Raw genomic sequence first — 115,343 nt, forward strand, 5'->3', positions numbered from 1 at the left:
CCGGCCAGCGACGCCGGGGTCACCGGCTTGCGCAGCACCGACCGCCAGGACGCGTCCCAGATGCGCCGGGCGCGACGCCAGAACCGGTCCCAGTCCTGTGCCGCCTCCGGGCCGAGCGCCGCCGCGATGCGGTCGAGGAACTCGGCGTGCGTCGCCGACGAGTCGAGCACGGTGCCGTCGGCGAAGACGTGCCGCACCACCGGGTCGAGGGCCACCAGGTCGGGCTCGGCCTCGGTGAAGACCTGCGGCAGCGTGAGCAGGCTGGGGCCGGTGTCGAAGCGGAAGCCGTCCCGTTCGTACACGGCGAGCTTGCCGCCCAGGTCGCCGGACCGTTCGAACACCACCACGGAATGGCCGGTGGCGGCCAGGCGCGCGGCCGCGGTCAGCCCGCCGACCCCGGCGCCGATCACCACGATCCGGCTCATACCGGCCGCCCCCGCCAGGTCAGGCCGCCTCGCGCGTGCAGCCGGAACGACCGGGCCACGAGGCGGGCGAACAGCACGATCGAGACCGGGTGGGTCAGGGCGTCCGGCCACGCGCGCCCACCCGTCGCCCGGGCGGCCACCACCCGGCCCCCGACCCCCAGGGCGTACGCCGTGAGGGCGATCGCGGCCCACTCGGACTCACCCGCCGCGGCCAGAGCGGCGGCGGCGAGCGGCGGAACGCCGTACAGCAGAAGAAGGGAGACCACGACGGCGGCGGCGCCGGACCGCGTGCCGAAGGACGCCCAGAGCGACTTGGCGTACCCCGCGGTGAGTTCGCGCCACGAGTCGTACATGCGGCAGGTCGCCAGCCGGGAGGCGTCGGCCAGCGCGATCCGCCCGCCCGAGCGCTTCACGGCCCGGGCCAGCGCGATGTCCTCGAGGATCTCGGTGCGCACGGCCGCGTGGCCGCCGGCTCTGCGGTACGCCGGGGCGTCGACGACCAGCCACTGCCCGCCGGCCGCGGCCAGCGAGGGGCGCGGCGAGCTCTCCATCAGGCGTACCGGGAGGAAGGTCAGCCACGACCACTGCAGCAACGGTTGCACCAGCCGCCCGGCCCCGGTGATTCTCGGGTACGGCGACAGGAGGCCGGCCCGCGCCCGGCGCAACTCGGTCACGGCCGAGGCGATGGCGGCCGGCTCGAGCACCACGTCGGCGTCCACGAAGGACAGCACGTCGGCGTCCCCGGCCGCGTCGGCGAGTTGCTGACACGCGTGCGGCTTGCCCAGCCAGCCCGGCGGCAGCGGCGCCCCGGTGTGGAGGCGCACCTTGTCGCCGGCCACCGACCGCACGACCTCGGCCGTCCCGTCGGTGGACCCGTCGTCGAGCACGTGGATCGTCAGGCCGGGGACGCCGGTCTGGGCCAGCAGCGACTCCACGCACGGCCCGACCCGGCCGGCCTCGTCACGCACCGGCAGCAGCACGGCGACCCGCTCGGTCGTGGCCGTCGCGGCGGGCCGGCGCAGCAGCAGCGCGTTCACCGCGGTGTGCGCGGTCAGCGCGGCCCACGGCAGCAGCGCCAGCCACCTCACGGCCGGCCCCGCGCGGCCTCGAGCGGCGACCCCGATCGGCGCAGCTGGAGCACCACGGGCAGGACCGCCGCGCCCATCAGGACCCCGCCCCAGGCCGCCGACGCGGGCAGGCCGAGGAAGACGGCATGGGCCAGCACGGACGAAGCGTACGTCCAGAGCCAGAGAGCCAGCATCGGTGTGTCACCGGGCCGCGGCTCGTGGACCCTCGACAGGAAGCTCAGGGCCGTCATCAGCACCACCGCGAAGCCCAGCCAGCCCAGGTAGTTGCCGATCGGGATGCCGGGCACGCCGGGCAGCGCCGGGGTGGGGGACTGCCACTGCCAATAGCCCTCGGCCACCATCTGCGGGTCGAGGAAGAGGTCCCAGGCGGCCAGGCCGAACGCGGCCAGGCCGATGCGGGCCCAGCGGGCGACCGGCAGGCGCTGCGCCGCCAGCCAGGCCGGCCAGGCCATCCAGGTCCAGGCCAGCGGGATGATCAACGGGACGCCGAGCACCTTCGGGCCGAGCTGCCCCGAGTAGTCGTAGGTGCCGAACGGGAAGCCGGTGGCCACGCCGATCGCCTCGACCGCGAAGCCGCCCAGCGTGGCCGTGCCGATCAGGGCGAGCGCCGCGCGAGGACCGCGGGTGAGCAGCGCGTGCGTCACCGACAGCAGGTAGCCGAGCACGACGGTGGCCACGGTGATCGCGGCGCGCGTCCCGCCGGAGGTCAGCGGGTAGCAGATCTGAGCGAGGACCAGGGCCCCGAGCAGCGCCCAGGGCCAGCCTTTAGAGACCGACAATGCCGGGCGCGTCTTCCGCGGGGCGCTCGACGACCGGCAGGTCGCGGCCGAGGATGGCGAACGCGCGCTCGTCACCGGGGAAGTGGAAGTGGCGCAGCACGTCGGCGAAGCCGAACCGGCGGTAGAGCCGCCAGGCCCGGGACTTCTGCTCGTCGGCCTCGGGCGTGGAGAGCAGCACCGTCTCGCCCTCGGCCATCGCGAGCAGCGCGCGCAGCTGGCGGGCGCCCACGCCGTGCCCCTGGGCGGCCGGGCGGACGTGCAGCTCGACGACCTCGAAGCAGTCGCTCAGCCAGCGGTGCCGATCCGGCTCGCCGAGGTGGGAACGCACCTGGTCGTGCCACCACTGGCCGGAGCCGGAGGTGTAGCCGTACCCGAAACCGGCGAGCCGGCCGTCGGTGGTGAGTGTGGCGACCGCCCGGAAACCGGCCCGGCGCACGTGGGCGCCGATGTAGCCCCGGCGGGTCTGGAGCAGCTCCTTGCGGTAGCCCATCGCTTCGCCGTAGACGCTCACCACGTCGTCGAGCCGCCGCAGCAGGTCGTCCGGCTGCCACGCCACGAGCCTCATCGTCGAGTCACGCCTCTCTTGCTGTCCAGCCGAGCACCTCGCGGTCGCCGGAGATGTCGTCGACCGCGAATCGGGCGAAAAGCTCCTCGGCGTACCACCCATCGGTCGGCGTCCGTGCGATCACCGCTCGATGCTCCGGCTGACGGTACGCGAATCGGGCCAGGTCCGCCGCCTCACGCCACACGCTGATGGTGCCCTGGAAGCCGAGCGGCGCCTCGCCGATGCCGAAGTGGGCCAGCAGGCCGGGTGCTTGATCGACTTCCTGCGCCACGGGCGCGATGGCCTTCCAGAACGCCGGCGCCCGCGTCGGCCGCAGCCGCGCCCGGGTCAGTGCCAGCACCATGCCTTCGAATTTCCGGCCCTCGGATTCCCGGTTTGTCACCGCAAAAGGCTCGCGTCCCGACCAGCTGCCCCGGCTTGACAGGGGCGTGATGTCGATCCGCGCCTTCTTGACGGCCAGGGTGTCCCAGTGGTGCAGGACGACCGGCCGGTCGCTGACGGTCACCGCCGCGTACCGGGTCAGATCGGCGTCAGTGGGTCCGACACCGTCGGCCGTACCGAGAAACTTGGCGAATCGAGCCCGATGCGGACCTGGGAAGGCGAGCCGGAACATCGCGACCCCGACCCGGCGCCGCGGCACCCGCCAGACGTGCACTGTGACCGGCATCGGCGTCAGGCCACGTCGGCCGGCGTGCCGGCGGTGACCCGCACCAGCTCGGCGAACGAGATCGGGAACACGGCCTGCGGCACCCCGCCGGCCGCCCAGACGTCCTCGTACTGCTCGAGGGCGGTGTCGACCAGCGTGCGGACCGGTTTCGGGTGGCCCAGCGGGGCGACCCCGCCGATGGCCTGCCCGGTGTGCTCGCGGACGAACTCGGGGGTGGCCCGGCGCAGCTTGCCGAGTCCCAGCGAGGCGGCGACCTTGGCCGTGTCGACCCGGTGCGCGCCCGAGGTCAGCACCAGCAGCGGCTCCCCGTCCGCGTCGAAGATCAGCGAGTTGGCGATCTGGCCGACCTCGATGCACAGCGCCTCGGCGGCCGCCGCCGCGGTGTGCGCCGCGGAGTCCAGGACGATCACCTGCGACGGGGCGTCGTCGGTGGTGTGTGCGCCGGCGGCGTCCAGGGCGTCCTGCACGGCGATGACGTTGGGGTGTTCCCTCATCAGCCCATTCTCACCACCCGAACCGTTCCCGGTGCAGGCGGGCCGGGCGGACCCCGACCGCGCGGGCGGCCCGGAACACCGACGCGGCCCAGGCGTCGGGCCCGCAGACGTACACGTCGTGCCCGGCGATGTCGGGGGAGAGCGACCGCAGCGCCTCGGCGTCGTCGTAGTCGGCGTACTCGGCGGGCAGCCACGACCCGGCCTCGGCGCGCGGGCCGACCAGCGGCACCAGCCGGACGCCGCGATGCTCGGCCAGCCACGCGAGCTCACGGCCGAACGCCACCTCGTGCGGATGCCGGGTGCGATAGACCAGCGTGGCCCGGCCGTGCCCGTACGGCAGGTCCCAGAGCAGCGCGAGCAGCGGCGTCACCCCGACCCCGCAGGCCAGCATGGTGACCGAGCCGCCGGCGTAGGTGGCCGCGGTCATCCGCCCGTACGGTCCCTCGATCAGCACCCGCGTGCCCCGCCGCAGCGCCGCCACCCGTTCGCTGCCGTCACCCACCACCTTGACCGTGATGCGCAGGCTGTCGCCGCGCGGCGGCCCCGACAGCGAGAACGGATTGCCGCGCAGCGCGCCGCGGCCGTCCAGGAAGCGCCACACGAAGAACTGCCCCGCGCGGACCGGCAACCGGTCGAGCCGCCGCCCGCTCAGATAGACCGAGACCAGGCCGGGCGCCTCCGGGTCGACGTGGTCCACGGTCAGCCGGTGCCGCAGCGTCCGCCAGACCGGCAGGCCGAGTCGGAACACCAGCACCGAGCCGGCCGCGATCGCGTACAGGCTCCACCAGAACGCCCGGGCGGCCGGTGTGCGGAAGTCGGTGCCGAGCAGGAACTCGTGCGGCAGCGCCAGCCCGACGCCGAGATAGGCGTAGAGGTGCAGCAGATGCCACGACTCGTACCGCATCCGCCGGCGCGTACGACGCACCGACGTGACCACGACCAGGATCAACGCCGCCAGGGCGGCCAGCGCCAGGAGCATCCCGGGCTCGGTGGCCAGCCGCGGCCAGGGTTGCGTTTCCGCGTACGCCAGGAAGGCGAGCACGACGTGGGCCAGCAGCAGGTGGAACGACGCGAAGCCGGTCCAGCGGTGCCACCGGGCGAGCGTGTCCTGGCCGTACGCCCGCTCGACCCACGGGATGCGCGCCATCAGCACGACCTGGAGGATCAGCAGGTCGGCCGACCACAGCGCGGCGAGCCGGCCCCACGCGGCCAGGCCTCCGGGCGCCTCGTCCCGGCCCGCCGTCCACAATGCTGTGACGGCGAGCAGGGTGAGGGCCGCTGTCAGCCGGGCCGCGCTTCGCACGAAGCGAGACCGTACAAAGCCTTTCGCCGGGCCGGTAGGGGATCGTGAACAAGCCGTCGGTTTCGGGTTTTTCCGTTATCCGCGGACGCCGGTGGCCTCTTCACTGGCGTCCCAGAGCCGCGCGGCGGCGGCCGGATCGCTCGCGTGCGCGGCGGGCTTCTCGAGGTGATGGTCGACGTAGTAGCCGCCGTTGGTGAGACCGTCGGTGGTGGCCAGCCAGACCAGGAGCGCGCCGGCTTTCTCGGGCGTCACCAGGAAGGGCGCGTATTTGTAGAAGAACCGGGTCACCTTGCCCACGCCGAAGTTGCTGCGCACGACGCCCGGGTGGAACGAGACGCTGGTGATGCCGGGCCAGCGGCGGGCGGCCTCGGCGGCGAAGAGGATGTTGGCCGTCTTGGCCGCGCCGTAGGCCGGGAACGAGCGGAACCGGGCCGGGTTGCCCGCGAGGTCGTCCGGGTCGGGCGCGCCGCGCTGGTGCGCCCGCGAGGAGGTGTTCACCACCCGGCCGCCGGTGAGCCTGTCCCGCAGCAGGTGGGTGAGCAGGAAAGGCGCCAGGTGGTTGCCCTGGACAGTCGCTTCGAAGCCGTCCTTCGTACGGCGGTAGTGCTCGACCATGCCGCCGGCGTTGTTGGCCAGGATGTCGATCCTCGGGTACCGCTCGCCGATCCGGGCGGCGAGGTCGCGTACCTGATCGAGGTCTTCGAAATCCGCCCTCATCACCGTGGCGCCCGGGACCCGGCGCGCGGCCTGCTCGAGGCGCGCCGGAGTGCGGCCGACCAGCACCACCTCGTCGCCCGCGGCGGCGAACTGCTCGGCCGCCGCCAGCCCGACGCCCGAACTGCCCCCGGTGACGACCACGGTCCGGCTCATGGGATCTCCTGTCCTCCGGGGTCGATCTCTGACTAAGGTCAGAGATCGTGGATCAGATCGAGTTCGTGCGGGACTTCAACCGGTTCTACACGCAACGCCTCGGCGTGCTCAACGATCATTACCTGGGTCAGGGACGACCGCTCGGCGAGGCCCGGCTGCTCTTCGAGATCGGCGACGGCGCCGACCTGCGCGAGCTGCGCACCCGGCTGGGCCTCGACTCCGGGTATCTCAGCCGGCTGCTGCGGGCTCTCGGTGGCGAGGGCCTGGTGACGGTGCGGCCGCACCCCTCCGACGGCCGGGTGCGGATCGCGTCGCTGACCGGGGCCGGGCGGCGCGAGCGGGCCGACCTGGAGTCACGCTCCCGCGACAGCGTCGCCGCGCTGCTCGATCCGCTCACCGACGGCCAGCGCGAGCGATTGCTCGAGGCGCAGGCGCAGATTCGCCGCCTGGTGCGCCTGGCCACGGTCACCGTCGAGGCGGTCCCCGACGACGCGCCGGAGGCCCGTGAGTGTCTCGAGGCGTACGCCGGGGAACTGGCTCGCCGGTTCCCCGAGGGGTATGACGCCGCGGCCGCCCTGATCCCGCCCGGAGCCCTGACCGAGGGCACCTTTCTGGTCGCCCGGGAGGACGGCCGGCCGGTCGGCTGCGGGCTGTGGCAGGGGGCCTCCGGGTTGGCGGCTTCTGAGTCGGCGGCCGCCGGGGCGGCGGCCCTCCGGTCGTCGGCCGAGATCCGGCACCTGTGGGTGAGCCCGGCGGTGCGGGGGATCGGGCTGGGGCGGCGGCTGCTGGCCGCGCTCGAACGGGACGCCGCCGCGCACGGTGTCACGACGGTGCGCCTGGGCACGCACGGCTCGCTGACCGAGGCGATCGCTCTCTACCGCGCGGCCGGCTACCGCGAGGTCCCGTCGTACGACTCCTCGCCGTACAACCAGCTCGCCTTCGTCAAGGAGCTAGTACTTTAGGCCGGTCCGGTCCGGGCGCATCCTTCGTACGATCGGGGCGTGCACGAGTTGCTCCGCTCGGTGTGGCGGGAACCCCGGTCGCCCGGCGCGCCGGTCCGCGTCCGGCGCGACTGGGTGCTGCTGGGCGTCGTCGTCGTGGCCACCGTCCTCGAGGGTCTGCTGACCGCGGCCTGGTCCGGCATGATCCTCGGGCTGCTGCTGGCCCCCACTCTGCTCCTGCGCCGCACCCGGCCGTTGCTGATGGTCGCGATCGCGTTCCTGGTCTGCCTGTTCTGGCTCGACCCGGGGAACGGCACGCTGGCCTATCTGCTCGTTCTGCCGTACGCCCTGTTCCGCTGGGGTTCGGGGCGCGAGGCACTGGCCGGCGCCGCGCTGATCTTCGCCAAGATCACGGTGTCCGCCGCCCTCGGCCACATCGGCGCCACCGACCTGCTCCTCGGGTTCGTCGCCATGATCGCGGCGTTCGCGCTGGCCACCACCTTCCGCTACCGCGCCCGGCTGCTCGGCCGCCGGCTCGACGAGGTCAAGCTGCGCGAACGCGAACGGCTCGCCCGCGATCTGCACGACACCGTGGCCCATCACGTCTCGGCGATGGCCATCCGGGCCCAGGCCGGCATCGCGGTGGCCCGGCGGGAGCCCGAGGCCGCCGTCGACGCGCTGCGGGTCATCGAGGCCGAGGCGACGCGCGCCCTCGCCGAGATGCGCACGATGGTGCGCGCGTTGCGTCAGGCCCAGGCCGGTGGTCTCGCGCCCAGCCCCGGGCTGGCCGACCTGCGCGGCCTGGCCGGCCGGTCGCCGTCCGGCCCGGTGGTCTCGGTCGAGCTGACCGGCGACCTCGACGACGTTCCCGCCACCGTCGGCACGGCCGTCTATCGCCTCGCGCAGGAGTCGGTGACCAACGCGCGGCGGCACGCCCGGCACGCCACTCGCATCTCGATCCGCGTGGCCGCCGACGACGCCGTGGTGCGCCTGCACGTCAGCGACGACGGCGAGGCCTCCCGGGCCTCCGTGGTCACCGGGTTCGGCCTGGCCGGCATGGCCGAGCGGGCTGGCCTGCTCGGCGGCACGTGCGAGGCCGGCCCCGGCCCGGGGCGCGGCTGGACGGTCACCGCGGCGCTGCCACGCGCCGGGGCAGCTGTCTAGATGAACGACGACATCCGGGTGGTCGTCGCCGACGACCAGGAGATCGTGCGCACCGGCCTGACCATGATCCTCAACGCCGAGCCCGGCATCCGGGTCGTGGGTGAGGCGCCCGACGGCCGCCGCGCTGTCGAACTGGCCCGGCAGCTCCGCCCCGACGTGTGCCTGCTCGACATCCGGATGCCCGGCATGGACGGCATCGAAGCCACCCGTCGCCTTGCCGGCCCCGCGGTCACCGACCCTCTGGCCGTGGTCGTCATCACCACGTTCGATCTCGACGACCACGTCTATGCCGCTCTGCGCGCCGGGGCCCGCGGCTTCCTGCTCAAGGACGCCGGCACGGCCCTGCTGAGCCAGGCCGTGCACGCCGCCGCCCGCGGTGACGCCCTGATCGCCCCCAGCGTCACCACGCGCCTGCTCAGAGCCTTCGCCGACGCGGGTCCGGCCGGTCCGCGGGCGCAGCCCGTCGACCCGCTCACCGACCGCGAGGAGCAGGTGCTGGCCGCGGTGGCGCGAGGCCGCACCAACGCGGAGATCGGGGCCGAGTTGCACATCGGCCTGAGCACGGTCAAGACCCACATCGCCGCGCTGATGGCCAAGCTCGTGGTCCGCAACCGGGTGGAGATCGCCATGTGGGCCTACGAGACGGGCCGTACTTCCGGCCACCCCTGACTCCCGCCATCGGCCGGCTCCGGTCCGGCCTCCGCTCCGATGAAACCGGCGCCCGCCCCGGTCACGCTGAGCCGCATGAAGGCCATCTGTCAGGAGAAGTACGGCGTCCCGCGGCTCGAGGACGTGGCCGAGCCGCAGCCCGGCCGGGGCGAGGTGCGGGTGCGGGTCCGGGCCGCGTCGGTCAACGCCCGTGACTGGCACGTGATGCGCGGCGACCCCTATCTGGGGCGGCTGCTGCTGCCCGCGGTGATGGGACCGCGCGGGCCGCGACGCCGGATCAGGGGCACCGACTTCGCGGGAACGGTCGAGTCGGCCGGCGCCGGGGTCGACCGCTTCCGGCCCGGCGACGAGGTCTACGGCGATCTGGGTGACGCGCACGGAGCGTTCGCCGAGTACGTCTGTGCTCCCGCGGACCAGATCGAGTTCAAGCCGGCCGGACTCGGCTGGGAGCAGGCCGCCGCGCTGCCGCTGGCCGGGGGAACGGCCCTGCTGGGCCTGCGCGGCCGGGTGCGGGCCGGCCGGAGCGTACTGATCAACGGAGCCTCGGGTGGGGTGGGCACGTTCGCCGTTCAGATCGGCAAGGCGCTCGGCGGGTCGGTGACGGCCGTGTGCAGCACCCGCAACGTCGATCTGGTCCGCTCGCTGGGGGCCGACGAGGTCGTCGACTACACCAGGAGCGACTTCGCCCGCCTCGGCCGTCGCTTCGACGTGGTGTTCGACCTGGTGGGCAACCGGTCGCTGGGCGATCTGCGGCGGACGGTGGCGCCGGGCGGGACGCTGGTGCTCTCCGGCGGTGGTACGTCGCGCGGCCGGCCCCGGGTGTTCGGGCCGATGCGGCTGATCCTCGGGGCCCGGCTCGCGGCCCGGTCGTCCCGCTCGGGCCCGCGCATCGAGGTGCCGGCGACGGCGCCGAGCCGGGAGCTGCTGGCCGAGCTCCGCGAGCTCGCCGAGGCGGGCCGGTTGCGTCCGGTGATCGATCGCACCTATCAGCTGGCCGAGGTGCCCGAGGCGATCCGGTATGTCGAGGAGGAGCACGCCCGGGCCAAGGTCGTCATCACAGTGTGAACTTCCCCGGGCCCACTCGGGTTCGCTGTCTTGCGTTTTTGTCGTACGTCAGTGCTAGTCTTCTTCTTGGTTAGAACGGATGTTCGAACACCTTCGAACTTCGAGGTCCGCCTTCGAGGTTCGGGGCGGATGTCCGGTCTGGCTACGGGAGCGGTGTTTCGCGGCGCGGCTCCCGGGTGCGGCACCCGCGAAGTGCCGCGCGTGAGGTTCCGGGCATTCGCGGGTCCGGGCCTTCAGACAAGGCAGGACCGTCGTCCGCTCCCCCCGACCCCCGGGTGGCGGACGGCGGACCCGCCGGCAGGTCCGGCCGGGTGTGGTGTGGGGAAGCTTCACACCCGGCCGGTCACCCACCACGGGCTGCTGCGCCTTCCTCCGCAGCGCCTCGGTTCGACCCGGCACGTCGGATGCGAGACACGCGAGGAGAAACACATGGCGAGCCACACAGCGCCGAGCCTTTGGCCGGCTCCCGACCTGGCTTCTGCCGTCCAGCCCAGCCAGGCGGCCGCCGAGCCGGCCCACGCCCGCACGGCCGTGCGCGGTTCGGCCTCCGTCCATCCGGCGATACCCGGCCTGGCCGTGTCCGGCTCGGCTTACGCCGACTCCGCGACGCCGCGCCCGGCTCAGGGGCCGGCGACTTCCAGCCACCGGTCCACCTCGGGCGTGCCCACCTCTCGTCCGGCCCCGCCTGGTCCGGCTGCGCCCGGCGCGACCGCTTTCCGCCAGGCCGCGCCGGTGACGGTCGCGCCTCGGCAGGCTGTTCCCGGTCCGGCTGTCGCTGGGCCGGCTGTTCCCGGTCCGGCTGTTCCCGGTCCGAGCGTTGCTGGTCGGACTGTTGGTGGGCCGGCTGTTCCTGGTCCGGCTGTTCCCGGTCCGGTTGCTCCGGGGCTGGCGCATGCGCCGACCGCGGCTGCCCGGGCCGACGCCCCTACCGTGCCGGCGCACATGCTGCCCCAGCGCACTCCGGCCCAGTTGCTGGCAATCGCCCGCGAGGGCCTCGCCGAGGCGGCGCGCACCGGGCCCGACGGCCTGCGCTACGCGGCGGCTCACCTGGCCGCCTTGCGCGCCGCGGCCGCCGTGCTCGCGGCTCGCGCCCGTCCCGCCCCGGCCAGCCGTCGCAGCCGGGTGACCAGCGTCTGGTCGCTGCTGGTGCTGGTGGCGCCCGACTTCGGCGAGTGGGCCAACTATTTCGCCCTGGGCGCCTCCAAGCGCGCCGCGGCCGAGGCCGGCATCCCACGCGTGGTGAGCCCGCGCGAGGCCGACGACCTCCTGCGGGCCGCCGAGCAGTTCGTGGCCGTCGTCGAGTCCGCCCTGGGCCTCACCTACCAGCCTCCGCTGGCCGCCTGACCTTCCCCGCGGTCCCGTCGGGCCGCAGTCCGGCCTCACCGTGATCTTCCGGCTGAGCGCTCGCCGGCCACTTCGGCGAGCGTCTCGTCGTCGCGCCCGGCTGCGCGTGCCCTGCGGCCCGTGCCTTGGCTGCACGTGCCTGGCGGCCGTGCCTGGCGGCCGTGCCTGGCGGCCGTGCCTGGCGGCCGTGCCTGGCGGCCGTGCCCCGGCGGCCGTGCCCCGGCGGCCGTGCCCCGGCGGCCGTGCCCCGGCGGCCGTGCCCGGCGGCTCGTGTTCACGCAGTCAGTGTTTTGCGCAGTCAGTGTTTGCGCAGCTTGTGCTTTCGCGCAGCCCGCCAGCCGGTGAGGGCTGGTGAGGACTTGGTTGAGGAGGAGACGGAGGGGCTGAGGAGGGAGGCCGGCGTGGGAGCGGCTCAGGGTGGGCAGAGCGGGAAACCGAGCGACAGGGTGAGGCAGCACATGGCGGGACGCATGATCAGCGGTGCGGCCGCCCTGGCCGAACTGGTTCGGACGGCGGGTGAGACCGAGACAGCGGGCCTGCACCGGACGCTGCCGGTGGCGCCCGAGCTGAGCTCGCTGTTGCCGGGGCACGGGCTGCGCCGCGGCAGCACCGTGGCGGTGGCCGCCGGGCGGTCGGCCACCGCTGCCGGTGGGACGTCCCTGCTGCTGGCGTTGCTGTCCGAGGCCTCCCGGCAGGGGTCCTGGTGCGCGGTGGTCGGCGTACCGTCGCTGGGCGCGATCGCCGCCGCCGAGAGCGGCATCGTCCTCGACCGGCTGGCTCTGGTGCCTGACCCGGGGCCGGAGTGGCCCACGGTGGTGGCCGCCCTGATCGACGGGGTCGACCTCATCGTCCTGGCCGTGCCCGGTGGTGTCTCCGCCTCGATCGCCTCGCGCCTGGTGGCCCGGGCCCGTCAGCGCGGCAGCGTCCTGGTTCCGTACGGCGACTGGTCCGGCGCCGACGTGACCCTGAGCGTTCTCGACGCCCACTGGGAGGGCCTCGACGAGGGGCACGGCCGTCTGCGCCGCCGCCGGGTGCGGGTGCTGGCCCGGGGCCGGGGCGCCGCGGCCCGCCCCAAGGAGGTCACCATGTGGATGCCGGGCGTGACGATCCGCCCGCTGACCCCGCCGCCTCCGGCTCCCGACCGGGCCCCGCTGGTCGAGTCCACCGTGGACCGGACCGCTCGTCCCCAGCTCACCTCCGTCCCCACCGGCGACTCGCCGCCGTCCCCGTCCCCGGCGGCAAGATCGGACCGTTCGGGATCACCCGCGTCGGCGGCGGCGGGATCGGATCGTTCAGGGTCGCCCGCGTCGGCGGCGGCGGGATCGGATCGTTCGGAGCCGCCCGCGTTCCCGGCGGCGAGATCAGACCGTTCGGGGCCGGCCGCGGGCCTGTCGTCCGCGGCCTCGGCAGCCCCGGGTCGTTCGGGCCGGCTTGCCTCTGTGCCGGCGGTGAGGTGAGGTGGCGGGCGGGACGGCCGGCGCGCGGACCATGCTGCTCTGGTGCCCGGACTGGCCGGTCATCGCGGCCGAGATCGTGCTGGGGCTGCCGGCCGCGCAGCCGGTCGCCGTGGTGCACGGGAACCGGGTGATCGCCTGCTCGGAGACGGCGCGGCAGGAGGGCGTACGCCGGGGGTTGCGGCGGCGGGAAGCGCAGAGCCGATGCCCGCGGCTCACCGTCGTCGAGCACGACCCGGGGCGGGACGCGCGGGCCTTCGAGCCGGTCGTCGGGGCCGTCGAGGAGGTCGCGGTCGGCGTCGAGGTGATCCGGCCGGGGGCCCTGGCGTTCGCCGCGCGCGGGCCGTCCCGGTACTTCGGCGGGGAGGAGGCGGCCGCCGAGCGGATCGTCGAGCAGGTCGCGCAGGCCTGCGAGGTGGAGAGTCAGGTCGGCATCGCCGAGGGGGTGTTCGCGGCGGGGCTCGCGGCCCGCGGCGGCCGGGTGATCCCGCCCGGCGGGACGCCGGCCTTTTTGCGGGCCCAGCCGATCGAAGCGATCGAGCGGCCCGAGCTGACCGACCTGCTCAAACGGCTCGGCCTCAAGACGCTGGGGGACTTCGCGGCGCTGCCGGCCGGTGACGTGCTGGCCCGGTTCGGCTTCGACGGCGCGCTGGTCCACCGGCTCGCCGCCGGGTTCGACCACCGGCCGCTCGCGGTCCGCCGGCCGCCGCCCGACCTCGAGGTCTCCGAGACCTACGACGAACCGCTGGAACGGGTGGACGTGGCCGCGTTCGCCGGTCGCGCGCTGGCCGAGCGGCTGCATGACAAGCTCGCCGCGTACGGGCTGGCCTGCACCCGGCTCGGGATCGAGGCGGTCACCGCGAACGGCCAGGAGTTGCACCGCGTCTGGCGGCACGACGGCACGCTCACCGCCGCGGCCATCGCCGAGCGGGTCCGCTGGCAACTCGACGGCTGGCTCACCGGCGCCCGCCGCGGCGCCCCGGCCCGCCCCACCGCCGGTCTCGTGCGTCTGCGCCTCATCCCCGACGGCGTACTCGTCCATCTCGGACTGCAGCCGGGCCTCTGGGGTGACGCCGGCGCCGATCGCGAGCGCGCCCACCGGGCCTTCAGCCGCGTGCAGGGTCTGCTCGGCCCCGAGTCGGTGGTCACCCCGGTGTTCGGCGGTGGCCGCAACGCCGACGACCAGATCCGCCTGGTTCCCTGGGGCGACGAACGCGACCCGCACCGCCCGGCGGCCCCGCACGCCGACCCGGTTCCGGGCATCGAGACCCACCCGGTGCTGCCCCCGCACGTCCAGCCCGCCCTCACGTTCACCGAGCCGGGCGATCCGGACCTCGTTCCCGGCGTACGGGATGAGCTCGCCCCCGTACGGGAACGCCGCGCGCAGGAGGAAACGCGGCCGAGGCCGGCCGCGCACCCGGAGCCGGACACCGTGACCGTGGTGGCGGTGCCGCCGGGTGGCCGGCGTCGTCAGCGGACAGCCAAGCCGCCGGTCCGGCCGCCCTGGCCCGGCCGGCTGCCCAGGCCGGCCCCCGCTCTGGTGCTGACCCGGCCGCTCCCGGCGGTGGTCCTCGACCGGGACGGCGAGCCGGTGGGGGTGAGCGCGCGTCTCGAGCTCACCGGCAGCCCCGCGGCCCTGATCGTCGAACGTGCCCGGCCCGTCGCCATCACCGGGTGGGCCGGGCCGTGGCCGGTCGAGGAGCGCTGGTGGGACCCGGCCGAGTCGCGCCGCCGGGCCCGGTTCCAGGTGGTGCTGGCGGACGGCCGGGCCTTCCTGCTGAGCCTGGCCGCCGGCCACTGGGCCGTGGACGCCCTTTATGACTAGGAGACGGTGTGGGCTTTCATAACCCCAAGATGTCCTGGGCGGACCTGGAGAAGACGCTCACCGGGGGCGGCGGGGACGCGAAGGAGCAGCGGCACCTGCAGCCGGTCGTCGATCCGCTCGCCGTCGACGGTGACGGCGGGGACTCGCCGGCCTGGTCACGCAAGCGGCAACCCTACGAGGCGCCCGCCCTGGTGCGGCGCGAGCACGTCACCCCGTACGCGGAACTCCACTGTCACTCCAACTTCAGCTTTCTCGACGGCGCCAGCCACCCGGAGGAGCTGGCCGAGGAGGCCGCCCGCCTCGGGCTGAACGGCCTGGCCGTCACCGACCACGACGGCTTCTACGGCGTGGTCCGGTTCTCCCAGGCGGCCCGCGAGCTGGGCCTGCCCACGATCTTCGGCGCCGAGCTGTCGCTCGACCTGAGCAAGCCGCAGAACGGCGAAGCCGACCCCGAGGGCCGCCACCTGCTCGCCCTGGCGCACGGTCACGAGGGGTACGCCCGGCTGGCCAGCGTCGTCTCCCGGGGTCAGCTCGCCGGTGGGGAGAAGGGCAAGCCCGAGTACGGGGACCTGGAGCATCTCGCCGAGACGCTGCGCGACCACGTGCTGATCCTCACCGGCTGCCGTAAGGGGCCGGTCCCCAAGGCGCTGGCCACCGGGGGCCTCGACGCCGCGGCGGCCGAGCTCGACCGCCTGGTCGCCCTGTTCGGCCGGCCCAACGTCGCGGTCGAGCTGACCTCGCACGGCGACCCGTACGACGACGACCGCAACGACGCCCTGCACGCGCTGGCCCGGAGCCGCCGCCTCGAGGTCGTCGCCACCAACAACGTGCACTACGCGACCCCGGCCCGGCGCCGGCTCGCCACCGCGCTGGCCGCCGTCCGCTCGCGCCGCAGCCTCGACGAGATGGACGGCTGGCTGCCCGCGGCCGGCACCGCCCACCTGCGCGGCGGTGACGAGATGGCCCGCCGGTTCGCCGCCTGGCCGGGTGCGGTCGAGGCGGCCGCGATGTTCGGCGAGGACCTCGCGTTCGACCTGCAGCTGATCGCCCCGAGGCTGCCCGACTTCACGATCCCCGAGCCGGGGCACACCGAGATGTCCTGGCTGCGCGAGCTCACCATGCGCGGCGCGCGCGACCGGTACGGCCCGCCGCAGGCGCATCCCCGGGCCTACGAGCAGCTCGAGTACGAGCTCCGGATGATCGAGGAGCTGGGCTTCCCCGGCTACTTCCTGGTCGTCTACGACATCGTCCAGTTCTGCCGTGACCAGGGCATCTACGCCCAGGGCCGGGGGAGCGCGGCCAACTCCGCGGTCTGTTACGCGCTGCGTATCACCAATGTGGACGCGGTCGCGCACAACCTGCTCTTCGAGCGGTTCCTGGCCCCGGAGCGCGACGGCCCGCCCGACATCGACGTCGACATCGAGTCGGACCGGCGTGAGGAGGTCATCCAGCACGTCTACGAGCTGCACGGCCGCGAGCACACCGCCCAGGTCGCCAATGTCATCTCGTACCGGCCGCGTTCGGCGGTGCGCGACATGGCCAAGGCGTTCGGGTTCTCGCCGGGTCAGCAGGACGCCTGGAGCAAGCAGATCGACCGGTGGGGCAGCGTGGCCACGGTCGACGTCGAGGACATCCCGGCCCAGGTGGTCGAGTTCGCCAACCAGGTGCAGGACTTCCCCCGCCACCTGGGCATCCACTCGGGCGGCATGGTGATCTGCGACCGCCCGATCATCGAGGTCTGCCCGGTGGAGTGGGGGCGCATGCCGGGCCGCACGGTGCTGCAGTGGGACAAGGACGACTGCGCCGCGATCGAGCTGGTCAAGTTCGACCTGCTGGGCCTGGGCATGTTGTCGGCGCTGCGGTACGCGTACGAGATGATCGAATCGGATCTGGACATCTCCACCATGGACCTGACCGACGCCGAGGTCTACGACATGCTCTGCCGGGCCGATTCGGTGGGCGTCTTCCAGGTGGAGAGCCGTGCCCAGATGGCGACCCTGCCCCGGCTCAAGCCGCGCGTGTTCTACGACCTGGTGGTGGAGGTCGCGCTGATCCGGCCGGGCCCGATCCAGGGCGGCTCGGTCCACCCGTTCATCCGGCGCAAGAACGGTCTGGAGCCGATCACCTATCCCCATCCGCTGATGCGCAACGCGCTTGAGAAGACGCTCGGCGTGCCGCTCTTCCAGGAGCAGCTCATGCAGCTCGCGATCGACGTGGCCGGCTTCGACCCGGCCGAGGCCGATCAGTTGCGCCGGGCGATGGGCTCGAAGAGGTCGGTCGAGAAGATGGAGAGGATCAAGAAGCGGCTGTACGAGGGGATGGCCGCCAACGGGATCACCGGGGAGCTGGCCGACGACCTCTTCACCAAGCTCTCCGCCTTCGCCAACTACGGCTTCCCGGAGAGCCACTCGATGAGCTTCGCCTATCTGGTGTACGCCAGCGCGTGGCTGAAGCGGTACCACCCGGCCGCCTTCTGCGCGGCCCTGCTCAACGCCCAGCCGATGGGCTTCTACTCGCCGCAGTCGCTGGTCGACGACGCCCGCCGGCACGGTGTCGAGGTGCGCCGGCCCGACATCAACCTGAGCGACGCCAAGGCCACCCTGGAGTCGACGCCGAAGACCCGGTGGGGCGCGCTTCCGGGGGAGCCGCCGCACGCGTGGGGCCTCGGCGGCCCGGCTGTCCGGCAGGGGCTGGCCAGCATCCGCACGCTCGGCGAGGACCTGGCCGGACGGATCGAGCAGGATCGGCGCGCGAACGGGCCGTACCGGGGCATGGCCGACCTTTCCCGGCGTACGGGCTGTTCCACCACCCACCTGGAGGCGCTCGCCACGGCCGACGCCTTCGCGAGTTTCGGCCTCACCCGGCGGGAGGCGCTCTGGGCGGCCGGGGCGGCTTCGCAGGACCGGCCCGACCGGCTGCCCGGCACGGTGACCGGCACCGACGCGCCGATGCTGCCCGGCCTGAGCGCGGTCGACGAGCTGGTCGCCGACGTCTGGGCCACCGGGTTGTCGCCCGAGACGCACCCGGCCCAGTTCCTGCGGGCCGGCCTCGACCAGGTGGGCGCCCTGCCGATCGCCCAGGTGGGCCGGGTCGAGGCCGGCACCCGCATCCGGGTGGGCGGGATCGTGACCCACCGGCAGCGACCGGCGACCGCGGGCGGGGTGACGTTCGTGAACCTGGAGGACGAGACCGGGATGCTCAACGTGACCTGCTCGCCGGGGCTGTGGCAGCGCTATCGGCGGGTGGCCCGCACCAGCTCGGCGCTGATCGTGCGGGGCCGGCTCGAGAAGGCCGAGGGGGTGCTCAACCTGGTGGCGGACCGGCTCGAGGCGCTCACCCCACCGGTGTCGCCGGCCTCGCGGGACTTCCGCTGAACATTCCTTTCGCCCGATTTTGTACCTTTAGTGGCATGCTCCCAGTTCTGCTTGCCGCCACGCTCACCGCGCTGATCGGCCCCGTGCCCGATCCCAAGCCGACGTACGGGTCGGCGCCGCGCCCCACCACCCGCAGCGAAGTCACACTGAGCTACCTCGCCGACGCCGGTTTCGCGATGGCGGTCAAGCTCACCTGCGACCCACCCGGCGGCGGTCACCCGCGCGCGGTGCAGGCCTGCGCCACGCTCGAGCAGGTCGACGCCGACCCCGGCCGGATCCCGCGCACGTCGACCGCCTGCATCCTGCTCTACAAGCCGATCACCGCCACGCTGAGCGGCACGTGGCAGGGCCGCGACGTCAGCTGGACCCACCGGTTCGGCAACAGCTGCGAGATGCGCCGCGCCACCGGGGTCCTGTTCCGGTTCTGAGACCCGCACCCGCCTGCCGTTACTCTGCCCCTGTGGACAACGCATCGACGCGGACCGCGCGCCCGCTCGTCTCCGCCCGCACCGCCGCCGTCTGGGCGGTGCTGGGCCGTGAGCTGGAACGGCACGCCGGCCGGGAGCTGACCGTGCTGGACGTCGGCGGCGGCACCGGCGGCTTCGCCGTCCCGCTGGCCGAGGCCGGACACGCCGTCACCGTCGTGGACGCCAGCCCGGACGCGCTGGCCGCGCTCACCCGGCGGGCCGCCGACGCCGGAGTCGCCGGCCGGATCCGGGCCGTGCAGGGCGACGGCGACGCGCTGGCCGGCCTGATCGCTCCGGACAGCGTCGACCTGATCCTGTGCCATGCCGTGCTCGAGGTCGTCGACGACCCGGCCGGCGTGGTCGCGGCCATGGCCACGGCGCTGCGTCCCGGCGGCGCGGTCAGTGTGCTGGTGGCGGGCCGGGCGGCGGCCATCCTGGGCCGGGCGATCAACGGGCATCTGCGAGCGGCCGGCGCGGTGGCGGCCGATCCCGAGGGCCGGGCCGGCGCGCGCGACACCCTGCGCCGGCGCTACGACGCCGCGACCGCGACCGACCTGCTGGACGCGGCCGGGCTGACGATCGAGCAGACCCATGGCGTACGGGTCCTGGCCGATCTGCTGCCGGCCGCCGTCGTCGAGGAGGACCCGCAGGCGCTGCTCGAGCTCGAGCTGGAGCTGTCGTCCCGGCCGCCGTTCCGCGACATCGCCTCCCAGCTGCACCTCTTCGCCCGCAAGCCGTGACCGCCGAGCCGCTGGTCGTGCCGGCCGACCAGCTGCCCGCCTCGGCGTTCGAGCCGGTGCGGCCGGCGTACGGCTCGGGCAGCCTCGCCGACGTGCTGCCCAGCGTCTCGGCGCTGCTGGGCGTGCCCGGCGCGTCCGACCCCCTCGGCCTGCGGGACGAACTGGACGGCGTCACCCGCGTCGCCGTGCTGCTCGTCGACGGGCTCGGCGCCCACCAACTGCCGCTGATCACCCCGTACGCCCCGGTTCTGGCCGGCCTGGCCGCCCGTGGCCGGACGCTGACCGCGGGTTTCCCGTCCACCACTCCGGTCAGCCTGGTCACTCTCGGCACCGGCGTGCCGACGGGCGCGCACGGCATCCTCGGCTTCACCACGCGGCGACCGGACGGGCGGGTGCTCAACCACATCCAGTGGAAGCACGACCCCGACCCGGCGGCCTGGCAACCGGTCCCGACCCGCTTCGAGCTCGCGGCGGCGGCCGGGGTCGCGGCGACCGCGGTGAGCCGGCCCGAGTTCGAGGGCAGCGGCCTGACCGTCGCGGCCTACCGCGGCGCTCACTACACACCGGCAGGCGGTGATGCCCTCGCCGACCGGATGCTGGCGGCGCTCGAGGCGGCGACCGGACCGGCGCTGGTCTACGGCTATCACCCCGACCTCGACCATCACGGCCACGGCGACGGCGTCGACTCCCCGGCCTGGCGCACCGCCGCCCGGGGTGTCGAGGCGCTGCTCGACCGGCTCGTGCACGGCCTGCCCCCGCGATCGGCGCTGCTCGTCGTGGCCGACCACGGCCAGCTCAATGTTCCGCTGGACGCACGTTTCGACATGGCGGACATTCCGGCACTGCGCGACGGGATCGTGGGCGTCGCCGGGGAGCCCCGCGTCCGCTATCTCTACGCCGCGCCCGGCGCCCTCGACGACGTGGTCGCCGCCTGGAAGGGCGTGCTCGGCGACGCGGCCTGGGTGCTCACCCGCGACGAGGCGATCGACGGCGGCTGGTACGGCCCGGTGCCGGCCGACCACCGCGGCCGGATCGGCGACGTGGTGATCATCTGTCAGGGCCGGGCGATCGCGCTGGCCGGTGGCTGGGAGCCGCCGACGATCGGCCGGCTGATCGCCTTCCACGCCTCGGTCACCGCCGCCGAGATGGAGATCCCGCTGCTCATCGCCCGCTGACCAGCCCTTTTCCCGGTCCGGGTCTCTGTCGGGCTGGGGGATGGGTCGGCGCGGAAAGGCGCGCTGGGCTGCGGTGATCCGGTTTTGTCGGGGGGTCGGGCTAACCTCCCTGACGTGGGACGCAGCCAGGCGGTGCCGAAAGGACGCGACCCGCGTTTCGGCCCGGGCGCCGACGACGCGGGCTGCTCGATCCTGCACGTCGACATGGACGCGTTCTTCGCCTCGGTGGCCGTGCGGTCGCAGCCCGAGCTGCGCGGCCAGCCGGTGATCGTGGGTGGTGTCGGCCCGCGCGGCGTGGTCAGCTCGGCCAGCTACGAGGCCCGCCGCTTCGGGGTGCGCAGCGCCATGCCGACCGCCCGGGCCCGCGCGCTCTGCCCCCGGGGAGTCTTCCTGCCCGTCGACGGTCCGGCCATCGGCGCCGCCTCCCGGGCCGTCATGGCGATCTTCCGGGACGTCACGCCGCTGGTCGAGCCGCTCTCGTCCGACGAGGCGTTCCTCGACGTGGCCGGCGCCCAGCGCCTGCTCGGCCGCCCGACCGAGATCGCCCACCTGATCCGCCGGCGCATGCGCGACGAGCAGGATCTGACCTGCTCGGTGGGCGTCGCGCCGACCAAGTTCGTGGCCAAGCTCGGCTCGACCCGGGCCAAGCCCGACGGCGTGATCGTCGTGCCGGGGCCCCTCGTCCTCGACTTCCTCCACCCGTTGCCGGTCGACACGCTCTGGGGTGTCGGTGAGCGGGCCGCCGAGTCGCTGCGCCGCCTGGGCCTCACCACGGTCGGCGAGATCGCGCACGCCCCGCTCGGCATGCTGCGCGGCGCCGTGGGCGAGGCCGCCGCCACCCACCTGCACGAGCTCTCCTGGGGCCGCGACCCGCGCCGGGTCAGCACCGAGCGCGAGGAGAAGTCGATCGGCGCCGAGATGACCTTCGACGTCGACATCGCCGACCCTCAGCTCATCCGCCGGAGCCTGCTCGCCCTGGCCGACAAGGTCGGCGCCCGGCTGCGCTCGGCCGGCGTCGTGGGCCGCACGGTGGCGATCAAGGTGCGTCTGGCCGACTTCCGGACGGTCAACCGCTCCCGCACGGTGCACACGAGCACCGATGTCGCCCGGGAGATCTTTGAGATTTCCTGGTCGCTCTTCACCGCGCTGGGCGCGAGCGAGCATATTCGCCTCGTCGGGGTCCGCGTCGAGGGCCTCACCGCCACGGCCACCACATCGCGGCAGCTCAGCCTGGGTGAGCCCGAGCGCGGCTGGCGTGAGGCCGAGGCCGCGCGCGACGCCGTCATCGCCCGTTTCGGTCCCGGCGGTCTCGGTCCAGCCAGTCTTTTGGGACGAAGCGACCTGCGCAGAACCGAAAATCACCCGCACTCGACGGTCGTCCCGCTTTCCGACCCGCCAACCCCCTCGTAGACTTGCTCGGTAAGGCAGCCGACGGCTGTCCCGCGCCACTTACCTCAGTGACACCCCGACCCCGCCTGGGGGGTTGGATCTGCGCCCGGGGAGGAATGCCGTGCCGCTCTCGGAGCACGAGCAGCGGCTGTTCGATCAGATCGAGCGGTCGCTTGCCGAGGACCCTAAGTTCGCCTCGGCTGTGCGGGCCAGCGACCCGCGTTTTCACGCGCGACGCCGGCTCCTCGTCGCCGCGTTCGTCATCGTGCTCGGCCTAGCGCTGGTCGTCTATGGCACGGTCAGCCGGACAACGCCGCTGGGCGTCGCGGGCTTCGTCGTCATGCTCGGCGCGGCCGCTTTCGCGATGCAGTCCCGGCGCAAGGGTTCGGCTCCCGACCTGCAGGCCGTGGGCGGCACCGCCACGCGTCGCACACGCCAGACCCGCAAGTCCGGCTTCCTCGATCGCCTGGAGGATCGCTGGCGCCAGCGCCCCGAGGGACATCGCTGACCGGCTGACGGACCGCGGCTGACAGCCACAAGGGAAGCCGCGGCCCTCGCACAAGCTCTTTGATGGCGGCCACCGGCCGCCATCAGGCTTTCCTGTGTCCTCCACGCCCGCAGCACCGTGGTTGGTCGCCTCGCCGCCCGCGCAGCGCCTTGGTCGGTCGTCTTTGCGCCCGCGCACTGCTGGTTGGTCGTCCTGGGGCCCGAGCAGTGCTGGTTGGTCGTCTTGGCGCGCGCAGTGCCGGTTGGTCGTCCTGGCGCCCGCGCAATGTCGGTCGCCCTCGTGCTCGCGCATTGCCGGTCGCCCTGGTGCCTGCACTGTGCCGGTGGGTCGCCCTCGCGGCCGCGTGGAGTGGGTCGGTCGTCTTCGCGTCCACGACGGTCCGTGTGGTCGGTCGCCTTCGTTCCCGCATGATTTTTGACGGTCCGGGGAACGGAAAGAGAGAACCAGGCCGGCTCACCGACATCGGGAGCATGGACATGACTGGACCTTCATCCGTGGGCGATGTCGCGATCATCGCCTCCGACGGCCGCAATGCGCTGCTGTCCGCGCGGGGGGACTTCGACCGGGACAACCGCGCGATGCTGATTGCCCTGGTCGAGGCGGCTTTCCTCGACGGGCACGAAGCGGTCGCGCTGGACGTCGCCCGGGTCACCTTCATAGACGCGTCGGTCGTCAATGCCCTGCTCGCCTGCTCAAGGGATGCGCAGGCCCAGCGGCGCAGCCTCAGCGTGCTCAACTGCAACCCACTGATCGAACGGATCCTGGTCGCCACCGGCACCTACACCGCCCTGTGCGGTCGTCGCCGCGACGGTGACTGCGGAACGGCCGGGTTCGCCGGCGAGCCGGGTTCCCGGTTCGCCCCCATGACCGGTCGGGCCCGCGAGTCGCTCGCCATCCCGCGGCGGGCGGCCCCAACGGCCCCAGCGCGGTCGCAGCAGCGGTGACAAGAGGCCGCATAACGGGCTGGCCCCCGACCTGACGCGACCCTGATCGCTACGTCTGACCCCGGATCAGCGAGGTCGCTCCCGGAAACGGCGAGGCAGTCGCTGGGCACAGCGGGGTCGTTCCTGGGAAAAGCCATGCCCTCGGGACAGCGAGGCAGCTCCCTGGAGCAGCGAGGCAACTCCAGGGACAGCGAAGCAGCCCCTTGGGCAGCGCTGCAGCTCTCGGAACAGTGCGGCAGTCCTCGGGACGGCCATGCCCTCGGAACAGCGAAGCAGCCCCTTGGGCAGCGCTGCAGCTCTCGGAACAGTGCGGCAGTCCTCGGGACGGCCATGCCCTCGGAACAGCGAAGCAGCCCCTTGGGCAGCGCTGCAGCTCTCGGAACAGTGCGGCAGCCCTCGGAGCGGCTAAGCCTTCGCGGCGCCGGTGTCCTTGGGACAGTGCGGCAGTCCTCGGGACAGCGATGCTCGCAGACAGCGGTTCTGGCGGGACAGCGAATCCCGCAGACGGCGGTACTGGCGGGACGGCGGTGGCTGGCGGGACGGCGGTGCTGGCGGGACAGCGAATCCCGCAGACGGCGGTGCTGGCGGGACGGCGGTGCTGGCGGGACGGGCTGGCGGGACGGCCGTGGCCCCCGGGACGGCGGTGGCTGGCGGGACGGCCGTGGCCCCCGGGACGGCGGTGGCTGGCGGGGCGGCGGTGGCCCCTGCAACGGCGACGGCGCCTGGAACGGCGACGGCGCCTGGAACGGCGACGGCCCTGGAACGGCGACGGCCCCTGGAACGGCGGCGGCCCCTGGAACGGCGGCGGCCCCTGGAACGGCGACGGCCCCTGGAACGGCGACGGCCCCTGGAACGGCGATGCCGCCCCTCACCAGGAGGGGCGGCATCGACCGTCAGTGACTCAGTGACTCAGTGACTCAGTGACTCAGCGGGTGCGGTGTGGCAGGAGGCGGCGCGGGCTGGCCTTGGCCAGGGTCTCTCGTAGGCGGCCGCCTGCGCCCACCAAGCGGGCGGAGGCGTCGGCCAGGCCGAGGCGCCAGCGCATCAGCACCGAAGGTGGCATCAGTACCGCCGCCAGGCGGGTGCGCCGGTTGGCCGACCGCGCCAGGCCTCTGCGGACCCGGCCCAGCGCCACCGTCAGCTCCTGGCCCTCCAGGGGCTTGCGGGCGTAGCGGGCTCGTTCCTCCGCGGTGCCCAGCAGGTTCGCCGCCGCGGCGGGCTCGTCGAGCAGCACCGCGTCGTTGATCAGTCGCTGGGCTGTGACCCGGGGTGTCTCGCTCGGGTCGATCGGGATGCGGAAGTCGACCATCGTGTCCATCAGCTCGTCCCAGGCCGCGTGCGCGTCGGCCCGCGCCTTCACCACCTCGGCCGTCACCACGATGTCGCCCGGCCCCTCCAGAGACCTGACCTTCGGCTCCTTCGGCGCCGTGACCGCGTGCCGATGGCGTCGCACCAGCACCCGGCGCAGGGCCGGCACCAGCAGCAACGCGATCAACAGGGCGGCCAGGGCGATGATCAGCAGCGCGGTGCCCGAGAGGGCACTCGTGCTCGACCCGGTCGAACCGGCCGCCGCCTGGTCGTTGAAGTCCGGGCGGTCGGGCCGCTCCACGCCACCCGCGGCCGCCGACGGGTCGGCGCCCGGTGCGGCCGCCGACTCCGACGCCGTCGCCGTCGGGGCCTGCTGGTCGACGTCGGGGGCGTAGTCGGACCGGGCCGCGCCGGCCACGCTCGACGCCGGGGTGGCGTCGAACGGGATCCAGCCGAAGCCCTTCAGGTAGATCTCGGTCCAGGCGTGGGCGTTGCGGTTGGTGATGACGTACGTGTCACCCTCCTTCTCGCCCCGGGTGAAGCCGAACGCCACCCGCGCCGGGATGCCGGCTTCCCGCGCCATCCAGGCCAGCGCGGCCGCGTACTGCTGGCAGTAGCCGACCTTGGTCTGCAGGAACGCCGAGATCTCGGAGCTGTTGGCGATGGGCTGCGTCGACAGCCGGTAGGTGAAGCCGTTCTTCGTAGAGAAGTACTCGTAGAGCGCGCGGATCTTGTCGTAATCGTTCTGCTTGCCGGCGACGATCCGCCGGACCAGCGCGCTGACCGTGGCGTCGTCGGGGTGGGCGGTGTTGCGCCGGACGATCGGGTCGTCCCGGTCGAGCGGCTCGGCCTGGCGCAGCAGGGCCGGCGTGTACCGCGCCCGCACGTAGTCGAACGAGTAATTCAGATCCCGGGTCGACCGCCGGCTCGAGAAGACGACCTGCTGGTTGTCGTCGAAGGACCAGCCGTTCTGCAGCCCGTCGAGCCCCACCGTGTTCTGGTAGAGCGGCAGCATGCCCTGCGTCAGCTTGTCGCTGATCTCGACCTCGGCCCGGTGCTCGCTGAAGGAGCCGGCGGCGGTGGCCGTACGCGGGTCGGGCAGACCCTGGGTGACGGTCTCGCCGGTCGGCGCGGTGCTGCCGAAGCCGTTGATGCTGAGCTGGTCGGCCACCCCGAAGCGCAGGTAGTAGGGGGTGTTCTCGTCGGTCTTGAGCCGGACCAGCTCGGCGACCTCGGTCTGGCTCAGCTGGCCGCTGAGCGAGGCGAACAGGTTGATCCGTCCGCCCGAGCCGGTGCCGGGGCCGACGCCCACCCCCGAGCCGCTCTGGGTGAGCTGCGAGAGCAGCCCGCCGCTGATCGTGGGGACCAGCAGCGGCAGCAGCACGGCGGCCACGACGCCCACGACGCCCAGGCGGCGTCCGGCCGCGGCCAGCGGCGACGGTTCCCACACGTCCACGTCCCGGCCGTCGCCGGTGAAGCGGCGCCCGAACCGGCGTACCCGGTCGATGTTGTCGCTGACCAGGAGCCAGAGGAAACCGAAGGCGCCGATGATGAAGGGCAGCACCGGGACGCTGTCGACGTAGACCGCGACCGGCACGGAGTAGATCGCCAGCATCGGCAGGCCGGCCAGGGCCGGCTTGCGGGCCACCACGGTCAGCAGGTCGACCGCGATCGCGACCGCGCCGATGCCCAGCACCGTGACGAAGAGCAGGCCCGGCCGGTCGGGCACGGGCACGCCGTACGACCGGGTGTCCTGCCCGGCCTGGGTGAACAGCTCGGCGAAGTGGCCGAACGTCGACGGCGTCGGGATGAGGAACTCTTCACCGCTGGGGAAGAGCCAGGTCAGCGTGAGCAGCAGCATGACGATCATGCCGAGCGCCTGGGCCCAGGCGGGGAACCGCAGGGTCCGGGCACCGACCGCCACGCCGGCGATCAGGCCCACCGTCAGCAGGCACTCCATCAACCAGGTGTAGCTGTCGAAGATCGACGAGATGGGCGCGGCGGCGAGGATGGTCGCCCCCGCCGCGACGAGCCCGAGACGGCGTCGGCCGCTCATCGGTTCACTCCACTCACAGTCTCAGCCATGGCCGCGCGCCACGCGAAGCCACTGGAGCCCCGGGCGGCCGCCGGCCACAGCGCGGGCAGCGTCGACCCGTGCACGACCGGCACCGAGCGCCAGCCGCTGTGCACCAGGGCCAGCGCGGCCGCGGAATGGTCACGGTCGGCGTCCTGTCGCTCGCCCGGGGTCAGGTTGACCCAGGTCGAGCTGTCGATCGCGAAGCCGATGCAGGTGGCGCCGTTGCCGCGCAGACCGGCCAGCAGCTCGGCCTCGGGCACGGACAGCGTGCCGAAGATGCCGATCACCAGGCCGCCGTCGGAGCGGCGGCGGACCTGCTCGACCAGCACCGAGATGTCGCCGTTCTGGGCCAGCTTCACGTCGGCCAGGGTGTCGAGGATGATGCCCTCGCCGGCCGCCTCGGCGGCGTCGATGTCGATGCCCGAGCCGGTGACCAGGCGCAGTTTGTAACCGGCTTGCCGCAGGTGCATCGCGATGCTGGCGGTGGCCGAGACGGCCCACTCGAAGCTCGCCGTCGGGCCCTCGCCGCGGTGGGCGTAGACCCGGGTGTCGAGCACCACGGTGGCCCGGCTCTCCCAGGGCTGCTCCTCGCGGCGCACCATCAGCTCGCCCGTGCGGGCCGTCGAGCGCCAGTGCACCCGGCGCAGGTCGTCGCCGCGCCGGTACTCGCGGGTGGCGGCGTCGTCCTCGCCGTGCACGGCGACCGACCGGGCCCGGCTGTCGCCGGTGCCCGCGTACTCGCCGGCCAGCCGGACGGCCGGAAGGGTGACCACCTGGGGGATGACGGTGAGCCGGTCGACGCTCGGGAACGAGCGGGTGAGCTCGCACAGGCCGAACGGGTCGGTCAGCCGGATCACCAGCGGGCCGATCGGGTAGCGGCCCCGGACGTCGGCCCGCACCGTGTAGGCCACGCTGCTCGCCTGGTGGGCGCCGAGCCGCTCGAGCACCACCCGGGGGCGGCTGCCCAGGGCGTAGGGCAGCCGGTCCTCCAGCAACAGCGTGCCGGTGGGCAGGCGGGACATGTTCTGCAGGCGCAGGATGACCCGCGCGCTCGAACCGACCGGGGCCCGGCCCGGGTCGAGCGCGCGGGTGCAGGCCAGCTTGTACCGGCTGCGCCCGACGTACGCCGCCGCCAGCAGCGGCAGCGCGGCCAGCAGGATGGCCACCCGCAGCAGGTCACGCTCGCCGAGGATGATCGCGGAGATGCCGGCCGCCGCGGCCGCGGCCAGGAACGAACGGCCGCGCGTGGTCAATCCGCGCAAGGCCTCGCGCATGCTCAGCGCCCCCGGGACTCGTACTGGTTGGTCGCGCTGCCGCCGTTGCGGGTGTCGTACGGCGAGCGGCCGCGGTCGTGCGGCAACGGCAGACGGTGCACGATCTCGGAGACGATCGCGTCGGTCGTCCGCCGGTTGAGCTGCGCGTCGGCGGTCGGGATGATGCGGTGCGCGAGCACCGGCACGGCCAGCGCCTGCAGGTCGTCGGGGAGCACGTAGTCACGGCCCTCGAGCGCGGCCACCGCCTTGGCGGTGCGGATCATCTGGAGCGTCGACCGCGGTGACGCGCCGAGACGGAGCTCGGGCGCCTCCCGGGTGGCCGTGACCAGGGCGATCGCGTACTGCTGGACCGCGTCGGCGGCGTGCACGTCACGCACCGTGGCGATCAGGCGGCGAACCGTCGCGGCGTCGGTGACGGCCCGCAGGTCGTTCAGCGGGTCGTGCGCGCCGTGGCCGCTCAGCATCGCCAGCTCGGCGCGCGGGTCGGGGTAGCCCATGGCGATGCGCGCGGTGAACCGGTCGCGCTGCGCCTCGGGAAGAGGGTAGGTGCCCTCCATCTCGATCGGGTTCTGTGTCGCGATGACCATGAACGGCGCCTGCAGCTCGTAGGTCGTGCCGTCGACGGTGACCTGCCGCTCCTCCATGCACTCGAGGAGGGCGGACTGGGTCTTGGGCGACGCCCGGTTGATCTCGTCGCCGACCACCAGGTTGGCGAACACGGCGCCCGGCTTGAACTCGAAGTCGCGCGTCTCCTGGTTGTAGACGCTCACCCCGGTCACGTCGCTGGGCAGCAGGTCAGGGGTGAACTGGATGCGGCGCACCGAGCAGTCGATGGACCGTGCCAGCGCCTTGGCCAGCTTGGTCTTGCCCACACCGGGCACATCCTCGATGAGCAGGTGGCCCTCGGCCAGGAGAACCGCGAGCGCGAGCCGGACCGTCGCGCCCTTGCCCTCGATGACCTGTTCGATGTTGGACATGATGGCTTGCGTGGCGGCGCGGAATTCCTCGCCCGTCATCGGTCCACCGGGCTCGTCCCAGGTCGGGGTTGTCACGGGCCTCCTCCAGGTTGGTATGCGCGCCCATCGTGGGCACCCGGGGCGAAAGGGCAGCGAAAGAGCTGAGCGAGTCGCCCTGTCACCACAGATTAGCCCGCTCACAGCGACACGCCGAGGTCGGCCGTCGAGCTGTTTCGACACCCGTCAACCGGACAAGGGTCTCGGATAGGTAAAGAAACAGACATCGCTCTAGTTATATGCGTGACCAAACAACCAGAGTCAGCCATCGACGGGCTTCACCAGTGAGGCCCGATCGAGAGGGGCTGAATTGAGACCGTTATCCGTACCGTCCGCGACCCGGCGGGTGGGGGCGGCAGCCGCGGGTGTCGTCCTGCTGGCCACCCTGCTGCCGACGCAGGCACAAGCCGCGCCGCTGCCCGGGGCCGTGAACGGGGCGACCGACAGCAAGCAGCAGCGGCGAGCCGATTACGACTCCCGCCAGAACCTGGCCGCTGCCGCGGCCGCCGCACCGACCGCCACTTTGAGCCGCGCCCTCGTCCCGGCGCCCTCGTACGCCGCGGTGAACACCCTGCGCGACTCCCTGGGCGTCCAGGGCATCATCGACATCGACCGGGCGACCGGTACCCCGCGTCGGGTGGCGAAGCTGGACGGCTTCCTCACCGGGCCGAGCGGCAAGAAGCCGACCACGATCGCGCTCGACTACATCAAGGCCCACCCCGAGGTCTTCGGCCTGGACGCGGCCGACCTGGCCACCCTGGTGCTGCGCCAGGACTACGTCGACATCGAGGGCACTCACCACCTCAGCTGGGTCCAGGTGGCCGACGGCGTGCCGGTCTTCGGCAACGGCCTCAAGGCGCACGTGACCAAGGACGGCCGGCTCGTGCAGGTCGACGGCGCGCCGCTGCGGTCGCTGCCGCCGAGCGCCGGCGCCGCGAAGCTCTCGGCCACCGCCGCCCGGGCCGCCGCCGTGAAGGACGTCTTCGGCACGTCCACCGCCAAGGTCACCAAGACCGAGGGCGCCAAGACCGTCTTCAGCGACAAGGGCAACGCCAAGAAGGTCTGGTTCCAGACCGCCTCGGGCGTGCGCCTGGCCTGGCAGACGATCGCCGTCGACGAGGGCTACGTGCACGTGATCGACGCGGCCGGCGGCGAGGTGCTCTACCGCAAGAGCACGGTCGCCAACGATACCGCCGACGTCTGGCAGAACTACCCGGGCGCCCCCAAGGGCGGCCGCCAGCAGCCGGTCGACCTGAACGCCAAGGACTGGCTGCCGAACAACGCGCGCGCCCTGAGCGGCAACGTCGCGCACGTCTGGTCGGACGTGAACGACAACGACCTGCCCGACGCGAGCGAAGAGGTCGGCCCGTCCGGCGTACGCCAGTGGGACTACCCGTTCGTCGACTTCAACGACGAGGTCGGTGGCCTCTGCTCCGACGCGTACCCCTGCTCGTGGGACCCGGAGACGCCCAACTCGTGGCAGACCAACCGCAAGCAGAACGCGGTGCAGCTGTTCGCGTTCCTGGGCACCTTCCACGACCACCTCAAGGCCGGCCCGATCGGCTTCACCCGCGCGGCCGGCAACTTCGAGGCGCGCGACGGCGACGCCGTGCAGGGCCAGGCGATGGACGGCGCGAACACCGCGGACGGCCTGCCTGACGGCAACCACACCGACAACGCCAACATGAACACCCCGCCCGACGGCATCCCGCCGGTCATGCAGATGTACCTGCTGTCCCCGGGGCCGCAGTCGGTCGCCGCCAACACCGGCGACGAGGCCGACGTGGTGTTCCACGAGTACACCCACGGCCTGTCCAACCGCCTGGTGGTCGACGCGGACGGCAACTCGACGCTCAGCTCCCAGCAGGGCGGCTCCATGGGTGAGGCGTGGAGCGACTTCTACGCCTGGGACTACCTGGTGGCCAAGGGCCTCGAGAAGGACACCGCCAAGCCCGGCGAGGTGCTCCTCGGCAAGTACTGGACCGCGGGCGGCACCATCCGCAGCGAGGCCCTGGACTGCTCCGTCGGCGCGAGCGCCACGGTCTGCCCGGGCACCCCGACGGCGGGCCCGGGCGGCTACACCTACGGCGACTACGGCAAGGTCGCCGGTGGCCCCGAGGTGCACGCCGACGGTGAGATCTGGGCGCAGACCCTGTGGGACCTGCGTCAGGCGGTCGGCAGCCGGACCGCGCAGTCGATCGTGACGCGCGGCATGGAGCTCTCGCCGTCCAACCCGTCCTTCCTGGACATGCGCAACTCGATCCTCGCCGCCGACCTGGTGGTCAACAAGGGCAAGAACCAGAAGGCCCTCTGGAAGACGTTCGCCAAGCGGGGCATGGGCTACTTCGCCGCCGCGATCGACGGCGACGACACCCAGCCGGTCGAGGACTTCTCGACGCCGCCGTCGGCCAACTCGCCGCGGGGCACCCTCAAGGGCAAGGCCACCGACTCGGACACCGGTGCCGCGGTGGGCGGCCTGACCGTCGCGTTCGGCGGGCACGCCTCCGGCTTCGCCGGTGACTACCGGGCCACCACGGCCGCGGACGGCACCTACACGATCTCCGGGATCATCCCGGGGACGTACGCCAAGGTCTTCGCTCGTGGCGCCGGTTACGACCTCGTCGTGAAGACGCTGTCGATCAACTCCGGCACCAGGACCGAGAACTGGTCGGTCCGCAAGGACTGGGCGGCCTCCTCGGGCGGCGCGGCGATCGTCAGCTTCACCGGCGTCGATTACACGGCGTACGGCTGCGGCCCGGCCGAGCTGATCGACCAGTCGCAGATCGCGGGCTGGGGTTCGGAGATCGCGGACGGCGGCGTGAACGCCGTGATCCGCCTCTCCGGCGCCGTGGACGTCTCCGAGCTGGTGATCAACCCGTCGGCGACCTGTGGTGACGACGAGACCGCCTCGACCGGTGGCTACCGCGTCGAGACCTCGGCCGACGGCACGACCTGGGCGGTCGCCGCGAGCGGCGTCTTCCCGGCCGGCACGGTCACGCCCACCCCGATCGCGCTGGCCGCGGGCACGGGCGACGACATCCAGTTCGTCCGGTTCACGATGCTGACCTCGCAGGGTCAGGACGCCGGCCTCTGCCCGGCCGGCCAGCCGCCGACAGTCAGCGGCTGCGTCTTCCTCGACAGCACCGAGCTGGCGGTCTACGGAGCGGCGGCGTAACAACAGCACGAGAGATACCGGTCGCCGCTTCCGGGCGGCGACCGGTATCATGCAACGCATGGCTCGGCGTTTCCTGCTTCTTAGCCGGCCGTGCTGCGATCGCCTCTGAGGCGAACAGCACGGCGACCCCTCCTGCGTGAGGGGTTTTTTTGTGCCCAGCCACCACCAGACGAGAAGACGGATGCCGACGATGAGCGAGTCAGAGACCCCGAAGTTCCGTTACACCGCCGCGCTGGCCAACGAGATCGAGCCGCGCTGGCAGTCCTACTGGACTGAGAACGGAACCTTCCAGGCGCCCAACCCGGCCGGTGAGCTGGCCGACCCCGGTCACCCCCGGGCCGGCGCGCCCAAGCTGCACGTCCAGGACATGTTCCCGTACCCGTCGGGTGCGGGCCTGCACGTGGGTCACCCGCTCGGCTACATCGGCACCGACAGCTACACCCGCTACAAGCGGATGGCCGGTTTCAACGTGCTGCACCCGATGGGCTTCGACGCCTTCGGGCTGCCCGCCGAGCAGTACGCGGTGCAGACCGGCACCCACCCGGCGGTCACCACGGCGGCCAACGTCGAGCGGTACAAGAACCAGCTGCGCCGCCTGGGCCTGGCCTACGACGAGCGGCGCACCTTCTCGACCACCGACCCGGACTACTACCGGTGGACGCAGTGGATCTTCCTGCAGGTCTTCAACTCCTGGTTCGACCCGGCCGTGCGCAAGGCCCGCCCGATCGCGTCGCTGATCTCGGCGTACGAGCAGGGCGCCAAGGCGACGCCGGACGGCCGCCCGTGGGCCGCGCTGTCCGAGGTCGAGCGGCGCAAGCTGATCGACGACCACCGCCTGGCCTACGTCAGTGAGGCCCCGGTCAACTGGTGCCCCGGGCTGGGTACGGTGCTGGCCAACGAGGAGGTCACGCCCGACGGCCGCAGCGAGCGCGGCAACTACCCGGTCTTCCAGCGCAGCCTGAAGCAGTGGATGATGCGGATCACCGCGTACGGGGACCGCCTGGTCGAGGATCTGGACACCCTGGACTGGCCCGAGCCGGTCAAGCTGATGCAGCGCAACTGGATCGGCCGCTCGCGGGGCGCCCACGTCGACTTCGCGGTCGACGATGCCACGATCACCGTCTTCACCACGCGGCCGGACACGCTGTTCGGCGCCACCTACATGGTGCTGGCGCCCGAGCACGAGCTGGTCGACGAGATCTCCCCGGCCGCCTGGCCCGCGTCCACCAACGAGAAGTGGACCGGTGGGCACGCCACGCCGGCCGGAGCGATCGCCGCCTATCGGGCCGAGGCCGCGGCCAAGACCGACGAGCAGCGCACCGAGGGCAAGGAGAAGACCGGCGTCTTCACCGGGGCGTACGCCACCAACCCGGTCAACGGCGCGAGCATCCCGGTCTTCATCGCCGACTACGTGCTGTCCGGCTACGGCACCGGCGCGATCATGGCGGTGCCCGGGCAGGACACCCGCGACTGGGAGTTCGCCGAGGTCTTCGAGCTGCCGATCATCCGTACGGTGCAGGCCCCCGAGGACTTCGAGGGCGCCTACACCGGCGATGGAGTGGCGATCAACAGCGACTGGCTGGACGGCAAGGGCGTCGTCGAGGCCAAGGCCGAGATGATCACCTGGCTGGAGCAGCACGGCCACGGCCGCGGCGCGACCACCTTCCGCCTGCGGGACTGGCTGTTCAGCCGGCAGCGCTACTGGGGCGAGCCGTTCCCGATCGTCTACGACGAGACCGGCCTGCCGGTCGCGCTGCCCGAGTCGATGCTGCCGGTCGTGCTGCCCGACGTCGACGACTTCTCGCCGCGCACGTTCGACCCGGACGACGCGAACAGCGAGCCCGAGACGCCGCTGTCGCGCAAGAAGGACTGGGTCAACGTCGAGCTGGACCTGGGCGACGGCCTGAAGTCGTACACCCGCGAGACCAACACCATGCCGCAGTGGGCCGGCTCCTGCTGGTATGAGCTGCGCTACCTGGACCCGCACAACGAGAAGGCGCTGGTCGACCCCGACAACGAGGCCTACTGGATGGGCCCCCGGCGCGACGGCGACTGCGGTGGCGTCGACCTGTACGTCGGCGGTGTCGAGCACGCGGTGCTGCACCTGCTGTACGCCCGCTTCTGGCACAAGGTCCTGTACGACCTGGGCCACGTCTCGTCGTTCGAGCCGTTCCGCAAGCTGTTCAACCAGGGCTACATCCAGGCCTACGCGTACCGCGACTCCCGCGGCGTCATCGTGCCGGCCGAGGAGGTCACCGAGCGCGACGGCAAGTACGTCTTCGACGGCGTGGAGGTGATCCGCGAGTACGGCAAGATGGGCAAGTCGCTGAAGAACGTCGTCACCCCCGACGAGATGTGCGAGCAGTACGGGGCCGACACGTTCCGCGTCTACGAGATGGCGATGGGCCCGCTGGACGTCTCCCGCCCGTGGGAGACCCGCGCGGTCATCGGCTCGCAGCGCTTCCTGCAGCGCGTCTGGCGCCTGGTGATCGACGAGGAGTCGGGCGCGGTCCGGGTCGGCGACCAGCCGCTGGAGCCGGCCGTCCGCAAGCACCTGCACCGCACCATCGCGGGCGTGACCGAAGACCTGGACGAGCTGCGCTTCAACACGGCGATCGCCAAGCTGATCGAGCTGACCAACACGCTGACCCCGCTGCCCACGGTCTCCCGTGAGGCGGTGGAGCCGCTGGTGCTGATGCTGTCGCCGTTCGCGCCGCACCTGGCCGAGGAGCTGTGGGGCAAGCTGGGCCACGAGGGCACGCTGGCCTACGCGGCCTTCCCGGTCGCCGACCCCGAGCAGCTGAAGGCCGAGTCGATCACCTACCCGGTGCAGGTCAACGGCAAGGTGAAGGCCCGCATCGAGGTCTCGCCGACGGCCACCGAGTCCGAGGTGCGCGAGGCCGCTCTGGCCGCGGCGGCCGAGGCCCTGGCCGGTCGCGATCCCAAGAAGGTCATCGTGGTGGCCGGCCGCCTGGTCAGCGTCGTCGTCTGACCGTTCCCACCCAGCGCAGCAAAGAACCCGCCGGCGAGCGCCGGCGGGTTCTTTGTGTGAGCTTGGTCAGGCGGTCGCCGCCGCAGCCGCGGCCGCCTTCTTGGCGGAGCGCTTCCACCACAGCACGATGCTGGTGGTGAGGGTGAAGCCGATCAGGGCCGGGGCCAGCGACAGCGGGCTCATCTCGCCCGGCTTGACCACCGCGGCGCCGATGACCGCGTAGGAGACGGCCGACGGGATGGAGGCCAGGGTGGTGCCGAGCAGGTAGCGCTTGCGGCAGACGCTGGTGGTGCCGTAGGCGTAGCCGATCAGGCCGAAGGGCGCCAGCGGCAGGAAGCGGACCAGCAGCACGGCGGAGAGGCCGCGGCGGTTGAGCCAGCCGTCGAGGCGCTGGAGCTTGCCGCCGGTGCGGGCCGACAGGGCGCCGCGACCGGCCCAGCGGCCGGCGTAGTACGTGGCGGTGGCGGCGATGACCGCGGCGGCCAGGGCCGTCGCCGCGCCGGTGGCCGCGCCGAGCAGGGCGCCGCAGGCCAGCGTGATGGCCGTACGGGGGACCAGCACCGAGAGCAGCAGGCCGCCGACCACGGCGATCACGACCGCCGCGGCCGGGCCGAGGCGGGCGAACTGGTCGGCGATCTCCTGCAGTGGGAGGACGGCGGCGGCGACGGCGACGGCCGCGAGCACGAGGCCCAGAATGCCGAAGCGGGCGACGCGACGCTTCCAGCTCAGGCCGGGAGAGGCCGGCGTCTGCTGGGACTCGAGAGCCTGCTGCGAAGGCTGAGGAACCTGAGGGTCCGCGAGGTGTGCGCCCCGCGGGGCGATCAGGATGTCAGTCATGCAGTGATACCGCCCAAGTGCTTGTCGGGTCAGGACTCGCTTCGAAAGTTCAGGCGCCGGCGGCGGCGAGCCTTTCGGCTCGGAGCCGGTCGGGCCAGGTGTCGTCGACGGGGGCAAGACTATCCGCGCCGATCGCCCAACGCAGTAGCAGATCGGCTATAGCCGGGTTGCGAGCGAGCGCGGGCCCGTGCGAATAGGTGCCCAGGATCTTTCCGTGCCACGCTCCCTCGGTCTGCCCGTCGTTGCCGATGCCGGCCGTGACCCGGGCCAGCGGCGCGACGCCGGGACCCAGGTGGGTGCGCCCGCCGTGGTTCTCGAAACCGCTCAGCAGGGGCAGACCCAGCCGGGGGTCGATGTCGCCCCGGATCTCGCCGACCGCGCGGGTCTCGCCGCGGTCGGAGGAGAGGTCCAGCAGGCCCAGCCCGGGGCATTTGGTGCCCTTGGCGAAGAACGAGTGACCGAACAACTGGTAACCCGCGCAGACGGCCAGGACAGCGGCGCCCTGGTTGACCGCGCGGTGCAGACCGCCGTCGCTGATCAGCCGCTGGGCGGCCAGCGCCTGCGGGCCGTCCTCGCCGCCGCCGATCAGATAGATGTCGGCGGTGGAGGGCATCGGCTGGTCGGAGCGCACCGAATAGGTCTCCACCGGGATGCCCCGCATGGCCGCGCGCCGGCCGAGAATCAGCAGGTTGCCCCGGTCGCCGTAGGTGGAGAGCAGGTCCGGATAGATCCAGACGATGCGGAGCGTGCTGTCACTCATGCTTCGACCTCGATTCGCCGCCGCGGGGACGTGGTTCGCCGCCGCGGCGACCGGCCGCGGGGAAGATCAGTTGACACGGTCGAGCCCCGCCCGGATGTCCTGGAACGCCGTGTAGTTGGCGATCACCTCGAGACGTCCCGGGGGCACCGACTGGACCGCCTCCTCGAAAGTCGACACGTGCCGGAACGGGATTTCGTTCACTTCGAGACGTACCGCGAGGTCGTAGGCCCGGTCGCCGGTGATCAGCACCGGGCGGTCGTGCAGGGGCGAGAAGTCGACGTCGTAGAGCCAGGACGTGTCGAACCCGTCCGGGTCCCGGGCGTTGATGGAGAGCAGCGTGGGCGCCTGCTCGGCCATGTCGAAGGCCTCCAGCCAGCTGGCCGGGTTCTTGGCCAGCAGCAGGCGGATGTTGCGGCCGTCCCGGTCGACCTGGGCGTAGCGGCCGGCGATCGAGGCCACCGTGGTGAGCCGGGGGAGCGCCTCGATCGGGCGGACCCCGAACTCGGCCGCCACGGCCAGCGCGGTCGCCGCGTTGCCGATGTTGACCGTGCCGGGAAGCTGGAGCTTGACCAGGTGCCAGTCGCCGCGGGGGTCGACCACGCCGTCGTCCTCGACGCGCCACTGCGCCTGCGGGCGGCGCAGCGGGCAGCCGGTGCACCACCAGTCGCCGTTGGCCCGTTCGATCGGGTCGCCGCTCTCGGGGCAGACGAAGGAGTCGTCGTGCCAGCGCTGGCCGGCGCTGAACCAGGTGATGTGCGAGGCGCCCCGGGCGGCCCAGACGACCATCGGGTCGTCGGCGTTGGCGACCACGGCCACGTCGGGGTGGCCGGCCAGCGCGGTGCGCCACATCTGCGCCATCATCGCGACCTCTTTGGCCCGGTCGAGCTGGTCGCGCGACAGGTTGAGCAGGGCCACCACGCGCGGGTTGGTCTCGTCGATCACCCGGGCCAGGTAGTGCTCGTCGACCTCGAGCACCGCGAACGGCGTGGCGCCCGCCTTGGCCAGGGCCGAGGTGTGCCCGGTGGGCATGTTGGCGCCGAAGGAGTTGGTGGCCACCGGACCGAGCACCCCGAGCGCGGCCGCCGCGAGCCGGGTGGTGGTCGTCTTGCCGTTGGTGCCGGAGACGAGGGCGATCGCCCGGCCGGAGGCCAGGTGGCTCAGCAGCTCCGGATCGATCTTGAGGCCGATCCAGCCGCCGATGACCGAGCCGTCGCCGCGTCCCGCAGCCCTCGAGAGCGCGGCCGCGGTCTTCGACACGGAGGTCGCGACCTTGGCGCGCAGGGGCATTTTCCCGTCCGTCACGGCGACGAGGGTACCGGAACAGGAGGTTACGTCGAGTTGCCGAGAGTCCGATTTCAGCTTCCGGTCCCGATGACGTCGCTGAGGCATCGAGCTCAGCCATTCGGCGGAAGCCATTTTGGCCGGTGGGAAAGGTTTAAGCAGCGGAAGAGTGAATGGCGGGGCGCCATCACCCAAATGGTGGTGAGGATTTATGTGTTCTGATTCACCCGTAACCTTAGACGTTGAGTGATTCGCCGGTCACCGGTCGTCATGGCATTTATCTCCTGCTAGTAACAAACCGGACAGCCGCCTTCATGCCAAATACGGTGAGTGACGGAATCAATCCAGGCACGTCCTTCGAATTTCAGGTAGCAAGGTCTGGCCGGCGGCGCCCGCTGCCCGACTCGCGACGACCTGGTTCACGCCGAGCCCTGCCCCGGGCCGGTCGACGCGACCACCCGAGCACCACGTACCACCACACAGGCACCAGGGGGCAGGGACGGGGGACCCAACTGCGGTCCGCTCCGCGCCACCCGCTCCGGTGGCGAACACGGAGAAGGCCTTGGGGTGAAGTTGCCGAAAGGCGACCGGGCACACCTTCCCGCCCGAACCCGACAGCTAACCTCGCAGGCGTGCCGGAGGGATATCACTACCGTGCGCGAACTCAGTTCGAGCCGTGGCCGCCGCATGCGCGGCGCCGGCACCGTCGCCCTGTCTCTGGGTATCTGCCTCTGCGCCGGCCAGTTGGTCGGCGTGTCGCCCGCCAGCGCTGCCGCCGCCGCTCCCATCACGGCGGCCGCTGTCTCGGCGAAGGTCAAGCCCGTCGTCACGACCAAGTTCTCCACCCGCAAGGTCAAGTACGGCGCCAAGGTCAAGGTGACCGCGAAGTACATCAACCCGACCAACGGCAAGGTGGTCACGTCCGGCACGGTGCGCCTGCAGGCGTACCGCAAGGGCAAGTGGGTCAACCAGGCCACAAAGAACCTGGGTAAGAGCGGCTCGGTGGCGCTCACCATGGCCCCGAAGGTCAGCGGTTACCTCAGGGCCGTCTACGCCGGTTCGGCCAAGTTCACCTCGCTGGCCGGTGGCAAGACGTACGTGAGCGTCACGCCGAAGGTCAGCGCGGCCAGCGGCAACAAGATCATCAACGAGGCGCGCAAGCACGTCGGCTCGCTGTACAAGTTCGGCGCGGCCGGGCCTTCGCGTTTCGACTGCTCCGGCTACACGATGTACGTCTACCGCAAGACCACCGGCAAGAAGCTGCCGCACAAGGCCAACTCGCAGCAGAAGTACGGCAAGGCGGTCGCCAAGGGCAGCAAGCAGATCGGCGACCTGGTCGTCTTCCGCAACGGCTCGTACGGCTACCACGCCGGCATCTACGCCGGCAGCGGTTACATGTACGACTCCCCGCACACCGGTGCGCGGGTGTCCAAGCGCAAGATGATCGGCTCCAACTACGTGGTCCGTCGCCTGGCCTGACAGCCGGCAGGGATCAGGACTCAGCGGGGCGCGACCGGTTCGGTCGCGCCCCACTGTCGTTCTCAAGCTGGACCGTTCTCAGGGCTCGACCGTTCGCCGGTCGGGCCCTTCTTCTTTGTCCGGGTACGGCCGCACCTGCCCGGGGCCGCCAGCGGCGCCGTCCACCACGGGCTCCCGGTCCCTCCACCATCCGCTGCCCGGCCCTCCACTTTCCTCCCCGGAGGGGGTTGACACGTTTCCTTGGCGCGAGGTTTGGGCGTGTTCGTCCGGGTTCTTGAGGGGCGTTGGAGAGGATGTCGGAAACCGGACGGGGTTGATCATGCTTTCCCGCTCCACTCCTGGCCCACCTCGCTGAGCTGGGATTTTAGGTGCGAGCAACCTTCGTGACCCCGTCCATTCCGCTTGCGAGTGGAGGGAAGTGGAGTAGAGTGGAGCGCAGTGGCAGGGCCGATGGAGAACCTCACCTGAGGGGCCTGCCGGCCCGGGTTGACAGGCGGACCGCGAACCGCCCAGGGGCAGGGGGTGGCGCCGATGTTTCTCGGCACACACACCCCACGCCTCGATGACAAGGGTCGGCTGATCCTTCCGGCGAAGTTCCGCGATGAGCTGGCGGGAGGTGTCGTGATCACCAAGGGGCAGGAACGCTGCTTGTACGTGTTCCCGATGCCGGAGTTCCAGCGCATCGCCGGTCAGCTGCGCGAGGCGCCGGTCACCAACAAGGCGGCCCGGGCTTACGGCCGGGTCTTCTTCGCCAGCGCGCACGACGAGATCCCGGACAAGCAGGGGCGGGTCACCATCCCGATCCACCTGCGGGGCTATGCCGGTCTCGACCGTGAGCTCGTGGTGATCGGGGCGAGCACCCGCGTGGAGATCTGGGACAAGCAGTCCTGGGAGGACTACCTCGCGGCGAGCGAGGACGAGTTCGCCGACATCGAGGAGGGGGTGTTGCCCGGCGGACTGTGAGGCGTGGCACTCGGCTGGGCCCGCGAAGGCCCGGACGTCACCCTTCCCGTACTGCGAGATCTCCAGCCGCTCCCGCACCTGGCGCCTCTTCCCCGGCGCCAGGCGCGTGTCCGGCCAAGGGCGCGCCCGATGGCAACGGGCACGAGCGGATGGGGATCTGGCGGTACGGACTGGCGTCCGGGAGCTGCGGAACGGTGACGGACGCGGCGGTGTGAAGCGAACAATCGGCAGGTCGGTGCCGGTGCGGGGCGCGCGTGACAGCGAGTGGGGGTCGACATGGGGGAGCATCGCGGCACGCATGTGCCGGTGCTGCTCGAGCGTTGCCTCGAGCTGCTCGCCCCGGCGCTCCAGCTGCCGGGCGCGGTGCACGTCGACTTCACGCTGGGCCTGGGCGGTCATGCCGAGGCTGTCCTCGAGCGGTTTCCCGAGGTCGTCCTGATCGGACTCGATCGCGACACCGAGGCATTGACCCACGCCCGGCACCGTCTCGCCCGGTTCGCCGGCCGTACGCACCTGGTGCACGCGGTCTACGACGAGCTGCCGCGGGTGCTCGAGGAGCTCGACCGGCCGGCGATCCACAGCGGACTGTTCGATCTGGGCGTCTCCTCGCTGCAGCTCGACGAGGCCGACCGCGGTTTCGCGTACGCCCAGGACGCTCCGCTCGACATGCGGATGGACCAGACGTCCGGCTTCACGGCCGAGCAGGTCGTCAACGAGTACGAGCCGGGCGAGCTGGTGCGCATCCTGCGCGTGTACGGCGAGGAGAAGTTCGCGACGCGGGTCGTCTCGTCGATCGTGCGCGAGCGTCAGAAGGGCCGGATCACCTCGACGTCGCGGCTCGCCGACCTGGTCAAGGAGTCGATCCCGGCCGCCGCGCGGCGAACGGGTGGAAATCCCGCAAAAAGAACGTTTCAAGCGTTACGTATTGAGGTAAATGGCGAACTCGCCGCGCTCGAGGCCGCCCTGCCGGCGGCTTTGGACGCGTTGGCGCCGAAAGGGCGCCTTGTGGTGATGAGCTACCAATCTTTGGAGGACCGGATCGTCAAGCGCGCCCTCGCCGCGAGGGCACGCAGCACCGGGCCGGTCGACCTGCCGGTCGAGCTGCCCGGGACGGGCCCGACGCTGCGGCTGCTGACAAGGGGGTCGGAGCCGGCCGGCGAGCAGGAGGTCGCGGACAACCCGCGGGCGGCTTCGGTGAAGCTGCGCGCGGTCGAGCGCCTCGATCAGGACGGTACGACCGGGGCCGCCCGCGAACGGCCCCGAATGTCTACAACGCACGGGGGACAAGGGCGGTTACGCCCGGGGGAACGGGAAGAGGGGGAGGGAAAAGCATGAGCGAGCGCAGCCAGGCGCCGCGGTCGGGGGGCCGGACCGCGGCGCAGCGTGAGGCCGGACGGCGTGACACGACAGGCATGAGCCGCGATGCGGACGCTCCGGGAAGTGCCGCCCGGGGGGCGCGGCGCTTCGCCGGTGGCGAGGGGGACGGCGGGCCGCGCCGGTCCGACACGCGCCGATCAGGGATGCGGGGCGACGACCGGACGGCCCGCGACGCGGGCCCGGAGCGGGGCGAGCCGCGCCCGGCGCGTGCCCGCGCCGCCAAGACCGACGGTGTGCGGGCCAAGGCGCGTGACACCGAGGGTGTGCGGGCCAAGGCGCGTGACACCGAGGGTGTGCGGGCCAAGGCGCGTGACATCGAGGGTGTGCGGGCCAAGGCCCGTGACGCCGCTGGTGTGCGGGCTGAGGCGCGGGACGCCGTACGGGGCAAGCGGACCGCGACGGCCGGGGCGCTCGGTGGCCGTGGCCGGGGCGCGGCGGGCCGCAAGGTGGAGGCTCCGGTCGACGGGGCCGCCGCGCTGCAGATCGAGATCACGCCCGAGCCGCTGCGGGCGACCGACGCGGCCGCCGGTCCGCGCCTGCGGGTCGCGCCGCCGCCGCCGATCAGCCGGGGACCGCGCGCGCCGTTCGTGGCGTCGATGATCGGCGTGGTGATCGTCGGGGTGCTGGGCATCCTGCTGATCAACACGAAGACCAACGAGAACTCGTTCCGCATCACCGACCTGCAGAAGCAGAACACCGCCCTGGAGAACCAGCGGCAGGATCTGGACAACCAGCTGGTCGAGGCGTCCAGCATCGGCAATCTGGACGCCGCGGCGCGCCGCCTCGGGCTGGTCAAGGCCGCCCCGGACGACGTGGCCCAGATCCGGCTGCCCGACGGAAAGATCATCAACTTCCGCGGGCCGGCCACCGGCAAGCGCTCACCGACCGCGCAGGACGCGATCGGTGAGGTTGCGCCGATCACCGACAAGGGTGCGGAGAACGTGACGCCGGCCGACGGCGCCGGGCGGTAGAGCACCATGCCGCCGCGAAACGACGACACTCCACCGCGCCGGGGCGCTCAGCCCCGGCGCGGCACGTCTCGTGACCTGCCCGACGAGGGCGAGGCGACGACCGGCCGGGCGAGCCGCGGGTTCGGCGGCATCGGCGACGCGCGGGCCTACACCCCGCGCGGCCGCACCGTGGCCGAGCGCGACCAGCGCACCCGGTCGCCCCGGGCCGGCCGTACCTCCGACCCGTTCCGCCCGGCGCTGCAGGTGCTCGACGGCGGTCAGCCGCCCCGCCGCGGACGTCAGACGGTGGAACGGGAGACGCCGGCCCCGCCCCCGGCCGAGCCGGCGAAGAAGGCCAGGCCCGAGAAGAGGCAGCCGCCCCGCAGCCGCCGGCCCGAGCCGGAGTTCGACGACGACGACGAGATCGCCCGTCCCGTCCGCCGGGGTGGGCGCACCGTCGCCGACCGTGGGCGCGGCCGGACGACCGCGAAGCCGGCCCGGCCGGGTCGCGTCACGGCCTCACCCCGTACGCCCGGGAAGGCCGGAGCCCGGCGGACCGTGACCGGACCGCGGGTCGACCGGGCCGTGCGCGCGGTCGCACCCGAACCGCCCAAGCTGGCCAACGGCATCCGGCGGCTGCGGATCGGCGCCGTCATCGCGCTGTCGCTGTTCATGATGATCGGCGTCCGCCTGGTGATCCTGCAGGTCGCCTCGTCCCCCGAGGACGCCAAGCGACTGGTCGAGCTCCGGGAGAGCCGGCTGGCCGAGGTGCGGCTGCCCGCGCCTCGGGGCAGCATCCTGGACCGGGACGGCACGGTGCTGGCCCACAGCGTGAAGGCGCGCTTCGTCGGCGCCGACCCGGAACTGGTCAAGGACCCGGTGGGGACGGCGGCCCTCCTGTCGCCGCTCATCGGGGTGCCGCAGTCCAAGCTGATCCCGCTCATGAAGCCGCACAAGCAGCCGGGTGGCAGCCAGTCGCGGTTCGAGTTCCTCGCCCAGGGCGTGGACATCTCGACCGGTGACCGGATCCTCGCGATGAAGCTCGACGGCATCGTGGTCAAGGAGGACGAACGGCGCGATGTGCCGAACGCCGACCTGGCCGCCAACCTGATCGGCTGGACCGGCGCCGACAACTCCGGTCTGGAGGGTCTCGAGGCAGGGTACGACTCGCTGCTGCGTGGCACCGACGGCGAGCGGCAGTTCGAGATCGGCAAGGGCGACCTGAACCGGCCCATCCCGGGCGGGTTCCAGAAGTCGGTCGAACCGCAGCCGGGCACCTCGCTCCAGCTCACCATCGACGGTGACCTGCAGTACGAGGTGCAGCGCATCCTGGCCGAGCAGAGCAAGAAGACCAAGGCGACGATGGCCGGCGCCGTGGTGATCGACGTCCGGACCGGTGAGGTGCTGGCCCAGGCCAGCTATCCGGCCTACAACGCCGCGAAGCCGCTGGACTACGAGCCGACCGAGCGGGACGACGCGCCGAGCAGCATCGTGGCCGACCCCGGATCGATCCACAAGGCGTTCATCTTCGGCGCGGCCCTGCAGGAGGGGTTGATCAAGCCGGACTCGACGCTGGCGATCGGCCCGGCGCTGGAGCGTGGCGGCTACCGCTTCCAGGACAGCCACATGCAGCCCAAGGGCACCAAGATGACGATCCCGGGGCTGCTGGCGTACTCGTCCAACGTGGGCACGATCCTGATCGCCGACATGCTGGGCAAGCAGAGGGTCTACGAGTATCAGCAGAAGTTCGGGCTGGGCAAGGCGACCAACGAGGGCATGCAGGGTGAGGCCGAAGGCAAGATCCTCACGCCGGACGAGTGGAGCGGCTCGGCGTCGGGCTCGGTGCCGATCGGCATGAGCGTGGACGCCACGCTGATCCAGATGGCGGCCGGCTACTCCGCGATCGCCAACGACGGGGAGTACATCCAGCCGCACCTGATCAAGTCGATGATCTCGGGCAAGACCGGCGCGGTGACCCCCGCCGCCGAGCCTGCCCGGCACCGGGTACTGGACCCGAAAGTGGCGTCCGACCTGCGCACCATGATGGAAGCCGTGGTCGACAACGACGGCGCCACGGGCACTCAGGCCGCGGTGGCCGGCTATCGGGTGGCGGGCAAGACCGGCACGGGCAAGCGGCTGATCGACGGGCAGTACACGAGCGCCAACTACGGCTCGTTCATCGGCATGGCTCCGGCCGAGAACCCGCGGTACGTCATCGCGGTGTCGGCCGACGTGCCCAAGGGCACCGGCGGCGACGTGGCCGCCCCGGCGTTCGCCAAGATGATGTCGTTCGCGCTGCTCCACTACCGGGTGCCGCCGTCCAGCACGCCGGCGCCCAAGTTCAAGATCCACCCGTGACCGGGCCGACGGCGCCGACCACGGATCCGGGTGGCCGCATGGCGTTTTTCGCGGGGCGCCGGGTACGGGGTAGGGTCTGACGCCGTGCCCGGCATTCCCCGTCCCGACTCCGTCGCTCCCTATCGGCTGGCCCGGCTGGCCGCGCTGTTGCCGGCCACGCTGACCGGCGTCGATGCCGAGGTCACGGGCGTGACCCACGACAGCCGCGCGGTCCGCCCGGGCGATCTCTACGCCGCCCTGCCCGGGGCCAACCGGCACGGCGCCGAGTTCATCGGCGACGTGGCCGCGGCCGGTGCAGCCGCCGTGCTGACCGACGCCGGTGGCCACGCCGCCGCGGTCGCCGCGGGTCTGCCCGTCCTGGTGGCCGACGACCCGCGGGCGGTGCTCGGCACCGCCGCGGCGGCGATCTACGGCGACCCGTCCGGCCGGTTGACCATGATCGGCATCACCGGCACGGCCGGCAAGACCTCGACGGCCTACCTCGTCGAGTCGGGCCTGCGGGCCGCCGGCGTGGTCACCGGGCTGATCGGCACGGTCGAGACGCGCATCGGCGACCTGGTGGTCAGCAGCGTGCGGACCACCCCGGAGGCCACCGACGTGCACGCCGTCCTCGCGGCCGGCCTGGAGCGCGGGGTCGAGGCCGTGGTGATGGAGGTGTCCAGCCACGCCCTGGCGATCGGCCGGGTCAACGGCATCGGCTTCACGGTCGGCGGCTACACCAATTTCGGCCTCGACCACCTCGACTTCCACGCCGACGCCGACGACTACTTCGCGGCCAAGGCCAAGCTGTTCGACGGGCGCTGCCGGTTCGAGGTGCTGAACCTCGACGACCCGGCGCTGCGACCGCTGTTCAAGCCGACCACGATCAGCTATTCGGCGGCCGGCGACCCGGCGGCGACCTGGTGGGCCTCCGACGTCCGCCCGGCGGAGTTCGGCCAGCGGTTCGTCGCGCACGGTCCCGGGGTCGAGCTGCAGGCCGGCGTGGCGCTGCCCGGCCGGCACAACGTCGCCAACGCCCTGCTGGCCCTGGCCGCGCTGGTCGCCGCGGGCGTCGGGGCGCAGGTCGCAGCCGACGGCATCGCCGCCTGCCCGGGGGTGCCCGGCCGGCTCGAGCGGGTCACCGCCCCGGGCGAGGTGCTCGGCGTCGTCGACTACGCGCACAAGACCGACGCGATCGTGGCCGCGCTGGCCGCGCTGCGGGAGCTGGCCACCGGCCGCGGCGGCCGGCTGATCTGCCTGCTCGGCGCGGGCGGCGACCGCGACAAGGACAAGCGCCCGCTGATGGGGGCGGCCGCCGCCCGCGGCGCCGACCTGGTCATCGTCACCGACGACAACCCGCGCACCGAGGACCCGGCCGACGTGCGCGCCGCGGTGCGGGTCGGTGCGGAACACTCCGGCGGGGCTGCGAAGATCATCGAAGTGCCCGGGCGCCGGGCCGCGATCGACGAGGCGGTCCGGCTGGCCGCGCCGGGGGACGTGATCGCGTTGCTGGGCAAGGGACACGAGCGGGGCCAGGAGGTGAACGGTCAGATGTTGCCGTTCGACGACCGGATCGAGCTTGCCGAGGCGCTGACCGCCGCGGCCGGGGGCGCCTCGTGATCCGTCTGACGCTGGCCGAGATCGCCGAGATCACCGGCGGCCAGGTGCTGAACGCCGAGCCGGAAGTCGCGGTCACCGGGGGAGTGGAGTACGACTCCCGCAAGATCTGCCCGGGTGGCCTGTTCGTCGCGTTCGAGGGTGAGAAGGTCGACGGCCACGAGTACGCGGGCACGGCGATCGCCGCGGGCGCCGCCGCCGTGCTGAGCACCCGCGACACCGGGCAGCCGGGCGTGGTCGTCGCGGAGCCCCTGGCCGCCCTGGCCGCGCTGGCCCACGCCGTCGTGGCGCGGCTCGACGGGCTCACCGTGGTCGGGCTGACCGGCTCGAGCGGCAAGACCACGACCAAGGACTACATCGGCCAGCTGCTCGCCCGGCTCGGGCCGACCGTGGCGCCGGCCGGGTCGCTCAACAACGAGCTCGGGTTCCCTTACACGGTGCTCCAGGCGACGACCGAGACGCGCTTCCTCGTGCTCGAGATGGGCGCCCGGGGCGTCGGGCACATCCGCTACCTGACCGGCATCGCGCGGCCGTCGATCGGCGTGGTGCTGAACGTCGGGGCGGCCCACCTGGGCGAGTTCGGCTCGGTCGAGGGCACCGCGCGAGCCAAGGGCGAGCTGGTCGAGGCGCTGCCGGCCGACGGGGTGGCGGTGCTCAACGCCGACGACCCGCTCGTCGCGGCGATGGCCTCGCGGACGGACGCCCGGGTGCTGTACACCGGCGAGTCGCCGGAGTCCGGGGTGCGAGCGACGGAGATCAGCCTCGATCCGGCCGGCCGGGCGTCCTACACCTTGTCCTTCGAGGGCCGGACGGCGAAGGTCACGCTGGTCGTCGCCGGGCGGCACCAGGTCGCCAACACGCTGGCCGCCGCCGCGGTGGCGCTGTCGGCCGGGATGCCGGTCGACCAGGTCGCCGCCGCGCTCGGCGAGGTCGGCGTCGTGTCGACCCGCCGGATGGACGTCTTCACCCGCCCCGACGGCGGCACGGTCATCGACGACACCTACAACGCCAACCCGTCCTCCATGGCGGCCGCGCTGCACGCTCTCGCCGCCATGGCCGGCGGGCGCCGCACCACCGCCGTGCTGGGCTACATGGCCGAGCTGGGCGAGCACGAGCGCTCCGGTCACGAGGAGGTCGGCCGGCTCGCCGCCGAGCTCGGCGTGAACCGGCTGATCGTGGTCAGCGCCGAGGCCGCGGCCCTGGCGGACGGCGCGCACACCGTCGAGGGGTGGAAGGGCCGGGCCGTGGTCGTGCCCGATCAGGCCTCGGCCATCGAGCTTCTCGCCGGCGACCTGAACGGCGGGGATGTCGTGCTGGTCAAGGGTTCCCGGTACCGCACGTGGGACGTGGTGGACTCACTGCGTCCCGAGGAGGTTCGCCCGTGAGGGCAGTCATCGTCGCGGCCGCGGTCGCGTTCATCATCTCGCTGTTCGGCACCCCGGTGGCCATCCGTGTCTTCACGGCGATGAAGGCCGGCCAGCCGATCCGCAGCCTCGGGCCGGCGAGCCACCAGGGCAAGAAGGGCACGCCCACGATGGGCGGGGTCGCGTTCATCATTGCCACCGTCTTCGCGTACGCGGCCGGGCATGTCGCCCTGACCACGCTGCCCGAGCGGCAGATCGCGCAGGAATCGCCGACCATGACCGCCCTGGTCCTGCTCGGCCTGTTCGTGTTCTGCGGAGTGGTCGGCTTCCTCGACGACTTCCTCAAGATCCGCCGCCGCAACTCCGACGGCCTGAGCGCCAAGGGCAAGCTGCTCGGCCAGTTGATCGTCGGCACCGCGTTCGCCATCGTCGCGCTCTACGTGCCCAGCACCAACGGCGAGACGGTGGCCAGCGAGCACATCTCGTTCATCCGCGACATCAGCTGGCTCGACGTCGGCAAGGTGGGCTCGGTGCTGGTCTTCGTCTTCGTCATCATGGCGATGTCGAACGGCGTGAACCTCACCGACGGTCTCGACGGTCTCGCCACCGGCGCCTCGATCCTGGTGCTCGGGGCGTACGCCCTGATCGGCTTCTGGCAGTACCGCCACTGGTGCGGTGACTCGGACTACGCCCGGGCCAACGACTACTGCTATCAGGTCCGAGATCCGCTGGAGATCGCGATGATCGCCGCGGCGGCCGCGGCGGCCTGTGTGGGCTTCCTGTGGTGGAACACGTCGCCGGCGCGGATCTTCATGGGCGACGCCGGCGCGCTCGGGCTCGGTGGCCTGATCGGCGGTCTGGCCGTGGCCACCCGCACGACGCTGCTCTCGGTCATCATCGGCGGGCTCTTCGTGATCATCACGATGTCCCTGGTGATCCAGATCGTCTCCTTCAAGACCACCGGCAAGCGGGTCTTCCGCATGTCGCCGCTGCATCACCACTTCGAGCTGGCCGGCTGGAGCGAGGTCAACATCGTGGTGCGGTTCTGGATCGTGGCCGGCATCTGCGTCGCCATCGGCCTGGGACTGTTCTATTCAGACTTCCTGGCGGTCATGGGATAGAACACTTCTCGCGACACGCCCGGGTGGTGACACCGGCCCGCGTGCCGCCGGGACGATGATGAGGGAATGGCGGAACGGACCGATCAGGCACCCCGCCCGTCACTGAGCCGGCAGTTGCTGCCCGCGGTGCACGGGATGCTGGCGCGGCCGCTCTCCTCGTACTATCTGCTGCTCGCCAGCTCCGGTCTGCTGCTGCTGATCGGCCTCACGATGGTCTTCTCGGCGACCAGCGTGAAGGCGTACGCCGAGGACGGGAACGCGTTCAGCGCGATCGCCAACCAGGCCGTCTTCGCGCTGCTCGGCCTGTTCGCGTTCTGGGTCTGCCAGCGCCTGCCCGCCCGGACGCTGCGCGACCTCGGCAAGTTCGTGCTCGGCGCGGCCATCGTGATGCTCTTCGTGCTCGACCTGCTGGGCGCGCTGAAGTCGGTCGGCCTGCTCGACAAGCCGCGCATCGGCCCGGTCCACGCCGAGTTGCTCTGGCTGTACTTCGGCCCGGTCGGTCTGCAGCCGGCCGAGTTCGCCAAGCTGGGCATGGTGCTGTGGGGGGCCGACGTGATCGCCCGCAAGGGCGCCGCCCTGGGGCACTGGCGCGAGCTGTCCCGCCCGCTGTTCCCCGTCGTCGGCCTGCTGTTCGTGCTGGTCGGCTATAACGACCTGGGCAGCATGCTGGTGCTGCTGGCGCTCATCATCGGGCTGCTGTGGGCGGCCGGCGTCCGGCTGCGGGTCTTCGCCGCGCTCGGCGTGCTCGGCCTGGCCGGCATCAGCCTGCTGATCGCGGCCGCCTCCGGCGGCGCCGGCTCGGGCCAGGCCGGCGAGGAGAACTATCGGCTCGCCCGGCTCACCAACTTCCTGCAGCCGCTCGAGTCGTGCGACGTCGACGGGCCCTGCTACCAGCTGATCCAGGCCCGCTCGGCGATCTTCGAGGGCGGCTGGTTCGGGGTGGGCCTGGGCAAGGGCGCGCTCAAGTGGAACTGGCTGCCCGAGGCCGACAACGACTTCATCTTCGCCGTGGTCGCCGAGGAGCTGGGCGTGGTCGGCTGTGCGGTGATCCTGGCGCTGTTCTCGGTGCTGGCCTACACCGGTTTCCGGATCGCCCGCCGCTCGCACGACCCGTTCCGCCGCCTGGCCGCGGCCGCGATCACCACCTGGCTGGTCGCCCAGGCCGTGATCAACATCGGCGGCGTGACCGGCATGCTGCCCATCACCGGCCTCCCGCTGCCCTTCATCTCCGCAGGTGGCAGTGCCCTGGTCGTCACGCTGGCGGCGGTCGGCATGCTGGCCTCGTTCGCCCGCGCCGAGCCGGATGCGTCACGTGCCCTGAACGCCCGTCCGCCCGCTCGGTGGGTACGGCTAGTCTGGGCCCCGCTGCCGCCGCTCCCCCCGCCCCGGCGGCCGGGCCCGACCCGGGCCACAGCGGCGGCGGGGGCTGATGGGAGACGGTGAGATGGGGATGCTGCGGTCGGTCGTGCTTGCCGGGGGAGGCACCGGCGGTCACATCTACCCGCTGCTCGCCTTCGCCGATGCGGTGAGGCGGCACTATCCCGAGGTGCGGATCACCACGCTGGGCAGCCCCAAGGGCATGGAGAACGAGCTGATCCCGCCGGCCGGCTACGACCTGCGGGTGATTCCCGCGTTCCAGCTGCCGCGGTCGGTCAACCTCAACCTGCTGCGCACGCCCGACCGCATGTACAAGTCGTCGCACGCGGCCGGCAAGATCCTCGACGAGGTCAAGGCCGACGTCGTGGTGGGCTTCGGCGGTTACGTGTCGGTCCCGGCCTACCTGGCGGCGTGGCGGCGCGAGACGCCGATCGTGATCCACGAGGTCAACGTGCCGCCGGGAGTGGCCAACCGGATGGGCATGAAGTTCACCAAGAACGTCGCCGTCGGGTTCCCGCAGCAGCCGCAGCAGGCCGAGTCGCTCAGGGACGCCCGGGTCGTCGGCGTCCCGCTGCGGACAGCTCTGACCCACCTCGACCGGGCCGCGCTCCGGCCGCAGGCGCTCCACCACTTCGGTCTGCGCCCCGACCTGCCGGTGCTGTTCGTCTCGGGCGGCTCGTCGGGCGCCCGCACGATCAATCTGGCCGTGGCCGCCGCGGCCAAGCGTCTGGCCCACGCGGGCATCCAGGTGCTGCACGTGCAGGGCGGTCGCAACGACCCGTTCGACGTGCCCACCGACCTCCCGGTGCCCTACGTCGTGATCCCGTACCTGTCGGACATGCAGCTCGGCTATGCCGCCGCCGACCTCATGCTCTGCCGCAGCGGCGCGATCACGGTGGCCGAGACGACGGCGCTGGGCGTTCCCGCCGTCTACGTGCCCTACCCGTTCAGCAACCAGGAGCAGAAGCGCAACGCCCTGCCGGTGGTCGAGGCGGGCGGCGGCATCCTGGTCGACAACGACGAGTGCACCCCCGAGTGGATCGAGCAGAACGTCATCCCGCTGGCCCGGGACTACCAGCGCCTCGCCGTGATGGGCCAGGCGGCCGCCCGGTACGGTCGTCGCGACGGTGACGAGGCGCTGCTCGAATTCGTTCTCGAAGCCGTGGCGAAGACCCGATGAACCTGGTTGAGGGAGTGGATCTGTGAACACGGCGGAGCTCAGGCCGGCCGGCGAGGTGACCGCCGAGGATCTCGGCACCGTGCACCTCATCGGCATCGGCGGGGTGGGCATGGCCGGGCTGGCCCGCCTGCTGCTCACCCGGGGTGTCCCGGTCTCGGGCAGCGAGCTGCGCGAGTGGCCGGCGCTGGCCGGGCTGCGGGCGCTGGGCGGCACCGTGCACATGTCCCACGTCGCCGAGAACCTCGACGGGGTCGACACGGTCGTCTACTCGACCGCGATCCCGTACGAGCATCTCGAGCTGGCCGAGGCGCGCCGGCGCGGGCTCCGCATCCTGCACCGCTCCGAGGCGCTGGCCGCCGCCATGACCAACCGGCAGACGATCGCGGTGGCCGGCACCCACGGCAAGACCACGACCACGTCGATCATGACGGTGATCCTCCAGCACGCCGGGCAGGACCCGTCCTTCGTGATCGGCGGCGAGATCAGCGAGGCCGGCTCCAACGGCCACCACGGCACCGGCCCGCACTTCGTGGCCGAGGCCGACGAGAGCGACAAGTCGTTCCTGATCTACCGGCCGCACGTCGCGATCATCACCAACATCGAGGGCGACCACCTCAACAACTGGGGCGACCTCGACGGGCTCAAGGCCGGCTTCCAGCAGTTCGCCGAGCTCACCGCGGCCGACGGCTTCGTGGTCACCTGCGCCGACGACCCCGGCACGCGGGGCCTGATCGAGGCGCTGCGCGCCCAGGGCCGGACGGTTCTCACGTACGGCGAGTCGCCCGACGCCGACCTGCGCATCAGCGACGTGGTCTCGACCGCCAGCGGGGTGCGTTACGAGGCCGAGCTCGACGGCAAGCCGCTCGGCGAGTTGCACCTGGCGCTGCCCGGCAAGCACATGGGGCTCAACAGCGCCGCCGCCGTGCTGACCGCGCTCCGGCTGGGCTTGCCGCTCGACAAGATCGTCGAGGCGCTGGCGTCGTTCCCGGGGGTCCGGCGGCGCTTCGAGCGCAAGGGCATCGCGGCCGGCGTGCGGGTCTACGACGAGTACGCGTACCACCCGACCTCGGTCGAGGCGGCGCTGCGGACCCTGCGCGAGGTGGCCGGTGACGGCCGGCTGCTGGTGGTCTTCCAGCCGTACCGGGTCTATCGCACCCGCGACCTGCAGGCCGAGCTGGCCCGCGGTCTGAGCCTGGCCGACCAGGTCATCTGCATGGAGGTCTTCGGGCCGGGCGAGGTGCGCCAGCCCGGCGAGGGCGGGGTGGCGCTGACCGCGGCCGTCGACCTGCCGGCCGACCACAAGGTCTTCGTGCCCGACTGGGAGGACGTGCCGCGCGAGGTCGTGCGGCGCAGCCGGCCGGGCGACGTCGTGGTCACCATGGGCGCCCCGCCGATCTCGCTGATGGGCGACGAGCTGCTGGCCGCGCTCGACGACGCCGACCGGCGCTAGCCTCATGAGCGGCGGGGGACGCAACTGGAGGCTGGTGCGGGCGGACACCGACGCGGTGCCGTCGTCCGCGCGGCGCTTCATGGCCCGCGCCCGCCAGCGCAAGATGCGCGCCGCCCTGCCCTGGGCCGTCGGCGCGGGGGTGCTGGCCGTGATCGGGGTAGTGGCCTGGCTCGTCTACGGCACTTCCGTGCTGGGGGTGCGCCACGTCGACGTGGTCGGCGTCGAGTTGCTCACGCCGGTGCAGGTCGAGCAGGCCGTCGCCGTGCCGTCCGGCGAGCCGCTGGCCCGGGTCGACCTCGGCGCGGTGCGGGTGCGGGTGCGGGATCTGCCCCCGGTCGACCGGGTGGTGGTGCGGCGCAGCTGGCCGTCCACCCTGGTCGTCGAGGTCGTGGAGCGTACGCCGGTGGCCGCCGTGCCGCAGGCCGGGCAGTTCTCGGTGATCGACCGCGCCGGCGTTCCCTACCGCGTGGTCAAGGAGGCGCCGAGGGGTCTGCCGCTCGTGCGGGTGGACTGGCCCGGCCCGTCCGATGTGAACACGCGGTCGGCGCTGACCGTGCTGGCCGCGCTCAGCGAGGAACTGCGCGAGCAGGTGCTGGCGGTCTCGGTCCGGACTCCGGCTCAGATCCGCCTCGAGCTCCGCAAGGACCGCACCGTGGTGTGGGGCGACGACACCCAGAGCGAGACCAAGAGCCAAGTGGCGACCGCCCTGTTGAAGCGGGCCGGTCAGGAGATCGACGTCAGCGCCCCGACCGTGGTGACGATCCGGTAGCATCGACTCCAAAGCGGACATTGAGGCCGAAACGTCTCAAAGTGGCCGAGGTTACGGCTCCGTCGGATTTTCGCCACTCAAGCGGGCGCCGACACGCCGCGCCGGGTCTTTGGTTGACGTCGGAAGTCCGCTTACGTTGCCACCAGAGGCTGAGTGGTTGACATAACCCTAAGCCTCTAGTAGAGGGTGAGGGTTTCCTCGCCCTCCCTTGTCCGGCAGCGGGTGTCGAAGGTGCGGTCTGGCCGGACCGCACGGGGCCCACGACATCCACAACCCTGGAAGGGAAGGCTGAGCCCATGACACCTCCCCATAACTACCTGGCGGTCATCAAGGTCGTCGGGATCGGCGGCGGCGGCGTGAACGCTGTGAACCGCATGATCGAGGTCGGGCTCAAGGGCGTCGAGTTCATCGCGATCAACACCGACGCCCAGGCGCTGCTGATGAGCGATGCCGACGTCAAGCTCGACGTCGGCCGCGAGCTGACCCGGGGCCTCGGCGCCGGCGCGCAGCCCGAGGTCGGCAAGAACGCCGCCGAGGACCACCGCGACGAGATCGAAGAGGTGCTCAAGGGCGCCGACATGGTCTTCGTGACGTGTGGCGAGGGCGGCGGCACCGGCACCGGCGGCGCGCCCGTGGTGGCCAACATCGCCCGCAAGCTCGGCGCGCTCACCATCGGCGTGGTCACCCGGCCGTTCTCCTTCGAGGGCAAGCGCCGTCAGGTGCAGGCCGAGTCGGGCATCGACGAGCTGCGCAACCAGTGCGACACGCTCATCGTCATCCCGAACGACCGGCTCCTCGCGCTGGGCGATCGCGGGATCAGCATGATGGACGCGTTCCGTCAGGCCGACCAGGTGCTGCTCTCCGGCGTGCAGGGCATCACCGACCTGATCACCACCCCCGGTCTGATCAACCTGGACTTCGCCGACGTCAAGAGCGTGATGAGCGGCGCCGGCAGCGCCCTCATGGGCATCGGCAGCGCCCGCGGCGACAACCGCGCGGTCGAGGCGGCCGAGAAGGCGATCTCGAGCCCGCTGCTCGAGCAGAGCATGGACGGCGCCCGCGGCGTGCTGCTCTCCATCGCCGGCGGTTCCGACCTGGGCCTGTTCGAGATCAACGACGCGGCCCAGCTGGTCACCGACGCGGCGCACCCGGACGCCAACATCATCTTCGGCGCGGTCATCGACGACGCGCTCGGGGACGAGGTGCGGGTCACCGTGATCGCGGCGGGCTTCGACGGGGGCACGCCCTCCTACAAGCCGTCCGAGCCGGCCCGCAAGGTGATCCAGCAGCCGGCCGAGCGGTTGACGCCGCAGCCTCCGGCGACCACGGTGTCGACGCCGGCTGCGGCCACGCCGCCACCGCCGGCGGCCACGCCGACGCCTCGCCGGGTGCTCTTCGACGACGTCGACGTGCCGGACTTCCTCAAGAACGGCTCCTGACGCCGTGACCGACGCGGGACGGCGGTCCGAGGTGGCCGCCGCCCTGCGCGAGGTGCACGGCCGGATCGAGGCCGCCTGCGCCGCGGCCGGCCGGGGCGCGGACGAGGTCACCCTGGTCGCGGTGACCAAGACATACCCGGCGAGCGATGTCGTGTTGCTCGCCGGGCTCGGTGTCACCGACGTCGGCGAGAACCGCGACCAGGAGGCCGGGCCCAAGGCCGCGGAGGTGCAGGCGGCCGGCGCGAGCCCCCGGTGGCACTTCATCGGCCAGCTCCAGCGCAACAAGGCCCGGTCGGTGGTGCGGTACGCCGACGTCGTGGAATCGGTCGACTCGGTGCGGCTGGCCGAGGCGCTGGCCCGGGCGGCCGAGGGGCGGTCGGCCCCGCTCGAGATCCTGGTGCAGGTGAGCGTCGACGGCGACGCGTCGCGGGGCGGCGTGACCGGCGATGATCTCTGGCGGGTATCCGACTCGGTGGCCGCCGCCGACACCCTGCAGCTCGGCGGCGTGATGGCGGTGGCGCCCGTGGACTGGGACCCCGACCGCGCGTTCGAGCTGGTCCGCGGCCTGTCGCAGCGGCTGGTGGCGGCTCATCCGGGTGCCACGACGATCTCCGCCGGCATGAGCGGGGACCTCGAGGCCGCTGTCCGGCACGGCGCGACACACGTCCGGATCGGCACTTCTTTGCTCGGAATGCGAAACACGCTGCGGTAGCCTTGCGGCGGGCAGCAAACTACATGGGTGTTGTTTACGCGACAACCGTACGTGGGCATGTTTCAAGATCATCCGCGACGGGACTCGGGTCGACGGCGCGGCACGTCACGGGACGAGGGTCCGCATCGGACCCTCCGACCGTGCAAGGGGGGAATGCGGTACGCCGAGGGGGTGCGTTCCGCGCGGCGGACGAAGGTGGGGGCACATGGCTGGTCGGGTGGACGCGCGGTGGCGTGATGGGGTGAAGGCATGAGCGCGCTTCGGAAGGCGGGCGTCTGGCTGGGCCTCGTCGAAGAGGACGACGACCGCGGTTACGACAACGGATACGACGAAGGCCCCTACCGTCCTCGGAACCGGTACTCGGGAAGCCGGTACTCCGACGACGAGTTCGCCGACGAGGAGGAGCTCGAGGACGAGCGTCCCGTGCCCCGTGCTCGTGCGGAGCGTAGCCGCCCGTCGGACCGTCTGTCATCGCACGCCGACGTGGACGACCACGATCGGGTGGAACGTTCCGAGCGTTCGGAGCGGGCCAGTGTCCGATCGATCACCCGGCCCTCCACGGCGAGTGACAACTCGTCCGCGCTGAGCTACTCCACGCGGGAGAATCTGGCCCTGGCGCCGCAGACCGTGCACCAGCCGGAGCCCCGTCCGCGCCCGGTCGAGGAGGAGCAGCGCTACCAGATCACGACGCTGCACCCCACCACCTACCGCGAGGCGCGCACCATCGGCGAGCACTTCCGCGACGGTGTGCCGGTCATCATCAATCTCACCGAGATGGATGAAGGGGACGCCCGCCGCCTGGTCGACTTCGCCGCCGGGCTGGCTTTCGGTCTTCGCGGTACGATCGAGCGCGTGACCAACCGGGTTTTCCTGCTCTCACCGGCAAATGTCCAGGTCACCGCTGAGGACAAGGCCAAGATCGCTGAGGGTGGGTTCTTCGGTCAGGCCTGAGGCGGGCGCCCGCGCGCCGGCCACCCAGATGGGGGATCCGCACGAGTGCTTTCGATCGTGTTCCAGATACTGTATTTAGTCGTCTACATCTTCTTCCTCGTCCTGCTTGCCAGGTTCGTGCTCGGTGCGGTACTCCAATACGGGCGTCGGTGGCAACCCGGTCGTGGGGCTTCGGCGGGACTCGAAACGGTGTGGAGCGTCACTGATCCTCCCCTCAAGGCGTTGAGGCGTGTGATCCCCCCGCTGCGCATTGGTAACGTGAGTTTGGACCTGGCTTCCATCGTGCTGCTGGTTATCCTGTTCGTGCTCATGAGGTTCGTGCTTCAAAGACTGATCCTGAACTTCAGCTAAACAGCAGCCCCAACCGCGGCCGCGACTGACCCGAGGAGTTTCGATGCCGCTGACCCCGGCCGACGTGCACAACGTCGCCTTCAAGAAGCCCCCGATCGGCAAGCGGGGGTATGACGAGGAGGAGGTCGACGCCTTCCTGGACGAGGTCGAGCGCGAACTCGCCCGTCTGATCGAGGAGAACAACGAGCTGCGCGCCCAGGTGGAGCGCGGCGGTCGGGGTGGCGCGCCAGCCGGTCCGAGTGCCGACCCGCGCCTTGCGGCCGAGCTCAACGAGGTCAAGGCTCAGCTTGACCGTGTGCAGCGTGACAAGGCGCAGGCCGAGCAGGCCGCGCGTCAGATGCAGGCCGAGCTCGAGCAGGTTCGTGCCCAGGGCCCGGTCGGCGGTGGCGCCGCTGGGTCCGGTGCCGACGGCGAGCAGCAGGCCCTGCGGGTGCTGATGATGGCCCAGCGCACGGCCGACGACCACGTCGCGGACGCCCGTCGCGAGGCCGACAAGCTTCTCTCCGACGCCCGTTCCAAGGCGGAAGAGGTCACCCGCGAGGCCCGTGCCAAGGCCGACGCCCTGGAGCGCGACGCGCGCCAGCGTCACCAGGAAGCCATGGGCGGCCTCGACGCGAAGCGCTCCGCGCTGCAGAAGCACATCGAGGAGCTCAAGCAGTTCGAGCGGGAGTACCGCACCCGCCTGAAGGCTTACCTCGAGAGCCAGCTGCGCGACCTCGACGGCCGGGGCCAGGGCCTCGAGGCCGAGATGTCGCGGGCCGACTCCGGGCGTGCCGTCGGCGGCAGCGGCGGTCTGGCCGCGGCCGGTCTGGCCGGTTCCTACGGCGGCCGCAACGCCATCGAGTCCGGCCGCTGAGCCCGGCCCACGGAGAAACAACCCCCGGTACCTCGACGAGGATGAGCCATGATCGTTGTTAGCCTGCTGCTCATCCTCGTCGCGGTGACGCTGCTCGTGCTCGGCCTCACCGGCGGGTCGAGCAGCCTGCTCATCAGCTCCATCGTGGCCAGTCTGCTGGCCGCTGTCTCCCTGGTCGTGGGTGCGCGCCAGTCCGCCGCGGCGCGGCGCGGGTCGCCCACCGAGCCGTTGGCGGCCCCGCTCCCCGACGACAACACGGTCTATGTGGCCGAGCCCGAGTTCGCGGCCGCCGCCGACGAGGTGGCCCGCCGCCGCTCGGCGGGCGACGTCGCCGACGATGATCGGCGCGACACCGTTCAGTTCGATCCGGCCGACGTGGCGGCGGCGAGGCCCTCGGACGGGCCCGACTTCGCGGACGCTCAGGCCACTCAGGTTCAGCCCGCTTACGCCGACTCCGCTTACACCGAGCCGGCCTACGGCCAGCCCGCTTTCGGCCAGCCCGCTTTCGATCAGCCCGCTTTCGATCAGCCTGGTGCGGCCCGGTCGGCCTCGGGGTCCGACCTCGCCGACCAGGCGGGTGCGCCGGCGGGCGATTTGTCAGCAGATGAGCCGTCGACGGCCGACGATCCCGATTATGATCGCGCCTCCTCGGCCATCAACGCGGCCCGCAGCGGGACGCCGGGCGAGGAGTCCTGGCGCCGCTCGCCCGCCGACGACGACTTCACCGCCCGCGGTTCCGCCGAGCCCGCCCGCGGTTCCGCCGAGCCCGCCCGCGAGTTCGCCGAGCCGGCCGACCGTGACTTCGCCGAGCCGGCGGTCCTTGACTTCGCCGGGCCGGCCGCCCGTGACTTCGCCGGGCCGGCCGCGGCCGGCGACGATTTCGCTGAGCCTGCCGCCGACGACCCCGATGACGAGCCGCTGCCCCAGGCGGTGCAGCCCACGGACGCCGTCCGGGTGGCCCGCCTCGACGCCGAGGTGCTGGTCGTCGACGGCCGCCCGCGCTACCACGTGTCCGACTGCCCCAGCCTGACCGGCCGTCTGGCCGAGCCGATCCCGGTGCGCGAGGCCGTCGAGCTCGGCTTCAGCCCCTGCGGCCTGTGCCGCCCGGTCGACCGTCTGGTCGGTGCCGCGGTTCGCCGGTGACTGCTGGCTGCCCGTTCGCCGATGACTGCCGAGCTGCCCGTTCGCCGGTGACTGCCGGGCTGCCTGTCCGCCGGTGACGACCGGGCTGTCTGTCCGCCGGTGACGGCCGGGCCCCTGCCGGGGCGAGAGATCGATCGGCACAATGAGGCATGGTCCAGCGCCGTGTGCCCCCGCCTGACGCGAGTGTCCTGTCCGTAGCCGTACGCGTGCGGCCCGGCGCCGGGCGTGATCGCGTCGGCGGGCGGTACGAGGGGCCGCACGGCCCGGCCCTGATCGTCGCCGTGGGCGCGCCGGCCGTCGACGGCAAGGCGACCGAGGCGGTACGCCGGGCGCTCGCCGGCGCGCTCGGAGTGCGCTCGGGCGACGTGCAGCTCCGGCTCGGTGCGACGAGCCGCGACAAGGTGTTCACCGTCGCCGCGCCCGGGGCCGGGCTCGCCGGGCGGCTGGCCGCGCTGCGGGACGGTGCGGCATGAGACCACCCGCGTGACCGGCGGGCTGGACTACGCGCTCCTCATCGGCTCCGCGGTCCTGCTGGTGGCCGTGGCCGCGGTGCGCGTGTCGACCAAGGTGGGGCTGCCGAGCCTGCTCGTCTATCTGGCCATCGGCATCCTGATCGGCGAGGCCGGCCTGGGCATCCGCTTCGACGACGCCGAGCTCACCCGGGCCCTCGGCTTCTGTGCGCTCATCGTGATCATCGCCGAGGGCGGGCTGACCGCCCGGTGGACCACGCTGCGCCCGGTGCTGGGCCTGGCCACCTCGCTGGCCACGGTCGGTGTGGCGGTCAGCATCGCCGTGGTCGGTCTGGCCGTCCACCTGCTCCTGGACCTGCCCTGGCAGCTGGCCCTGCTGTACGGCGCGGTGCTCTCCTCGACCGACGCCGCCGCGGTCTTCGCCACACTGCGGCGGCTGCGGTTGCCGTCGCGGCTGGTGGCCACGCTCGAGGCCGAGTCGGGCATGAACGACGCCCCGGTGGTGCTGCTGGTCGTCCTGCTCAGCGCTGACCTCGCCGAGATGCACCCGTGGTGGTACGAGCTGTTGATCGTCGCCTACGAGCTGGCCGCCGGCGCGGCGATCGGCTTCGCGGTGGGGGCGGCGGGCCGCTGGCTGCTGCGCAACGCCGCGCTGCCGTCGGCCGGGCTCTATCCGATCGCCGCGGTCGGTCTGACGGTTCTGGCGTACGCCGCGGGGGCGGTGGCCCACGCCTCCGGCTTCCTCGCCGTCTATGTGGCCGGCGTGGTGCTCGGCAACGGCCGCATCCCGCACCGGCGGGCCATCCTGGGGTTCGCCGACGGCCTGGCCTGGGTCGCCCAGATCGGCCTGTTCGTGTTGCTCGGGCTGCTGAGCTCGCCCGGCCGCCTGGACGAGGCGCTGGTGCCCGCGCTGGTCACCGGGGTGGCACTGGTGCTGCTGGCCCGCCCGCTGTCGGTGGTGATCGCGGCCGTACTGGCCCGGCCCGTGCGCGGACCCCGCCGGGCTGGCAACCGGGTGGGCTGGCGGGGCAGCGCGTTCCTGTCGTGGGCCGGCCTGCGCGGCGCCGTGCCGATCGTGCTGGCGACGATCCCGCTGTCGGCCGGCACGCCCGGCGCCGAGGGGCTGTTCGACGCGGTGTTCGTCCTGGTCATCATCTTCACGCTGCTGCAGGCCAGCACGTTGGGCCCGGCCGCCCGGCTGCTCCGGGTGACGGCGCCCGGGGAGGCCGCCGAGGTGCACGTCGAGACCGCCCCGCTGGAGCGCATGAACGCCGACCTGCTCCAGATGGACGTGGCCGAGGGATCCCGCCTGGCCGGGGTGCACATCGACGAGCTGCGCCTGCCGTCGGGCGCGTCGGTGACGCTGGTCGTGCGGGACGGGGCGGGTTTCGTCCCCGCTCCCGACACCCGCCTGCGCACCGGTGACGCCCTGCTGATCGTGGCGACGGCCGCGGCCCGCGACCGGGCCGAGCGCCGGTTGCGCGCGGTCAGCCGCCGGGGCCGGCTCGCCCGCTGGTTCGGCGAGGACGGCGGCGAGCATCCGGCCGGCGGGTAGCGACGGGCACTCCACGGGATATTTCGGGAAGATTGGCACGGGTCGGCGAGCACGCTTCGGTACGGCCTGTTGTCGGTGCGGTATACGTTCCGTATCCTTGCCACCCTCCGGAGTGCGCGGCGGTCGGTTCGGCCGCGCCGTTGTGGCAGGTGGGGGAAGATCTACGGCGTTGCCCGGCCGGGGCACGGCGTGCCGCCACCGGGCGTGCCCGGTGACCGTGGGCGTGAGCCGGTCGCCGGGTGGGCACCATCGGCGGAGCAGGGAACGGGATCGCCGCGGGGGCGCGGCTGAGGGAGCGACGATGGCGAAGGCAACCGGCACCAGGTCGACCGCGGCGAGCGACGACAAGAGCACCGGCAAGCGGAGCCGCAGCGCCGCCGAGACCGAGACGATCCGGGCTGCCCTGGTCGAGCGGCGCGACGAGCTGCAGCTCGAGTACGACCAGTCGATCACCGAGCTCACCGAGTTGCAGCGCGACCGTCTCGCCGACTCGGCCGGCGACGACCAGGCCGACACCGGCACCAAGACGCTCGAGCGTGAGCAGGAGATCACTCTGGCCAACAATCTGCTGGAGCGGATCACACAGGTGGAACGCGCCATCGACCGGCTCGGCGAGGGCAACTACGGTTGGTGCGAGCGGTGCGGCAACGCCATCCCGGTCGAGCGACTGGCGGCGTTCCCGTCCGCGACTCTCTGTGTGTCCTGCAAGCAGCTGGAGGAACGACGCTGAACGCCGACGAGGCCACGGGCGCGACCGCGGTGGACCAGCCGGAACCAGGGCCCAAGCCCCGGTTCAGGGGTCGTGCCGTGGCGGTGCTCGGCGCCACCGCCGTTGTCGCCGTGGCCCTGGATCAATGGGTCAAATGGCTCTCCACCGAAAATCTGGACGAGCGCAACCCGGTCCGAATCCTCGGTGGCCTGATCTACCTGTCGCTGCTGCGCAACAGCGGGGCCGCCTTCAGCTTCGGCAGCGACTACACCTGGGTGTTCCCGCTGATCACTCTGGTGGTCATCGGCTGGATCGGCTTCATGGCGGCCCGGCTGCGCTCGCTGCCGTGGGCCCTGGCGCTGGGCCTGGTGCTCGGCGGCGCCCTCGGCAACCTGATCGACCGGCTGTTCCGCGCGCCCGGGCCGTTCCACGGCCACGTGGTCGACATGATCAGCCTCTTCGGGCCGCGCGGGGAATACTTCGCCGTCTTCAACATCGCGGACAGCTGCCTGACCGTCGGTGTCGTGCTCGCGGTGCTGCTCGAGCTGACCGGCCGGCAGCGGGACGGCAGCCGCATCTCCGTACGGAAGAAGAAGGACGACGCCCAGTGAGCTCGCAGCGCTCCCTGCCGGTGCCCGACGGGCTCGACGGCATGCGGCTCGACCAGGCCGTGTCGCGGCTGTTCGGCCTGTCCCGCACGGCCGCCGCCACGCTCGTCGAGTCGGGTGACGCGCTGGTCGACGGTTTCCCCCGGCCCAAGTCCGACAAGGTCTCGGCCGGCGCCTGGCTCGAGGTGACGCTGCCGTCCCCGGTGAGCGAGCCGGCCGTGGTGGCCGGGCCGGTGCACGGCCTGCGGGTGATCTACAGCGACGACGACATCGTGGTGGTGGACAAGCCGGTCGGCGTGGCCGCGCACCCGAGCCCGGGCTGGACCGGCCCGACGGTCGTGGGTGGCCTGGCCGCGATGGGCCAGAACGTCGCGACCAGCGGCGCCGCCGAGCGGCAGGGCGTGGTGCACCGCCTCGACGTCGGCACCACCGGCATCATGGTCGTCGCCAAGAGCGAGATGGCCTACAGCGTGCTCAAGCGGGCGTTCAAGGAGCGCGAGGTCGACAAGCGCTACCACGCCGTCGTGCAGGGACACCTCGACCCGCTGCGCGGCACGATCGACGCGCCGATCGACCGGCACCCCACCGCCGACTACAAGTTCGCGGTGATGAACTCGGGCAAACCGAGCGTCACCCACTACGACACGGTCGAGGCGTTCCGTTCGGCCAGCCTGGTCGACGTGAAGCTCGAGACCGGCCGCACCCACCAGATCCGCGTGCACTTCGCGGCGCTGCGGCACCCGTGCGCCGGCGACATCTCCTACGGCGCCGACCCGACGCTGGCCGCCCGGCTCAAGCTCAACCGCCAGTGGCTGCACGCCCGCGAGTTGTCCTTCCTCCATCCCCGTACGCAGGACGAGGTCCGCTTCGTCAGCGACTATCCCGACGACCTGACGTACGCGCTCAGCGTGCTGCAGGACGCGAGCTGACTCGGGAGAGCGGAAACCGGTGGGGCCCGCCGATCACCGAGTACGGGGCCCCGCGCTGCGCGGAGCCCCCGCCGCGCGTCTGGCGGCGGCGATCGCGCTCGTCTCGGCCGGCGTCCTGCTGCTCGGCTCGCTCTGGCTGAGCCGGCGCGAGGCCGCGCCCACCGGCGACCCGGGTGAGGTCGTGCGGGTCGGGGTGGTGCAGGGCCAGTCGGTGCCCGGTTATCTGGACGCGACCCGCACCGAGCTGAGCGCCCTGACCGACCCCTCGGCCCCCGCCGCCGGAGAGACCTGGGCGTTGGTGAGCCTGGAGAGCTACGTGGCCGCCGGGGTGCTCCCCGAGGTCCTCTCGGGTACGGCGGTGGCCCAGGTCTACGCCCGGGTGCCGCTGGCCGAGGGACACACCCCGGTGGTCCGCATCCCGGTCTACCGGCTGCCCGCCGACGTGCTCACGGGCATGCTCGACACGGCTCTGGAGCGCGATCGCGAGCAGGCCGGCTACGAGCAACTGGCCGGCCGTCTCACCGGGGACGACGAGAACCGGCAACGCGCCCGCCGGGCGTACGCGTCGGCCGCCCGCACGGCGGCGGCCGAGGCCTCGGCGTACCGCTCCGGGTGTTCCTGTGTCTTCGCGGCCGTGGTCCGGGCGGCGCCCGCCGCGCTGCGCGAGGTCGCCGGCCGGCCGGGGGTGCGGTCGGTGGACCCGGCGCCCGAGGTTCGGCAACTGGACCGTACGGAGTTCCGGCCGCCGCTGCCCGAACAGAACGGCACAGTTCCGGCCGAACCGACCCGCACGCCGGCTGTGCCAACCGGTTCCGAGGGCATTGCCTCGCGGATGCCCGCGCCGATAATGTCGTCGCCCGAGACGTCTGTGACAAGTGCCTCATCAATCGGCGCCGTCCGCACGGCGCCGCCTTCCGTCCCGGCGCCCCAGGAGCGCGCTGCCGTACCCTCAGCTTCGGACGCGACTCCTGCTCACGATGCGACAAGCCGCTCGGCAGCACCTTGAGCCGCTTCCGGGCGTTAGTTCTCTCGTCCGCGGGCGGCGCTGCCGGCGGCGGGCGCGGTCTGCCGGAAACGGGCAGTGGCCCGATCGGGGTTCGCTCCGTAGCCTGTCAGGGGCGAGAGCCCGGCGCGTGATCAACCGGCAGGCGACCAGGTCGGTCCAGAGCAGGGTCGGTCCAAAGCAGGGCCGGTCCAGAGCAGGGCCGGTTCGGGAAGCAAGGCCGGTCCGAAGCTGGGCCGGTCGACGAAGCAGCAGCCGACCGGCCAGCAGAAGCTGGGCAGACGAGCAGTGCAGGGAGGACGTGCCGTGGACGGGACCGAGACCGGCTGGGGCCGGCCTGCGGAACCAGCCCCGCGATGGCGGGCGCTGCTCGACCGCGCCCGGCACGGTTCCCGGCCGGCCGACGACCAGCCCGAGCCGGAACAGGAAACGCCGCCGGCCCCGGCGAACCCGCCGCACCAGTACGGTCAGCCGTTGCCGACCCGGCGCCCGGTCAACCCGTTGGAGACCCGCGGTCAGTACGGCGCGGGCCGCTACGAGCAGCGCCCCGAGCCGCAGCCGCAGCCGCCCCAGCCCCGCCCGATGCCGCAGCGCCCGATGAACCCGCTCGACCCGCGGTGGCAGCGGCAGGCCGAGGCGCCCACCCGGCGTGCGGCCGCGCCGTCGCCCGCCCCGGCTCCGCACGCCCCGCCGCCGGCACCGCACGCCCCGCCACCGGCGCCGCACGCCCCGCCGCCGGCACCGGTCGTCTCGTCGCTCGCCCCGCCGGTGGAGGAGCAGCACAGCTTCTTCAGCCCCTCGGCCCGGCCGCCGGCCGCGCCGCCGCCCGGCCGCGACTACCCGCAGGTGCGGGCCTCGGCCGCGGCGCCGGTCATGCCGCCGCCGATCCCCGTCGCCCCGCAGATGCCGGCCCCTCAAGCGCCGGCCCCTCAAGCGCCGGCCCCTCAGATGCCGGCCCCTCAGCTGCCCGTCGCCCCCCAGCCGACCTCGCCGGCGGCCGCGCGCATCGAGTGGCGGCAGAGCCGCACCGACGACCAGCTCGAGCGGGCCGTCGCGGTGATGCGGCGCAAGCTCGGCAAGCCGCGGGTGCTGGCCTTCGCCAATCCCAAGGGCGGCGTGCACAAGACGACCGCGACCGTGCTGGCCGCGGCCACCATCGGCAGCGTCCGCGGCCGCGGGGTGCTCGCCTGGGACGACAACGAGCTGCGCGGCACGCTCGGCCTGCGGGCCGGCAGCGCCCGCCACGCCCGCACGATCAAGCATCTGCTGGCCGATCTGCTGCAGATCGAGAACCTGCACGGCGACGGGCTGCTGCAGGAGCTCGACGGTTATCTGCGGCACGCCTCCGACGGGTCCTACGACGTGCTCGCCGGTGAGGAGAACCCCCGCTTCGCCGCCCGGCTCGACCAGGCCACGGTGCGTCGCGTGATGGATCTGCTGCGCCGCACCCACGACGTGATCTGCGTCGACACCGGCAACAACGTCGAAAGCGTCAACTGGCAGACCGTCATGCGCCAGGCCGACCAGCTGGTGATCACCACGGTGCCGCGCGAGGACGCCGCGTTCACCGCCGACTGGATGCTCGACGTGCTGGACGAGAGCGGCATGGGTGACCTGGTCGCCAACGCGGTCACGCTGATCTCGTGCCCGTCGCCGGGCCCGCTGCCGCTGCTGGACGACTTCGCCAAGCACTTCGCCACCCGCACCCGCGCGGTGGCGGTCGTGCCCTACGACCAGGCGCTCGAGGTGGGCTCCTCGATCGAGTACGCGGAGCTCCAGCCGGAGACGCGCACGGCGTGGCTGAAGGCGGCCAGTGTGATGATCGAGCCATTCGCCGAATGACACGCGTGTAGCCCTCGAATCTCGTCGGGGGGTCCGGCTAGAGTCGCTCGGGTCCACACAACTGAGCCACCGGTGGTGGCTCCGCCGCTCCGCGCGGGCAATGCACGTGAGGGCAATGCCAACGCGAGGGCAATGCAAAGGGGGCCCGGGGTGTCTGACTCGTTCGTGCATCTCCATGTGCACACCGAGTATTCGATGCTCGACGGCGCCGCCCGCGTCAAGGAGTTGATGGCCGAGGCCTCGCGTCTGGGCATGCCGGCCGCGGCGATCACCGACCACGGCAACATGCACGGGGCGTACGACTTCTACACCCAGGCCAAGTCGGCCGGCATCACCCCGGTCATCGGCGTCGAGGCCTACGTGGCGCCCGAGTCACGCCTGACCAAGAACCGCATCAAGTGGGGCCGCCCCGAGCAGAAGGGCGACGACGTCGCCGGCAACGGCGCCTACACCCACATGACGATGTGGGCGCGCAACGCCGTGGGCCTGAAAAACCTGTTCCGCCTCAACTCGCGGGCGTCGATCGAGGGCCAGCTCGGCAAGTACCCGCGGATGGACTTCGACATCATCGCCGAGCACGCCGAGGGCATCATGGGCACGACCGGCTGCCCGTCCGGCGCGGTGCAGACCCGTCTGCGGCTGGGCCAGTTCGACGAGGCCCTGAAATCCGCGGCGATGTATCAGGAGGCGCTGGGGAAGGACAACTACTTCCTCGAGATCATGGACCACGGCCTGTCCATCGAGAAGCGGGTCCGCGACGGCCTGCTCGAGATCGGGCAGAAACTCGGCATCAGGCCGCTGGTCACCAACGACTCCCACTACGTCCACGAGGCGCAGGCCGAGGCCCACGACGTGCTGCTGTGCGTGCAGACCGGCAGCAACGTGGCCGACCCCAACCGGTTCCGCTTCGACGGCAACGGCTACTTCGTCAAGTCGGCCGACCAGATGCGCACGGTCGACTCGTCCGAGGCCTGGCAGGAGGGCTGCCGCACGACGCTGCTGGTGGCCGAGCGGGTCGACATCGAGGGCATGTTCACCTTCAAGAACCTGATGCCCCGGTTCCCCATCCCGGACGGCTACACCGAAGAGGAATACTTCCGTCACGTCGCCTTCGAGGGCCTGCGGAGCCGCTTCCCCGACGGCATCCCCGACACGCACATCAAGCAGGCGGAGTACGAGCTCGGCGTGATCATCCAGATGGGCTTCCCGGCCTACTTCCTGGTGGTCGCCGACTTCATCCAGTGGTCCAAGCGCAACGGCATCGCGGTCGGCCCCGGCCGTGGCTCGGCCGCGGGCTCGCTGGTGGCCTACGCGATGGGCATCACCGACCTCGACCCGCTGCCGCACGGCCTGATCTTCGAGCGGTTCCTCAACCCCGAGCGCATCTCGATGCCCGACGTCGACATCGACTTCGACGAGCGCCGGCGCGGCGAGGTCATCCGCTACGTCACCGACCGCTGGGGCGACGACAAGGTCGCCCAGATCGCTACCTTCGGCACGATCAAGGCGAAGGCCGCGATCAAGGACTCCGCCCGCGTGCTGGGCTACCCGTTCGCCGTGGGCGACCGCATCACCAAGGCGCTGCCGCCCGACGTGATGGGCAAGGGCATCCCGCTGTCGGGCATCTTCGACAAGGAGCACAAGCGCTACAGCGAGGCCGGCGAGGTCCGCACGCTCTACGACACCGACCCCGACGTCAAAAAGGTGATCGACACCGCGCGTGGCATCGAGGGCCTGATCCGGCAGACCGGCGTCCACGCGGCCGGCGTGATCATGTCGGCCGAGCCGATCATCGACCACATCCCGCTGATGCGCCGGCCCGCCGACGGCGTCATCATCACGCAGTTCGACTACCCGACGTGCGAGACGCTCGGCCTGCTCAAGATGGACTTCCTGGGCCTGCGGAACCTCACGATCCTCGACGACGCGGTCAAGAACATCAAGCTCAACCACGGCCTCGACCTCGACCTGCTGACGCTGCCGCTCGACGACCCTGCGGCCTACGAGCTGCTGGCCCGCGGCGACACGCTCGGCGTGTTCCAGCTCGACGGCGGCCCCATGCGATCGCTGCTGCGGCTGATGAAGCCGGACAACTTCGAGGACATCTCGGCCGTCCTGGCGCTCTACCGGCCCGGCCCGATGGGCGTCGAGTCGCACACCAACTACGCCCTGCGCAAGAACAAACTGCAGGAGATCACCCCGATCCACCCCGAGCTCGAGGAGCCGCTGCGCGAGATCCTCGAGCCGACGTACGGTCTGATCGTCTATCAGGAGCAGGTGCAGCGCGCCGCCCAGATCCTGGCCGGCTACAGCCTCGGCCAGGCCGACCTGCTCCGCCGGGCCATGGGTAAGAAGAAGAAGGAGATCCTCGACAAGGAGTTCGGCCCGTTCCGCGACGGCTGCCGCGCCCACGGCTACTCCGACGAGGCGATCCAGGCGGTGTGGGACGTTCTGGTCCCGTTCGCCGGCTACGCGTTCAACAAGGCTCACTCCGCGGCGTACGGCCTGGTGTCGTATTGGACGGCCTATCTGAAGGCGCACTACCCGGCCGAGTACATGGGTGGTCTGCTCACCAGCGTCGGTGACGACAAGGACAAGATGGCGATGTATCTGGCCGAGTGCCGGCGCATGGGCATCCAGGTCCTGCCGCCCGACGTCAACCAGTCGGCCGGCCCGTTCACCCCGGTCGGCAAGGACATCCGCTTCGGACTGGCCGCCGTGCGCAACGTCGGCAACAACGTGGTCGAGGCGGTCGTCCGGTGCCGCACCGAAAAGAGCGCATACCAGGACTTCTACGACTTCTTGTCCAAGGTGGACGCCGTCGCCTGCAACAAGAAGACGATGGAATCGCTGATCAAGGCCGGCGCCTTCGACTCGATGGGCCACAGCCGCAAGGGCCTGCTCGCGGTGCACGCCGAGGCCATCGACGCGTACGCGGACGTCAAGCGCAACGAGGCCGCCGGGCAGTTCGACCTGTTCGGGGCGTTCGGCGACACCGACGGCGCCAGCGCGGCCACGGTCGCCATGCCGGTGATCGGCGACTCCGAGTGGGACAAGCGCGACAAGCTGGCCTTCGAGCGCGAGATGCTCGGCCTCTACGTCAGCGACCACCCCCTGGCCGGTCTCGAGGCTCTGCTGCACAACTCCGCCGACACGACGATCGCCGCGCTGAACGAGGAGGGCTCGGTCCCCGACGGCCAGGTCGTCACGCTCGCCGGCATCCTCACCGGCGTGCAGCGCCGCATCACCAAACAGGGCCGGGCCTGGGCCTCGGCCACCCTGGAGGACCTGGCCGGCGGGGTCGAGGCGCTGTTCTTCCCCAACACCTACGAGGTGATCGGCCAGTTCATAGCCGAGGACGCGATCGTGGTGGTCAAGGGCCGGGTCGACCGGCGCGACGACACCCCGCGCATCATGGCGATGGACATGTCGCTGCCCGACGTCAGCCACAACCCCGACAGCAAGCCGGTCACGCTGACCATGCCGATCACGCGGTGCACGCCGCCGCTGGTGTCGGAGCTGAAGGAGATCCTGACCAGCCATCCCGGCGACTCCGAGGTGCATGTCCACCTGCAGAACGGCAGCCGGACGACGGTGCTGCGGCTGGGCGCGGTGCGGGTCTCCCCGACGCCGGCGCTGCGGGCCGACCTCAAGATGATCCTCGGCCCGTCCGCGGTGGCCTGAGCGCCGTGACCGGGCACGCGGGACGCGGACCCGCGGCACCTGGCAGGATCGTAGGGTGAACGCGAGTCAGGAACCGGCGCCGCCGCAGCAGCCCGGCGAACACCCGGGCGAGCCGGGTGGCGGCCTGGATTACGGCGCCCCGGGCAGCGGGTTCGGGCTGGCCCACCCGTCCGGCCCGCCGGAAAGGACCCGCACGGTCTTCGGCCGCCCGTTCGACCTGAGCGGGTCGTCGCGCCGGCCGTGGAAGCGCACGCTCGTCGTGGCGGGGCTCTGCCTGCTGGTGATCCTCGCGCTGGGCGGGCCGCTGGGCCTGCTCTGGCGCTGGCTCGCCCCGTCCGTTCCGGTGATCGACGCGGGCCAGGCGGGCGTGGTCGTCAACGACCCGTCGCCGGAGGAATACATCGCCGCCGACGGCTGGTTCACGCTGCTCGGCCTGGGGTTCGGCCTGCTCGTGGCGATCGGCGCGTGGCTGGTGCTGCGCCGTGACCGGGGCCCGTTCCTGCTGCTCAGCGTGGTGCTGGGCGCGCTCGGCGCGGGCTGGCTGGTGGCGCCGTGGGCCGGCGAGCTGAGCGGACGGGCCGACTACCAGCGCTGGATCGACACGGCCCAGCAGGGTGCGACCTACGCGGCGCCGCCCGAGGTGCACTCGCTCGGCCCGATGCTCGTGCCGGCCTTCGCGGCGGCGATCGCGCTGACCCTGATGGCGGGCTGGTCCAACGACCCCGACCTCGACCAGCCGGGCGCCAAGCCGGGTTACGGCCCCAACAACGAGGACGACGACAGCGACGACGCGCAGCCGCCGCCCTATCAGCCCTACCCGGCCAACCCGCCGCCGGGCGAGGAGCGCGGCTGGGGCGGGCCTGAGAGGTAAGGCCGGGCCGAGCTAGTTGGGGCTGGCCGGGCGGGCCAGGTCGCTGAGCGGCACCGGCACGGCGCGCACCCGGGCGAGCAGGCCGGCCTCGCGGTTGAGCAGCTTGAGCTCGGTGCGCAGCCGGGTCGTGGTGTCGGGCGCGGAGAGCAGCAGCTGCCGCTCGTCGGTGGTCAGCTGAGCGGTCGCCGCGATCAGGTGGGACAGCACGGTCGGGTCGCCGGGCACGGCGTCGAGCACCTCGGAGTCGGGGCGCAGCAGTTCCAGGTAGGCCCGGAAAGCGGCCAGCGCCCGGGGGGCCAGCAGCTCGGCCATCTGATCGGCCGACTCGTCGGGCAGCCACTCGACGTCGGCCGTCAGGTAGGGCTCGTCCCCCTGGTGGATGTTCTTGACGGTGAACCGGCGCCGGCCGACGGTCATGATGTCGTAGCGGCCGTCGGGCAGCTCGGTGACCTGGCGCAGCTCGGCCGTGCAACCCGTCGGGTAGAGGTCGCCGGTCTCGATCGGCGGCGTCTCCGGCTCGGGACTGTCCTCGCTGTCGGGGGCGGGCGCCTCGGCCCCGCGGCGCAGAGTCACCACCCCGAACTCGTGCGGGCCGTCCTCGGGGCTGGCCACCAGCTCGCGCACGAGCGTGCGGTAGCGCTCCTCGAAGATGTGCAGGGGCAGCACCAGGCCGGGAAACAGCACCGTACCCAGGGGGAACACCGGCAGCCGCTTGCTCACGGGTTCAGCCTATCGGTCGCCCCACCATGGTCAACCCGTCCCACCCTCGTCACCCGGGCCGGCGTCCGGTTCCGCCCGGCCGGGAGCCCCGGTGGGCGGTGGCGAACGGGTGATCGGGATCTCACGGGCTGAGCCGGGCTGCGGCGGGCGCGGTTCTGTCGGAGGCGCCGCCTAGAATTGGCGGCGTGCTGAATCGGATCGACCTGCGCGGCTCCCTCCGGGACCCGCGAGGCCTGCTGCCCCGTGCCCAGCTCGACGTCTCCGTGGCTGTCGAGCGCATCCGCCCCGTCGTCGAGGCGGTCCGGGAGCATGGCTTCTCCGCGATCCGCGACGCCACCCACCAGTTCGACGGCGTGACCCTCGAGCGGCTGCGCGTGCCCGCCGCCGCCATCGCCGCCGCGGTCGAGAGCCTCGAGCCCGACGTCCGCGCCGCGCTCGAGGTGGTGATCGAGCGCGCCCGCAAGGTGCACGCCGATCAGCGCCGCACCGACGTCACGACCAAGGTCGTGCCGGGCGGCACCGTCACCGAGCGGTTCATCCCGGTGCGCCGGGTCGGCCTCTACGTCCCCGGCGGCCTGGCCGTCTATCCGTCCACGGTGGTCATGAACGCGGTGCCCGCCCAGGAGGCCGGCGTCGAGTCCCTGGTCGTGGCCAGCCCGCCGCAGAAGGAGAACGGCGGCCTGCCCGACTCCCGGGTGCTCGCGGCGTGCGCGCTGCTGGGGGTCGACGAGGTCTACGCGGTCGGCGGGGCCCAGGCCGTCGCCATGCTCGGCTACGGCTCCGACGGCGCCGACGAGGGCGACCGCTGCGAGCCGGTCGACGTCATCACCGGCCCGGGCAACATCTGGGTGACCGCGGCCAAGCGGCTGCTGCGCGGCACGGTCGGCATCGACGCCGAGGCCGGCCCGACCGAGATCGCCATCCTGGCCGACGACACCGCCGACCCGCGGCACGTCGCGGCCGACCTGATCAGCCAGGCCGAGCACGACCCGCTCGCGGCCAGTGTGCTGGTCACCGACTCCGAGGCGCTGACCGCCGCGGTCGAGACCGAGCTGCTGCGCCAGATCACCAGCACCAAGCACGCCGCCCGGGTGCAGACCGCGCTGACCGGCGAGCAGTCCGGCGTCGTGCTCGTCGACGACCTCGAGCAGGGGCTGCGGGTCGTCGACGCGTACGCGGCCGAGCACCTCGAGATCCAGACCCGCGACGCGCGGGAGTGGGCGCTGCGGGTGCGCAATGCCGGTGCGATCTTCGTGGGCGCCTGGTCGCCGGTGTCGCTGGGCGACTACGCGGCCGGCTCCAACCACGTGCTGCCCACCGGCGGCTGCGCGCGGCACTCGTCCGGTCTGTCGGTGCAGTCGTTCCTGCGCGGCGTCCACGTCATCGAGTACGACGAGGCCGCGCTGCGCGATGTCGCCGGCCACGTGGTCGCGCTGGCCAACGCCGAGGATCTGCCCGCCCACGGCCAGGCCGTCGAGGCTCGTTTCCCGGCCGGGGAGCAGGCATGACGACCATCGACGAGCTGCCGATCCGCGACGACCTGCGCGGCAAGACGCCGTACGGCGCCCCGCAGCTCGACGTGGCCGTGCGGCTCAACACCAACGAGAACTCGTACCCGCTGCCCGACGCGGTGGTCGACGCGATCGCCAAGGCGGTGCAGGCCGAGCTGCGCGATCTCAACCGCTACCCCGACCGCGACGCCGTCGCGCTGCGGGCCGACCTGGCCGACTACCTCGGTCACGGCCTGACCGGGGCCGGCACCTGGGCGGCGAACGGTTCCAACGAGGTCCAGCAGCAGCTGCTGCAGGCGTTCGGCGGGCCGGGCCGCACGGCGCTGGGCTTCGGGCCGTCGTATTCGATGCACCCCCTGCTGGCCCAGGGCACCGGCACCCGGTGGATCGGCGCGCTGCGTGACCCCGACTTCGGCTTGACCCCGGCGGCCGCGCTCGCGCAGATCCAGGAGCACGACCCTGATCTGATCTTCCTGTGCTCGCCCAACAACCCGACCGGCACGGCGCTCGACCCCGAGGTCGTCACCGCGGTGCTCGAGGCGGCCCGGGGCATGGTCGTGGTCGACGAGGCGTACGCGGAATTCGCCCGGCCCGGCACCCCGAGCGCGCTCGCCCTGCTGTCCGGTCACCCGCGCCTGGTGGTCAGCCGCACGATGAGCAAGGCGTTCGGCTTCGCGGGCGGCCGCCTGGGCTACCTGGCCGCCGACCCGGCGGTGGTCGACGCCGTGCAGCTGGTGCGGCTGCCCTATCACCTGTCCGCGATCACCCAGGCCGCGGCCCGCGCGGCCCTGTCGCAGCGTGACGCGCTGCTCGCCACCGTCGAGGTGATCAAGCAGCAGCGCGACCGCATCGTCACCACGCTGCGCGAGCGCGGCATGCGGGTGGCCGACAGCGACGCCAACTTCGTGCTGTTCGAGGTGGGCGGGGATCAGACCATCGCTTGGCGCCGGCTGCTCGACCGCGGTGTGCTGGTCCGCGACGTCGGCCTGCCGGGCTGGCTGCGGGTCACCGCCGGCACGCCCGCCGAGACCGACGCATTCCTGGAGGCCCTGGCATGAGCCGCATCGCGCGCGTGGAGCGCGTCACCAACGAGACCAAGGTGCTCGTCGAGATCGACCTCGACGGCACCGGCAAGGGCGACCTGAGCACGGGGGTCGGCTTCTACGACCACATGCTCAACCAGCTCGCCCGGCACGGCGGCTTCGACCTGACGGTGCGCACCGAGGGCGACCTCGAGATCGACGCGCACCACACGATGGAGGACACGGCCATCACCCTCGGCGAGGCGTTCGCGCGTGCGCTGGGTGACAAGGCCGGCATCCGGCGGTACGGGTCGGCGACCATCCCGATGGACGAGGTCCTCTGCCGGGCCGCGGTCGACCTGTCCGGCCGGCCCTACATCGTGCACGACGAGCCCGAGCTCGCGCCGTACATCGGCCCGGTCTACCCGACCAGCATGACCCGGCACATCTTCGAGTCGTTCGGGCACGCGGCCAAGCTCACCCTGCACGTCAGCGTGCTGCGGGCCGCCCGCGACGGCGGCAAGCCCGACGCCCACCACGTCGTCGAGACGCAGTTCAAGGCGTTCTCGCGGGCGCTGCGCGAGGCCGTCGAGATCGACGCGCGCAACGCCGGTCAGCTGCCCTCCACCAAGGGCGTGCTGTGATGGCGGTCGTCCTGTTCATCGTGGCCGGCTTCCTGGTCGGCGGCGTGATCCAGCTCGCGCGGTCGGGCGCCACCAAGTTCAGCATCGGGCTGGTCGGGGTGCTCGCCGCCGTCGCCACGGCCGGTGGCGTGCTCTGGCTGCTCCCCGGGGACAGCTGATGCCGGCCCCGTCGGCGGCGGAGACGAGGGATCAGCCGGTGAAGGACGTGGTCGTGCTCGACTACGGCTCGGGCAACCTGCGCTCGGCCGAGCGGGCCGTGGCCCGCACCGGCGTGCGGGTCACCGTCACGAGCGACCTGCGGGAGGCCGCCCGGGCCGACGGCCTGGTCGTGCCGGGCGTGGGGGCGTACGCGGCCTGCATGGCCGGCCTCCACGAGATCGACGCCGGTCCGATGATCGCCGAGCGGGTGGCCGAGGGCCGCCCGGTGATCGGCATCTGCGTCGGCATGCAGATCCTGTTCGACGGCGGGGTCGAGCACGGCGTCGAGACCAAGGGCCTCGGCCTGCTGCCCGGCGTGGTCGACAAGCTCGCCGCCGAGCGCATCCCGCACATGGGATGGAACACGGTCGACGCACCCGAGGGCTCGGCGCTGCTGGCCGGCCTGCCGGCCGACGTCCGCTTCTACTTCGTCCACTCGTACGCGGCCAACGACCTCGGGGCCCTGCGCGAGGCCGGCGCCACGGTGACCACCGCCGCCCATGACCGCCCGTTCGCCGCGGCGGTCGAGCTGGGCTCGCTGAGCGCCGCGCAGTTCCACCCCGAGAAATCCGGCGACGCCGGCTACGGGCTGCTGCGCAACTGGGTCGCCGGCCTGTAGATGTCCAAGGAACGGGCCCGGCGGCGGGCCGAGCGGCTCGCCGTCCACGAGAAGGACAAGGCTGCCCGGGCCCGCAAGGTGGCCCGGCGGCAGAAGCGGCGTCAGCTGGTCAAGCGGCTCACCCCGCAGCGGCGCAACGCCGGACGGCTGCATCGCCGCAACCGTCGCGAGCGGCTCGGCATCGTGCTGGTGCCGCTGGTGCTCGTGGCCGCGGTGTGGGTGTTCATCCCCGACCTGCCGTTGCGCATCGTACTGACCACTCTGCTCGTTCTCTCCGCGCCGGCACTCGTCGTGGTGATCCTCGGCCGCAAGGCCGGCTGACAACCTGGAGACAAGCATGACCCTTACGCTGCTGCCGGCCGTCGACGTCGCCGACGGCCAGGCCGTGCGCCTCGTGCAGGGCGCCGCCGGTTCCGAGACGGCCTACGGCGATCCCCTCGAGGCCGCGCTGGCCTGGCAGAACGACGGCGCCGAGTGGGTTCACCTGGTCGACCTGGACGCGGCCTTCGGGCGCGGCTCCAACGCGGAGCTGCTGGCCGGGGTGGTGGGCCGGCTCGACGTCAAGGTGGAGCTGTCCGGCGGCATCCGGGACGACGAGTCGCTGACCCGGGCCCTGGCCACTGGCTGCGAGCGGGTCAACATCGGCACCGCCGCCCTGGAGGACCCCGAGTGGTGCGACCGGGTCGTGGCCGAGTACGGCGACCGCGTGGCGATCGGGCTGGACGTGCGCGGGCGGACGCTGTCGGCGCGCGGCTGGACCCGGGACGGCGGCGACCTGTACGAGGTGCTGGCCCGGCTGGACAAGGCCGGCGCGTCGCGTTACGTGGTCACCGACATCACCAAGGACGGCACGATGCGCGGCCCGAATGTCGAGCTGCTGCGCGAGGTGTGCGCGGCCACCGACAAGCCGGTCATCGCCAGCGGCGGCGTGTCCACCCTGGACGACCTGCGGGCACTCGCGGCGCTGGAGCCGGTCGGGGTCGAGGGTGTGATCGCCGGCAAGTCGCTCTACGCCGGCGCGTTCACGGTGCGGCAGGCGCTCGACGTGCTGTCTCGGCCCTGAGCCACGATTCGCGCAGGGCCTCCACGGCTGCTCCGACGGCGGGGCGGGCCGCGGAGGCCTCGCGCCAGGCGACCACGACCCGGCGGCGCGGCACCGGGGTGAGGCGGACGACCCGTACGCCCTCGGGAAGCGCAGCCGGCCGGGCCAGCCTCGGGATGACCGCGACGCCCAGACCAGCGGCGATCAGCGTCAGCTGGCTCTCGAACTCGCCGACGTGGAAGTCCGGTCGTACGCCCGGCAGCACCCGCAGCAGCCACTCGTGGCAGATGTCGCCGGCCTTGGCCGCGATCCACCGTTCGTTGCGGGCCCGGGACAGCGGCACCGCGTCCTCGAAGCGGTGCCCGCTCGGCACGATCAGGTCGACCAGGTCCCAGCCCAGCTCCACGTGGGTGATCCCGCTCGGGTAGCGCAGGGCCACCTCGGGCCAGTCGTCGAGCACGGCCAGATCGACGTGCCCGCGGTGCAGCGACTCCAGCCCCTCGTGCGGGTTGACCTCGATCAGCCCCGTGCCGAGCTGCGGGTGTTCCGAGGCCAGGCGATGCAACGCGTACGGGAGAAGGGCGCGGCACGCCGTGGCGAAGGCGGCCACCGTGAGCCGGCCGACGACCGTGTCGCGGTGGGCGGCCAGCGCCGCCTCGGCCTCGTCGACCGTCGCCAGCACCTTCTCGGCGTGCCGGGCGAGCACCTGACCGGCCTCGGTCAGCCGCAGCCGCCGCCCGTCCTTCTCGACGAGGGTGGCGCCGGTCTCGCGTTCGAGCTTGGCCAGTTGCTGCGAGACCGCGGACGGGGTGCAGTGCAGCGCCTCGCCGGCCGCCAGCACGGTCTTGTAGCTGGCCACGGCGTGCAGGGCGCGCATACGACCCAGATCGATCATTCAGTCACGCTACATCCTGGGTGTAGCGGATTTCGATGGTGCTTAACGGTTCGCGGCGTCGAGGATCGCCTCATGAAACCACGTGACATCGGACTGGCCGTGGCCGTCATGGCCGTCTGGGGCTTCAACTTCGTGGTGATCGAGACCGGCCTCGACCACTTCCCGTTCTTCGGCGTGGCCTCGGCCGCGCTCTTCCTGGGCGAGCGCGTCCACCCGGTCGACGTGGCCGGGGGAGTGCTGGTCGTCGGTGGCGTCCTGCTCGGGCTGACCAGGCTGAAAACCGGGCCTGGCCGGCTCGTTAGGGTAGGAGCATGACGGTTGCGGTGCGTGTGATCCCCTGCCTCGACGTGGACGCGGGCCGCGTGGTCAAGGGGGTCAACTTCGTCGACCTGCGCGACGCCGGCGACCCGGTCGAGCTGGCCGCCGCGTACGACGCGGCCGGCGCCGACGAGCTGACGTTCCTGGACGTGACCGCCTCCTCCGACGACCGCGGCACGATGCTCGACGTGGTCCGCCGGACCGCCGAGTCGGTGTTCATCCCGCTCACCGTCGGTGGCGGCGTCCGCTCGGTGGAGAACGTGGACGTGCTGCTGCGCGCCGGCGCCGACAAGGTCGGGGTCAACACGGCGGCGATCGCCCGCCCCGAACTGATCCGCGAGATCGCCGAGCGCTTCGGCAACCAGGTGCTCGTGCTGTCGCTCGACGTCCGCCGCTCGGCCGAGCAGCCCAGCGGCTGGGAGGTCACCACGCACGGCGGGCGGCGCAGCGCCGGCCTGGACGCGATCGAGTGGGCCGCGCGGGTGGCCGAGCTCGGCGCGGGCGAGATCCTGCTCAACTCGATGGACGCCGACGGCACCAAGGCGGGCTTCGACCTCGACCTGATCGCCGCCGTCCGGGCGGTGGTCGGCATCCCGGTCATCGCCAGCGGTGGCGCGGGCGCCGTGGAGCACTTCCCGCCCGCGGTGACCGCCGGCGCCGACGCCGTGCTGGCCGCCAGCGTCTTCCACTTCGGAGATCTCACCATCGGCGAGGTCAAGCAGGCGCTCGGCCGGGCCGGAAACCCGGTTCGCTGAGCCGCGCGAGGCTGGGAATGTCCTGAGAAATGCATGCCGGAGGACAACTGCCCGGGGGGCCCGAAGCCGGGCAAAACCACGTTTCACGTCGTGGGACGAGCCGATGTGGCGGTCGATACACTTGTGGTGTCGATCCGCGCGTTTCGCCGACGCCGGAACGGCACTAGCCGTCCTGCCGCCGGGCCAATACCCTGCGGTAACAGAAAAGTTAAATCCCCCGGACAACTGACCATAAGGCGGCGCCGATGGCTCTCGAGGTTCCCTACCGGTCGATCCCCGACATGTTCTTCAAGCGCGTGGCCGCCACCCCCAACGGTCAGGCGTTCGCGGTGCCGAACGCCGACGACACGGGCCTGGTCTGGTTCACGTGGGCGCAGGTGGGTGAGCGCGCGTCGGCGATCGCGGCGGGCCTGCGAGACCTCGGTGTCGGCCTCGAGGACAGGGTGGCCATCCTGTCCTCCACGCGCTTCGAGTGGGTGCTCGCCGACCTCGGCATCAACTGCGCCGGCGCGGCCACCACCACGGTCTACCCGACGACCGAGCCCGAGGACGCGAGCTTCATCGTGTCCAACTCCGGGTCCAAGGTGCTGATCGCCGAGAACGCCAAGCAGGCGCTGAAGATCTCCGGCATCGACACCGACGTGGTCCGGGTGGTGCTGATCGACGGCCCGGCCGACGCGGGCGCGACTCCGCCGCAGATGACGATGGCCGAGCTCGAGGAGCGTGGCGCGGCCGTCCTGCGCGAGCGCCCCACCCTGATCGAGGAGGTGGTCGAGTCGATCGGGCCCGACAACCTCGCCACCCTGATCTACACCTCGGGCACCACCGGCCGGCCCAAGGGTGTGCAGCTGTTGCACTCCGGCTGGACCTGGGAGGGTGTCGCCCAGTCGAGTCTCGGTCTGTTCGAGTCGACCGACTTGCAGTACCTGTGGCTGCCGCTCTCGCACTCCTTCGGCAAGACGCTGCTCTGCGGCATCATCCACGTCGGCGTCCCGACGTACGTGGACGGTCGGGTCGACAAGCTCGTCGACATGCTCTCGGTGGTCCGGCCGACGCTGATGTGCGCGGCGCCCCGCATCTTCGAGAAGGTCTACAACAAGACCGTCACCACGGCCCTGGCCGGCGGCGGCGCCAAGGCCAAGATCTTCCACTGGGCGGTCGCCACCGGTAAGCAGAAGGTGGCGCTCGAGCAGGCCGGCAAGCCGCTTCCGGGCGCGCTCAAGCTCAAGTTCGCCGTGGCCGAGAAGCTGGTCTTCTCCAAGCTGCAGGCCCGTCTCGGCGGGCACCTGCGCGTGCTGGTCAGCGGTTCGGCGCCGCTCAGCCGCGAGATCGCCGAGTTCTTCGCGGCCGCCAACCTGCCGATCATGGAGGGCTACGGCCTGACCGAGAGCAGCGCGGCCAACTTCGTCAACCGGCTCGACAAGCTCCGGATCGGCACGGTCGGCCTGCCGCTGGGCGACCTGGAGTGCCGCATCGACGCCGACGGCGAGGTGCTGCTGCGCGGCCGGCCGGTCATGCGGGGCTACCACGACCTGCCGGCCGAGACCGCCGAGGCGTTCACCGAGGACGGCTTCCTGCGCACCGGCGACATCGGCGAGCTCGACGCCGACGGCTTCCTCACGATCACCGACCGCAAGAAGGACCTGGTCAAGACGTCCGGCGGCAAATACATCGCCCCGAGCGCGATCGAGGGCCAGTTCAAGGCCGTGTGCCCCTACACCTCGCAGGCGGTCGTGGTCGGCCAGGCCCGCAACTTCGTCACCATGCTGATCTCGCTCGACGAGGACGCGATCAAGGGCTGGGCCGCCGGTGGTCCGCTGGCCGGCAAGAGCTACGAGGAGATCGTGGCCGCGCCCGAGACCGAGAAGATGGTCGAGGGCTACGTGCAGGAGCTCAACGCCAAGCTCAACCGCTGGGAGACGATCAAGAAGTTCGCGATCCTCCCGCGTGACCTGAGCATCGAGGCCGGCGAGATCACCCCCTCGATGAAGATCAAGCGGCGGTCGGTCGAGACCAACTTCGCCGAGCAGATCGACAAGATGTACGCCGGGTCGCTCGCACAGATCTGACGTCGCTCACGCAGGCGGCCGGGGCTGAGGTCCCGGCCGCTTCGTCGTAGGCTGCGGCGATGGCTGACGATCCCCGATCCCGGCAGGAACGCAAGGCGGACGTGCTGGCCCGGCTCACCGGCCCGGTGGTGGACGCCTGGGTGGCCACGGCCGGCGACGCCGGGCCCCATCTGGTGCCACTCACCCTGGCCTGGCTCGACGAGCGCATCCTGCTGGCCACCTCGAGGACGTCGGTGACGGCGCGCAATCTCGCCGCGGGCAGCCGGGCCCGGATCGGTCTGGGCCCGACCCGGGACGTCGTGCTGGTCGACGCGGCGCTCGAGGCCACTATCCCGGTCGCCGAGGCCGAGGTCGAGGGTGCGGCCTATGCCGCCCAGAGCGACTGGGACCCCCGGACGGCCGGGGAGTCCTACGTCTTCCTTGCCCTGCGCCCCGACCGCATCCAGGCTTGGCGCGAGGAGAACGAAATCCCGGACCGGCTCCTGATGCGCGACGGCGCCTGGCTCGTCTGAGGCTCGTCCCTCAGGGTCTCGTCCGTCAGGGTCTCGTCCGTCAGGGGCTCGTCCGTCAGGGGCTCGTCCGTCAGGGGCTCGTCCGTCAGGGTCTCGTCCGTCAGGGGCTCGTCCGTCAGGGTCTTGTCCCTCAGGCGATGACCGAGGGCGTGCGCCACGACGGGGTCGTCGCCCGGTCCAGGTCGTGCCGCACGGAGGCGATGCGGCGTACCGCCTCGGTCAGCTCCTCGGCCGGCAGGGCGAACGGCAACCGCAGGTAGCGCTCCAGCGTGCCGTCCAGCCCGAAGCGGGGTCCGGGAGCCAGGCGTACGCCGACGTCCTCGGCCGCCCGGGCCAGGGCGCTCGAGATCGGGCCGTCGAGCTCGGCCCAGATGGTGGCGCCGCCCCGCGGCAGCACGAAACGCCACTCCGGCAGCAGCTCGGTGACCGCCGCGGCCAGGGCGTCGCGCTGCCGGCGCAGTTCGGCCCGGCGGTCGCCGAGGATCGTGGCCGACTGGTCGAGCAGGCGGACGGCGACCAGCTGCTCCAGCACCGGGCTGGCCATGTCGACGCCCACCCGGATGGCCGCCAGACGCTGCACCAGCGGCGCCGACGCGCGCACCCAGCCGATCCGCAGGCCGCCCCAGTAGCCCTTGCTCATGCCGCCGATCGACACCACGCGGGAGTGCCGGTCGAACACCGCAACCGGTGGGGGCATCTCGTCGCCGTCCAGCCGCAGGTCGACCCACGACTCGTCGACGATCAGGTCGGTGCCCGTGCTGTGCGCCGTGGCGACCAGCCGTTCACGCAGGTCGGCCGTCATCAGGTGCCCGGTCGGGTTGTGGAACTCGGGGATCACGTACGAGAGCCGGGGACGGGTCTGGCGCAGCGCCCCGAGCAGCATCTCGCCGTCCCAGCCGGTGGCCGTGTCGAGCCCGTGGGTGCTGATGCGGGCGCGCCGGGCGGCCAGCGCGGCCAGCGCGTTCGGATAGGTGGGCGCCTCCACCAGCACCGGGGAGCCGGGCGGGGTGAGCAGCCGGAGCACGAGGTCGAGGGCCTGCTGGGTGCCGCCGGTGATGAGGATCTGCTCGGCCGAGGTGGCCACCCCGCGCTCCCGGTAGCCGGCCGCGACCTTCTCGCGCAGCTCGATCAGCCCGGTCGGGTGGTAGCCGGCGCTGCCCAGATAGCGCGGCAGGTCGTCGGCGGCGGCACGGGCGGCCGGCACCAGCTCGGCCGGGGCGGCCGAGGCGGCCACGCCGAGGTCGATCACGCTGCGGTCGTCGTCGGGGGTCCAGAGCCCCGAGGTGGCGACCCGGTGGCCGTTGGGCAGCGTGGTCCAGCTGCCGGCGCCGCGCCGGCTGGTGAGGTGGCCGGTCTCGCGCAGGGTGCGATAGGCGGCGCTGACCGTCGTACGGCTCACGGCGAGCGCCTCGGCCAGCTCGCGCTCGGCCGGCAGCCGTACCCCCAGGGGCAGACGCCCGTCGGAGAGCAGACCCCGGACGGCGGCGGCGAGAGCCGCGTAGTCGGGACTGCGGTGACGACCGGGCAGGGAATGCCACTGGCCGAGCAGCCGGGCCAATTGGCCACCGCGTATCGTCGTCGTCACAGCCACTCCCGGCAAATTGGCTCTTCAGCTCCGCCTGATTGGCCTTCAGAGTGGCATTCATGGACCCGAGTGACAACCGAGATCGTCGTCTCATCCGGCGCACCGTCCAGCTCTTCGCCGGGCTGGTGCTCTACGGCGCCAGCATGGCGCTGACGATCGAGTCGGCACTGGGCCTGAATCCGTGGGACGTGTTCCACCAGGGCCTGTCGAAGGTCACCGGGATCAGCTTCGGGTGGGTGGTGATCCTGCTCGGCATCCCGATCCTGCTGCTGTGGATCCCCCTGCGGCAGCGCCCCGGCTTCGGCACGGTGGCCAATCTGGTCGTGGTCGGCTTCGCGGTGGACGGCGCCCTGCACGTGCTGCCCGCGGTCGCGTCGCTTCCGGCCCGGATCGGGTTTCTGGTGGCCGGCATCCTGTTGAACGGTCTGGCCACGGGCCTGTACATCGGCAGCCGGTTCGGGCCGGGCCCGCGGGACGGGCTGATGACCGGCATCGTCGGGCGCTTCCCGCGGCTGTCGGTCCGGCTGGTCCGCACCTCGATCGAGGTGCTGGTCCTCGGTGTGGGGTTCCTGCTCGGCGGCACGGTCGGGATCGGCACGATCGCGTACGCTCTGGCCATCGGACCGCTGGTGCAGCTGTTCCTGCCGCTGTGCACGGTGCCCGGCGGCGAACCGCGTCCGGAGGTCCGAAAAGGACTGAGCGGTTTGCGACACTGATTCGGTTTAGCACTCAAGATCATCAGTCACAGGTTTGCGATCATCGCGACACATTTGCTTCCCGGGGCCCGGGTCGCACGGCATCATTGCCGCATGGGGGCTGGCGGCTGGCAGTGGAACGACGCTTGGATCTTCGTGGCCGCGGTCATCGCCGAGCGCCTCGAGCGCGACCGCGCCCAGCACGCCGCCCTGCCGATGGCCGGGGCCAGCCTGGCCGACCTGCTGGGCGCGGCCGACTTCCTGCACCACAGCGTCCCGAGCCGGGCCGAGCTCGAGGAGTCGATCCGTCGCCTGGCCGGCGCCGGGCTGATCGTCGTCGAGGACGACCTGGTCGAGGTCGCGCCGGCCGGTGAGCAGCTGTGGCGGGGCCGCCCGTTCAGCGGCCTGTCGTCGGCCGTGATGACCCTGCAGACGCAGCTCAACCGCGGCGCCGCCGAGCCCGGCCACAGCGACTGGACCCTGGACGACCAGACGTACGCCCTGGCGATGCGCGAATACCGGCACCGCCTGGCCGACGAGCGCTGATCGGCTGGGCGTTGCCCCGTCGTAGCGCGCCGGGCGGTGCGGGTTGATCGGTGTGGGTTGATCGGTGCTGGCTGCTTCGTCGCAGCGCGCCGGTCGACGAGCGTTGATCGGCCCGGGGTTGCCTCGTCGGAGGGCGCGGCTCGGTAGGCGTCGATGGCTGTGGGGTTGCCTCGTCGGGGCGCGCCGGTGGCGGGTGTTGATAAGTGCCCGGGGTTGCCTCGTCGGAGCGCGCGGGTTGGTCGGCGTCGATGGATGCGGGGTTGCCTCGCTGAGGCGCGGCGGTCGGCGGGCGTTGCGTTGTGCGGGGCTGGGTCAGGTCGTCGGTGTCTGGCGCGGGCGGAGTTTCGGCCCTCCTCGGAGCGCGCCGGTCGGCGGGCGTTGATCGGCCCGGGGTGGCCTCCTCGGAGCGCGCCGGTCGGTGGGCGTTGATGGGCGCGGGGTCGCCTCGTCGGAGCGCGGGTTGGCGGGGCCGTTGATGGTGTGGGCTGCCTGGTCGAGGCGCGGCGGGTCTGCGCCACGATGTCGGCGTGGTCGCTGGTCAGCCGAGCGTCCGCTCGGCGGGGTTCCACGCGGCCGGACCACCGTCGTTCAGGCGAGTGTCGGCCTGTGCGGGGCTGGGTCAGGTCGTCGGTGTCCGGCGCGAGCGTGATCTCGGCCGTCGTCGGAGCTCGGCGGGTGTTGGTCAGAGCGGGACCGCCTCGTCGAGGGGGCGCAGCTCGCGGATGGCCGGGGCCAGGCTCGCGGTCACGGCCGACACGGCGACGGCGGCCGCGAAGAGCAGGATGCCCACCGGTGGGCTCCAGACGGTGACGAAGACCCCGGCCAGCAGCGGCGCCGCGGTGCCGGCCGACATGGCGAACAGGAAGATGACGCTGAGCACCCGGCCCTGCAGGTGGTCGGGCGTGATGGCCGCCTGATAGCCGAACAGGGCGGCGTTGCACGCCGGCCCCACGAAGATCGCCAGAGCGATCGGCGTGGCCGCCGCGACGCTGCCGGAGAGGAACGCGCTGAGCACCAGGAACAGGGTGGCCGCCCAGCAGAGGCCGCGGATCAGGACGGCGAACGAGAGCCGCCGTTGCAGGGCCGGTGCGGCCAGGGCGCCGAGAAGCCCGCCGGCCCCGACGATGGTCTCGGTCAGTCCGATCACGCCCGGGGTCACGTCGTGGCTCTGCAGGGTGACGACGATGGTGAACGTCGCGCCGTACAGGGCCAGGTTGAGCGGGGCGGCGATGAGCAGGACCGTCCGCAGGAACGGGTTGCCGGTGACGAAGCGCAGGCCCTCCAGCAGGGCTGCGCGGTGCCCGTGCCGGTGCCGGTGCCGGTGCTCGGTCTGCAGCGGCTTGCGGATCAGGGCGATGCCGATGAGCGAGGCCAGATAGGACAGCGCGTTCCCGAGGAACGGCAGCGCGGCGGTGATGCCGAACAGGACCCCGCCCAGCGGTGGCCCGGCCAGCGAGGTGCCGTAGCTGCGGGCCTCGTTCCGGGCGACCGCGGCGGGAAGTTGCCCGGCCGGCACGATGCTGCGCAGGGCCGCGTGCTCGGTGGTGTGGAACAGGGACCCGCAGACCGCGTCGACGACGGCCACGACGATGATCCCGGTCAGGCTCGCGTGCCCGCCGGCCACGACCACGGCCAGCGCGACGAACGCGAGCAGCCGGATCGCGTCGCAGGCGAGCATCGCCCGGCGCCGGTTGAGCTGGTCGGCCAGCACGCCGGACGGCAGGCGGCAGATCAGCTTGGTGACCTGTGCCGCCGTCCCGACGGCCCCGGCCTGCACGGCCGAGTCGGTCACGTCGAGGACCAGCAGCGGAATGGCCAGCGTGGCGATGGCCCCGCCCAGATCGGACAGGCTCTGGCTCGTCCACAGGAGAGTGAACTCGCGGTTGCGCCACAACGAGCTCACGGCCCCACTCCGGACCAGAACACGTTACGCGGTCTCATCGTCACGCACAGCAGGATAAGGTCCGCGCTGTCGACGGACATCTATTCGGTACACCGGAGCGCCCGGCCCCGCACGAGCGGAGCCGGGCGACCCTGAGCCGGCAGTTGCCTACTGGGCGACGAAGAGCAGGCGGTTGGGCGAACCCGTGCCGGGGTTGGTGACGACGCCGGTGGTGGCGCTGTTGACCAGGCTGTCGCGGACCTGGGCCGGGCTGTAGCCGGTGTTGCGCGAGAGCACCAGGGCGGCCGCCCCGGCCACGTGCGGGCTGGCCATCGAGGTGCCGCTGATGCTGCTGGTCGCGGTGTTGGAGTTGTACCAGGCCGACGTGATCGACGAACCGGGGGCGAAGATGTCGACGCAGGTGCCGTAGTTGGAGTAGCTCGCCCGGGCGTCCGTGCTGGTGGTCGCGCCGACCGTGATGGCGGCGGCCACGCGCGAGGGCGAGGAGTTGCAGGCGTTCGCGCTGGAGTTGCCGGCGGCCAGAGCGAAGGTGATGCCCCGGGTGATCGCGGTGTTGACCGCGTTGTCCAACGTGGAGCTGACGCCGCCGCCGAGGCTCATGTTGGCCACCGCGGGCCGGGCCGTCTGGTTGCTGACCCAGTTGACGCCGGCGATGACGCCGGCCGTGGTGCCGCTGCCCGAGCAGTTGAGCACGCGCACGCCGACCAGCCGGACCGCCTTGGCGACGCCGTAGGCCGCGCCGCCGACCGTGCCGGCCACGTGGGTGCCGTGTCCGTTGCAGTCCACCGCGCCGGTGCCGACGGCGTCGTACCCGGCCGTGGCCCGCCCGCCGAACTCGTTGTGCGTGTACCGGATGCCGGTGTCGACGATGTACGCGGTGACGTTCGACGCCGTCACGGGATAGGTGTACGTCGTGCTCAGCGGCCGGTTGCGCTGGTCGATGCGGTCCAGGCCCCACGTGGCATTGTTCTGGGTGGCGGACAGCGAGATCGTCTGGTTCTGCTCGACGTACGCGACGGTGGAACTGGCGGCGAGCCGCTTGGCCTGGGCCTCGGTCATGCTGGTCTCGTAGCCGTTGATCACGTCGAGGCGCTGCCGGATCTGACCGCCGAAGGTGGCCCCGAGCGACTTGGCGCCCGGCTTCAGAACGACGATGTAGCTGCCGGGGACCGCGGTGGCGGTGCCGGCCAGCCGGATCTCCCCGGCGGGGGCGGCCGCGGCCGCGGTGCCACCCGCGACGGCCGCGGAGATCGCGGTGACCGCGGCGAGCAGGCCGGCGGCCAGGGTACGTCGAGTCGCCATACTGATCCTTCCCGGAGCTTGAATAGACGTTCGTCACTTCAATTACCGGTGAGCCTAAGCGTGACGAGCCTCGATCGCTGCCATACCGATTGGGCCATAGTGCGGAGAATGGGCGGGTGGACCTGATCATTCGGCTGGACGGGACGGACGGGAAGACCGCCGCGGTGTACCGGGCGCTGCGGACGGCGATCGTGGACGGGCGGCTGCCGTCGGGGGAGCGGCTGCCCGCGACCCGGGCGCTGGCCGCCGACCTCGGCGTCGCGCGGGGCAGCGTCGCCGCCGCCTACGAGCGGCTCACCGCCGAGGGCTACCTGTCGTCGCGGGTCGGGGCGGGGACGTTCGTGGCGGCCGTGCCCGCCGTCCGGTCCCGGCGCCGGACGACCGCCGATCCGCTGCGACCGCGTACGGACTGGAGCTGGAAGCCGCTGCCGGCCAGCGGTGCGGTGCGGGCGCCGCGCTACGACTTCCGCACCGGCATACCCGACGCCGGTCTTTTCCCGTTCGACGCCTGGCGGCGCCTGGTCGCGGCCGAGCTCCGGCTGCGGGCCAACAACCCCGGGACGTACGGGGAACCGGCCGGGCACCCGGCCCTGCGCGAGGCGATCGCGCGCTATCTCGGCGTCTCCCGCGGCGTGCGGACGACCGCGGCCGACGTGGTCGTGACCAACGGCGCACAGCACGCCTTCGACCTGATCGCCCGCGTGCTGGTCAGGCCGGGGGACGTGGTCGCCGTCGAGGAGCCGGGCTATCCGCCGGCCCGTCGCATCCTGGCCGCGCTGGGCGCCCGGGTGACCCTCGTGCCGGTCGACGAGCAGGGCCTCGTGGTGGCCGACCTGCCCGCGCACTGCCGGCTGGTCTACACCACGCCGTCCCACCAGTTCCCGCTCGGCCGGGCGATGAGCCTGGCCCGCCGGCGCGAGCTGCTCGACTGGGCCCGCACCCGGCCGGCGGCGATCGTCGAGGACGACTACGACAGCGAGTTCCGCTTCTCGGCGCGCCCGCTGGAGCCGCTGCACAGCCTGGACACGGCCGGCCGGGTGCTCTATGTGGGCACGTTCTCCAAGAGCATGATCCCGGCCGTGCGCACCGGCTTCGTGCTGGCGACGCCGGGGCTGCGCGATGCCCTGGTCGCGGCGCGCCAGCTGGGTGACGGCTACGGGCAGCCGGCCGTGCAGGCGGCCCTCGCGCGCTTCCTCGACGAGGGATTGCTGGCCCGGCATGTCCGCCGGGCCGGCAAGGCGTACGGGGAACGGCACGCCCGCATCGCGGCGGCCCTCGGCGCCCAGCCCGGGCTGCGCATCGTCGCCTCGGCCGCCGGTCTGCACCTCACGGCGCTGACCGACGCGGACTCCACCGCGGTGGTGACCGCGGCGGCCCGGGCCGGTCTGGCGCTCGACGACCTGCGGGACTACTCGGACTCGCCGACGAGGCAGGCCGGCTTCGTGTTCGGGTTCGGCGCCACCGATCCGGCGCTGATCGACGAGGGTCTGGCGCTCTTCGCCGACCTCCTGGACCGCCATGTCTGAGCCGACCTCCTGGACCGCCACGTCTGAGCCGGCCTTCTGGACCGCCACGTCTGAGCCGGCCTCCTGGACCGCCACGTCTGATAGGCCAGCGACGCCGCGACGATCACCAGGCTGAGCAGCGCGGGCGGTCCGTTGAGCCAGAGCAGCCCGAGCACCGACACGAGCCCGGTCGCGGCCACGATCCGCAGGCGGCCGCGCGGCAGCAGGCGAAGCGCGGCCGCCGTCCCGATCACGTAGACGAGCGTGAAGCACCCGGTGACCAGCAGCAGCGCGGTGTGCAGGTCGATCGGCAGCACGGCGTAGACCAGGCTGCTCAGGAAGACCACGAGCAGCGACCGGCGGGGCGTCCCGGCCAGCCGCACGGGCAGCGCGCCGTCGCGGGCCAGCGCCGCCCCGAGCTGCGAGGCCCCGGCCAGGTACGCGTTGACCGCCCCGATGGTCAGCAGCACGGCCACCACCGCGGTGATCACCCGGACCGGACCACCGAAGCCGGACGCGAGCAGGTCGGCCAGCGGAGCCGAGCTGCTGCCGAGCGCCGGCCCGAGCACGAGCACGCTGGTCACCGCGACGGCCAGGTACAGACCGCCGACCACCACGACGGCGATGGCGGTGGCCCGTGGCACGTCCCGGCGCGGGTGGCGGTAGGAGCCGGCCAGCGACGACACCGCCTCCCACCCGGCGAACCCCCACACCAGCACGGCCGCCGCCGAGCCGACCCCCGACCAGCCGAACGGCGCGAACGGGGTGAGGTTGTCCCAGCGGGCGTGCGGCAGCGCGGCCACCACGGTCACCACCAGCAGCACGGCCAGCACCCCGGTCAGCACGAGCTGGACGCGCCCCGTGACGCGCAGCCCGAACCAGTTCATCGCGAAGACCGCGCCGACGATGGCCAGGAACGTCAGCAGCACGGTGGTCCGGCCGCCGCCGATCACGTCGGCCACGTAGCCGCCGGCGAACGCTGCGGCGGCCGGCGCGCCGAGCGGCACGGCGAAGAAGAAGCACCAGCCGACGGCGGCGCCCAGGCGCGGGCCGAACGCCAGCCGGACGTAGGTAGAGACCCCGCCACCGTCCGGGTGCCGGGCCCCGAGGGCCGCGAAGGTCCAGGCCAGCGGGGCGGACAGGACGATCAGGGCGAGCCAGGCGACCAGGGAGGCCGGGCCGGCGACCTCGGCCGCGAGGGCGGGCATCGAGATCACGCCGGTGCCGAGCACGGCGCCCACGCAGAGCGCGACGCCCTGCGGGAGCGACAGTCCGGTGGTCGCGCCCGCCGCTCGCGGATTGTTCGAAGGCATGGCTTCACGCTAGGCGGGCATTGGCTCGCCGTTTGGTCCAATCGGGTGCCGAATGATCGGGCCAATCAGATGCTCAGGCGAACCTCGTCCAGGCCGGTGCCGTCGACCGTGACGCGGGCGTGCTCGCGGCGGCCGGTGAGGAACAGGGCGAGCTCGCCGGGCGGGCCCGACAAGGTGGTGGCCGGCGAGTCGCCGACGGCGAACGACCCGTACCGGGGGGCCTCGACGGTGACCGCCGCGCCGGTCCGGCGCAGCGACAGCTTGCCGGTGAGCTTGAGGTTGCGCCACAGCGCGGCCTCCAGGCCGGGTTCCAGCTCGCGCGGCTCCCAGCCGGGCCGGCCGCGCCGCGCGTCCTCGTGGTGGACGAAGAACTCGAGCGTGTTGAGCGCCCTGTCCAGCGGTGGACTGCTCATCGGGTTCCACCAGGGCTGCGTCCGCATCTCGTGCACGATCTCGGCGTAAGGTCGAGCGGCGGTCCGCCGCCGGACGCGTTCGCCGTAACCCCGCAGGGGCGGGAGCATCGCCCCGACTGCCGCGTCGGGCCGGCGTTCCCGGACGACCAGGTGCGCCGCGAGATCGCGAGTGGTCCATCCCTCGCACAGAGTCGGCTCGTCCGGGCCGAGGCGAAGGAGCAGGTCCGCGAGGAGGCGTCGTTCACGCTGGGCATAGGCGGTCACAACGTGATCGTAGACACAGGTCATGAAGGTGAACCACGACGACGTGTTCGCCAAGATGGGTATGTAAGGCCGGAACCGTCGGCAAACACTTACCAGTCAGGTAGGAAATTTGAGCACCAGGTCCAGCCGCGACGTGCTGGTACGGGGACTGCGGGTGCTGGGCCAGGCGATTCGCACCGAGCCGCGCCTGTTCACCATCGGGGTGGCCGGCAGCAGCGTCTTCGGCCTGCTCGTCATCGCCAACTCGTACGTCGTCGGCGCCGTCATCGGCCGCGTCGTGGTCCCCGCGTTCGGCGCCGGCTCCACCACCACCGGCACCCTCGTCCTGATCGCCGCCGTCTTCCTCGGTCTCAGCGTGCTCCGCGTGGCGACCATCTTCGGCCGCCGCCTCGGCGCGGGTTACATGCAGTTCCGCCTGCAGGCCCGCTACCGGCGCGCGGTGACCCGGCGCTATCTGTCGCTGCCGCCGGCCTGGCACCAGAAGCACGCCACCGGGACGCTGCTCTCCAACGCCAACTCCGACGTCGAGGCGTCCTTCGTGCCGATCGCGCCGCTCCCGTTCGCGGTCGGCACCATCGTCATGATCCTGGCCGCCGTGGTGGCGCTGTTCCTCACCGACTGGGTGCTCGCGATGGTCGGCGTCGTGCTCTTTCCGGCGCTGTTCGCCCTGAACACCTTCTACGCCCGCCGCATGTCGCCGCGGCAGATCAAGGCGCAGCGGATGCGGGCCAAGGTCAGCGCGGTCGCGCACGAGAGCTTCGACGGCGCGCTCGTGGTCAAGACCATGGGCCGCGAGGAGGACGAGTCCCGCCGCTTCAAGGTCTTCGTCGACGAGCTGCGCGACGCGCTGATCTCGGTCGGCCGGCTGCGCGGGCTGTTCGACCCGATCATGGACGCGCTGCCCAGCGTCGGCACGCTGGCCGTGCTGCTGCTCGGCGCCTGGCGGCTGCAGAACGGCGCGATCACCGTGACCGAGCTGGTCACCGTCGCGTTCCTGTTCACCGTGCTGGCCTTCCCGGTGCGGGCGATCGGCTGGGTGCTCGGCGAGCTGCCGCGCAGCGTCGCCGGCTGGGAGAGGGTTCAGGCCGTGCTGGCGGCCGAGGGCGACCTCGCCTACGGCACGGCCACCGTGGCCGGCAGCGGACCGGCCACGCTGCGGTTCGACAAGGTCGACTTCGCGTACGGGGACGGGCCGCTCGTCCTGAACGACGTGTCCTTCACCGTGCCGCCGGGCCGGACCGTGGCGCTGGTCGGCGCGACCGGCTCGGGCAAGTCGACCATCGCGTCGCTCGCCGTGCGCCTGGTCGACCCGGACGCCGGCGAGATCACCCTGGACGGCACGCCGCTGCCCGTGCTCAGTGAGGCCGGCCTGACCACCGCCTCCGCGCTCGTACCGCAGCTGCCCTTCGTCTTCGACGACACCGTGCGGGGCAACATCACGCTCGAACGCGAGACCGTGGACGACGCCGCGGTCTGGGAGGCGCTGCGGCTGGCCGAGGCCGACGGTTTCGTGGCCAAGCTGCCCGGCGCCCTCGACACCGCGGTGGGCGAGCGCGGCACGTCGCTCTCCGGCGGGCAACGGCAGCGGCTCACGCTGGCCCGCGCGCTGGCCGGACGCCCGCGGATGCTGGTGCTCGACGACGCGACCAGCGCCGTCGACCCGCGCGTCGAGGCGGCCATCCTGGCCTCGCTGCGGGGCGGGGACGCGGGCGCGTCGATCCTGGTGGTCGCCTACCGGCGGGCCACGATCGCGCTGGCCGACGAGGTGGTCTACCTCGAGCAGGGCAAGGTCGTCGCCACCGGCACGCACACCGAGCTGCTGGCCGCCCACCCCGGCTACGTCGATCTGGTCACCGCGTACGAGAAGGCCGAAGCCGACAAGGCCGAGGCCGAGAGGGTCGAGGCAGAGGCATGACCGCCGGCACCTACGCGACCATCAAACGAGGGCTCGCACTCTCCCCCGAGCTGCGTCCGGGGCTGGGCGGCACGATCGCCCTCGCGGTGGTGCAGATGTCCGGGCGGGTGGCCGTGCCGATCGCCGTCCAGCAGGGCATCGACCATGGCATCCGCGGCGCCGGCGGTCCCGACCTGGCCTTCGTCGTCAAGGTCGTGGCGTTCACGTTCGTGGCGCTGATGATCTCGACGCTGGCCGGTTACCTGATGACCCGGCGCCTGTTCACGGTCAGCGAGACCGCGCTCGGGGCGCTGCGCTCCCGGACGTTCCGGCACATCCACGACCTGTCGATGCTGCACCAGCAGTCCGAGCGGCGCGGCACGATGGTGTCCCGGGTGACCAGCGACGTCGACCAGATCTCGCTGTTCCTGCAGACCGGCGGTGTGCAACTGCTGCTGGCCAGCGGGCAGCTGCTGGTCTCGACGATCGTGATGTTCATCTACTCCTGGCAGCTGACGATCGTGGTGCTGCTCGCGTTCGGCCCGGCCGTGGCGATCATCCGGCTCTTTCAGAAGCGGCTGGCCGCCGTCTACGGCGCCGTCCGCGAGCGGACCGGCGTCATGCTGGGCGCCATCGCCGAGAGCGTCGTCGGGGCCACCGTCATCCGGGCGTACGGGGTGGCCGGGCGCACCGAGAAGCGGCTGGACACCTCGATCGGGCGGCTCGAGGTCGCCCAGAAGAAGGCCCTGCGCACCAGCGTGACCAGCTTCTCCAGCGGCGAGGTGGGCGCGGGCCTGGCCCTGGCCGGGGTGGTCGTGGCCGGCGTGCTGATCGGCGTGGACGGTGGCTTGACCGTGGGCCGGCTGACCGCGTTCCTGTTCCTGGTGACGCTGTTCATCCAGCCCGTGCAGATCGCCACCGACATGCTCAACGAGGCGCAGAACGCGGTGGCCGGCTGGCGCCGGGTGCTCGACGTGCTCGATCTCGAACCCGACGTGAAGGACCCGGACGAGGCCGGCGTCGACCTGCCTGCCGGGCCGCTGTCGGTGCGCTTCGCCGACGTGTCGTTCCGCTACCCCGGCGGCCCGATCGTGCTGGCCGACGTCGACCTCTCGCTGCGGGCCCGCACCAAGGTCGCCGTGGTCGGTGAGACCGGCTCGGGCAAGACGACGTTCGCCAAGCTGCTCACCCGGCTGATGGACCCCGTGGAGGGTGAGGTTCTGCTCTCCGGGACGCCCCTGCGGGACGTACGGTTCTCGGCTCTGCGGTCGCGGGTCGTGATGGTGCCGCAGGACGGTTTCCTGTTCGACGCCACCATCGGCGAGAACATCCGCTTCGCCGACGCGTCGCTGACCGACGACCAGCTGACGGCCGCGTTCACCGAGCTCGGCCTGGCCGACTGGCTGGCCGGCCTGCCCAACGGGCTGCAGACCCCGGTGGGCGAGCGGGGTGAGGCGCTCAGCGTGGGGGAGCGGCAGCTGGTGGCGCTGGTCCGGGCCTACGTGGCCGACCCCGACCTGCTGGTGCTCGACGAGGCCACCAGCGCCGTAGACCCCGCCACCGAGGTGCGCCTCCAGCACGCCCTGGACCTCGTAACCCGAGGCCGCACCACCGTAGCGATCGCCCACCGCCTCTCCACAGCCCAGGCCGCCGACGAGGTGATCGTCGTAGACGCAGGCCGCGTAGTACAAAGAGGCCCCCACGCAGACCTACTAACCCAAAAAGACTCAATCTACGCAAACCTATACGCCTCCTGGCTAGAACAAACCAGGTAGCGCACCCCCGCGCTCCCGCTCCCGCTCCCGCGCTCCCGCGCTCCCGCGCTCCCGCGCTCCCGCGCTCCCGCGCTCCCGCGCCCCGCGCCTTAGCCGCGAGCACACCGTCCTTCGGCGCAGCCGACACGGCAAATTCCCAGCCGGCGGGAGCACACCGTTCTTCGGCGCAGCCGACACGGCAAATTTCCTGCGCCCCTGAACTGTCCAGCTACCCGCGATTGCCTCGCCAATGAGGAGGGAGCCGTTTTCCCGACGCCGCGCTCTTTGCGGCGGCGGGAAAACGGCTCCCTCCTCATTGGCCTAAAAGAGGCAATCGCCCGCGCAGCGAAGCGGAGCCATAAACACAGCAGACCGAAAGTCCAGAGCCCAACCAAAACCAGAGCTCACCCCAACCAGAGCTCACCCCAAACCAGACCTCACCCCAACCCAGACCTCACCTCACACCTACCGAGCGTAAAACTCCACCACGAGCTGCTCATCACACTGCACCCGGATCTCCGACCGCTGGGGAAGCCGAATCACGGTAGTACGAAGATCCTCAAGCACAGTAGAGAGATAAGGCGCAGTAGGCCCATCAAGGTGAGCACCAGAAGCCGCGATCTGGAACGGCGGCTTCTGCCGGCTGCTCTCGCGCACCTCGACGACCTGACCCGGCTTGAGCCGGTAGGCCGGCCGGTCCACCTTCTTGCCGTCGACCGTGAAGTGCCCGTGCACGACCAGCTGGCGGGCCTGGTAGATGGTGCGGGCCAGGCCGGCCCGCACCACGGTGGCGTCGAGCCGGCGCTCGAGCAGGGTGACCATCGTCTCGCCGGTCTTGCCCTCGGCCCGGTGGGCGTCGTCGTACGCCTTGCGCATCTGGGATTCGCTGATGTTGTACTGGTGCCGCAGCCGCTGCTTCTCGAGCAGCCGGACCTGGTAGTCCGAGGCCTTGCGGCGGGACCGCCCGTGCACGCCCGGCGGGAAGGGCCGCTTCTCGAAGTACTTCACGCACTTCGGCGTCAGCGGGATGCCGAGCGCCCGGGAGAGCTTGGCCTTGGGTCGGGAGTTGTTCATGAAGTCTCCGAGTCACTTGCGCTTGAGGCCGGTGTTCCGAACATCAGCTGTTACGGTTAGCCTCACCTTACTAAGGCAAGCCTAACGTGTGCCCGGAGGTTCTGACCATGCAGCCCACCCACGCCGAGATCGCGCGTACGCTCGCCGCCGGCCACCTCCCCGGCGTCGCGCACGTCGCGTGCCGTCCGGGGCCCCTGCCCGTGCGGCACGTCACCGATGCCAACGGCCGGGTGCTCCTGCTCTCGCCGCGCGACGGCGCCCTCGCGGGCGCCCTCCGTCCCCAGGAAGGCACCGACGACACCGCGATGGTGCTCGACATCTCCGACGTGCCGCCGATGGCCGGCTCGCCCGCTCTCGGCCGCGTGTGGATGTCGGGCTGGGCCAGCCTGCTAGAGGGCGACGAGGCGCGCGCCGCGACGCTCGACTACGCCGAGATCGACGCCTCGGGCGACCTGCTCGACGTCGGCGAGGGCCACGTCCTGCACCGGGTGGACATCGCCGAGGTGCGGTACGAGCGCAACGAGAACCTGCACGACGTCGACATCGACGAGTTCGCCGAGGCCACGCCCGACCCGCTCTGCCGCATCGAGTTCGACCTGATCGCCGACCTGCTCGACCACCACGAGGCCGAGATGAGCGCCTACGTGCGCCGCCAGCTCGGCCGGACGTTCCAGCCGGTCGCCGAGCCCAAGGTCGTGCGCATGGACCGCTACGGCTTCCTGGTGCGCCTCGACGACAAGCTGGCCCGGCTGGCCTTCCCGCGCCCGGTGACCGACCGTCACGACCTGGCCCACCTGCTGCACCCGGTGCTCTGCCACCGCTGCACCGGCTGAGAGGCTGCACCGGCTGAGAGGCTGCACCGGCTGAGAGGCTGCACCGGCTGAGAGGCTGCACCGGCTGAGAGGCTGCACCGGCTGGGGGCGCGGCTCAGGACGGCGGGAAGACCTCGGGCATCGGGTCGGTGAGGAACCGCTGGATGTTCGGGCCGACCGCGGCCGCGATGGTGTCGGGATGGGCGCCGGCCAGGGGCTCGATCCGCAGCACATAGCGGGTGACCAGGGTCCCGGCGATCTGCGTGGCGACCAGCGCCGACCGCATCGGGGCCTCGTCCGGGTCGGCGATGATCTCGCCGACCGCGCGGCGCAGGATCTGGGTGACCACGAACTCGCGCAGCAGCCGGGCCGTCCACTCATTGCTCAGCGCCGAGCGGAAGACGGCCAGCGCCGCCGTGCCCGCGGGCGAGTCCCACACGCTGATAGCGAGCCGGATCAGCCGTTCCCCGGCCTGGTCACGGGGGCCTTCGAGCGCCTGGGGGATCAGCTCGCCCGGGTTGATCGGCGCGTTCAGCACGGCCAGGAAGAGCTTCTCCTTGGTGCCGAAATAGTGATGCACCAGGGCCGGGTCGACGCCGGCGTCCCCCGCGATGGCCCGGATCGACGCCTTGTCGTACCCCTTCTCGGCGAAGCTCGCCCGCGCGGCCTCCAGGATGGACGCGCGCGTGTCCTGGTTGCCGGGACGCCGCCCACTGCGCCTGACCAATCAAGCTCCCTCGACAGTTCTCACGGGGCCCGCCGGCGCAGGGTCGCCGCGGCCAGCGTCAGCGCGACGACGGCGGCGCCGGCCACCACGACCAGGTCGCGTCCCATCGTGGCGGTCAGGCCGGCCGAGCTGCCCACCTGGGTGAGCGCCTCGACGGCGTAGGTCAGCGGCAGCACGTCGCTGATCGCCCCGAGCCAGCCGGCCATCTGCTCGCGCGGCACGAACAGCCCGCACAGCAGGATCTGCGGCACCACGACCACCGGCAGGAACTGTACGGCCTGGAATTCCGTACGGGCGAAGGCGCTGCAGAACAGGCCGAGCGCCACGCCGAGGACGGCATTGAGGACGGCGATCAGCACGACCAGCCCGGCGCTCCCGGTGGTCCGCAGACCCAGCAGCCAGTACGCCGCGCCGGTGGCGACCGCCCCCTGCAGCGTGGCCGCCAGGCCGAACGCCAAGCCATAGCCGAACAGCAGATCCAGCCGGCCGAGCGGGGTGGTCAGCAGCCGTTCGAGCGTGCCGGTGGTGCGCTCACGCAGCATCGCGATGCTGGTCACCAGAAACATGATCACGAACGGGAAGATGCCGAGCATGGTCAGCGCGATCCGGTCGAAGGTCGCGCCCGGCCCGTCGTACATGAAGAACAGCAACCCGAGCAGGAGAGCCGGGACGACCAGCAGCAACGCCACCGTGCGCCGGTCGTGCCGCAACTGCCGCAGGATGCGGCCCGCGGTCGCGAAGGTGATCCGGAGGCTCATGCCGCGACCTCCGGCCGCTCCTGGATCAACCTCAGGAACGCCTCTTCCAGGTCGTCGGTGCCGGCCCTGGCCCGGATGGCGGCCGGGGCGCCGTCGCCGATCAGCAGGCCCTCGCGGATCAGCAGCAGGCGGTCGCAGCGGCCGGCCTCGTCCATGACGTGGCTCGAGACGAGCAGGGTCGTGCCGCCCGCGGCCAGTTCGTGGAAACGGGACCACAGGTCGGCGCGCAACACCGGGTCCTGCCCCACGGTGGGCTCGTCGAGCACGAGCAGTCCGGGATCGCCGATCAGCGCGCAGGCCAGCGAGGCCCGGCTGCGCTGGCCGCCCGAGAGGTTGCCGACGAGCTGACCGGCCGCGGCGGCGAGACCGACGTCGGCGATCGCGCGGTCGGCCACGGGGGCGCCGAGGCCGTGCAGCGCGGCGAAGTAGCGCGCGTTCTCCCGTACGGAAAGGTCGGCGTAGACGCTCGGCGCCTGGGTCACGTAGCCGACCTCGCGCCGCAGGGGCGCACTGCCGGCCGGGCGTCCCAGCACCGTGACCGTGCCCGAGCGGACGACCTGCACACCGACGACCGCCCTGATCAGGGTGGTCTTGCCGCTGCCGCTGGGGCCGAGCAGCCCGGTGACGCGGCCCGCCGCGACGTCACAGGAGATGCCGTGCAGCACGCGCCGGCGGCCGCGCTCGACGACAAGGTCCCGGACCTCGATCGCGTTCTCCATCGTGACCCCCACAGAATTCATCAGGCGTTGAACTCAACGGTAGATGAATTCCGAGATCGAAAAAGACCCCGGCCCGTGTACGGGGACCGGGGTCTTCTTCTCGGCTCAGAGCGTCATGATGCGATCCAGGAACTCGCGGTAGCCCCGCATCGCCATCCGCATGCTCTCGGTGTCGGGCGTGCCCGTGCCACGGAGCGGGTCGAGCTCGTCCCGCTCGGCCAGCAGGGCCTCGGTGAGCTCGTTGACCGCGTCGGTGAGCAGGTCGTGCGCCCGGGTCAGGGCGGTCACCGGGTCGTCGACGAACTCGGCCTTCACCTCGTGCCAGGCCGCCCGGAAGTGACGCACGGCGTCCTCGTCCCAGAACGCGATCTGCCCGGCCGGGACATCCCCCGGGCGCAGCGGCGCCTCGTCGCCGATCTCGTCCGTGGCGGCGCGGCGGCCGCGACGGGCCGGTTCGGCGTCCTCCAGGCTGGCCGAGCGGCGCGGCGACGGCGCGCGGGTGTCCGACTCGTCCGGCTCCGGCTCCGGTTCCGGCCGCGGCGCCGCCGGCGCGTCGCCGAAGCTGATGCTCACCTGCTGCTTCTCATCGCGCTGCTTCTCGTCACGGCCCGGGTCGGCCCGGGGCGGCTGCGGCTTGGCCACGGGCACCGGGATGCTGACCGCCGCGCGCGGCGCCGGGACACCCGACACCGGACCGGCGGACGGGTCGGGCAGGCCGGGCGTGTAGGACGGGGGCTGGCCGAAGCTCGTGCCGAAGACCGGCCCGCCGGACACGGGCGCGGCCGAGACCGGGGCGCTCGAGGCGGGCGGCGCGGAGACCGGCGGCGACGAGGTCGGCCCGACGATCGGGTGGGTCGAGGTGGGCACCGAAGCCCAGCCCGAAGCCGCCCGGCGCGGGTCGTCTTCCGGGGCGCCGCGGCGGCCGGTGAAGTCATCGGCGCTGCCGCTGGTGCCGGGGAAGCCGCCGCTGCTGTCGTTGCCGGGGAAACTGCCGCTGTCGCTGCCGGGGAAGCCGCTGCTGTCGTTGCCGGAGAAGGCGAGGCCGCTCTCGGCGGCGGGGAAGACGCGGCGGCCGGTCGGCGCGTCCGGACCCGGGTCGGCGCGGTGGCCGGTGGCGTCGTTGCCGCCCAGGGCGCCGCGGTTGCCGGTGGCGTCGTCGTCGCCCTGAGCGGTCCGGCGGGTGGTGGGGTCGTCGCTGCCCGGAGCCGTTCGGCGGGTGGTGGGGTCGTCGCTGCCCGGAGCCGTTCGGCGACCGGTGGGGTCGTCGCTGCCCGGAGCGGTTCGGCGACCGGTGGGGTCGTCGTTGTCCGCAGCGGTCCGGTGGCTGCTCAGGTCGTCGGTCGCGAAACCGGGAAAGGGCGGGCGGCCGGTGGCGCCGTCGGCGCCGGGGAAGCTGCGGCCCGCGTCGGCGGCGGGGAAGGCACGGCGGCCGGGCTCGTCGTCGCCGAGGCCCGGGAAGGCGCGGCGCCCGGCCTCGCCGGAGCCGGTGAAGGACCGCCGGCCGGTGGCCTCGTCGCTCTCCGGGCTCGGGGCGGCGCGGCGGCCGGGCACGTCGCCCGAGCCGGAGACCGGCGCGGCCGATCCGGCGCCGGAGGTCGGGACACCGGGGAAACCGGCCCGTCCGTTCATGTCATCACGCCCGTTCTCGTCTCGCGTCTCCGCGTGCTCGGGGTCCTCCCCGTGGCCGGCGGCGCCCGGAACGGCCGGCCGGTCCGCTCCCGCGGCCCGCCCGTTGACCTCGCCCGGCGCGTGCCCGTTGAGGCCCGGCCGCGGCTCGGCCGGATCGCGCCCGCCGAACAGGAACCGGCTGTTACGCCCGCCCAGTCCGAAGCCCCCGAAGTCCCGTTCCCAGGGATTACCTCGACCGGACTCTACGGCCGGGCGCCCATCGGCGCTCTCGCCCGCGGCGCGGGAGTGATCAGGATCGCGGTCCGGCTGCTCCCGGCCGTCGGTGGCGGCGGGCGGACCGCTGACCTGCCGGGGAGGGCCGCTCGCGGGTGCGGGACCCGCGTTCACCGGCTGCGGCGACCCGCCGGCCGGTCCGGGTGGGCCGCTGACGGGCGCGGGTGGGCCGCTGACCGGCGAGGGCGCGTTCGTGGCGTCCCGGCCGCCGTCCGTCTCGGCCGCTCCGCGGGTCGCGAAGCCGGCGCCCGGTCCGCTCCGCCCGGCCGGCTCGCCGTCGCGGGCGGTGGCGTCGGGCGGTGAGTTGTCGTCGGCCGGATCGCCGAACCCGAACGGGTCTCCGGCGCCGGCCCGGCGGCCGGCCCCGAGCGGAAAGTTCTCGCCGGTCGGGCCGTCGAGCCCGAATCCGCCGGCCCGCGAACCGGTGCCGCCGAGCGGGCCGTCACCCCGGGGCGGCGTGTCGCCACCGAACGGGTCGTTGCTGCCCCCCGAGCCGCCGCCGAGCGGGCCGTTGCTGCCCGTGGGGCCGCCGCCGAGGGGGCCGTTGCTGCCTGTCGGGCCGCCGCCGAGGGGGCCGTTGCTGCCTGTCGGGCCGCCGCCGAGGGGGCCGTTGCTGCCTGTCGGGCCGCCGCCGAGCGGGCCGTTACTAGCGGTGGGGCCGCCGCCGAGGGAGCCGTTGCCGCCGGTGGGCTGGGAGCCGCCGGTGGGCTCGGGGCCGCCGGACGGTGCGCCGGGCCGGCCGTACGAAGCCGAGGGCCCGGAACCGTAGGTGGTCGACGTGCCGTTGGGACCGTAGGTGCCGGCGGCGAAGGGCAGCCGCGGACCACCCGCGACGGGCTCACCGGCGGGCGGCTGCGGGCTGGGCGGCCCGCTGACCGAAGCGCCGAGGCCTTCCGACGTTCGACGCGAGCCGAGGGCGACCATCTCGGTTTCACCCGAAAGGGAGCCGGCCGCGGCCGAGGGATCGGACGCAGCCGCCTCGCTGTCGGCGTCGCGGTGGGCCGGCCAGAATCGGGCCAGCCCGCGCGTCGCCCGAGCATTGTCGGGGTTGGACGTCGGCTCCATCGGTTTGAGACTCCCGTCGCTGCGGCTCCGCCACCCGCTCACGTGAGCTGCGGTTACCCTCTCGGGAGGCGGTCATCAGCACCCCTGGCTGGGTGCAACGCACGACGACGGTACCGAACCGGCGGTTCGGAGGCACTACCCGTGCCCGGATCGTGGCCCCGCCCGAGCCCGCCGGCGCCGCTTCCCGGCCCTGGACCGCCGGGCCACCGTCACCCGTGTCGGGCGGGCTCGGGGTACTCCCGGCGATGGGGGAGAATCGGTCACGTGGCAGTCAAGACCGAACTGGATCCGGCGATCGCGGCCCGGCTCAAGCGCACCCCCGACGGGCTCGTCGCGGCGATCGTGCGGGAGCAGGGCACTGGCGACGTGCTCATGCTGGCCTGGATGGACGACGAGGCGCTGCACCGCACGTTGACCACCGGGCGCGCGACCTACTGGTCGCGCAGCCGCGAGGAGTACTGGGTGAAGGGCGCGACCTCGGGCCATCACCAGTACGTGCGTGGTGTCGCCCTCGACTGCGACGGCGACGCGCTGCTGGTCACGGTCGAGCAGATCGGCGCGGCCTGCCACACCGGCGAGCACACCTGCTTCTTCAACGACCTCCCGGTCACGACCGGCGACCTCCCGGTCACGACCGGCGACCTCCCGGTGACGGCCGGCGGCTCCCCGGTGGAGACGCGGTCATGACGAGCGGGGTCGTCTTCCCGGACGAGGCCGGCTTCCTGCGGGAGACCCGCCGCGTCGTGCCGGTGACGCGGCGGCTGCTCGCCGACGGGGAGACGCCGGTCGGGGTCTACACGAAACTCGCCGGCGGTCCCGGCACCTTTTTGCTGGAGTCGGCCGAGCAGGGCGCCGGCCCGTCCGGGGCGGCCTGGTCGCGATACTCGTTCGTCGGTGTGCGCAGCGCGGCGACGCTGGTCGAGCGGGACGGCGAGGCGCACTGGCTCGGCGCCCCGCCCGCGGGCGTACCCCTGAACGGTGACCCGGTGACCGCCCTGCGCGAGACCGTGGCCGCTCTCGCCGACGGCCCGGCCGCCGACGGTCTGCCTCCGCTGACCGGCGGCATGGTCGGCTATCTGAGCTACGACCTGGTCCGCCGGTTCGAGCGTCTGCCCGGTCAGGCGAGCGACGACCTCGCGCTGCCTGAGCTCGGCATGATGCTCGCCACCGACCTGGTCGTGCTCGACCACTACGACGGCTCGGCCGTCCTGGTGGCCAACGCGGTGCTGGCGGCCGACGCCGACGACCAGGCCAAGCGGGCGGCCTATCACAATGCCGTCGGCCGGCTCGACGCGATGACCACGGCACTGTCCCGGCCGACCCCACCGATGATCTCCACCGTGGAACGCCGGCCGGCCGCCGAGCCGGTGAGCCGGACCGCGCCGGGGGAGTATCAGAAGGCCGTCGAGGAGGCCAAGGAGGCGATCCGGGCCGGCGAGTGCTTCCAGATCGTCGTGGCCCAGCGCTTCGAGCGGCCCACCGACGCCAACCCGCTCGACGTCTACCGGGTGCTGCGGGCCACCAACCCGAGCCCTTACATGTATCTCCTGCGGTTCGACGACTTCGACATCGTCGGCTCGTCGCCCGAGGCGCACCTCAAGGTCAGCGCGGACGAGGGCGGCACCCGGCGCGCGCTGCTGCACCCGATCGCCGGCACCCGCTGGCGCGGCGCGACCCCGGAGCAGGACAACGCGCTGGCCGCCGAGCTGCTGGCCGACCCCAAGGAACGCTCCGAGCACGTCATGCTGGTCGACCTGGGCCGCAACGATCTGGGGCGGGTGTGCCGGGCCGGCTCGGTCGAGGTGCCGGAGTTCGCCCGCATCGAGCGGTACAGCCACGTCATGCACATCGTCTCGACGGTCACCGGCGAGTTGCGCGACGACCGGTCGGCGTTCGACGCGCTGGCCGCGACGTTCCCGGCCGGCACGCTGTCCGGGGCGCCCAAGGTCCGCGCCATGGAGATCATCGAGGGGCTCGAGCCGACCCGCCGCGGCCTGTACGGCGGCACGGTGGGCTACTTCAGTTTCGCCGGCGACATGGACATGGCGATCGCCATCCGCACCGCCCTGATCAAGGACGGCGTGGCCTACGTGGGCGCCGGGGCGGGCATCGTGGCCGATTCCGACCCGGCCGCCGAGGAGCAGGAGACCCGCAACAAGGCGGCGGCGGTGCTGGCCGCGATCGCCTCGGCCGAGACCCTGCGCGCGGCTCGATGAGCCGCCGCTCCTATCTGCTGTCGCTGCTGGCCTGCCTGGCCGGCGCGGGCCTGGCCGCGTACGGCGCCACCCGCACCTGGTCGGTGCTGGAGACGCCGCGTCCGGGCCTGTCCGAGCTGCGCACGGTGCGCACCGGCGCCGACGTCGCGCCCTGGGTCATCGGCCTGGCCCTGGTCGGGCTGGCCGGCACGGGCGCGCTGCTGGCCACGCACGGCTGGGTCCGGCGCGGCCTGGGCGGGCTGCTCACCGTGGCCGGTCTGGGCGTGACGGCCGGCGCGATCGCCGGCCGCGTGGGTCTCGATCCGGGTTCGGCCGGCGCGGGCGCCACGGTGTGGCCGGTGGCCTGCGCCGTCGGCGGCGTGGTCATCGCGCTGGGCGGCCTCACCGCGGCCCGTCTGGGTCATCGCTGGCCACGCATGTCGGCCCGGTACGACCGGAGCCCGGCCCCGGAAAGCGCGGCGCCCGCGCCCGCCGGTCTCAACACCAAGCCGGTCGACAACCGCGCGGCGTGGGACTCCCTGGACCGCGGCGACGACCCCACCGCCTGACGGTCAGCGTCCGACCGGCCGGGATCGGCCGAGCGGCCGGTGCCGACTCAACGAGCGCCGACTCAGCGAGCGTCGATTAAGCGGGTGCCGTTTCAGCAGGTGCCGGGTTCAGCGGGCGTCGACGAGGCGTCGGTCGGCGCGCTGCCGGTCGGCGCGGCGGCGGGCGACCAGGGCGGCGACCTCGCGGGTCAGCTCGGCACGGGCCTCGTGCCGGGCACGGTCCTCGAGGGTCGCGGCCCAGGCGTTGTCGCGGGCCGTGCGCACCTTGTCGTCGCCGACCACGCGCCGCTGCACCCCGGTGACGAGGTCGGCGGCCGCGGAGACGAGGGCGCGGGAGATGGTGACGAAACCGGCGGGCTCGGCCGGAGCAGTCCGGATGACGGCCACGGGAAACTCCACATCGATCGCTCGGAACTGGCTGGCGTGCGGGACGCCGGGATCAGTTTGCCTGGGACTCATCCTGACCGGACCGTATTTCCGGTGCGTGACGTGTCGGTCAACGCGCCGTGGGATCCACCGATCAGATGAGGTGTCCCTGCACAAGGCGCCGGAGAGAAGGGACCGCTGTGACGGAAGAGACAGAACGCGCCGGAGCAGGGCGCATTATGCCCCAGGCCACCTGGTGTGGCGGGTCGTACCCCGGGCGGCCTCCCGTGACCGCGACCTCCTAGCATCGGGCGGAGGACACCCGGAGAGGGGAGTCATTTCGTGACATCCGATCAGCAGGCGGAAGCGGGTTCTGGCGGACCGCAGAACGTGCTGGAGGAGATCCTCGCCGGAGTGCGCGAGGACGTGGCGGCCCGGCAGGAGCAGGTGCCGTTGGAGCAGGTTCGGGAGGCGGCCGCCGCGGCCCCACCGGCCATCGACGCCTATGCGGCGTTGCGTAAGCCCGGCGTGGCGGTGATCGCTGAGGTGAAGCGGTCGTCGCCGTCCAAGGGCGCGCTGGCCGACATTCCCGATCCGGCCGAGCTCGCCGGCGAGTACGCGGCCGGCGGCGCCCGGTGCATCAGCGTGCTCACCGAGGGCCGGTGGTTCGGCGGGTCGCTCGACGATCTCAAGGCCGTCCGCGCCTCGGTGCGGATCCCCGTGCTCCGCAAGGATTTCGTGGTCTCCAGCTATCAGGTACACGAGGCCCGCGCCCACGGCGCCGACCTGGTGCTGCTCATCGTCGCGGCGCTCGAGCAGAACGTGCTCGTCGGCCTGCTCGAGCGCATCGAGTCGCTCGGCATGACCGCGCTGGTCGAGGTGCACAACGAGGAGGAGGCAGACCGTGCCCTGGAGGCGAACGCCAAGGTCATCGGGGTCAATGCCCGTGACCTGCGCACGCTCGAGGTCGACCGGTCGGTCTTCGAGCGCATCGCGCCCGGCCTGCCCAACAACGTCGTGAAGATCGCCGAGTCGGGGGTGCGCGGGCCGCACGACCTGATCCGGTACGCGTCGGCCGGCGCCGACGCCGTGCTGGTGGGCGAGGGTCTGGTCACCCAGAAGTCGCCCCGCGACGCGGTGGCCGAGCTGGTCAACGCCGGCAACCACCCCGCGACACCGCGGCCGGTCCGATGAGCGCCCCGGCCCTGCCCGACCTGTCCGGGCATTTCGGGCGATACGGCGGGCGGTTCGTGCCCGAGGCGCTGGTCCGCGCGCTCGATGAGCTCGACGCCGCGTACCGGTCGGCCAAGACCGATCCGGCTTTCCAGGCCCGGTTCCAGGATCTGCTGGTCAACTACGCCGGCACGCCGTCGCTGCTCTACCGGGCCGAGCGGCTCTCCGAGAAGCTGGGCGCCGAGATCCTGCTCAAGCGGGAGGACCTCAACCACACGGGCGCCCACAAGGTCCGCAACGTGCTGGGGCAGGCCCTGCTGGCCAAGCGGATGGGCAAGCCCCGGGTGATCGCCGAGACCGGCGCCGGCCAGCACGGAGTGGCCAGCGCGACCGCGGCGGCCCTGCTCGACCTCGAGTGCGTGGTCTACATGGGGGAGACCGACACCGAGCGGCAGGCCCTCAACGTGGCCCGCATGCGCATGCTCGGCGCCACGGTCGTACCGGTCACCAACGGCTCCCGCACCCTCAAGGACGCCCTCAACGAGGCGCTGCGCGACTGGGTGGCCAGCGTCGACACCACGCACTACCTGCTGGGCACCGCGGCCGGCCCGCACCCGTTCCCCGAGATCGTGCGCGATTTCGTGGGCGGCATCGGCGTCGAGGCGCGCGAGCAGTGCCTGACCCAGCTCGGCCGGCTGCCCGACGCGGTCGCAGCCTGCGTGGGCGGCGGGTCCAACGCGATCGGCATCTTCCACGCGTTCGTCCCCGACGAGGCCGTGCAGCTGTACGGCTTCGAGGCGGGCGGCGACGGGGTGGAGACCGGCCGGCACGCGGCCTCGATCACCGGCGGCTCGGCCGGCGTGCTGCACGGCGCCCGCACGTACGTGCTGCAGGACGAGGACGGCCAGACGGTGGAGTCGCACTCGATCTCGGCCGGTCTGGACTACCCGGGCGTCGGGCCCGAGCACGCCTGGCTGCACGACACCGGCCGGGCCACGTACGAGCCGGTGACCGACGACGAGGCCATGGCCGCGTTCCAGCTGTTGTGCCGCACCGAGGGCATCATCCCGGCCATCGAGAGCGCGCACGCCCTGGCCGGGGTCGCCCGCATCGCGCCGGTGCTGCGGGCCGAGCTGGGCCGCACGCCGACGATCGTGGTCAACCTGTCCGGCCGCGGCGACAAGGACGTGCACACCGCGGGCGCCTACTTCGGCATCCTCGACCAGGTCGAGACGCTGGTCCCGGGGGAGAACTCGTGAGCATCGCGGAGGTCTTCCACAAGGCCCGGGCCGAGGACCGCGCGGTGCTGGTGGGCTGCATGCCGGCCGGCTTCCCGACCGTCGACGACAGCATCGCCTCGATGATCGCGATGCACGAGGCCGGTTGCGACGTCATCGAGGTCGAGCTGCCCTACTCCGACCCGGTCATGGACGGCCCGGTCATCCAGCGGGCCAGCGACATCGCGCTGAGCCGGGGCGTGCGCACCCGCGACACGCTGCGGATCATCGAGGCGGTCGCGAGCGCGGGCGTCCCGGTCGTGCTGATGACCTACTGGAACCCCGTCGAGAAGTACGGGGTCGCCGCGTTCGCCCGCGACCTGGCGGCGTCCGGCGCCACCGGCATGATCACGCCCGACCTGATCCCGGACGAGGCGGCCGAGTGGATCGCCGCCGCCGACGAGCACCGGCTGGACCGTACGTTCCTGGTCTCGCCCTCCTCGACGGACGACCGTCTTGCGATGACGGTCGCGCAGTGCCGCGGTTTCGTCTACGCCACCGCGCTGATGGGCGTCACCGGCGCCCGGACGTCGGTGTCGTCGCAGGCGCCCGACCTGGTCGACCGGATCCGGCACACCAACCCGGACATGCCCGTGGGCGTCGGGCTCGGCGTGGGCACCGGGGCGCAGGCGGCCGAGGTGGCCGGCTTCGCCGACGGGGTGATCGTCGGCAGCGCCCTGATCCGCTGCGTGCTCGAGGCTCCCGACCCGGCCACCGGGCTGTCCCGGCTCCGTGCCCTGAGCGCGGAGTTGGCCGAGGGTGTGCGCAACCCGGCGAAGTAGACGCGAACGAACCCGGTAGCGTATGCATCCGTGAACCTCGCCGCGATACCGAGTCCGACAACCTCCGTCTGGCACGTGGTCGGCCTGCCCGTGCGGGCGTATGCGATCTGCATCGTGCTGGGCATCGTCGCCTCCTGCCTGATCATGGAGTATCGGCTGCGCAGCCGGGGGGTGGCCCGCTGGGCCTCGCTCGACATCGCGGTGTGGGCGGTGCCGTTCGGCATCGTCGGCGCCCGGCTCTACCACCTGGCGACGTCCCCGCAGGACTACTTCGGCGCCGGTGGTGACCCGGTCCGGGCCCTCTACATCTGGGAGGGTGGCCTCGGCATCTGGGGCGCGGTGCTCGGCGGCGCGGTGGGCGCCTGGCTCGGCGCCCGTCAGCTCGGCCTGCCGCTGGGCGTGGTCGCCGACTCGCTGGCCCCCGGGCTTGCGGTCGGGCAGGCGGTCGGCCGGGTCGGCAACTGGTTCAACAACGAGCTCTACGGCAAGGTCACCACGCTGCCGTGGGGTCTCGAGGTCCACGACATGGACAGGTCGAACCCCGGGCACGCGACCCGCATCGACGGTCAGGCCGTGACGCTGCCCGATCTCTACCATCCGACGTTCCTCTACGAGCTGCTGTGGAACCTGGGCGTCGCCCTGCTGGTGTGGCTGGCCGACCGGAAGTACAAGTTCGGCCGGGGCCGCGCGTTCGCGCTCTACGTGATGGCGTACACGGTGGGCCGGGCCTGGATCGAGATGCTGCGCGTCGACGAGGCCAACCGCCTGTTCGGTGTCCGGCTCAACGTCTTCACGTCGATCGTCGTCTTCCTCGGCGCGCTCATCTACTTCCTGGTCGTCAAGGGTCCGCGGGCCTATGTGGTGCCCGACGACGCGCCCGAGACCGAGTCGGCGCCGTCCGCGACCGGCGACGTGTCCCAGGTCGACGTCACCGCCGCCGCCGAGCCGTCGGGCAGCGCCATCCCCAAGGGCTACCAGGTGGTCAGCGAGGCGAGGTTCCAGGCCTACCGGCGTACGGGGATCCTGCCGCCCGACACCCCGGCCGACATGGCCGAGGAGATCGCCGCCGGCGGCCACCCGGTCGAGCGGGACCCGGCCGGCCCGGCCGGGGCGGGCGAGGCCCTGCTGGCCACCGGCAAGGCCGCCGGTTCGGGCCGCGACAAGCCTGCCGGCGGTGACGCCGACCCGGAGTCCCGCGTCGACGAACGCTGACCCGGGTGCGCACCGCCGTCGTGGTCGGCGCCGGGCTGGCCGGGCTGACCACGGCCGGCGCCCTGGCCCGCTCGGGTTGGCACGTCGTGCTGCTGGAGAGCGCCGAGCGCGTGGCCGCACCGCCCACGGCGCTGGTGCTGTGGCCCAACGGCCGGCGGGCGCTGGAGTCCCTCGACCCCGACGGCGGCTGGTCGATGATCGCCTCCCCGCTGGCCGACGGCGGGGTGCGCCGCCCCGACGGTCAGTGGCTGGTCGCCCCGCGCGCGGCCGGCGCCGGCTCCGCCGTCCACCTCGAAGACCTGTACGACGCGCTGGTGGCCGGCCTGGGCGACCGGGTCGAGGTCCGCACCGGTTTCCGGGTCACGACCATCCTTACGGGTCCGGGCCTGCGCCCGGTCGTCGGTGACGGCCGCACCGAGATCGAGGCCGACCTGGTGGTGGCGGCCGACGGCATCGACAGCACGATCCGCCGGATCCTCGCGCCCGGGTCCGTCGCGGTCGGCTCGGGCTTCGCCGCATGGCAGGCCGTCGTCCCCGGCTATCGGCTGCCGTCCCGCTCCGGCGGCCCGGCCGCCGGCGGCGAGACGCTGGGCGTCGGCTACCGGTTCGTGTCGGTCCCGCTGGGCGACCGGGCGGCCGGCCACGGCGGCGTCTACTGGATCGCCACCGCGGCCGGCGCGCCCCGCCCCGAGTCCCCGGCCACCCAGCTGGAGCTGCTGCGGCGCTGGTTCGCCGGCTGGCATCCGCCCGTGGGGGAGCTGCTGGCCGCGACCCACGCCGGCGACCTCGTGCCGCGGGAGGTGCGCGAGCTACGTCCGCTGCCGCGGGCGTACGCCTTCCCCTCCGGCCCGGGCGGCGTGGTGCTGCTCGGCGACGCTGCCCACGCCATGCCGCACCACCTGGGCCAGGGCGCCTGCCTGGCGTTCGAGGACGCGGCGACCCTGCGCTCGCTGGCCGGCGAGGCCACCCCGGGCGCCGGGCTGACCGCCGCGCTGGAGGCCTACAGCCGCGTACGGCAGCCACGCGCGGCCACCGTGGTCCGTCAGACGCAGCGTATGTCGGCGGTGGTGCGGGCCCGCGGCCGCCTCGCGCTGCGAGCCCGGGACGCGGCTCTCGGACATCTGCGCCCGCGCCTGCTCAGCGGACCCTTCGCGGAGTGGTCACCACCGGCTTGACGGGCCCGCCACTCGGCCCTCAGTCCGACACGATCCGACCCCCGGCCTCCAGCCCGCCCCGGCCCGGTCCGAGCCTGCTCCGGCCTGGCCCCGACCGATGCGAGCCGGTGGCCGACATCGTCGGCGGGGTCGTCCTCGGCACCGAATAGGACATTGGTAGCGACGAATCTCGTAGTCGTTATCAAATCTTTATCGACGAGAGCGTTGGGGCCTGATCCCAGCGCTATGCTCCGCCCGTGCTCGGTTATCTGGCGGCTGTGCTCGCCCTCTCACCCGCGACCACCGGCGCGCCGGTGGCTATGGCGCCCAGCGAGCCGGCGCCCACCAACGTGACGCTCGCCTGGACCTCGGACGCCCGCACCGAGGCGGTCATCACCTGGGACGAGGCCGGCGACGCGCGCACCCGGCTGGAACTGATCGGCGGCGGCGGGATCTCCATGCAGCCGAAGTTCGTGGAGGCGGGCCGGCCCAACCGGACTCCGATGTGGGGTGGCCTGTTCGGCGCGAACTTTCGCGTGCGGGTGACCGTCGTCGACGCGGACGGCAACGCCCTGAGCGAGCCGGCCGACTCGCCGGAGTTCGACACCGACCAGGACCCCGCCGCGGTGGTCACCTCGGTGGTGCCCCGGGCCGACGGCACCATCCTGATGACCTGGAAACCCGGCGAGTACACGGACCCGAACCCCGGCGACCCGCTCGACACCCCGGTGGTGCCCGTCCGGTACATCCCGGTCGCATCCCAGCCCGTCTACACCGATTACGACCACCTGGCCGAGCCGACCACGGCGACGTCGTTCGTGATCCCCAAGCGGCCCACCCCGCTCGCCGTCGGCCTCCGCACGGCGCCGAACGGCTGGTTCGGCTACACCGGCGTGTCCGTGCCGGTCGACGGCGGCCGGCTGACCGTGAAGGCCAGGACGGGCGCCAAGCTCACGGTGACCGGCAAGGCGATCAAGCTCACCCGGGCCTGCGACCTCTCCGCGTGCGAGGCGTTCGTCTGGGACAACCCGGATCGCCGGCTCACCCTGCAGAGACGCGCCGGCGCCACCTGGACGACGGTGGCGACCACTGTGTCCCGCGCGGACGGCACGTACACCTTCACGACGGCCCGGGCCGGCGCGGGGGCTTACCGGGTCCTCGCGCCGCCGACCGCGCGGGTGACCGGGCAGGCGGCTCAGGGGATCGTGATCTCCGACGTCGTGACCGTCGCCGCCGGTGGCGGGCCGACGGCATCCCCGACGCCTTCGGCATCCCCCGCACCTACGGCCGCCCCGGCTCCCGGGACCGGCTCGGACGGTGGCAGCGGCGGGGGCGGCAGTCTGCCGATCACCGGCACCCCGGTGATGTGGGTCGCGCTGGCCGGCGGTCTGCTCGTCCTGCTGGGTGTCGTGTTCGCCACCCTCGGCCGGGCCCGCCGGCGCTCCTGAGCCACCGCGCGCCCCGGTCCTCCAGCGGCGCGGCAGCCCGGCTCTCCAGCGGCGCCGCGCCGCCGGTTCTCCGGCGCGGCGCCCCTGCTCTACAGCGGCGCCGCGGCCGGCTCCCCGATGCAGGCCGTGCCGATCCGCCGGAATCCCACCTTGGTGTAGAGGCGGGCGACGTCGTCGTCGCCCGCCGACAGGAACACCAGGCTGACGCCGTCGTCCAGCGAACGGCGGGCCAGCGCCGCGGTGAGCTGGGAGGCGTAGCCGCGCCGCCGGGCCGACGGCAGGGTCGCCACCCCGGCGATCTCGGCCACGTCGCCGGAGCGCATGACCGCGCCGGTGGCCAGGATCCCGTCGGCCGAATCGACCACCGCCGTGTAGTAGTCGCCGGACGCGCTGCGTTCCCGCTGGCTCGTGATCAGAGCCTCGCTGAGCTGCCCGGTCGCCGCGTCGCGCTCGGCCGGACCGGCCGGGTCGATCAGCAGGGCGCCGCCCGTCGCCGGCCCGGCCGAGGCGGGCGCGCCGAAGCCCAGCTGGGCCACCGCCTGCGAGGCGGCCAGGTCGGCGGCGAAGGTAGGCCCGGCCGGGTCGAGGAAGCGGATGGTCCCGCCTTGGACCGGCAGATCGGGCACGAGCGCGGCCGGGTCGAGGGTCAGCAGCGGCGCGAGCAGCACGCCGAGCCCGGCCGAGCGGGCCACCGCGAGCAGGTCGGGAGTCGTCTCGTGCACCCATTCGAAAGCCTCGGGAAGGCCCAGCTCTCGTTGCCGCTGCCGGACGGCAGTAATATCGGCGGCAGACGGAGTGTCCGCCCCTATCCGGGGGCGGGCGTAGTACGGCCAGCCTTCGCCCTCGCGGACGAAGAGCACCAGCCCGCCGAACTCCTCGGCCCGTGCGTAGGGCCGGGGCAGGGCATCGTAAAAACGCTCGAGCCTGACGAAGACGTCGGTATCCTGTTGCGCCACCGCGCGAGACTACCCAACCACTGCGGCTGTCCGGCTACCCCATTTGCCGTAAAGATGGATCGTTGCCGTAAAGATCGATGAGTGACGTGAAGGTCGATGAGCGCCCGATTCAAGTGTGATCTATCTGAACTGGCGGAGATCGGCACCTACTAACGTAGACTTCAGAGACTTTGCAGGGCCGACGTCGTCCCGACCTTGAAGCGAAACACCAGTGACGACAGGAGGCCCGGTGGCTTTTCCGCACCCTCAGGGGCTGTATGACCCGTCCCAGGAGCGCGACGCCTGCGGTGTCGCCTTCGTGGCGGACCTCTACGGCCGGCGCTCCCACGATGTGGTCGCCAAGGGCCTCTCGGCACTCATCCGCCTCGATCACCGGGGCGCCCGAGGCGCCGAGTACAACACGGGCGACGGCGCCGGCATCATGATCCAGGTTCCGGACGAGTTCTACCGCGCGGTGGCCGGCTTCGAGCTGCCCGCCCCCGGTCACTACGCCACCGGCCTGGTCTTCGTGCCCACCGACGCCGGCGAGCGCGCCCGCGCGATCAAGGTCTTCGAGAAGTACGCCCTGGTCGAGGGGGGCGACATCCTCGGCTGGCGCGAGGTGCCCGTGCGTCCCGACGGGCTCGGCCAGACCGCCGAGGACGCCCGCCCCGCGATCATGCAGGTGTTCCTGGCCGCGCACCGGCTCACCGGCTCCGCCGCGGGCCCGGCCGGCGCCCCGTTGAGCGGCATCGAGCTCGACCGGGTGGCGTTCACCATCCGCAAGCAGGCCGAGCGGGAGACCTCGCAGCGCGGCGTCTCCGCCTACTTCCCGTCGCTGTCCTCGCGCACGATCACCTACAAGGGCATGCTCACCCCCGACCAGCTGCCCGCGTTCTTCCCCGACCTGGTCGACGAGCGCGTGTCGAGCGCGATCGCCCTGGTCCACTCACGCTTCGCGACGAACACCTTTCCGGCGTGGAAGCTGGCTCACCCGTACCGTTTCATCGCCCACAACGGCGAGATCAACACGATCCGCGGCAACAAGAACTGGATGGCCGCCCGCGAGGCGCTGCTGCAGTCCAAGACGTTGCCCGGCAGCATCAAGCGGCTGTTCCCGATCAACACGCCCGACGCGTCCGACTCGGCGAGCTTCGACGAGGTGCTGGAGCTGCTGCACCTGTCCGGGCGCAGCCTGCCGCACGCCATGCTGATGATGATTCCCGAGGCGTGGGAGAACGACCCGGGCATGGAGCCGAAGCGGCGGTCCTTCTACCGCTTCCACGCCAGCCTGATGGAGCCGTGGGACGGCCCGGCCAGCGTCGCGTTCACCGACGGCTCGATGATCGGCGCGGTCCTGGACCGCAACGGCCTGCGCCCCGGACGCTGGTGGCACACCTCGGACGGGCTGGTCGTACTGGGCTCCGAGGCCGGCGTGCTCGACTTCGACCCGGCCACCGTGGTCGCCAAGGGCCGCCTCCAACCGGGCAAGATGTTCCTGGTCGACACCGACGCCGGCCGCATCGTCCACGACGACGAGATCAAGGCCGAGCTGGCCGCGGCCGAGCCGTACGACGAGTGGCTGCACGCCGGGCTGATCCAGCTCGACGACCTGCCGCCGCGCGAGCACGTCATCTACACCCACGACTCGGTGCTGCGCCGCCAGCAGGTCTTCGGCTACACCGAGGAGGAGCTGAAGATCCTCGTCGGGCCGATGGCCCGCTCGGGTGCGGAACCGCTGGGCTCGATGGGTACGGACACCCCGATCTCGCCGCTGTCGAAGCGGCCCCGGCTGCTGTTCGACTACTTCCACCAGCTGTTCGCCCAGGTCACCAACCCGCCGCTGGACGCCATCCGCGAGGAGCTGGTCACCAGCCTGTCGACCACCATCGGTCCCGAGGCCAACCTGCTCGACCCGGGCCCGGCGTCGTGCCGGCAGATCGTGCTGCCGCACCCGATCATCGACAACGACGAGCTGGCCAAGCTCCTCTCGATCGACGAGGACGGCGACCTGCCCGGCTTCAAGGCGGTGCGCGTCTCCGGGCTCTACCCGCTGCGTGACGGCGCGGCCGGCATCAAGGCCCGGCTCACCCAGATCTGCCGGCACGTGTCCGAGGCGATCGAGGACGGCGTCCGCATCCTCGTGCTGAGCGACCGCGACTCCAACGCCGATCTCGCCCCGATCCCGTCGCTGCTGCTCACCGCGGCCGTGCACCAGCACCTGGTGCGCGAGCAGACCCGTACGCAGGTCGCCCTGGTCGTCGAGTCGGGCGACTGCCGTGAGGTGCACCACGCGGCCGTGCTCATCGGCTACGGCGCCGCGGCCGTGAACCCGTACCTGGCCTTCGAATCGGTCGACGACCTGATCGCCACCGGTTCGCTCGCGGGGCTCGACCCCAAGGCGGCGGTGCGCAACTACGTCAAGGCGCTCGGCAAGGGCGTCCTCAAGATCATGTCGAAGATGGGCATCTCGACGGTGTCGTCGTACTGCGGCGCCCAGGTGTTCGAGGCGGTCGGCCTGGACAACCGGCTGCTGCAGCGCTACTTCGCCGGCACCAACGGGCGCATCGGCGGGGCCTCGCTGGCCGACATCCACGCCGAGGTCAAGGCCCGGCACGAGAA

At 72.5% G+C, this 115,343-nt stretch carries 96 protein-coding genes, 2 pseudogenes and 1 riboswitch (2 of these 99 only partly in view); of the genes and pseudogenes, 70 read left to right on the forward strand and 28 right to left on the reverse strand.

Annotated elements, in window-relative coordinates; genetic code table 11:
- The 8 genes from HJC40_RS01675 to HJC40_RS01710 form a co-directional block, all read right to left on the reverse strand.
- A protein-coding gene (locus HJC40_RS01675) for an NAD(P)/FAD-dependent oxidoreductase (protein ID WP_249997805.1) crosses the window boundary here: on the reverse strand, positions 1-425 show its 5' end (the start). It extends 1,012 nt beyond the left edge of the window; 425 of the gene's 1,437 nt are visible here — the first part of the coding sequence; its start codon is at positions 423-425; its stop codon lies beyond the left edge, outside the window.
- The gene (locus tag HJC40_RS01680) at positions 422-1,513 is read right to left on the reverse strand and encodes a glycosyltransferase family 2 protein (protein ID WP_249997806.1); all 1,092 of its coding nucleotides are present in this window, start codon (positions 1,511-1,513) and stop codon (positions 422-424) included. Before HJC40_RS01680 ends, HJC40_RS01675 begins: the two co-directional genes overlap by 4 nt.
- Positions 1,510-2,292 (reverse strand): carotenoid biosynthesis protein, encoded by a 783-nt coding sequence (locus tag HJC40_RS01685; RefSeq protein WP_249997807.1) that lies wholly within the window; start codon positions 2,290-2,292, stop codon positions 1,510-1,512. Before HJC40_RS01685 ends, HJC40_RS01680 begins: the two co-directional genes overlap by 4 nt.
- Positions 2,279-2,857 (reverse strand): N-acetyltransferase, encoded by a 579-nt coding sequence (locus tag HJC40_RS01690; protein ID WP_249997808.1) that lies wholly within the window; start codon positions 2,855-2,857, stop codon positions 2,279-2,281. The genes HJC40_RS01685 and HJC40_RS01690 overlap by 14 nt, the downstream gene beginning before the upstream one ends.
- A gap of 7 nt (positions 2,858-2,864) precedes the next feature.
- Complete coding sequence (locus HJC40_RS01695; protein ID WP_249997809.1) at positions 2,865-3,524, reverse strand: monooxygenase; 660 nt, start codon at positions 3,522-3,524, stop codon at positions 2,865-2,867.
- 5 nt (positions 3,525-3,529) lie between these two features.
- Positions 3,530-4,018, reverse strand: a complete 489-nt coding sequence (locus HJC40_RS01700; RefSeq protein ID WP_249997810.1) for a YbaK/EbsC family protein — start codon at positions 4,016-4,018, stop codon at positions 3,530-3,532.
- Between the two features lie 10 nt (positions 4,019-4,028).
- Positions 4,029-5,321 (reverse strand): ferredoxin reductase family protein, encoded by a 1,293-nt coding sequence (locus HJC40_RS01705; RefSeq protein ID WP_249997811.1) that lies wholly within the window; start codon positions 5,319-5,321, stop codon positions 4,029-4,031.
- Positions 5,322-5,396: 75 nt separating this feature from the next.
- Positions 5,397-6,191 carry an SDR family NAD(P)-dependent oxidoreductase gene (locus tag HJC40_RS01710; RefSeq protein ID WP_249997812.1) on the reverse strand — a complete coding sequence of 265 codons (795 nt, stop codon included), beginning with the start codon at positions 6,189-6,191 and terminating at the stop codon, positions 5,397-5,399.
- A gap of 47 nt (positions 6,192-6,238) precedes the next feature.
- On the opposite strand from HJC40_RS01710, the gene HJC40_RS01715 reads away from it, so the two are divergent.
- From HJC40_RS01715 to HJC40_RS01780, 14 genes and pseudogenes are all read left to right on the forward strand, one after another.
- On the forward strand, positions 6,239-7,153 hold the full coding sequence (locus HJC40_RS01715; RefSeq protein ID WP_249997813.1) for a helix-turn-helix domain-containing GNAT family N-acetyltransferase: 915 nt from the start codon (positions 6,239-6,241) through the stop codon (positions 7,151-7,153).
- A 39-nt stretch (positions 7,154-7,192) separates the two neighbouring features.
- Complete coding sequence (locus HJC40_RS01720) at positions 7,193-8,296, forward strand: sensor histidine kinase (RefSeq protein ID WP_249997814.1); 1,104 nt, start codon at positions 7,193-7,195, stop codon at positions 8,294-8,296.
- On the forward strand, positions 8,297-8,965 hold the full coding sequence (locus HJC40_RS01725; RefSeq protein ID WP_249997815.1) for a response regulator transcription factor: 669 nt from the start codon (positions 8,297-8,299) through the stop codon (positions 8,963-8,965).
- A 75-nt stretch (positions 8,966-9,040) separates the two neighbouring features.
- Entirely contained in the window at positions 9,041-10,030 is a 990-nt protein-coding gene (locus HJC40_RS01730; RefSeq protein ID WP_249997816.1) for an NAD(P)-dependent alcohol dehydrogenase, read from the forward strand.
- A gap of 942 nt (positions 10,031-10,972) precedes the next feature.
- Entirely contained in the window at positions 10,973-11,374 is a 402-nt protein-coding gene (locus HJC40_RS01735; protein WP_249997817.1) for an SAV_6107 family HEPN domain-containing protein, read from the forward strand.
- 458 nt (positions 11,375-11,832) lie between these two features.
- A pseudogene (locus HJC40_RS01740) lies at positions 11,833-12,603 on the forward strand (hypothetical protein); the annotation flags it as partial.
- 259 nt (positions 12,604-12,862) lie between these two features.
- Positions 12,863-14,653: a DNA polymerase Y family protein gene (locus HJC40_RS01745; RefSeq protein WP_249998207.1), complete on the forward strand. Its 1,791-nt coding sequence runs from the start codon at positions 12,863-12,865 to the stop codon at positions 14,651-14,653.
- An 8-nt stretch (positions 14,654-14,661) separates the two neighbouring features.
- Positions 14,662-18,027 carry an error-prone DNA polymerase gene (locus HJC40_RS01750; protein ID WP_249997818.1) on the forward strand — a complete coding sequence of 1,122 codons (3,366 nt, stop codon included), beginning with the start codon at positions 14,662-14,664 and terminating at the stop codon, positions 18,025-18,027.
- A 35-nt stretch (positions 18,028-18,062) separates the two neighbouring features.
- The gene (locus HJC40_RS01755) at positions 18,063-18,455 is read left to right on the forward strand and encodes an SSI family serine proteinase inhibitor (RefSeq protein ID WP_249997819.1); all 393 of its coding nucleotides are present in this window, start codon (positions 18,063-18,065) and stop codon (positions 18,453-18,455) included.
- Between the two features lie 32 nt (positions 18,456-18,487).
- Positions 18,488-19,234, forward strand: coding sequence for a methyltransferase domain-containing protein (locus HJC40_RS01760; protein WP_249997820.1), 747 nt, complete (start codon positions 18,488-18,490; stop codon positions 19,232-19,234).
- A complete protein-coding gene (locus HJC40_RS01765; RefSeq protein WP_249997821.1) occupies positions 19,231-20,409 on the forward strand; it encodes an alkaline phosphatase family protein in 1,179 nt (392 codons plus the stop codon). Before HJC40_RS01760 ends, HJC40_RS01765 begins: the two co-directional genes overlap by 4 nt.
- Before the next feature lie 114 nt (positions 20,410-20,523).
- A complete protein-coding gene (gene dinB / locus HJC40_RS01770; RefSeq protein ID WP_249997822.1) occupies positions 20,524-21,819 on the forward strand; it encodes a DNA polymerase IV in 1,296 nt (431 codons plus the stop codon).
- A 100-nt stretch (positions 21,820-21,919) separates the two neighbouring features.
- On the forward strand, positions 21,920-22,306 hold the full coding sequence (locus tag HJC40_RS01775; protein WP_221376132.1) for a DUF3040 domain-containing protein: 387 nt from the start codon (positions 21,920-21,922) through the stop codon (positions 22,304-22,306).
- A gap of 494 nt (positions 22,307-22,800) precedes the next feature.
- Positions 22,801-23,250 carry an STAS domain-containing protein gene (locus tag HJC40_RS01780; protein ID WP_249997823.1) on the forward strand — a complete coding sequence of 150 codons (450 nt, stop codon included), beginning with the start codon at positions 22,801-22,803 and terminating at the stop codon, positions 23,248-23,250.
- Between the two features lie 925 nt (positions 23,251-24,175).
- Here the strand turns inward: HJC40_RS01780 and HJC40_RS01785 are convergent.
- The 3 genes from HJC40_RS01785 to HJC40_RS01795 are packed head-to-tail and all read right to left on the reverse strand — an operon-like array spanning position 24,176 to position 28,961.
- Positions 24,176-26,614 carry a DUF3488 and transglutaminase-like domain-containing protein gene (locus tag HJC40_RS01785; protein WP_249997824.1) on the reverse strand — a complete coding sequence of 813 codons (2,439 nt, stop codon included), beginning with the start codon at positions 26,612-26,614 and terminating at the stop codon, positions 24,176-24,178.
- Positions 26,611-27,909 (reverse strand): DUF58 domain-containing protein, encoded by a 1,299-nt coding sequence (locus tag HJC40_RS01790; RefSeq protein WP_249997825.1) that lies wholly within the window; start codon positions 27,907-27,909, stop codon positions 26,611-26,613. The genes HJC40_RS01785 and HJC40_RS01790 overlap by 4 nt, the downstream gene beginning before the upstream one ends.
- Before the next feature lie 2 nt (positions 27,910-27,911).
- Entirely contained in the window at positions 27,912-28,961 is a 1,050-nt protein-coding gene (locus HJC40_RS01795) for a MoxR family ATPase (RefSeq protein ID WP_249997826.1), read from the reverse strand.
- A 307-nt stretch (positions 28,962-29,268) separates the two neighbouring features.
- Here HJC40_RS01795 and HJC40_RS01800 point away from each other — a divergent pair, with 307 nt between their 5' ends.
- Both HJC40_RS01800 and leuS read left to right on the forward strand, forming a co-directional pair.
- Entirely contained in the window at positions 29,269-32,097 is a 2,829-nt protein-coding gene (locus tag HJC40_RS01800; RefSeq protein ID WP_249997827.1) for a M36 family metallopeptidase, read from the forward strand.
- Between the two features lie 181 nt (positions 32,098-32,278).
- Positions 32,279-35,089: a leucine--tRNA ligase gene (leuS, locus tag HJC40_RS01805; protein ID WP_249997828.1), complete on the forward strand. Its 2,811-nt coding sequence runs from the start codon at positions 32,279-32,281 to the stop codon at positions 35,087-35,089.
- Positions 35,090-35,155: 66 nt separating this feature from the next.
- Here the strand turns inward: leuS and HJC40_RS01810 are convergent, their stop codons facing one another.
- From HJC40_RS01810 to HJC40_RS01820, 3 genes are all read right to left on the reverse strand, one after another.
- Complete coding sequence (locus tag HJC40_RS01810; protein WP_249997829.1) at positions 35,156-35,926, reverse strand: TVP38/TMEM64 family protein; 771 nt, start codon at positions 35,924-35,926, stop codon at positions 35,156-35,158.
- Positions 35,927-35,975: 49 nt separating this feature from the next.
- Positions 35,976-36,686, reverse strand: coding sequence for a type 1 glutamine amidotransferase (locus tag HJC40_RS01815; protein WP_249997830.1), 711 nt, complete (start codon positions 36,684-36,686; stop codon positions 35,976-35,978).
- A gap of 66 nt (positions 36,687-36,752) precedes the next feature.
- Positions 36,753-37,973, reverse strand: a complete 1,221-nt coding sequence (locus HJC40_RS01820; RefSeq protein ID WP_249998208.1) for a Mur ligase family protein — start codon at positions 37,971-37,973, stop codon at positions 36,753-36,755.
- A gap of 457 nt (positions 37,974-38,430) precedes the next feature.
- A riboswitch (cyclic di-AMP (ydaO/yuaA leader) is annotated at positions 38,431-38,615 on the forward strand.
- Positions 38,616-38,621: 6 nt separating this feature from the next.
- On the opposite strand from HJC40_RS01820, the gene HJC40_RS01825 reads away from it, so the two are divergent.
- The 27 genes and pseudogenes from HJC40_RS01825 to HJC40_RS01955 all read left to right on the forward strand — a co-directional run bounded on the left by HJC40_RS01825 (position 38,622) and on the right by HJC40_RS01955 (position 71,074).
- On the forward strand, positions 38,622-39,446 hold the full coding sequence (locus tag HJC40_RS01825) for an NlpC/P60 family protein (protein WP_249997831.1): 825 nt from the start codon (positions 38,622-38,624) through the stop codon (positions 39,444-39,446).
- 531 nt (positions 39,447-39,977) lie between these two features.
- A complete protein-coding gene (gene mraZ, locus HJC40_RS01830; RefSeq protein WP_249997832.1) occupies positions 39,978-40,409 on the forward strand; it encodes a division/cell wall cluster transcriptional repressor MraZ in 432 nt (143 codons plus the stop codon).
- 276 nt (positions 40,410-40,685) lie between these two features.
- Positions 40,686-41,744 carry a 16S rRNA (cytosine(1402)-N(4))-methyltransferase RsmH gene (gene rsmH / locus HJC40_RS01835; RefSeq protein ID WP_249997833.1) on the forward strand — a complete coding sequence of 353 codons (1,059 nt, stop codon included), beginning with the start codon at positions 40,686-40,688 and terminating at the stop codon, positions 41,742-41,744.
- A gap of 77 nt (positions 41,745-41,821) precedes the next feature.
- Positions 41,822-42,757, forward strand: coding sequence for a hypothetical protein (locus HJC40_RS01840; protein WP_249997834.1), 936 nt, complete (start codon positions 41,822-41,824; stop codon positions 42,755-42,757).
- A 6-nt stretch (positions 42,758-42,763) separates the two neighbouring features.
- Positions 42,764-45,094: a penicillin-binding transpeptidase domain-containing protein gene (locus HJC40_RS01845; protein ID WP_249997835.1), complete on the forward strand. Its 2,331-nt coding sequence runs from the start codon at positions 42,764-42,766 to the stop codon at positions 45,092-45,094.
- An 84-nt stretch (positions 45,095-45,178) separates the two neighbouring features.
- A complete protein-coding gene (locus tag HJC40_RS01850) occupies positions 45,179-46,693 on the forward strand; it encodes a UDP-N-acetylmuramoyl-L-alanyl-D-glutamate--2,6-diaminopimelate ligase (protein WP_374271046.1) in 1,515 nt (504 codons plus the stop codon).
- Positions 46,690-48,075 (forward strand): UDP-N-acetylmuramoyl-tripeptide--D-alanyl-D-alanine ligase, encoded by a 1,386-nt coding sequence (gene murF / locus HJC40_RS01855; RefSeq protein WP_249997836.1) that lies wholly within the window; start codon positions 46,690-46,692, stop codon positions 48,073-48,075. Before HJC40_RS01850 ends, murF begins: the two co-directional genes overlap by 4 nt.
- Entirely contained in the window at positions 48,072-49,175 is a 1,104-nt protein-coding gene (gene mraY, locus HJC40_RS01860; RefSeq protein WP_249997837.1) for a phospho-N-acetylmuramoyl-pentapeptide-transferase, read from the forward strand. Before murF ends, mraY begins: the two co-directional genes overlap by 4 nt.
- 66 nt (positions 49,176-49,241) lie before the next feature.
- Entirely contained in the window at positions 49,242-50,618 is a 1,377-nt protein-coding gene (locus HJC40_RS01865; RefSeq protein WP_249997838.1) for an FtsW/RodA/SpoVE family cell cycle protein, read from the forward strand.
- A 1-nt stretch (position 50,619) separates the two neighbouring features.
- Positions 50,620-51,732, forward strand: coding sequence for an undecaprenyldiphospho-muramoylpentapeptide beta-N-acetylglucosaminyltransferase (gene murG / locus HJC40_RS01870; protein WP_249997839.1), 1,113 nt, complete (start codon positions 50,620-50,622; stop codon positions 51,730-51,732).
- 22 nt (positions 51,733-51,754) lie between these two features.
- Complete coding sequence (gene murC / locus HJC40_RS01875) at positions 51,755-53,182, forward strand: UDP-N-acetylmuramate--L-alanine ligase (RefSeq protein WP_249997840.1); 1,428 nt, start codon at positions 51,755-51,757, stop codon at positions 53,180-53,182.
- 4 nt (positions 53,183-53,186) lie between these two features.
- Positions 53,187-53,951, forward strand: a complete 765-nt coding sequence (locus HJC40_RS01880) for a cell division protein FtsQ/DivIB (RefSeq protein ID WP_249997841.1) — start codon at positions 53,187-53,189, stop codon at positions 53,949-53,951.
- Positions 53,952-54,247: 296 nt separating this feature from the next.
- Positions 54,248-55,390 carry a cell division protein FtsZ gene (ftsZ, locus tag HJC40_RS01885; RefSeq protein WP_249997842.1) on the forward strand — a complete coding sequence of 381 codons (1,143 nt, stop codon included), beginning with the start codon at positions 54,248-54,250 and terminating at the stop codon, positions 55,388-55,390.
- A gap of 4 nt (positions 55,391-55,394) precedes the next feature.
- Positions 55,395-56,102 carry a YggS family pyridoxal phosphate-dependent enzyme gene (locus tag HJC40_RS01890; RefSeq protein WP_249997843.1) on the forward strand — a complete coding sequence of 236 codons (708 nt, stop codon included), beginning with the start codon at positions 55,395-55,397 and terminating at the stop codon, positions 56,100-56,102.
- 249 nt (positions 56,103-56,351) lie between these two features.
- Positions 56,352-57,053 (forward strand): cell division protein SepF, encoded by a 702-nt coding sequence (locus tag HJC40_RS01895; protein WP_249997844.1) that lies wholly within the window; start codon positions 56,352-56,354, stop codon positions 57,051-57,053.
- A gap of 45 nt (positions 57,054-57,098) precedes the next feature.
- Complete coding sequence (locus HJC40_RS01900; RefSeq protein WP_221376109.1) at positions 57,099-57,404, forward strand: YggT family protein; 306 nt, start codon at positions 57,099-57,101, stop codon at positions 57,402-57,404.
- Between the two features lie 43 nt (positions 57,405-57,447).
- Positions 57,448-58,260 carry a DivIVA domain-containing protein gene (locus tag HJC40_RS01905; RefSeq protein WP_249997845.1) on the forward strand — a complete coding sequence of 271 codons (813 nt, stop codon included), beginning with the start codon at positions 57,448-57,450 and terminating at the stop codon, positions 58,258-58,260.
- Between the two features lie 48 nt (positions 58,261-58,308).
- Positions 58,309-58,488, forward strand: a pseudogene (locus tag HJC40_RS46535) (hypothetical protein); the annotation flags it as partial.
- 1,064 nt (positions 58,489-59,552) lie between these two features.
- Positions 59,553-59,876 carry a DUF167 domain-containing protein gene (locus HJC40_RS01915; RefSeq protein WP_249997846.1) on the forward strand — a complete coding sequence of 108 codons (324 nt, stop codon included), beginning with the start codon at positions 59,553-59,555 and terminating at the stop codon, positions 59,874-59,876.
- A 10-nt stretch (positions 59,877-59,886) separates the two neighbouring features.
- Entirely contained in the window at positions 59,887-61,428 is a 1,542-nt protein-coding gene (locus HJC40_RS01920; RefSeq protein WP_249998211.1) for a potassium/proton antiporter, read from the forward strand.
- 301 nt (positions 61,429-61,729) lie between these two features.
- Positions 61,730-62,158, forward strand: coding sequence for a TraR/DksA family transcriptional regulator (locus HJC40_RS01925; RefSeq protein WP_249997847.1), 429 nt, complete (start codon positions 61,730-61,732; stop codon positions 62,156-62,158).
- A 29-nt stretch (positions 62,159-62,187) separates the two neighbouring features.
- Positions 62,188-62,748 (forward strand): signal peptidase II, encoded by a 561-nt coding sequence (lspA, locus tag HJC40_RS01930; protein ID WP_249997848.1) that lies wholly within the window; start codon positions 62,188-62,190, stop codon positions 62,746-62,748.
- A gap of 41 nt (positions 62,749-62,789) precedes the next feature.
- The gene (locus HJC40_RS01935) at positions 62,790-63,674 is read left to right on the forward strand and encodes an RluA family pseudouridine synthase (RefSeq protein WP_249998212.1); all 885 of its coding nucleotides are present in this window, start codon (positions 62,790-62,792) and stop codon (positions 63,672-63,674) included.
- Between the two features lie 19 nt (positions 63,675-63,693).
- On the forward strand, positions 63,694-64,680 hold the full coding sequence (locus HJC40_RS01940; RefSeq protein ID WP_249997849.1) for a hypothetical protein: 987 nt from the start codon (positions 63,694-63,696) through the stop codon (positions 64,678-64,680).
- A gap of 303 nt (positions 64,681-64,983) precedes the next feature.
- Positions 64,984-66,519: an AAA family ATPase gene (locus tag HJC40_RS01945; protein ID WP_249997850.1), complete on the forward strand. Its 1,536-nt coding sequence runs from the start codon at positions 64,984-64,986 to the stop codon at positions 66,517-66,519.
- 150 nt (positions 66,520-66,669) lie between these two features.
- Positions 66,670-70,203, forward strand: coding sequence for a DNA polymerase III subunit alpha (dnaE, locus tag HJC40_RS01950; RefSeq protein WP_249997851.1), 3,534 nt, complete (start codon positions 66,670-66,672; stop codon positions 70,201-70,203).
- Positions 70,204-70,258: 55 nt separating this feature from the next.
- Entirely contained in the window at positions 70,259-71,074 is an 816-nt protein-coding gene (locus HJC40_RS01955) for a hypothetical protein (RefSeq protein WP_249997852.1), read from the forward strand.
- Between the two features lie 12 nt (positions 71,075-71,086).
- Here the strand turns inward: HJC40_RS01955 and HJC40_RS01960 are convergent, their stop codons facing one another.
- On the reverse strand, positions 71,087-71,794 hold the full coding sequence (locus tag HJC40_RS01960; protein ID WP_249997853.1) for an LON peptidase substrate-binding domain-containing protein: 708 nt from the start codon (positions 71,792-71,794) through the stop codon (positions 71,087-71,089).
- Positions 71,795-71,979: 185 nt separating this feature from the next.
- Between HJC40_RS01960 and hisD the strand changes: the two genes are divergently transcribed.
- The 7 genes from hisD to priA are packed head-to-tail and all read left to right on the forward strand — an operon-like array spanning position 71,980 to position 76,851.
- Positions 71,980-73,302, forward strand: a complete 1,323-nt coding sequence (hisD, locus tag HJC40_RS01965; protein WP_249997854.1) for a histidinol dehydrogenase — start codon at positions 71,980-71,982, stop codon at positions 73,300-73,302.
- A complete protein-coding gene (locus HJC40_RS01970) occupies positions 73,299-74,363 on the forward strand; it encodes a histidinol-phosphate transaminase (protein ID WP_249997855.1) in 1,065 nt (354 codons plus the stop codon). The genes hisD and HJC40_RS01970 overlap by 4 nt, the downstream gene beginning before the upstream one ends.
- Complete coding sequence (hisB, locus tag HJC40_RS01975; protein ID WP_249997856.1) at positions 74,360-74,971, forward strand: imidazoleglycerol-phosphate dehydratase HisB; 612 nt, start codon at positions 74,360-74,362, stop codon at positions 74,969-74,971. Before HJC40_RS01970 ends, hisB begins: the two co-directional genes overlap by 4 nt.
- Positions 74,971-75,129 (forward strand): hypothetical protein, encoded by a 159-nt coding sequence (locus HJC40_RS01980; RefSeq protein ID WP_249997857.1) that lies wholly within the window; start codon positions 74,971-74,973, stop codon positions 75,127-75,129. The genes hisB and HJC40_RS01980 overlap by 1 nt, the downstream gene beginning before the upstream one ends.
- 38 nt (positions 75,130-75,167) lie before the next feature.
- Positions 75,168-75,788: an imidazole glycerol phosphate synthase subunit HisH gene (hisH, locus tag HJC40_RS01985; RefSeq protein ID WP_249997858.1), complete on the forward strand. Its 621-nt coding sequence runs from the start codon at positions 75,168-75,170 to the stop codon at positions 75,786-75,788.
- Positions 75,789-76,109 carry a hypothetical protein gene (locus tag HJC40_RS01990; protein ID WP_249997859.1) on the forward strand — a complete coding sequence of 107 codons (321 nt, stop codon included), beginning with the start codon at positions 75,789-75,791 and terminating at the stop codon, positions 76,107-76,109.
- Between the two features lie 16 nt (positions 76,110-76,125).
- On the forward strand, positions 76,126-76,851 hold the full coding sequence (priA, locus tag HJC40_RS01995) for a bifunctional 1-(5-phosphoribosyl)-5-((5-phosphoribosylamino)methylideneamino)imidazole-4-carboxamide isomerase/phosphoribosylanthranilate isomerase PriA (protein WP_249997860.1): 726 nt from the start codon (positions 76,126-76,128) through the stop codon (positions 76,849-76,851).
- On the opposite strand, the gene HJC40_RS02000 is transcribed toward priA, so the two are convergent.
- Entirely contained in the window at positions 76,811-77,725 is a 915-nt protein-coding gene (locus tag HJC40_RS02000; protein WP_249997861.1) for a LysR family transcriptional regulator, read from the reverse strand. The two genes, priA and HJC40_RS02000, sit on opposite strands and share 41 nt — an antisense overlap.
- 72 nt (positions 77,726-77,797) lie before the next feature.
- Between HJC40_RS02000 and HJC40_RS02005 the strand changes: the two genes are divergently transcribed.
- The 4 genes from HJC40_RS02005 to HJC40_RS02020 all read left to right on the forward strand — a co-directional run bounded on the left by HJC40_RS02005 (position 77,798) and on the right by HJC40_RS02020 (position 81,379).
- Positions 77,798-78,040: a hypothetical protein gene (locus HJC40_RS02005; protein ID WP_249997862.1), complete on the forward strand. Its 243-nt coding sequence runs from the start codon at positions 77,798-77,800 to the stop codon at positions 78,038-78,040.
- Positions 78,037-78,798 (forward strand): imidazole glycerol phosphate synthase subunit HisF, encoded by a 762-nt coding sequence (gene hisF / locus HJC40_RS02010; RefSeq protein WP_249997863.1) that lies wholly within the window; start codon positions 78,037-78,039, stop codon positions 78,796-78,798. Before HJC40_RS02005 ends, hisF begins: the two co-directional genes overlap by 4 nt.
- 245 nt (positions 78,799-79,043) lie before the next feature.
- Positions 79,044-80,867 carry a long-chain fatty acid--CoA ligase gene (locus tag HJC40_RS02015; protein WP_249997864.1) on the forward strand — a complete coding sequence of 608 codons (1,824 nt, stop codon included), beginning with the start codon at positions 79,044-79,046 and terminating at the stop codon, positions 80,865-80,867.
- Positions 80,868-80,926: 59 nt separating this feature from the next.
- Positions 80,927-81,379, forward strand: coding sequence for a pyridoxamine 5'-phosphate oxidase family protein (locus HJC40_RS02020; RefSeq protein ID WP_249997865.1), 453 nt, complete (start codon positions 80,927-80,929; stop codon positions 81,377-81,379).
- A gap of 130 nt (positions 81,380-81,509) precedes the next feature.
- On the opposite strand, the gene HJC40_RS02025 is transcribed toward HJC40_RS02020, so the two are convergent.
- Positions 81,510-82,964 carry a PLP-dependent aminotransferase family protein gene (locus HJC40_RS02025; RefSeq protein ID WP_249997866.1) on the reverse strand — a complete coding sequence of 485 codons (1,455 nt, stop codon included), beginning with the start codon at positions 82,962-82,964 and terminating at the stop codon, positions 81,510-81,512.
- Between the two features lie 59 nt (positions 82,965-83,023).
- On the opposite strand from HJC40_RS02025, the gene HJC40_RS02030 reads away from it, so the two are divergent.
- Both HJC40_RS02030 and HJC40_RS02035 read left to right on the forward strand, forming a co-directional pair.
- Positions 83,024-83,680 carry a YitT family protein gene (locus tag HJC40_RS02030; RefSeq protein WP_249997867.1) on the forward strand — a complete coding sequence of 219 codons (657 nt, stop codon included), beginning with the start codon at positions 83,024-83,026 and terminating at the stop codon, positions 83,678-83,680.
- Between the two features lie 93 nt (positions 83,681-83,773).
- Positions 83,774-84,205 carry a hypothetical protein gene (locus tag HJC40_RS02035; protein WP_249997868.1) on the forward strand — a complete coding sequence of 144 codons (432 nt, stop codon included), beginning with the start codon at positions 83,774-83,776 and terminating at the stop codon, positions 84,203-84,205.
- Positions 84,206-84,887: 682 nt separating this feature from the next.
- Here the strand turns inward: HJC40_RS02035 and HJC40_RS02040 are convergent.
- Both HJC40_RS02040 and HJC40_RS02045 read right to left on the reverse strand, forming a co-directional pair.
- Positions 84,888-86,108 (reverse strand): MFS transporter, encoded by a 1,221-nt coding sequence (locus HJC40_RS02040; RefSeq protein ID WP_249997869.1) that lies wholly within the window; start codon positions 86,106-86,108, stop codon positions 84,888-84,890.
- 147 nt (positions 86,109-86,255) lie between these two features.
- Positions 86,256-87,410: a S8 family peptidase gene (locus tag HJC40_RS02045; protein ID WP_249997870.1), complete on the reverse strand. Its 1,155-nt coding sequence runs from the start codon at positions 87,408-87,410 to the stop codon at positions 86,256-86,258.
- A 116-nt stretch (positions 87,411-87,526) separates the two neighbouring features.
- Between HJC40_RS02045 and HJC40_RS02050 the strand changes: the two genes are divergently transcribed.
- A complete protein-coding gene (locus tag HJC40_RS02050) occupies positions 87,527-88,936 on the forward strand; it encodes a PLP-dependent aminotransferase family protein (protein ID WP_249997871.1) in 1,410 nt (469 codons plus the stop codon).
- Here the strand turns inward: HJC40_RS02050 and HJC40_RS02055 are convergent.
- Together HJC40_RS02055 and HJC40_RS02060 are read right to left on the reverse strand one after the other, a co-directional pair.
- The gene (locus tag HJC40_RS02055; protein ID WP_249997872.1) at positions 88,819-90,228 is read right to left on the reverse strand and encodes an APC family permease; all 1,410 of its coding nucleotides are present in this window, start codon (positions 90,226-90,228) and stop codon (positions 88,819-88,821) included. The genes HJC40_RS02050 and HJC40_RS02055 overlap by 118 nt on opposite strands.
- 65 nt (positions 90,229-90,293) lie before the next feature.
- Positions 90,294-90,905, reverse strand: coding sequence for a TIGR03085 family metal-binding protein (locus HJC40_RS02060; RefSeq protein WP_249997873.1), 612 nt, complete (start codon positions 90,903-90,905; stop codon positions 90,294-90,296).
- Between the two features lie 109 nt (positions 90,906-91,014).
- Here HJC40_RS02060 and HJC40_RS02065 point away from each other — a divergent pair, with 109 nt between their 5' ends.
- Both HJC40_RS02065 and HJC40_RS02070 read left to right on the forward strand, forming a co-directional pair.
- Complete coding sequence (locus tag HJC40_RS02065; RefSeq protein ID WP_249997874.1) at positions 91,015-92,820, forward strand: ABC transporter ATP-binding protein; 1,806 nt, start codon at positions 91,015-91,017, stop codon at positions 92,818-92,820.
- Positions 92,817-94,574: an ABC transporter ATP-binding protein gene (locus tag HJC40_RS02070; RefSeq protein ID WP_249997875.1), complete on the forward strand. Its 1,758-nt coding sequence runs from the start codon at positions 92,817-92,819 to the stop codon at positions 94,572-94,574. The genes HJC40_RS02065 and HJC40_RS02070 overlap by 4 nt, the downstream gene beginning before the upstream one ends.
- A 444-nt stretch (positions 94,575-95,018) precedes the next feature.
- Here HJC40_RS02070 and rpsD read toward each other — a convergent pair whose 3' ends face one another.
- Complete coding sequence (gene rpsD, locus HJC40_RS02075; RefSeq protein ID WP_249997876.1) at positions 95,019-95,627, reverse strand: 30S ribosomal protein S4; 609 nt, start codon at positions 95,625-95,627, stop codon at positions 95,019-95,021.
- A gap of 107 nt (positions 95,628-95,734) precedes the next feature.
- Here rpsD and HJC40_RS02080 point away from each other — a divergent pair, with 107 nt between their 5' ends.
- A complete protein-coding gene (locus HJC40_RS02080; RefSeq protein ID WP_249997877.1) occupies positions 95,735-96,460 on the forward strand; it encodes a DUF2470 domain-containing protein in 726 nt (241 codons plus the stop codon).
- 94 nt (positions 96,461-96,554) lie between these two features.
- Here HJC40_RS02080 and HJC40_RS02085 read toward each other — a convergent pair whose 3' ends face one another.
- The 4 genes from HJC40_RS02085 to HJC40_RS02100 all read right to left on the reverse strand — a co-directional run bounded on the left by HJC40_RS02085 (position 96,555) and on the right by HJC40_RS02100 (position 101,610).
- On the reverse strand, positions 96,555-97,166 hold the full coding sequence (locus HJC40_RS02085; RefSeq protein ID WP_249997878.1) for a TetR family transcriptional regulator: 612 nt from the start codon (positions 97,164-97,166) through the stop codon (positions 96,555-96,557).
- Positions 97,167-97,186: 20 nt separating this feature from the next.
- Positions 97,187-97,924, reverse strand: a complete 738-nt coding sequence (locus tag HJC40_RS02090) for an ABC transporter permease (RefSeq protein WP_249997879.1) — start codon at positions 97,922-97,924, stop codon at positions 97,187-97,189.
- Positions 97,921-98,643, reverse strand: coding sequence for an ABC transporter ATP-binding protein (locus HJC40_RS02095; RefSeq protein WP_249998213.1), 723 nt, complete (start codon positions 98,641-98,643; stop codon positions 97,921-97,923). Before HJC40_RS02095 ends, HJC40_RS02090 begins: the two co-directional genes overlap by 4 nt.
- 105 nt (positions 98,644-98,748) lie before the next feature.
- Positions 98,749-101,610, reverse strand: a complete 2,862-nt coding sequence (locus HJC40_RS02100; protein ID WP_249997880.1) for a hypothetical protein — start codon at positions 101,608-101,610, stop codon at positions 98,749-98,751.
- A gap of 141 nt (positions 101,611-101,751) precedes the next feature.
- On the opposite strand from HJC40_RS02100, the gene hisI reads away from it, so the two are divergent.
- From hisI to HJC40_RS02115, 3 genes are read left to right on the forward strand one after another with little or no spacing between them, the layout of a single operon-like run.
- Complete coding sequence (hisI, locus tag HJC40_RS02105; RefSeq protein WP_374271047.1) at positions 101,752-102,297, forward strand: phosphoribosyl-AMP cyclohydrolase; 546 nt, start codon at positions 101,752-101,754, stop codon at positions 102,295-102,297.
- Complete coding sequence (locus tag HJC40_RS02110) at positions 102,294-103,826, forward strand: anthranilate synthase component I (protein ID WP_249997882.1); 1,533 nt, start codon at positions 102,294-102,296, stop codon at positions 103,824-103,826. The genes hisI and HJC40_RS02110 overlap by 4 nt, the downstream gene beginning before the upstream one ends.
- The gene (locus tag HJC40_RS02115; protein ID WP_249997883.1) at positions 103,823-104,374 is read left to right on the forward strand and encodes a Trp biosynthesis-associated membrane protein; all 552 of its coding nucleotides are present in this window, start codon (positions 103,823-103,825) and stop codon (positions 104,372-104,374) included. The genes HJC40_RS02110 and HJC40_RS02115 overlap by 4 nt, the downstream gene beginning before the upstream one ends.
- 108 nt (positions 104,375-104,482) lie before the next feature.
- Here HJC40_RS02115 and HJC40_RS02120 read toward each other — a convergent pair whose 3' ends face one another.
- Positions 104,483-104,761 carry a hypothetical protein gene (locus HJC40_RS02120; RefSeq protein ID WP_249997884.1) on the reverse strand — a complete coding sequence of 93 codons (279 nt, stop codon included), beginning with the start codon at positions 104,759-104,761 and terminating at the stop codon, positions 104,483-104,485.
- A 369-nt stretch (positions 104,762-105,130) separates the two neighbouring features.
- Here HJC40_RS02120 and trpC point away from each other — a divergent pair, with 369 nt between their 5' ends.
- From trpC to HJC40_RS02150, 6 genes are all read left to right on the forward strand, one after another.
- Positions 105,131-105,934 (forward strand): indole-3-glycerol phosphate synthase TrpC, encoded by an 804-nt coding sequence (trpC, locus tag HJC40_RS02125; RefSeq protein ID WP_249998214.1) that lies wholly within the window; start codon positions 105,131-105,133, stop codon positions 105,932-105,934.
- The gene (trpB, locus tag HJC40_RS02130; RefSeq protein WP_249997885.1) at positions 105,931-107,172 is read left to right on the forward strand and encodes a tryptophan synthase subunit beta; all 1,242 of its coding nucleotides are present in this window, start codon (positions 105,931-105,933) and stop codon (positions 107,170-107,172) included. Before trpC ends, trpB begins: the two co-directional genes overlap by 4 nt.
- Positions 107,169-107,972: a tryptophan synthase subunit alpha gene (trpA, locus tag HJC40_RS02135; RefSeq protein ID WP_249997886.1), complete on the forward strand. Its 804-nt coding sequence runs from the start codon at positions 107,169-107,171 to the stop codon at positions 107,970-107,972. Before trpB ends, trpA begins: the two co-directional genes overlap by 4 nt.
- 30 nt (positions 107,973-108,002) lie before the next feature.
- The gene (gene lgt / locus HJC40_RS02140) at positions 108,003-109,184 is read left to right on the forward strand and encodes a prolipoprotein diacylglyceryl transferase (protein WP_249997887.1); all 1,182 of its coding nucleotides are present in this window, start codon (positions 108,003-108,005) and stop codon (positions 109,182-109,184) included.
- A 5-nt stretch (positions 109,185-109,189) separates the two neighbouring features.
- Positions 109,190-110,359 carry an NAD(P)/FAD-dependent oxidoreductase gene (locus HJC40_RS02145; protein ID WP_249997888.1) on the forward strand — a complete coding sequence of 390 codons (1,170 nt, stop codon included), beginning with the start codon at positions 109,190-109,192 and terminating at the stop codon, positions 110,357-110,359.
- Between the two features lie 236 nt (positions 110,360-110,595).
- Positions 110,596-111,786 (forward strand): hypothetical protein, encoded by a 1,191-nt coding sequence (locus HJC40_RS02150; RefSeq protein ID WP_249997889.1) that lies wholly within the window; start codon positions 110,596-110,598, stop codon positions 111,784-111,786.
- Positions 111,787-111,875: 89 nt separating this feature from the next.
- Here HJC40_RS02150 and HJC40_RS02155 read toward each other — a convergent pair whose 3' ends face one another.
- Positions 111,876-112,742, reverse strand: coding sequence for a GNAT family N-acetyltransferase (locus HJC40_RS02155; protein ID WP_249997890.1), 867 nt, complete (start codon positions 112,740-112,742; stop codon positions 111,876-111,878).
- Between the two features lie 211 nt (positions 112,743-112,953).
- Between HJC40_RS02155 and gltB the strand changes: the two genes are divergently transcribed.
- On the forward strand, positions 112,954-115,343 hold the 5' portion of the coding sequence (gene gltB / locus HJC40_RS02160; protein ID WP_374271048.1) for a glutamate synthase large subunit. 2,182 nt of this gene lie beyond the right edge of the window; the window shows 2,390 of its 4,572 coding nt (coding positions 1-2,390); the start codon lies at positions 112,954-112,956; the stop codon falls past the right edge of the window.

The sequence above is a fragment of the Actinoplanes sp. M2I2 genome (assembly GCF_023544445.1).
In the GTDB taxonomy this organism is placed as follows: domain Bacteria; phylum Actinomycetota; class Actinomycetes; order Mycobacteriales; family Micromonosporaceae; genus Actinoplanes.

Excerpts from the sequence above, each read along its gene's own strand:
- HJC40_RS01690 (WP_249997808.1), bottom strand. The coding sequence starts at position 2,857 with ATGAGGCTCGTGGCGTGGCAGCCGGACGACCTGCTGCGGCGGCTCGAC.
- HJC40_RS01695 (WP_249997809.1), bottom strand. The coding sequence starts at position 3,524 with ATGCCGGTCACAGTGCACGTCTGGCGGGTGCCGCGGCGCCGGGTCGGG.
- HJC40_RS01700 (WP_249997810.1), bottom strand. The coding sequence starts at position 4,018 with ATGAGGGAACACCCCAACGTCATCGCCGTGCAGGACGCCCTGGACGCC.
- HJC40_RS01710 (WP_249997812.1), bottom strand. The coding sequence starts at position 6,191 with ATGAGCCGGACCGTGGTCGTCACCGGGGGCAGTTCGGGCGTCGGGCTG.
- HJC40_RS01725 (WP_249997815.1), top strand. The coding sequence starts at position 8,297 with ATGAACGACGACATCCGGGTGGTCGTCGCCGACGACCAGGAGATCGTG.
- HJC40_RS01730 (WP_249997816.1), top strand. The coding sequence starts at position 9,041 with ATGAAGGCCATCTGTCAGGAGAAGTACGGCGTCCCGCGGCTCGAGGAC.
- HJC40_RS01735 (WP_249997817.1), top strand. The coding sequence starts at position 10,973 with ATGCTGCCCCAGCGCACTCCGGCCCAGTTGCTGGCAATCGCCCGCGAG.
- HJC40_RS01745 (WP_249998207.1), top strand. The coding sequence starts at position 12,863 with ATGCTGCTCTGGTGCCCGGACTGGCCGGTCATCGCGGCCGAGATCGTG.
- HJC40_RS01755 (WP_249997819.1), top strand. The coding sequence starts at position 18,063 with ATGCTCCCAGTTCTGCTTGCCGCCACGCTCACCGCGCTGATCGGCCCC.
- HJC40_RS01785 (WP_249997824.1), bottom strand. The coding sequence starts at position 26,614 with ATGAGCGGCCGACGCCGTCTCGGGCTCGTCGCGGCGGGGGCGACCATC.
- HJC40_RS01790 (WP_249997825.1), bottom strand. The coding sequence starts at position 27,909 with ATGCGCGAGGCCTTGCGCGGATTGACCACGCGCGGCCGTTCGTTCCTG.
- leuS (WP_249997828.1), top strand. The coding sequence starts at position 32,279 with ATGCCGACGATGAGCGAGTCAGAGACCCCGAAGTTCCGTTACACCGCC.
- HJC40_RS01810 (WP_249997829.1), bottom strand. The coding sequence starts at position 35,926 with ATGACTGACATCCTGATCGCCCCGCGGGGCGCACACCTCGCGGACCCT.
- HJC40_RS01815 (WP_249997830.1), bottom strand. The coding sequence starts at position 36,686 with ATGAGTGACAGCACGCTCCGCATCGTCTGGATCTATCCGGACCTGCTC.
- HJC40_RS01820 (WP_249998208.1), bottom strand. The coding sequence starts at position 37,973 with ATGCCCCTGCGCGCCAAGGTCGCGACCTCCGTGTCGAAGACCGCGGCC.
- mraZ (WP_249997832.1), top strand. The coding sequence starts at position 39,978 with ATGTTTCTCGGCACACACACCCCACGCCTCGATGACAAGGGTCGGCTG.
- rsmH (WP_249997833.1), top strand. The coding sequence starts at position 40,686 with ATGGGGGAGCATCGCGGCACGCATGTGCCGGTGCTGCTCGAGCGTTGC.
- HJC40_RS01840 (WP_249997834.1), top strand. The coding sequence starts at position 41,822 with ATGAGCCGCGATGCGGACGCTCCGGGAAGTGCCGCCCGGGGGGCGCGG.
- HJC40_RS01845 (WP_249997835.1), top strand. The coding sequence starts at position 42,764 with ATGCCGCCGCGAAACGACGACACTCCACCGCGCCGGGGCGCTCAGCCC.
- HJC40_RS01865 (WP_249997838.1), top strand. The coding sequence starts at position 49,242 with ATGGCGGAACGGACCGATCAGGCACCCCGCCCGTCACTGAGCCGGCAG.
- murG (WP_249997839.1), top strand. The coding sequence starts at position 50,620 with ATGGGGATGCTGCGGTCGGTCGTGCTTGCCGGGGGAGGCACCGGCGGT.
- HJC40_RS01880 (WP_249997841.1), top strand. The coding sequence starts at position 53,187 with ATGAGCGGCGGGGGACGCAACTGGAGGCTGGTGCGGGCGGACACCGAC.
- ftsZ (WP_249997842.1), top strand. The coding sequence starts at position 54,248 with ATGACACCTCCCCATAACTACCTGGCGGTCATCAAGGTCGTCGGGATC.
- HJC40_RS01895 (WP_249997844.1), top strand. The coding sequence starts at position 56,352 with ATGAGCGCGCTTCGGAAGGCGGGCGTCTGGCTGGGCCTCGTCGAAGAG.
- HJC40_RS01905 (WP_249997845.1), top strand. The coding sequence starts at position 57,448 with ATGCCGCTGACCCCGGCCGACGTGCACAACGTCGCCTTCAAGAAGCCC.
- HJC40_RS01915 (WP_249997846.1), top strand. The coding sequence starts at position 59,553 with ATGGTCCAGCGCCGTGTGCCCCCGCCTGACGCGAGTGTCCTGTCCGTA.
- HJC40_RS01925 (WP_249997847.1), top strand. The coding sequence starts at position 61,730 with ATGGCGAAGGCAACCGGCACCAGGTCGACCGCGGCGAGCGACGACAAG.
- HJC40_RS01935 (WP_249998212.1), top strand. The coding sequence starts at position 62,790 with ATGCGGCTCGACCAGGCCGTGTCGCGGCTGTTCGGCCTGTCCCGCACG.
- HJC40_RS01970 (WP_249997855.1), top strand. The coding sequence starts at position 73,299 with ATGACGACCATCGACGAGCTGCCGATCCGCGACGACCTGCGCGGCAAG.
- hisB (WP_249997856.1), top strand. The coding sequence starts at position 74,360 with ATGAGCCGCATCGCGCGCGTGGAGCGCGTCACCAACGAGACCAAGGTG.
- HJC40_RS01980 (WP_249997857.1), top strand. The coding sequence starts at position 74,971 with ATGGCGGTCGTCCTGTTCATCGTGGCCGGCTTCCTGGTCGGCGGCGTG.
- HJC40_RS01990 (WP_249997859.1), top strand. The coding sequence starts at position 75,789 with ATGTCCAAGGAACGGGCCCGGCGGCGGGCCGAGCGGCTCGCCGTCCAC.
- priA (WP_249997860.1), top strand. The coding sequence starts at position 76,126 with ATGACCCTTACGCTGCTGCCGGCCGTCGACGTCGCCGACGGCCAGGCC.
- HJC40_RS02000 (WP_249997861.1), bottom strand. The coding sequence starts at position 77,725 with ATGATCGATCTGGGTCGTATGCGCGCCCTGCACGCCGTGGCCAGCTAC.
- HJC40_RS02005 (WP_249997862.1), top strand. The coding sequence starts at position 77,798 with ATGAAACCACGTGACATCGGACTGGCCGTGGCCGTCATGGCCGTCTGG.
- hisF (WP_249997863.1), top strand. The coding sequence starts at position 78,037 with ATGACGGTTGCGGTGCGTGTGATCCCCTGCCTCGACGTGGACGCGGGC.
- HJC40_RS02015 (WP_249997864.1), top strand. The coding sequence starts at position 79,044 with ATGGCTCTCGAGGTTCCCTACCGGTCGATCCCCGACATGTTCTTCAAG.
- HJC40_RS02020 (WP_249997865.1), top strand. The coding sequence starts at position 80,927 with ATGGCTGACGATCCCCGATCCCGGCAGGAACGCAAGGCGGACGTGCTG.
- HJC40_RS02030 (WP_249997867.1), top strand. The coding sequence starts at position 83,024 with ATGGACCCGAGTGACAACCGAGATCGTCGTCTCATCCGGCGCACCGTC.
- HJC40_RS02035 (WP_249997868.1), top strand. The coding sequence starts at position 83,774 with ATGGGGGCTGGCGGCTGGCAGTGGAACGACGCTTGGATCTTCGTGGCC.
- HJC40_RS02045 (WP_249997870.1), bottom strand. The coding sequence starts at position 87,410 with ATGGCGACTCGACGTACCCTGGCCGCCGGCCTGCTCGCCGCGGTCACC.
- HJC40_RS02055 (WP_249997872.1), bottom strand. The coding sequence starts at position 90,228 with ATGCCTTCGAACAATCCGCGAGCGGCGGGCGCGACCACCGGACTGTCG.
- HJC40_RS02070 (WP_249997875.1), top strand. The coding sequence starts at position 92,817 with ATGACCGCCGGCACCTACGCGACCATCAAACGAGGGCTCGCACTCTCC.
- rpsD (WP_249997876.1), bottom strand. The coding sequence starts at position 95,627 with ATGAACAACTCCCGACCCAAGGCCAAGCTCTCCCGGGCGCTCGGCATC.
- HJC40_RS02080 (WP_249997877.1), top strand. The coding sequence starts at position 95,735 with ATGCAGCCCACCCACGCCGAGATCGCGCGTACGCTCGCCGCCGGCCAC.
- HJC40_RS02090 (WP_249997879.1), bottom strand. The coding sequence starts at position 97,924 with ATGAGCCTCCGGATCACCTTCGCGACCGCGGGCCGCATCCTGCGGCAG.
- HJC40_RS02095 (WP_249998213.1), bottom strand. The coding sequence starts at position 98,643 with ATGGAGAACGCGATCGAGGTCCGGGACCTTGTCGTCGAGCGCGGCCGC.
- HJC40_RS02100 (WP_249997880.1), bottom strand. The coding sequence starts at position 101,610 with ATGGAGCCGACGTCCAACCCCGACAATGCTCGGGCGACGCGCGGGCTG.
- HJC40_RS02110 (WP_249997882.1), top strand. The coding sequence starts at position 102,294 with ATGACGAGCGGGGTCGTCTTCCCGGACGAGGCCGGCTTCCTGCGGGAG.
- HJC40_RS02115 (WP_249997883.1), top strand. The coding sequence starts at position 103,823 with ATGAGCCGCCGCTCCTATCTGCTGTCGCTGCTGGCCTGCCTGGCCGGC.
- trpB (WP_249997885.1), top strand. The coding sequence starts at position 105,931 with ATGAGCGCCCCGGCCCTGCCCGACCTGTCCGGGCATTTCGGGCGATAC.